Origin of the sequence: Pedobacter sp. SYP-B3415 (assembly GCF_004138205.1) — a bacterium.
GTDB lineage: Bacteria > Bacteroidota > Bacteroidia > Sphingobacteriales > Sphingobacteriaceae > Pedobacter.
In genome coordinates this window covers 173015-288357 of sequence record NZ_RXNQ01000035.1, presented here as the reverse complement: position 1 = coordinate 288357, position 115343 = coordinate 173015, and the positions used below count along the sequence as shown (strand labels likewise).

The following is a 115343-nucleotide window of genomic DNA, read 5'->3' as shown; positions in this document are numbered from 1 at the left end:
TCCTGCATCTGCTAAACTGAGCGGCGATAGAATCATACTTTCCTCATCAGCCGTGATCCGGCCACACCAGGCGCGTTTTGCGTGGCATGAGCGCGGCCATGATAACCTGACGAATGCAACAGGCATACCCGCCATGCCTTTCCGGACCGAAAATCCGCTTTACAAGAAATTCAACCCTGCTACAAAATGATCCGATCAACGCCGCTGTTCCTGTTTTTCCTCTTCTTTTCGTTTGTTGTTTCAGCACAACAAACCGAACGGCAATACCTGTCGGGAACCGGAAGTGACCGCACGGTAAATTGGGATTTTTTCTGTACCGGGGGAATGAATGCCGGCAAATGGACAAGCATCCCGGTACCGTCCAACTGGGAATTACAGGGCTTTGGCACATATAATTATGGTTTTTCGAAAGAAGCCACACGGGGCAAAGAGCAGGGAAAGTACCGGTATCGTTTCACCGTGCCGGTTTCCTGGAAAGACCGGGTAAACAAACTTGTGTTTGAGGGTGTCATGACCGATGCCGAAGTAAAACTAAACGGCAAACCGGCCGGGGCCGTACACCAGGGCGCGTTCTATGTTTTTAGCTACGACGTTAGCTCACTCCTGAAATATGATGCAGAAAATCTTCTCGAAGTAACAGTCTCAAAACATTCCGCAAATCAGAGCGTAAACGAGGCTGAAAGAAAAGCTGACTTTTGGATTTTCGGGGGCATTTTTCGCCCCATTTATCTTAGTTCCGTGCCGGTGGCACACATTGAACGCGTTCAGCTCGACGCCCGTGCAGATGGCACTTTGCGTGCAGCCGTTCATACTACCGGGCCGGCTGACGAGGTTGAGCTCACACTGACTGCTGCAAACGGCAAAACCTTTGGTCGAAAAACCCGCTTCTCCCTGACCGGTAACCGGACACAGTTTGAAGCGGTGTTCAGCAAACCCGACCTCTGGAGTGCAGAATTCCCGCATCTGTACCTGGCGACATTCAAACTGCTCAGGAAAGGCCGTGTGCAGCATGTTCTTCAAAAGAAGACCGGTTTTCGTACGATCGAGGTGCGCCGGCGTGATGGCGTTTATGTTAACGGGAAAAAGATCCGTTTCAAAGGAGTAAACCGTCACTCGTTTCATCCGAATTCTGGTCGCACGACGAGTAAGGCAATCAGTATAGCCGACGTCAGGCTGATCAAAGACATGAATATGAACGCCGTCCGTATGTCGCACTACCCGCCAGACGGTCATTTTCTCGATGTTTGTGATTCCCTGGGATTATATGTGATGGATGAGCTGGCCGGCTGGCATGGACACTACAACGATACGACCGGGAAAAAATTATTAAAAGAAATGTTCCGGACCGACGAAAACCATCCCTCGATTATTTTCTGGGCTAACGGGAACGAGGGCGGTCACAACCGGACATTTGATACCGAATTCAACGAACTCGATATACAGAAACGACCTGTTGTTCACCCCTGGGAAGTGTTTGGCGGTTTTGAAACTACCCATTACCGGGAGTTCAATTATGGAATAGGGAATTATGATCATGGCCATAACATCGTTATGCCGACCGAATTTTTGCATGGCATGTTTGACGGGGGGCACGGCGCCGGCATTGAAGATTATTGGAACGCCATGCTGCGTAACCCGCTATCTGCCGGAGGTTTCCTATGGGATCTTGCCGACCAGGCCATTGTTCGCACCGATCGAAATAATCTGCTTGATACCGACGGAAACCACGCTCCCGATGGCATCGTCGGTCCGTATCATGAAAAAGAAGGGAGTTATTTTACAATTAAGGAAGTCTGGAGCCCCGTTTACATCGAACCGCGGGAAATAACGCCATACTTCGACGGGCGTCTGACTATTGAAAACAGGTATGATTTTACCAATCTGAACCGCTGCGGCTTCAGTTGGAAGCTAAAGACTTTTGCAGATGGCCCGGTGCCGGTTCGCACAGATTCCGGTTCGGTAGCCGCTCCTGCGGTGGCTCCGGGCGCTAAAGGCACCCTGCAGTTGCAGCTCCCTGCGGGCTGGCAAAACCATGATGTTTTATACGTTACTGCTACAGGCGCCGACGGCCGGGAGTTATTTACCTGGACATATCCGGTTAAACCTCCGGCAGAAAAAGCCATTCCAATGCTTGTAAAAGCAGCTGCCGGAAAGCCGGTCGTGAGCGAAACCTCCGGGTATTTCGAAATCACAGCAGCAGGACTGACCTATCGCATAGACCGTCAGAGCGGGCTGCTGAAAGATGTAAAAACAACACAGGGCATTCTTCCCTTCGCAAACGGCCCTGTTATTCAGGAAGGCCAAAACAATTTCAAAAATTTTACGCTCGTTCAGGAGGGAGACAGCGTCGTTATTGCCTCAACCTTCGATAAAAAGGAAAGTTATAATACCCTGCGCTGGACAGTCTTTGCTTCCGGTCTGCTAAAAATGGAGGTTGCCTACTTCCCCGGTGCATATTTCAGCACTTTCGTCGGACTGAACTTCTCCTATCCGGAAGACGAAATCAGCGGTGTTGACTATTTTGGTCGCGGACCGTACCGCGTATGGAAAAACCGGATGAAGGGTCAGCAGCTCGGTGTATGGCATAAGGATTACAACACATCCGCCACCGGCGAGGTACCTTTCCAGTATCCGGAATTCAAAGGTTATCATGCAAATATGTACTGGTGTAAATTTATAGGGAAGCGTCAGTCGTTCAAGGTAATTACTGACCAGGAAGATGTTTTTTTACGCCTGTTTACGCCAAAAAAATCAAAAGACACCGAATATGACAACATGAGCCCGACTTTCCCTGCGGGTGATATTTCATTCATGAATGGTATCTCTGCAATCGGCACCAAGACACAAAAGCCTGAGACTACCGGACCGATGGGCATGAAGCACGTTTTTTATGACTTTGAGAAGGAACCCGCAAGAGCTTTACATATGTCGCTTTATTTCGATTTTAATCCCGACCGGAAATGAGAAAAATCCTGAGTGTTTTTCTGATCGCAATTTTTGCTTCTGCAGCCGTGCTCGCGCAGCCCGAAGCCGGGTCGCTTCGCTGTGAAGGGCTGATCAATCCGGAAGGTTTGGGTACGGCAACGCCAAGATTCAGCTGGCGTTTTACCGGCGGCGGTACAGATCTGAGGCAACAGGGCTACCAGATTATGGTGGCCGGTTCGGCTGAAAAGTTAGCTGCAAACGAAGCCGATATCTGGGATTCAGGCCGGGTACGCGCAGACCTGTCGCACCAGGTAAAGTTCGCAGGGAAGGCGCTAAAGAGCCGGCAGCGGGTTTTCTGGAAAGTGCGGGCCTGGACAACCGATGGGGAAACACAATGGTCGGAGCCTGCTTCGTTCAGCCTGGGGCTTCTGTTCGCGGGCGACTGGAAAGGGCGCTGGATCGGTCTGGACAGGTCATTTTCCTGGGATAGTGAGACTCAGTTTTCCCGGCTTTCGGCGCGGTATTTCCGGAAGGAGATTCTTGTCAAAAAAAAGCTGCGCAGGGCAACGGCGTACATTATCGGACTCGGTCTGTATGAAGGATTCATAAACGGTAAAAAACTTGGTGACCAGGTGCTGGCCCCGGTACCGACAGATTACAGCCGTTCGGTGGCCTACAATACCTTCACGCTGGAAGATAAGCTGCATGAAGGCAAAAATACCATCGGGATTATTCTCGGTAACGGCAGGTATTATACCATGCGGCAGGCATACAAGCCCTACAAGATCAAAACGTTCGGTTACCCGAAGCTGCTTGTAAATATTGATCTCGACTATATCGACGGTTCTTCTGAAACCATCACAACAGATGATAGCTGGCGGGTCACCGCAGATGGTCCAATCAGATCGAACAATGAATATGACGGGGAAATTTTTGACGCCCGTAAGTCCATGCCCGGCTGGAATGTCAACGGTTTTGATGATCGCAAGTGGCTCAAAGCCGAATTTGTGCAGGAACCGGGCGGCATGCCTGTTGCCCAGACAACGCCCGGCATGAAGGTTACCGGCGTATTGCAGCCAGCCGGCATCACGCGTACAAAAAGCGGAACTTACATCCTGGATATTGGTCAGAATATAGCCGGCTGGATCCGCATGCGCGTAAAGGGACAGGCAGGCCAGCAGGTTACGCTTCGCTTTGCCGAGAGTCTGAACGCAGACGGAAGCCTTTATACCGAAAACCTGCGCGATGCAAAATCTTCCGACCAGTATACCCTGCGTGGTGGCGCCCGGGAAACATGGAATCCAACCTTTGTTTACCATGGCTTTCGTTTTGTTGAGGTAACGGGGTATCCCGGTGTTCCGCGAAAGGAAGATTTTGATGCATGCGTGGTCCACGATGCGGTTACGCAAACCGGAAACTTTTTAACCGACAATAAGGTGATCAACCAGGTTTACCGCAATGCAGTCTGGGGAATCAGGGGGAATTATAAGGGCATGCCGGTCGACTGTCCGCAGCGCAACGAAAGGCAACCCTGGCTTGGCGACCGGAGTACCGGTGCGTATGGCGAGGCGTTTGTGTTTGACAATGCCGGGCTGTATGCAAAGTGGCTGAACGACATCCGGGAGTCGCAGCGGGCCGATGGGAGTATTCCGGATGTTGCGCCGGCCTTCTGGCGCTACTACAGCGATAATGTGACCTGGCCCGGTACGTATCTGCAGGTCGCAGACATGTTACTAACTCATTTCGACGACGAAGTATCCCTGCGTGACCACTATCCTGCCATGAAAAAGTGGATCGATTACATGTGGACGCGATACGCTGACAATGAGCTCGTGAAAAAAGATAAATACGGTGACTGGTGTGTTCCGCCCGAAGCAAAAGAGCTGATCCATGCAAAAGACCCCGCCCGCCTGACCGACGGCGGACTCATAGCCGCAGCCACGTACTACCACCTGCTGACACTCATGCAAAAGTTTGCTGAACGGCTTGGTGAAGAACAGGACCTTACAAACTTTAGGGATCGCGCAACACGCACAAAAGAAGCATTTAACAAAACGTATTTCGACGCAGGTAAACATGCCTACGGCAATGGTACGGTAACAGCACAACTGCTGCCGCTGGCTTTCGATATGGTTTCCTTACAGGAGCGGGCTGAAGTTTTCGGGACTCTTGTAAACAGGCTTACAGGGCCGGATCAAAGCCATATTTCAACTGGCGTTATCGGCACGCAATACCTCATGCGTACACTAAGCCGCTTTGGCCGCACCGACCTGGCTTACCGCCTGGCAACAAATACCGGATATCCAAGCTGGGGTTACATGGCCGAAAACGGCGCCACGACCATCTGGGAGCTCTGGAACGGCAACACCGCCAGTCCGAAAATGAATTCGCAAAACCACGTCATGCTGCTGGGCGACCTGCTGATCTGGTATTACGAAAACCTGGCCGGTATCCGCGCAGCGCAGCCGGGTTATAAAGAGATCGAAATGAAACCTGAACCGGTTGATGGTCTTAACACGGTGCAGGCCTCACTCGAAACGCCTTATGGTACCGTTCGCAGTGAATGGAAGCGTACCGGCAATAAGTTTCAATGGCAGGTTACCGTTCCGCCGAATTCGGAAGCAAAAATATATGTGCCGGCGGCTCGCAGATCTGCAGTATCCGGGCATGACAAAAATAATAAGGAACAAAAGTTTGATATGGAGCGTGACCGGGCGGTCTTTACACTTGGTTCGGGTACCTATGTGTTTAGCTCTGAAATTTCAGAAACATGATGAAAATTAAAATGATCTGCTTCTCAATGCTGGTTTGCACCGCACTCGGAAGCAAAGCGCAGGATGCTGAATCGAATAAAAAAGCCGCCGAATGGATTGCCGGCCTCAACCTGACCGGCGACCAGGCAAAACGTGTCGGCACAGCCATCGCTACGCACCTTACGCAGGTGCGCGACTGGCACAACAATCACCCGGCGTCTACAGTACCTGCAGGAATTAATCCTGCAACGGGCAATAAGCTCAGCGAACTTGACAGACAGATTATTGCAGATTCGGCTATGCCCGACTCGGTACACCGCAACCTGATGGCGGCCCTTGGCAGAGACCTGAAGCCGGAGCAAATAGAAGAGATCCTGGATAAGTACACGATTGGCAAGGTAGCTTTCACATTAAAAGGTTACCAGGCAATTGTACCTGATCTGACCGCTGCCGAGACAGAGAAGATTACAGCGTACCTGAAACAGGCGCGCGAGCAGGCCATTGATTATAAAAATATGAAACAGATCTCGGCGATCTTCGAGATCTACAAAACCAAATGCGAACAGTACCTGAACAGCAATGGCCGCAACTGGCGACAGCTGTACAGTGATTACACAAAAAAAATCAAGGCCGAAAAGGCGGCTAAAAAACCGAACTAGTATGGGATTCCGAAGTATAGTTTATCCGGCGTTCATAATTGCCTGTTCACTCGTAGTCAGGAATGCGCATGCACAGGTTGAAAAGTGGCAGCAGGGGCTGATCAAAGCAGAATTTTTGTATGAAAGTGCGCCTTTTCCATCCTGCCACTCTGCAACAATTGCCGAAACCCCGGCGGGCCTGGTAGCAGCCTATTTTGGCGGCACAAAGGAGCGTGCGCCTGACGTGGAAATTTACATCAGCCGGCAGGAAAACGGCAAATGGCTGCCGCCTGTTTCGGTCGCGGACGGTGTGCAGCCTGATGGAAAGCGCCTGCCGACCTGGAATCCGGTTTTATACCAGGTGCCCCGGGGCGAACTGATGTTGTTTTATAAGATCGGACCAAAACCCTCAGAATGGTGGGGAATGCTTAAGCGCTCGACGGATGGCGGGAAGACCTGGTCTGCAGCTGTCCGGTTGCCGGTCGGCAATATTGGTCCTGTAAAAAACAAACCTGTGCTGCTAAACAACGGACAACTATTAGCGCCCTCCAGCAGGGAAGGCAACGGGTGGACACTGCACATCGAAAGCACCGCTGATGCGGGTAAAACCTGGCGAAACATTGGTCCGCTCAATCGTAATGGTCTTGATGCCATTCAGCCAAGTGTGCTTATTCACAAGAACGGGAAACTGCAGCTGCTGGCCCGTTCACGGAACCGCGCGTTGGTTGAATCCTGGTCTGATGATCTTGGTGAAACCTGGAGCCCCCTTGCAAAGACCAGCTTGCCGAATAACAACTCGGGCACAGACGCTGTAAGCCTTGCCGATGGCCGTCATGTGCTGGTCTATAACCATGTGCTGCCACCGGGCGAACTGGCAAAAGGACCGCGTACGCCGCTGAACGTATCGGTTAGCAAAGATGGCAGACAATGGTTTGCCGCGCTGATCCTTGAAGATTCGCCGGTCAGCCAGTATTCTTACCCGGCTGTGATCCAGACCAGCGACGGGATGCTTCATTTTATCTACACCTGGCGCAGGCAGAAGATCAAACACGTGGTGGTTGATCCCGCCAAACTCCGGCTAAGAAAAATAAAGAACGGCAAGTGGCCTGAACTGAAAGGGTATGCCGCCCCGGTAATCACCGAGACAAAAAATGAAGAAAGTTAAACCTGAACAAATTATGCGGAGTTTTTTCTCCTTTACTTTCTTATGCTGCTTGCTGTTTTTAAACCGGCCGGCTCATGCGCAATCTGACAGCGACCACACCTACAGGAAACCGCTGCAGGAAGTATTGGAGCAGATTAGCCAGCGGTTCGGCGTGAAAGTGAAATACAGCCGCGAACAGGTGAAAGATAAATGGGTAAACTACGCCGGCTGGCGTTTCAGACCTGATCTTAACCAGACATTCGAAGAGGTGCTCAAACCGCTTGACATGAAGGTGAATGATGAAGGCCATGGCGTATACAAACTAAAGGAATACGAATACCATCGTTGGGCACCTGCAGACGGCTGGGCCATGCTTGACAGCCTCTCTAAACGATATCCCAGCCTTGAAAGCTGGGAAAAACGCAAAGCAGCGCTGAAGCCCGCTATTTTTCAGGCACTGCAGCTGTCGCCCATGCCCAGGCCTGCAGCGACTAAACCGGTATTAACCAGGAAGCGGTTGTTTGACGGGTATACCGTCGAAAATATTTCTATTGAACTGATACCCGGTCTTTATCTGAACGGGTCGGTTTATAAGCCGGCAAAGATGAAAGGAAAAGTGCCGGTGGTCATGAGCCCTGACGGCCATTGGGCGGGACACCGCTACCGGAAAGACTGCCAGGTTCGCTGCGCTACACTGGCCCGAATGGGTGCGATGGCTGTCAGTTACGATCTGTTTGGCTGGGGTGAATCGCTTTTGCAATTTAAATCTTCCGACCACAGGCGCAGCCTTGCGATGACCATTCAGACACTTGGCGGGATCCGCATGCTGGACTATATTTACGGTTTGCCGCAAACCGACAGACAACGGATCGCCATCAGCGGCGGCTCGGGCGGGGGCAGCCACACGGTTCTCATGGCTGCTCTTGATGACCGGATTACACTCAGCGCCCCGGTCGTATCCTTATCATCTTACTTTTTTGGCGGCTGCCCCTGCGAAAGCGGTATGCCGATACATTTTGCCGAAGGCGGTACCAATAACGTTGAGCTGGCGGCCATGGCTGCTCCGCGGCCGCAGCTTGTCGTTTCAGACGGACAGGACTGGACCGCACAAATGCCTGAACATGACTTTCCATGGCTTCAGAGGCAGTACGCCCGTTATGGAGCGTCCGCCCTGGTCGAGAATGTGCACCTGCCGAAAGAAGGTCATGACTTCGGCTATTCCAAGCGGAAGGCGTTGTATGACTTTCTCGTCAGGCATTTCAAGCTGGATGCATCCCGGATCAGGACTCATGCCGGCGACTACGATGAAACCGGTTGTACTGTAGAACCCGAGAAGGCGCTTTATGCCTTTGGCGACAACGGCGAGTACCTGCCCGCAACCGCCATCCACGGCTTTGATGAACTCGTTAGTGCCTTTGACAGATACCGGAAGAAATGAAAAAGATGCCAGTTAAAACTGATAGCCGCAGAATATTTCTTCAGCACGCGGCAGCACTGACCGCTGGGACAGTGCTGCTGCCATCATGGCTAAAGGCAGCGCTGAAGCCACCGGTGCCGCGTTACCGGGTAGCGGTAATTGATCTGATGCTGTTGAAAAGGCAAAAGCTTGGTGCCTTTGCACTGGCAGGGCAGATCGGTGCCGACGGTATCGAAATAGACATGGGGGGGCTGGGCAACCGGGAGACTTTTGATAACAAACTTTCAGATCAAGTTATCCGCAGGCAATTTCTTGAGGCAGCCAGGTCGCATCGTCTCGAAATCTGTTCGCTGGCCATGACCGGATTTTATGCCCAATCTTTTGCTGCGCGTCCGGGTTATGAACGGACTGTTGGCGACTGCCTGGATACGATGGAAGAAATGAATATAAAGGTAGCTTTTCTGCCGCTTGGTGTCCAGGGCGACCTGGTAAAATTCCCGCAGCTGCGACCGGTGATGGTAACGCGGCTGCGCAGGGTAGGCGAAATGGCAGCGAAGCGTGGTCTGGTGATCGGTATCGAGACAGCCCTTGATGCGCGCGCTGAACTGAAACTGTTGCGCGACATCGGTTCGGAGGGCATAAAAAGTTATTTCAATTTTTCTAACGCAATAAAGAATGGCCGCGATCTGCACAAAGAACTTCGCATTCTGGGCGGTAAAAACATTATCCAGATTCATGCGACCAATGCAGACGGTGTCTGGCTGCAGCATGACCCTCAAATAGATCTGCCGGCTGTTAAAAAGACACTTGACCGTATGGGCTGGCAGGGCTGGCTGGTGGCAGAGCGTTCGCGCGACCAGCGTGAACCCACCAATGTCCTCAAAAACTTCACAGCCAATACCGCTTACCTGAAATCGATCTTTCAAAAATAAAATGAGAACACTGCTGTTTATCCTTTCGCTGTTGCTGCAGCTTGGCCAGGGGGCTGTCGCGGCGGATATCCATGTGGCACCCGGCGGTTCTGATCGCAATCCGGGAACCCCCGGCGAACCACTTGAAACACTGCACGCGGCTGTCAGGGCTGCGCGCGAAATGCGGCGGCTGAATGATCCTGCAATGAAAGGAGGGATAAACATCCTGGTTCACGCGGGAATTTACCGTCTGCCCGAACCCCTCATTTTACGTCACGAAGATTCTGGGACGGCTGAAAGTCCGACACGTATCAGCAATTTTGGAAGCGGGGAGGTAATCCTGAGCGGAGGGATGCCTGTAGCCGGATGGAAACTGCTTCGTGAGAGAGTTCCGGGGCTGCCAGCTGCTGCCGCAGGAAAGGTTTGGTGGGCGCCCATACCCGGCATTAACGGTCGGCCCGTTGTGTTCAGGCAGCTGTGGGTAAATGGTAAGAAAGCAAGGCGTGCTCAGCTTCAGCGTGGCGGGCATATGGACCGGATTATATCCTGGAATAAAACTGCAGAGACCTGCACCATTGCGGCTCCCGCCGGATTAGATATCGGGCAATTAAAGGGCATGGAAATGATGATCCACCAGTGGTGGGCCATTGCTAACCTGCGCATTAAATCTGTCCGGACACAGGGCAGTTCGGCGGTCTTATCTTTTGAACAACCCGAAAGCCGGATCCAGTCTGAACATCCATGGCCCGCACCGTGGATTTCTGAAGCAACCGGCAACTCGGCATATGTGCTCAGCAATGCCCTTCAATTTCTTGATGAACCAGGCGAATGGTACGCTGATTCCCAGACCGGGCGCTTGTATTTCTGGCCAAACGGCGGACAAGACCCGGCCTCCATGACCGCTACCGTCCCTTTGCTGGAAACATTGCTGCGCGCGGAAGGTACATTGGAAAGACCGGTGCAGCACATACAAATCAGCGGACTCAGTTTTCAGCATAGCACCTGGTTGCGTCCTTCCCAATACGGCCATGTGCCGCACCAGGCCGGCATGTTTATGCTTGACGCCTACAAACTCAAAAAACCGGGCACAGCCGATAAAAAAACGCTCGAAAACCAGGCCTGGGTGGGAAGACCTGCCGCCGCTGTTGATATCGCCCATGCACAGAATCTTCGCATTGATTCCTGCCGGTTCAGCCATATGGCCGCTACAGCGCTCGATTTGCGTCGCGCTACCCGCGAAAACATCATCACAGGCAACCTTTTTGAAGATGTGGGTGGAAGCGCCATCCTTGCAGGGATTTTTTCTGATGAGGCGACTGAAGTTCATATTCCGTTCAACCCTGCTCATGATGCTGAACTGAGCGTGAATGACAGGATCGAAAATAACCTGATCAGTGACGTTACCAACGAAGACTGGGGCTGCGTCGGGATTGGTGCCGGATATGTCCGGGGCATCCGCATCAGGCACAACGAGATCAGGCATGTGAATTATACCGGAATCAGCCTGGGCTGGGGCTGGACCAGCTCGCCCAATGCCATGCGAAATAACCTGGTTGAGGGAAACTACATCCACCACTATGGCCGACAAATGTATGATGTGGCGGGGATTTATACTCTTTCGGCGCAGCCGGGTACGAAAATAACCCGTAACAGGGTAGATAGTATTTACAAGGCACCGTATGCGCACCTTCCGGAACATTGGTTTTACCTCTATAGCGATGAGGGCTCAGCAGGTATGACTGTATCTGAAAACTGGACGCCTGCAGAAAAATATCTTCAGAATGCGAACGGGTCGGGAAATCGCTGGGCGCAGAATGGTCCGCAGGTCCCGGCCGCTATTCGCGAGGCGGCAGGATTGCAGAATACATATCATTATCTGCGTCAAGGGGCTGCTGCTTATCCGGTAAGTCAGCCGGTCAACCTGGTGTCAGGTTACCAGGGTAAGGCGGTCATCTATCAGCTCGAATTCAGAAAAAACCGTTCTTCCGCCGAAGCTTTCAAGGCTTTCTGCCGCGAGAAGGGGCTTCCCTCGACTGTGGTGTATACCTGGAAAAACAGAATAGTCATGTATGTGCCTGCAGCTGAACAGGCTAATGTCTCGAAGAGCATAGCCACAAGCTTCCCCGACGCTGAGGTGATTGTTTTCGACGACCTGGTATACGATTTTAACAGACAGAAATACTGCGGCGTAAAACCGGCGCTGCGCTGGAAACATCACCTGCTTTCGGCCAGTCTCGTCGATGACGAGGAGTTACAGCAGCAATATATCGAAGACCACCGTACGCAGTTTGCCAAATGGCCTGAGGTCGCCAGGGGTTTCTGCCGTGCGCAGTTTCAGCAGCTGCTGGTGTTCAAACACGGCCGGCAATTGATGCTTGTTATCAGCATTCCGGAACATGAACAACTGAACCAGCTGAATCCACTAACTGCCAAAGACAATCCGCGCGTAGATCAGTGGAATGAACGGATGAAAAAATACCAGGAAGGAATTCCCGGAAGCGCAGTTGGCGAGACCTGGGTCGAATTCCTTCCGCTTCAAACCGAAGAAAAGAAAGATGAACATTAACACCAAACTTGGTCTGGGCATTCTTGGCCTGGGCGAAGGCAGAAGTACATTGTCTGCCGCTCTGTCAAGTCCGTTTTATGAGCTGATCGCCGCCTGCGATGTGAACCCTTCGCTTCTTCAGCAAAGAGCGCAGGAGTTTGATTTTCAGAATATGACAACCCGGTACGAAGCCCTCCTGGCCGATGACCGGATTGATGTGATCGCTATTTATACACCCGATCACCTGCACGCTGTGCACGTGGCAGCAGCCTTGCAGCATGGCAAACACGTCATTTGTACCAAACCCTTTATCGACGATCTTTCGGCTGCGCCGGAATTGCTGGCACTTGCAGAAACCTCGGGTAAAAAGGTATTTATTGGTCAGAGTTCGCGCTTTTTTGAACCGGCCAGGCGGCAGCGCCAGGACTTTGAAGCGGGAGAGATCGGGGAGCTGATCACCATCGAAGCGCAGTACCATGCCGATCACCGGTGGTTTCTTCAAAAGGAGTGGTCGCTTAAGGAATCCTTTAAATGGTTGTATGGTGGGTTGAGCCATCCTGTTGACTTTGTGCGGTGGTACTTACCTCATATTGAGGAGGTAATGGGTTATGGTATGCTGAGCAGCAACGGCGCGCGGGCGGGTCTCAAAAATCATGATACGATGCACTTTATTTTCAAAGCCACAGACGGGCGCATTGCCCGGGTAAGCGGCGCGTATACCGGCCCAACACAGCCGGCACTTCGCGACAGCGGCATGAGCACCATTCTGCGCGGAACGCAAGGCGCCAGCCAGGCCGATTACCATGAGTTACGTTATGCACTCACCGACCGCCGGGGCGAAGAGAAACTCATTACCTGGGGTGATTCCGCCCTGAAACACTATTTCCGCTTCGAGGGTCAAAGCCATCATGCAGGTGAATACCAGAATTACCTCGACTACTTTGCGCGATGCCTTTCAGAAGGAATTACGGCCTGGCCAGACATCCGTGAAGGCATCGGCACCGTCGCGCTGCTGCGGGCTATGGACAGTTCGCTGGAAACCGGTAAGCCGGTCAGACTTCGCACCGTGCTTGACGCTGCAGGATTAAAGGGTTCATTTTAAGCCGCTGCCATGAACAACATTTTAGACCGGCTTACAATTTTGGACTATGCCATTGTAGTAATTTATGTTCTGGTGCTGGCCTGGATCGGTTATCGCGCCAGTGTATCCGCGCGTAAGACCGGCGGAACGCTTTTTCTGGCCAATAAGTCGCTAAACTGGTACAGCATCGGCTTCAATATGTGGGGAACGAACGTAGGCCCTTCCATGCTGCTCGCTTTTGCCAGCATCGGTTATAGCACAGGCATCGTCGCGGTCAATTTTGACTGGTACGCCTTTGTGTTTCTCTTTCTGCTTGCCATTGTTTTTGCGCCTAGATACCTTGCTGCCCGCGTTAGTACAATGCCCGGGTTTATGGGGCAGCGTTACGGAGACTCGACACAAAATATTTTGGCCTGGTATGCGCTCGTCAAGATGCTGATCTCCTGGCTTTCACTCGGGCTGTTTGCCGGTGGTTTTCTTGTCAGGCAGATTCTTGGTATACCCATGTGGCAATCGGTAATTGTGCTCGTCTTCTTTTCAGGAATCTTCACCTTTTTTGGCGGCCTTCGCGCCATTGCACGTGTGAATGTCTTCCAGATGATCCTCCTGATCGCTGTATCGCTGGCCCTGAGCTGGATCGGGCTTGACCGGGTGGGCGGCATCAGCGAACTGTATAACCGTACGCCGTCCGCATTCTGGAACCTGGTGCAGCCGGCAAGTGATCCGAAATACCCCTGGTACGCCATATTGCTTGGTTATCCCGTTGCAGCTATTGCCTTCTTTTGTACCGATCAGGCTATGGTGCAATCAGTGCTTGGCGCCCGTAACCTCGAACAGGGGCAGCTGGGCGTAAATTTTATCGGCTGGTTAAAAATCCTCTCACTTCCGCTGTTTATTTTAACAGGTGTTTTATGTTATGTGCTCTTCCCCGGTCTTAAGAATCCCGACGAAGCTTACATGACTATGGTTACAAATCTTTTTCCGCCGGGGCTTAACGGGCTGGTTATTGTCGTGCTTGTGGCGGTACTGGTCGGTACCATCGGCTCGTCGCTCAATTCCCTAAGCACGGTCTTCACGATGGATATTTATGTTAAAAAGATGAATCCGGCAGCAACCGAGAAACAGATCATCCGTGTTGGCCGCTATACCGTTATTGCCGGCTGTATCTTCGCCGTTCTCGTCACCCTGGCTATAGACAACATAAAAGGTTTGAACCTTTTTGATGTTTTTCAGTCTGTACTTGGTTTTATAGCACCGCCGCTTTCGGTAGTCTTTCTCCTGACCGTATTCTGGAAACGCAACAGCCGGCGTGCCGTTAATTTTGTGCTGTCGGCCGGTTCCGTGATCAGCCTCGGCACCGGAGTCCTGTATCTCTGGGTACTTCCGCCCGACCAATACGCTTTCTGGCCGCATTACCTCGTCCTGTCTTTCCTTTTGTTTATGCTGCTTACCATTCTGGCCGTAGCCATTACACTAACAGACCCGGCGCCGGTCGTTTTTAACGGTTCTGCTGCCGCTACAGCGATACCGCGTACAAAAGCACGCGTCTGGCTGGTGTGGGCAGCACTTGCAGTGGTCATGATTGGCTTATATCTCTTTTTTAACGGACATTAAATTCATACCCTGATGTATATTTTCAAAAAACTTTCGAAGTCTGCCTGCCTGTTTCTGTCTTTCTTTTTCATCATGCAAAGCCTGCAGGCGCAAACGGCTTCCTGGATCTGGTATCCCGGCGATTTTGATATCTGGATGAGTAATGTAATGCAGAACCGCCGTACCGAGCGCGGCTCGTTTTTTCCACCGTTCTGGAAAATGGATAGTCACTATGCGCTGGTAGACTTTCACAAGGAGGTAACGGTGCCGGCAGAGGAAGAGGTACTGGTAAAGGTCGAAGGGCAGTACAACCTGAAAATTGACGGTAAAGCCATTCCAGCTTCTCCAGGCACTTTCCGGGTACCCGCCGGCAAACACCGCATCAGCCTGAAAGTTTACAACCAGGCTCACGTGCCTGCTGTTTTCATCCGGGGCAAAACCATCCATTCAGATACCAGCTGGCTGGCAACTTTTGAGGATAAAGAATGGATTGATGCCAGCGGCAAAACCTCCGATAAGTCGGGAACCACTTTCGTTCCTGCGGGCAGCTGGGGGATGACAGACATGGCTGTACTGCCGTCGGCATACCGCCTGCCGGTAAAACCTGTGGAAGCAGTAAAGGTTGAAAAACTTGCAGGCGGATTCATTGCAGATTTTGGCCGGGAAACATTCGGTTTTGTGCGCCTGAAAGGTTTGCGCGGATCAGGCCTGATCACCCTCTATTATGGTGAGTCAAAAGAAGAGGCCCTTTCAAAAGAGTTCTGTGAAACGCTAGACATACTTGATATAAACAATCCCGAAAAACGCGACAGCGTATTATCGCTTTCAAAGGCATTCAGATTTGTACAGGTTGAACATGGCCTGGGCATACAGCTCGATGGCATCGGGATGGATTACGAATTTGCACCGGTAAACAATCGGGGAAGTTTCAGGTGTAATGATGCCGGGATCAACAAAATATGGGACATCGCCAGGTATACATTTGAATTGAACACGCGGGAATTCTTTATTGACGGTATTAAAAGAGATCGCTGGGTGTGGTCTGGTGATGCGTATCAGAGTTACCTGATGAATTATTACGCTTTTTTCGACTCGCCGACAGTGGTACGCACCCTTTGGGCGCAAAGGGGCAAAGATCCCGTAACCGCTCATATCAACACCATCATGGACTATTCGTTCTACTGGTTTCTTGGTATTTATGATTACTACAATTATACGGGCGACAAAAACTTTGTAAAAGCCATTTATCCGCGCATGAAAACACTGATGGAGTTTACTAATAAGCGGCGCAACAGCGAGGGGTTGCTTGAGTGGATGCCGGGCGATTGGGTGTTTATAGACTGGGCAGAAGGTTTGAGCAAAGAAGGCGCTGTAAGTTTCGAGCAGGTGCTCTTTTGCCGGAGTCTGGAAACCATGGCCCTGTGCGCCGACCTGGCAGAAGATACAGCCGCTGCTTTAGCATACCGGACACAGGCGTCGGCACTTCGCGAAAAGATTTTCAGCCTGTATTGGGACGAAAAAAAACAGGCGCTTGTTCATAGCCGAATCAAGGGTAAGCCTGCCGGTAACGTAACACGGTATGCCAACATGTTCGGGATATTTTTCGATTACTTTAATGCACCGCAGAAACAGCAAGTCAAAAAATCCGTCCTGCTGAATAATGACGTTAAGAAGATCACGACCCCCTATATGCGGTTTTACGAATTGGAGGCACTTTGTGCACTTGGCGAACAGACGCTGGTAACCAAAGAAATAAAAGATTACTGGGGCGGTATGCTGAAGCTGGGAGCGACTTCTTTCTGGGAAGAGTACAACCCTGATAAAAGCGGGGCAGGGCACCTGGCTATGTATGGCAGGCCATTTGGTAAAAGTTTGTGCCACGCCTGGGGTGCAAGCCCGCTCTACCTGCTCGGCAAATATTATCTTGGTGTAAAACCGCTTTCGCCCGGTTATGCCACCTATCTGGTTGAACCCAGCCGCGGCGGATTGGAGTGGATTGAAGGTACCGTACCTACCCCAAAAGGCGATGTGCAGGTTTACGCAAGCAGCCGAGAGATTCGTGTCAGGGCTGCCCGAGGCGAAGGCCTGCTGCGCTTTACTAGCAAATCAAAACCGGGCCGTGATGGCGCCAGTGCCCGCAAAACCGGTAACGGCCAATATGAATTAGCACTGCAGCCCGGGAAAAGTTATACCGTAAGCCTGCGCAACTAAAGCGGGAAACCGATCAGACCGATGCGTTGCTCGATTTTAGCGGCGCATTGGTTGGCATGCTCCAGAATCTGGTCCTGGTTGAGTGAGTCGGTGTTGTGCAAGGCGCTGAGCATAGAAATGGTCAGACACGCTACCACGCCGTTCTGATGTCTGCCAATCGGCACTGAAATGTCAGTAACACCTTCTGCCAGATCACTCGGCTTCAGATAAGCGCCGCTGTCGGCAATTGCGTTTAACGAATCGATGAAACGCTGACGGTCAGGTTTCGGATATTTTTTGAAGACGGGGTTAACGGACAGGATTTTTTTGCGTTCCTGCTCAGGCATAAACGCGAGCAGAACGCGGCCCGAGGCTGTAAGCGGCAACGGAAACAGGTTCCCTTCTTCGATTGAGAGCGCAATAGGCCCTGGACTCTTTGCATGAATAACGACCATGACCTGATTCATATACAAGATGCTCATGTGGCAGGACTGCCGCACCGTGTTGGCCAGCTCCTCCAGCGGAAACTGCGCAGCCTTTCGCAGCTCGTCTATCGGTGAATGCCGGTGCGAGAGATAAAAAAGTTTCAGCGAAAGCCTGTATTTTCCCGAAACTTCGTCGCGCAGCACATAACCTCTTCCTTCAAGGCTCATGAGCATACGATAAATTTCGTTCGGACTGCGGGAGATACCCGTTGCAATTTCGGTCTGCGAGAGCGGTACCGATTGAGAAGATAAATATTCGAGAATGTCAAGGCCCTTATCCAGAGCGGGTGCCTGATATTTTGACTCGGTTTCTTTCATATACCTGGTTAATTCATTCAAACATACAAAAATGCGATGTTTTTATTTCAAGTTACAATTTCGCATGCAGTATTTGTTCATATTTAAAAAAAACATTTATATTTGAATTAAACGAGTCTAACCAAAAACCAATAAAACCCGTTCTGCCACCGGCTGCGTCTTTGCAGTTATGGCATAACTTCGTGTTATGAGTACAATATCCCTTATCTCTTTCCGGATGGTTCGGTTTTTTGCCGTCATAGTGGTTCTGTCGGTACCTATGCATCTTTTGGCCGGTACCGGGCTTGCTGTTGACGGGCTGACCTGTGCCTACCGCAAAAATCCGCTCGGTGTCGATCAGGCAAAACCTGCCCTGAGCTGGCAGCTTCGTGCTGCTGATCGCGGAATTATGCAGACGGCTTACCGGGTCATGGTTGCCGACCAGCCAGAGCTGCTCCTGGCAGGCAAAGCAAATATCTGGGATTCGGGTCGCCTGAACGGGAGCACAACACAACAGATCAGCTTTGGCGGGAAGACCCTGCAGGCTGCGCGGGTGTATTATTGGCGTGTCGCTGTTTGGGATAATAAGGGCAGGCAGGCCTGGAGCCCGGTAGCCAGCTGGCAAATGGGTTTGCTGACGCCAGGAGACTGGAAAAAGGCTGCCTGGATCGGATATGAAAAAATGCCCGACAGCAGTATTGATATCCTTCCGTCTGATAAGAAGAAATTTGCCGCCGGCACCAGCAATGTGCTGCCGATGCTGCGCAGGGAATTTCGTATAGCAAAAAAAATAAAACGGGCTACAGCTTTCGTTTCCGGGCTTGGACACTTCGAACTGACGTTGAATGGTAAAAAGGTTGGCGATCATTTCCTTGATCCGGGTTGGACCAAGTATGACAAACAAGCCTTATATGTAACTTTTGATATCAGTAAAGAACTCCGGTGGGGGGCAAATGCGCTTGGGGTTATGCTTGGTAACGGGTTTTACTACACGCCGCCTGTAAAGGGCCGGTACCGGAAGCTGAAAAGCACATTTGGCTACCCCAAAATGATCTGCCGCGTGCTGCTCGAATACACCGATGGCAGTCAGCAAAATATCGTTTCTGACACCGGCTGGAAAACTGCGCCTTCGCCGATAACTTTCTCAAGCATCTATGGCGGTGAGGATTATGATGCGCGTCTGGAACAAAGCGGCTGGGATATGCCCGGGTTTAATGACCGTAGCTGGAAAGCGGCGGTGCTGACCGGGGGACCGGCATTATCTGCCCAGCAGACAGCGCCCATGCGTTTCTTTGACCGCTTCGAACCAAAATCTGTAAAGGCTGTTGCAAAGGGCTGGGTGTATGACCTGGGGCAGAATGCCTCAGGCATCATCCGCCTGGAAGTTAAAGGCAAACGGGGCGATACGGTGCGTATCCGCCAGGCCGAGCTGCTCAATGAAGACGGAACAATTAACCAAAAACCCTCGGGCAGTCCGAGTTATTTTACATACGTATTGAAAGGCGGGGAAACCGAGACCTGGCAGCCACGATTCTTTTATTCCGGATTCCGGTACCTGCAGGTTGAAGGTGCAATACCTGCGGGCCAACCGGAGGTCCGGGAACTGCCGCGGCTAAGGGCGCTTTCTGCTTTGCATGTTCGAAACGCAGCAACGCAAACCGGAACCTTTGCCTGTTCTGAGCCGCTGTTTAACAAAACCTTTGAGCTGATCAACTGGGCTACAAAAAGTAACATGGCGAGCGTTTTTACCGATTGTCCGCACCGTGAAAAACTCGGCTGGCTTGAACAGGTGCACCTGATGGGCGCCTCAGTCCGCTACAATTTTGATGTTGCCCCCATGTTTCGCAAGGCACTTGAAGACATGCGTAACTCACAAACCGCCGAAGGCCTGGTGCCGGAAATAGCGCCGGAGTACGTCAAATTCGATTACGGCGATGGCATGTTCAGAGACTCGCCTGAATGGGGCAGCAGCTCGATCCTGGCAGCATGGAACATGTACGAATGGTATGGCGACAAAAACGCACTTCATGAGAACTACGGGATGATCAGGGCTTACCTGGCCTACCTCGCTGCCAGGGCAAAAGGAAATCTCCTTTTTCAGGGCCTTGGCGATTGGTATGACCTGGGACCAAACCCGCCGGGTGTCTCGCAGCTTACGCCGATGGGTGTAACAGCCAGTGCCATCTATTATCTTGATCTTGTAACCGCCGCGCGCATTGCAGCCGTACTGGGAAACCGTGCCGATGCATCGGCATATGCAGCGCTTGCACAAAATGTACGCATCGCTTTCAATAAGAAATTTTTTGATGCTGCTACCGGGCAGTATGCCACAGGCAGCCAGACGGCAAATGCGATGGCCCTCTACATGGACATGGCAGAGCCGGCTAACAGGGCAAAGGTGCTTGAGAACCTCATCGCGGACATTCGCAGACGCGGCAACAGCCTTACTGCCGGCGATATCGGATACAGGTATGTACTCCGGGTACTTGAACAGGAAGGCCGTTCTGATGTGATCTATGATATGAACAGCAGGAGCGACGTTCCGGGTTACGGCTATCAGCTTGCCCAGGGTGCCACGGCGCTGACCGAATCATGGGCGGCTCTGCCATCGGTGTCGAATAATCACTTTATGCTGGGCCATTTGATGGAGTGGCTATACAGTGGCCTGGGCGGAATCAGACAGGATACAACCGGTCTCGCTTTCAGCAAAATTATCATCAGGCCGGAGCCGGTCGGCGATATCAGACACGCCGCTGCTTCTTATGATTCGCCTTCCGGCACGATCAGCACCAGGTGGAAGCGCGACGGCTCAGAATTTATGCTCGAAACGACCATCCCGCCGAATACCTCGGCAACGGTATATCTTCCGGCGGAAGCCGGTCAGCGCATCACCGAATCAGGCATGAACGCGCGCCAGCATCCGGACATAAAAATTTTGCGGAGCGAAGAAAAAAATACCCTTGTAGCAGTTGGCTCAGGAACCTATAAATTTTTGGTGAAATGAAAATAAGCTGGCTAATCGTCATATTGGTTTTTTTAGCCTATCCGCGGCTCTATGCGCAGAAAACCGTTTCTTCCGCAGATATGCAGCGGATCTACACCGAGGTCAGGACGCCGCATAAGTATGGCCTCGTACTGGTGCCGGCAGATACTACCCAAAAGATTGACTGTCCGACCATTTACCGCCGGCATGGAAAGTGGTTTATGACTTATCTTGTTTTTAATGGCCGGGGTTACGAGACCTGGCTGGCTACAAGCGGGGACCTGCTGAATTGGCAAACACTGGGCAGACAGCTTTCTTTTTCTGAAGGAAGCTGGGATGCCAGCCAGAAAGCAGGCTATAACGCACTTGTAGATACACGGTGGGGCGGGTCGTATGCATTAGGCACTTACAAGAACCGGTACTGGATGTCATATTTCGGCGGCCGTGAACAAGGCTATGAACCCGAACCCCTTTCAATTGGCGTGGCCTCGGTAGGCCGCTACCCGGATTCGGCGGTTGAGTGGGAGCGGGAGGCCCAGCCCGTCCTTAGTGCCGCTGATCAGGATGTGCGCTGGTGGGAGAACCGGAACAAACTTTTCAAAAGCACCGTCATCGAAGACAAAAGCCGTTTGACCGGTCACCGCTTTGTTATGTATTACAACGCAGTCGGCGATTCTCTTAAAAATAACAAGAAGACCCGTTGGTATGAGCGCATTGGAATGGCGGTCTCAAATGACATGCGTAACTGGAAACGTTTTGGTAAAGATCCCGTTATGCACCACCCCGTGGGCATAACCGGCGATGCCAGTATCCAGAAAATCGGGCGGTTGTGGGTCATGTTTTATTTCGGCGCTTTCTGGCAGGACCGGCCTGGCGCCTACAACCGTTTTGCCGTATCTGAAGATCTTATCCATTGGACCGACTGGCAGGGCGACAACCTGATCGAATCTTCTGAACCTTACGACGCGCTGTACGCCCACAAATCATGTGTCATTAAACACCGCGGCATCGTTTACCATTTTTATTGCGCTGTTGACCGGCGGGACCAACGTGGAATTGCCGTTGCAACCTCGGTCGATCTCGGCAAAAGTACCATCCAGTTTAAAACCCTATCGCCCGGAAAATAATGATCGCTAAGTCTCTGAAGTTTTTTCTCGTTTTGTCACTCATCGTTTCGGCTGCATTCGGGCAGGTGAGGCTCCGAAATAATTTCAATGCAAACTGGAAATTTGCCCTGGGCGATCACCCCGGAGCAGTTTCGGGGTCGTTTGATGACAGGAACTGGCGCAGTCTGACACTTCCGCACGACTGGAGCATCGAGGGGAAATTTGATGAAAAACATCCGGCAAAACCTGAAGGGGGAGGACTGCCTACGGGTATCGCATGGTACAGGAAAAGCTTCAGCATACCGGCAGGTTTCGCAAAAAAAAATTGGACCATTGAGTTTGACGGCATCTACAAAAACAGCTCGGTCTACCTGAACGGCCATCTTCTCGGAACACGTCCTTACGGTTATAGTTCATTTGCTTACAACCTCAACAAGTGGTTAAAGACCGGGAATAATGTCCTGTCTGTCCGCGTTGACAATGCTGCACAGCCTGATTCGCGCTGGTATTCGGGTTCAGGCATTTATCGGAATGTTTGGCTTACGTCGACTGCGCGCAAGGCAATTGCGCATTGGGGAACATTTGTGCAGGCTGAGGTGACGGGGTCTGCAGATGTTTCGGGAAGCACTGCGCCTGCCCGTGTATCGGTTGCTGCCAGGCTTATTAACCAGGATGCTCCGGGCCGTGTAGAAATACAGCACCAGGTAGTTGATGCGCAAGGGAAGATCATCGCCCGGGCCAGCCGGCAGCAGGTCGTGCTTCGTTCCGGTGAAACCGAAACAAACGCTACAATTGCGCTGCCGAAGTCCATGCTCTGGTCGTTAACCAATCCATACCTCTATAAGATGGTAACCCTCGTTAGCGAAGGCGGCCGGGTTATAGACCGTTACGAAACACCGTTTGGGATCAGGAAATTTGCTTTCGACGCGAAAACGGGCTTTTCATTAAATGGCCGCACCATGAAGATCAACGGCGTTTGCCTGCATCACGACCTGGGCGCACTTGGTGCTGCCATAAATACACGTGCTATCGAGCGTCAGCTGGAGATCATGAAAGAAATGGGTGCAAATGCCATCCGCACCGCCCATAATCCGCCGGCACCAGAGCTGCTCGACCTCTGCGATAAAATGGGACTGCTTGTGATGGATGAGGCCTTCGACATGTGGCGTAAGAAAAAAAACAAACAGGATTACCACCTCCATTTTGATGAGTGGCATACCCGCGACCTGCAGGATATGGTTATTCGTGACCGCAACCACCCTTCGGTCATTCTCTGGAGTATCGGCAACGAGATCCGGGAGCAGTTTGACAGCACGGGTATTGCCCTGACCCGCGAGCTGGTCTCTACAGTTAAAAAGCTTGACCGGTCAAGGCCCGTCATTTCTGCGCTGACGGAAACAGATTCGTCAAAGAACTTTATTTACCAGGCTGGTGTGCTGGATATTTACGGACTAAACTACAACCACAAAAAATACAGGGACTTTCCGAAAAACTATCCGGGGCAAAAATTCCTGGCAACAGAAACAACTTCAGCACTGGCAACGCGGGGATTCTATGACATGCCTGTCGACACCATCCGCCGCTGGCCGAGAGACGGTAAAACGAAATTTACAGAAGGGAATAAGGAATGGGCCGCTTCATCTTATGATCATATCTCTGCTTACTGGGGTTCCACACATGAGGAGACGCTAAAAGAGGCAAAACGATATGACCATGTATCGGGCATCTTTGTCTGGACCGGCTTTGACTATCTGGGTGAACCGCTGCCTTATCCCTGGCCGGCCAGAAGCTCGTACTTCGGCATCGTTGATCTGGCAGGATTTCCGAAAGATGCCTATTACCTGTATCAGAGTGAGTGGACAAACAAGCCCGTACTGCACCTGCTGCCACATTGGAACTGGAAGCAGGGAGACACAGTCGAGGTCTGGGCATACTATAGCCAGGCAGAGGAAGCAGAACTCTACCTGAACGGCAGGTCGCTTGGAAAGAGATCGAAGAAAAACGACGACCTTCATGTATCCTGGCGGATTCCGTTTGAACCGGGAACGCTGAAAGCTGTCTCAAGAAAAAACGGCACAACCGTGCTGGAGAAAACGGTAAGTACGGCTGGAAAACCTGCGCAGATTCGTCTTTCAGCAGACCGGACCACAATCAAGGCAGATCAGGAGGATTTGTCTTTCATCACGGTCGATATCGTCGATGAAAAGGGTAACCTGGTGCCTGATGCCGAACAATTGGTAACCTTCAGGCTGGAGGGACCCGGTTCAATAGCCGGAGTGGACAATGGTTTCCAGGCCAGTGTTGAACCCTTCAAAGCAAATTACCGTAAAGCGTACCGTGGTAAATGCCTGGTTATTGTAAGGCCGGGCAGCGTGGAAGGTTCAATAAAATTAACGGCATCTGCAGATGGCTTACCGGCAGCGCAAATCGTCGTAAAGAGTATAAATCAACATAAATAGCATAAACAGAGATCAGCGTTCGGGATGGAAAAAATAAGACTAAAAGGAATTACCTGGAACCACAGCCGCGGTTTGCTGCCTATGGTAGCAACCGCGCAGCGTTTTGCTGAACTAAATCCGGGTGTAGAGATAAGCTGGGAGAAACGAAGTCTGCAGCAGTTCGCAGATCTTTCGATCGCTGAACTGGCCGCGCGTTTCGATTTACTGGTTATCGACCATCCATGGGCTGGTTATGCCGCAAAATCGGCTGCCATTCTGCCTCTTGACAAATACCTTGGAGCCGCGTTTCTTGAAGACCAGGCGCGGCAGAGTGTTGGCGCTTCGTATGAAAGTTATTCGTTCGACAGCAGGCAATGGGCCCTTCCGATTGATGCAGCAACGCCGGTTGCGGCGAGCAGGCCTGATCTGTTAAAGGAAAGACAATTGTCGCTGCCCGGGTCATTTCACGATCTTCTGTACCTGGCAGAACAGGGGCTGGTTGCTTTTGCCGGTATCCCGATTGATGTGCTGATGAATTTTTACACGCTGTGCTGCTCTTCAGGTGAAGATCCCTGCCAGTCAGAAACCGAAGTGGTCTCGAAAGCGACCGGAATCAGGGTTTTAAAGCTGTACCGGGAACTTGCTTCACTGATTGATCGGGAGAACTTCAATCGCAATCCGATCCAGGTTTACGAAGCCATGACATGCGCTGATGATATTGCGTACTGCCCCTTTGCATATGGTTATTCAAACTATGCACGGGCAGGTTATGCCCGTCGCGAACTTCGTTTCCACGACATGATCAGCCTCGACGGCCAGACACGTTTGCGCAGCACGCTCGGCGGAACCGGTCTTGCTATCTCAGCCCGTTGCAGCGAGGTTGAAACTGCCGTGGCCTACCTGCGCTATTGCGCCGACCCGCAGACACAGCAAACGCTTTACTTTGACAATGGCGGGCAGCCGGGGCATCGTGCTGCCTGGCTGAACGCTGAAGTGAACCGCAGGAGCGGAAACTATTTCCTGGATACCCTGCCAGCCTTAGACCGGGCTTTTCTCAGGCCACGTTATGCCGGGCATATGTATTTCCAGGACCATGCCGGCGATATTGTACGCGATTACCTGATGCAGGGCGGTAACGAGGAACAAGTGCTCTGTGAACTGAATGAATTGTACGTCCGTTCAAAAAACCTCATCCCCGCATGAAAAAACCATTAGAAGAGCTTCTTGTGCTCGAATTTTGCCAGTTTCTTGCCGGTCCTTCTGCAGGGCTGAGGCTCGCAGATCTGGGTGCACGCGTTATTAAGATCGAACGCCGCGGCACCGGCGATGCCTGCCGGGGCCTTGCCATCAAAAACCTGTTTGTTGATGATGACAGCCTCCTTTTTCACACGATAAACCGGAACAAATCAAGTTACGAAGCCGACCTGAAAGACCCTGATGACCTTAGCAAAGTAAAAAAACTTATTGCCCGGGCAGACATCATGACCCACAATTTCCGGCCTGGTATTATGGAAAAGATCGGACTGGGTTTTGAGCAGGTAAGCAGCCTCAATCCGAAAATTATTTACGGCGTTGTAAGCGGCTATGGCAACGAAGGGCCCTGGTCGGCCAAGCCGGGGCAGGATCTGCTTGTTCAGTCAGTGTCGGGTCTGACGTATTTATCCGGAAGCGCGGGCGACGGTCCGGTTCCCTTTGGTCTTTCTGTAACAGATATACTCTGTGGAAATCACCTGGCCCAGGGACTGCTGGCCGCCCTCATCAAACGTTCACGCACCGGAAAAGGTGTCCTGGTCGAGGTTAGCCTGCTGGAATCTGCCCTCGATCTGCAGTTCGAAGTACTGACTACCTATCTGAACGACGGCGGCAAATTGCCGCAAAGAAGTGCCGCGCGCGAGGGTGCCCATGCTTATCTGAGCGCTCCATATGGCTTATATCAAACCAGCGACGGGCATATTGCCCTGGCCATGGGCGACCTGCAACAGATTGCCCAGGCAATTGGCGCCGATCTCAACGGCCTCACGGCCGGCGATGCTGCGGCTTTTCGTAACCGCGATGAGATCATTGCCTGTCTGGCCCAAAGACTCATCACGGGCCCCGGACAGCATTGGCTTGATCAGCTGGATGCTGCAGGTCTCTGGTGTGCGCCTGTTCTTGATTACGAACAAGCTACGTCAAACAAGGCTTATGAAGCCGCCGATATTGAACAAACGGTACTGATTCCCGGTGGGCACAGCATCCGCACAGTGGTTTGCCCGCTCCGAATTAATGGAGAAAAATTCAAATCTGCTATTCCTGCACCTCGACTTGGCGCACACAACAGTGCGCTGAACGCTGAATTTGAACTGAATTAATATGAAGCCACTCGAAGATTTTCTCATTGTAGATTTCAGCCAGTTTCTTTCCGGACCGTCTGCAGGATTAAGACTTGCTGACCTCGGGGCCCGGGTGATAAAAATTGAACGAAGGGGCGGAGGTGATATCTGCCGTAGCCTCTATACGTCAGATTTGGAAATGAACGGCGCGTCTTCCGTTTTTCATGCCATCAACAGAAATAAAGAAAGTTTTGCTGCCGACCTGCATGATGCCGACGACCGTGAACTGGTTACCGCGCTGCTGCTAAAGGCAGATGTGATGATCCACAATTTCAGGCCTGGCGTCATGGAGCGGCTGGGTTTTGACTACGCCTCAGTATCGGCCATTAATCCCGGTATTGTGTATGGCGAAATATCAGGTTATGGAAACGAAGGACCCTGGAAACAAAAGCCCGGACAAGACCTCCTCCTCCAGTCGCTGACGGGGCTCACTTCGCTAACGGGAAATGCCGGAAGCGGACCGGTTGCAATGGGCCTATCGATTGTCGATATGCTCGCCGGTGCACACCTGGCGCAGGGACTCCTGGCTTGTCTGTATCAGAAGGCGATGCATGGTAACGGTGGTCTGGTACAGGTAAGTATGCTGGAGTCTGCATTTGATTTTCAGTTTGAGACCATCACTACGTTTCTGAACGATGGCCGGGTACTGCCGCTGAGAACAGAAAAAAACAATGCAAATGCATACCTTGGTGCACCGTACGGGATTTACCAGACGGCCGATGGGCACATCGCCCTGGCAATGGGTTCAATTCCCGTATTGGCTGAACTGCTTTCTTGTGAAGAATTAATTGTCTTTAAGGACTCCGCCCAGGCTTTTGATCAGCGCGACCTGATAAAAACAATACTGGCAGGGCACCTCCTTACCGGAACAACCGCACACTGGTTGTCGCGTCTTGAACCGGCAGATATCTGGTGCGCCGATGTGCTTTCCTGGGACCAGTTGTCTTCACATGAAGCTTTTGCGGCGCTGAACATGATCCAGGATGTACAAATGTCTGACGGGTACAGCTACCGCACTACACGTTGCCCGATCAGAATTGATGGCGAATTGCTGACTTCAAGTGTCGGCTCGCCAAAACTGGGTCAGGACAACGAGCAGATCAGGAATGAATTTAACCAGATTAAAACCATACATGAAGCTTGAACGCAACCAGGTTTTTCGTATCGCCGTGCGGCAGTTCGGTCCGTTTGAACGCGCTATGGAGCGCTTCTGGAATAGTTTTGCTGCAGAAACAGGAAACAAACTTCAGTTGGACATGGTCGTGATGGACCTGCATCAGCTGTATGCGGAGACCATTGCAAACGAAGGCCTGGCGAATGGTGCGTTTGACGTTGCACATATCAATACAGACTGGCTGGCGGCAGGTTATGATAAAAAGGCATTCGAAATTTTAAACCCCTATATGACACGCTCGCCGCTTGAGGGTTTTCCGCACGCCTGGAGCGCGTCCCTGCTTGGACTTCAGCGATTCGGCGACCAGGTGGTTGGTGTTCCGTTCCATGACGGACCGGAATGTTTGTTGCTCCGCCGTGATCTTTTTGAAGATCCGGAAGAACAGCGCAATTACCAGGCAATTTACCGTAAACCGCTTCAGGCACCCGAAACCTGGGAGGATTTCCATCAGATAGCCCGGTTTTTTCAACGTCCTGAACAAGGCATTTACGGCAGCATCTTCGCCTGTTACCCCGACGGGCACAACGCAGTCTTTGACTTTTGCCTGCAGTTATGGACGCGCGGCGGCGCATTGGAAGATGCAAACGGTAAAATCAATATAAACACAACCACCGCCGCAGACAGTTTGCGTTTTTACCGCGATCTGGTCACAGATGCAAAGGCGGTTCATCCCGGATCTGCCTGCTTTGAATCGGTAGCAGCCGGAGCTGCATTTGCCAGGGGCGAGGCGGCCATGATGATCAACTGGTTTGGCTTTGCCGCTATGTGTGAGGTGGACACTGATTCAAAGGTAAAAGGCCGCGTTCATGTTACGGGCCTTCCGGCGCAGCCGGGATCCGGTTCAGCCTCCCTGAACGTTTACTGGGTATATGCGATGGGTAGCGGAAGTCCGCATAAACAGGTTGCTTATAATTTTATGCGTTATGCAACTGCCGCACCGCAGGATAAAGACCTTACCCTTGGCGGAGGTATAGGCTGTCGTATTTCTACCTGGAAAGACCCCGATGTAAATAAGGTCATTCCTTACTATCACAAGCTGGAGCATCTGCACGATGTGGCGCGCGTGCTGCCCAGAAGCCGCCAATGGCCTGCTACCGCAGCGGTTATCGACAACCTGGTTACAAAAGCGCTTGAAGGCGGAAATATTTCCGGCCTGCTCCGGGAGGCGCAAACCGAAATTGACCTACTGCAATGAAAGACGAAATAATTTACAAACCAGTATTGCCCAAGACCAGGCAGCCGGTCATCATAATCGGTGCAGGTGGTATCGTGGCCGATGCACACTTGCCGGCCTATGCCAAAGCCGGCTTCAGCGTGCATGGCATCGTGAACCGCACGCGTTCCAGGGCCGAAGCACTGGCCGCACGCTTCAATATCCCCAACGTCTATGACACCGTTGCAGATGCAGTCGCTAACGCACCTGAAAACGTTGTTTATGATGTGACCATCATGCCGGAACAGTACCTGGATACACTTGCACAGCTGCCCGATGGCAGCGCAGTGCTGATTCAGAAGCCGATGGGTGATGACCTGCAGCAGGCGTTTGATATCCTTGCGCTTTGCCGCCGCAAACGGTTGATTGCTGCAATCAATTTCCAGCTTCGTTTTGCTTCATTTGTAGCCGCCGCACGATCGCTGATTGATTCGGGCGCCATCGGAACCGTGTATGATATGGAGGTACGGGTTACAATCAAAACCCCCTGGGAAATCTTTCCGCACGTCATCGTACATCCTCGGCTTGAAATACAGTACCATAGCATTCACTATGTAGACCTGGTACGTTCTTTTTTGGGGAATCCCGCCAGTGTGCTGGCAAAGACACTCCGGCATCCTTCTAAAGACCTTTCGTCGTCGCGCTCAACGATTCTTATGGATTACGGGACAGAGCTTCGCGCGGTAATCAATACCAACCACGACCACGCATTTGGTGCAGAACACCAGGAAAGCTTTATTAAATGGGAGGGAACTAAAGGTGCCATCAAGGCAAAGATGGGCCTCCTCATGGATTATCCGCACGGGGTGCCAGACGTATTTCAATATTGTCTGTTTGATGAACCTGGCTTTCCACAGTGGAACACGCTCGAGCTCGAAGGAACCTGGTTTCCCGAGGCATTCATCGGTACAATGGCCAACCTGATGCGGTATCGCGAAGGGAGCGATGCGGTTCTGCACACATCCGTCGAAGACGTTATACACACCATGGCCGCTGTTGAGTCTGCCTACCGGTCCAGCGACCAGGGCGGGGTGAGACCTCAGGATGTAATTGCCGGTACGCTACAATCTTAATTTATCTGCTATGTATTTTAAATCCTCTTTTTTTGAAGACTATACCCTCGGCGATAAACGTGTCACCCTGGGGCGTACGCTCACAGAAACCGACTTTGTTGTTCATGCAGGTCATACCGGCGATTTCTTTCCGCATCATCTTGATGCCGAATGGTGTAAGACCCAGCCATTCGGTCAGCGCATCGCCCATGGAACCATGGTCTTCAGCATCGGTATCGGGCTAACTGCGTCTGAGATTAACCCGGAAGCTTTTTCAAAGGGCTACGACCGGCTGCGTTTTGTCAAACCGGTTTTTATCGGTGATACCATCCATTCTGAGGTTACCATTTCAGAGAAAACAGATGCCAAACGCCCGGAGTATGGAACCGTGACCGAACATGTCGATATCATCAACCAACGGGGGGAGGTGGTCCTGGCCTGCGACCACCTGCTGCTGGTAAAAAGAAAATAACCGGAAAAATGAAACACGCTGAACTGACCGACATCCAGCCTGTTGCCGTACATGGCCGGGCCAAATACCTGCTTCCCTTCACGCTTGTGATCTGCCTTTTTTTTCTGTGGGGCATGGCACATAACCTGGATTCAGTTTTGATTCCACACCTGAAAAAAGCGTGTAACCTGAATAATACGCAGTCGGCCCTGATTGATACAGCCGTCTTTGCCGCGTATTTTCTGATGGCCATTCCAGCCGGGATGATACTGAAACGATGGGGGTACAAAACAAGTATGATCGCCGGCCTGCTGGTGTTTGCCCTGGGCGCTTTTTTGTTTGTGCCGGCTGCAAATGGTCTATCGTACCTGCTGTTTCTTGTGGCCCTGTTTGTCATTGGCTGCGGGCTCACCTTGCTGGAAACATCTGCCAACCCTTATGCAGCCGTGCTGGGGCCGCCAGAACAGGCAACCAGCCGTCTCAACCTGGCTGCCTCATTCAATGGCCTGGCTTCGGTGGTAGCGCCTGTTGTGGGTTCCTTATTTATACTGTCGGGCACCGCCCATAGTCAGGAGGCGCTGGCAGCCATGCCCGAAGCCGAACGTACAGCCTATTTTATGAGCGAGGCAGCCTCGGTTAAACTGCCTTACATTGTTCTGGGCAGCGTATTGCTGACCATCGCTATTGTGTTCAGCTTCATCCGTTTCCCGGAGATCCGCACAAAAAATAAAGATGGCATTGCCGGCAGCGGTTTCTTTAATGTGTTAAGACATCGGCACCTCAGATGGGCAGTCGTTGCCCAATTTTTTTATGTCGGCGCCCAGGTCTGTGTTACAAGTTTCTTTATCCGGATGGCCCAGCAAGGCGCAGGTCTTGATGAAAAGTCGGCGGCCTACTACCTGGGTATATACGGAGCCTTGTTTACCGCAGGTCGTTTTGCCGGTACGGCATTGCTTCAGTTTGTGCGGTCAAATCAACTTCTGGCCATCTATGCGCTGATCTCGTTGCTGCTGTGTGCCATAGCGATTTTCTCACAGGGGCTGATCGTTATCTACGCGCTCGGTGCGATCGGCTTTTTTATGTCGGTCATGTTTCCGACCATTTTTGCGCTTGGCATAGCAGGCCTCGGCGATGACACGAAACCCGGCTCATCCTGGCTCATCATGTCGATCGTTGGCGGAGCCATCCTCCCGCTGGCCATGGGTACCCTCATTGATCTCAACGGCGACCGGATCCAGGCTGGCTACTTTATACCGGCGGTCTGTTTCATCTTTGTTTTTCTGTTTGCCCTCCGGGGATATAAGATCGTCAAGCCCCCTGTCAATGCTTAAGATTCGTCATATTTTTCTGCTGATCATTTTGGTGCTGCCCTTTCAGCTGACTGCCCAATCGCCGGCTCACGACGCGAAACCCTGGGTGTTCTGGTACTGGATGCAGGGAAGCGTTTCCCGTGCAGGCATTACCGCCGATCTGGAAGCAATGAAAATGGCAGGGATTGGCGGGGCCTACCTGATGAGCATCAAAGGCCCGGCCGATAAGCCTCTATATCAGCCGGCAGTTAATCAGCTTACACCCGAATGGTGGGAGCTTGTTTCCTTTGCCATGCAAGAAGCCAAACGGCTCGGCCTGAAAATGGGCATGCATGTCAGTGATGGTTTTGCACTGGCGGGCGGGCCCTGGATCAGGCCTGAACTTTCCATGCAAAAACTTACCTGGAGCCGCACAGCGGTCAGAGCGGGAGCCGATCGCATCCAACTCGCTACACCGCCGCACAAAGAAGATTACTATCGTGACATTGCGGTTTTCGCGTTTCCGGCAGCAGGTCTTCATGACGGTACGCCGGCTAAGAATGAGCCGCGTGTTACCGCTGCCGACGGCGCAGACCTGTCCCGGCTGCTTAATCCGGCAAATGAGCAGAACTTTGGTACAAACGAACCCGCGTATGTTCAATATGTTTTTGAAAAACCCTTCACGTGCCGCACCGTAATTGTTCGTGCCCCAACAAACTATCAGGCGCAGCGCCTCAAAATATCAGTCAGCAGCGATGGCAAGGTCTGGCGTGAGGCCGGAAGACTCCAGGCGCCGCGCCACGGCTGGCAGGATGCCGATGAACCTGTAAGCCATTCTATACCACCTTTAACCGCACGCTATTTTCGTTTTATTTTTGATAAAACCGGTACAGAACCGGGGGCAGAAGATTTGGATGCCGCCAAATGGAAGCCATCTTTGAAAATAAAAAGCCTGATCTTATCAGAAGCGCCGTCTATTCATCAATATGAAAGTAAGAACGGATCGGTTTGGCGCGTAAGCGCACGCACCGCCGATACACAGCTAAGCGGCGATATGTATGTGCCTTTCAAAAAAATGGTTGACATTTCCAGGTTTCTGCGGGCCGATGGTACGCTTGACTGGAAAGTGCCTGCTGGGGAGTGGGTCATATTACGTATGGGGCACACCTCTACCGGCCACCGGAACGCAACGGGTGGAGGTGGCAAGGGGCTGGAATGTGACAAATTTAATCCCGAAGCAATCAGACTCCAATTTTCGGGCTGGTATGGTGCAGCGCTGAAGCGTTTCGGACCAGGCATTGCACCGGGAACCCTCAATACCTTCCATGTCGACAGCTGGGAGTGCGGAAGCCAGAACTGGTCGCCGCTTTTCCGCGACGAATTTAAACAGCGCCGCGGTTATGACCCCCTTCCATATCTGGCTATAACCAGTGGGCTTCCTGTTGAGAACGCAGCCTTTTCAGAGGGCTTCCTGTATGACATGAGAAAAACCATTGCAGAGCTGGTAACCGATCGCTTTTACGGAACCCTGGCGGGCGAGGCAAAAAAACATAACCTGATATTTACCGCAGAAAGCGTAGCGCCCACCATGATGAGCGATGGTCTGAGTCACTATGGCCGGGTCGATGTACCAATGGGAGAATTTTGGCTGAACAGTCCAACGCATGATAAACCAAACGATATGTCAGATGCGGTATCAGGCGCTCATATCTATGGAAAAAACATTATCCAGGCAGAGGCATTTACCACCCTGCGGATGGATTGGAATGAACACCCCGGTAACCTGAAAATCCTGCAGGACCGTAACTATGCGCTCGGTATCAATAAGCTGGCTTATCATGTGTTTACGCATAATCCATGGACGAATCGTAAACCCGGAATGACGCTGGATGGCATTGGCCTCTATTTTCAGCGTGACCAAACCTGGTGGAAGCCGGGAAAAGCCTGGGTTGATTATGCAACACGGGTACAAGCGCTTCTGCAGGAGGGCAATCCAGTTACCGATATTGCCGTGTTTACTGGTGAGGAGTATCCGCGCAGATCGGTTCTGCCAGACCGGCTGCTCCCTGCCTTACCCGGAATTTTCGGCCCGGCCCGGGTTGCTGAAGAACGGAGGCGGCTTGAGAATATAAACCAACCGCTGCGGCAGCTGCCCGAGGGTGTAAACCATTCGGCGAACATGGCGAATGCTGAAAACTGGATAAACCCGTTGCGCGGTTATTCCTATGACTCTTTCGGACCTGACGTACTGGCGAGCGCGGTTGTAAACAATGGCCGTGTGGTGTTCAAATCAGGTGCTTCGTACGCTTTTCTGGTTATTCCCGGGGCGACTGCAATGAACCCCAACAACCGTTTGATGTCTTTGCAAACGCTTCGTGAACTGCACAGGCTGGCTCATGCAGGGGCGACACTTTTGTTAGACAGGCAACGGCCGCTGGCCCAGCCGGGAATGAAACGGGCTCCGCAGAAGGAATTCGTAAAACTCCGGAAAAAGCTCTGGCCCGGTACGCCTGCGAACGAACTCAAAGTGGGCAATGGACTTGTACAGTATACGCCCTTCAACCAGGAAGATTTTACCGCACTCGGGCATGACAGGGATGTATATGTGCAGGATCGCGGAATGAACGGTTATGCACGAGGCATCGCTTATACACACCGCTCCTCAACAGCCAGAGATATTTATTTCATCAGTAATCAGCAAACTGGTGCGCGGAATTTGGAACTATCCCTTCGCGTAAGCGGAAAAGAACCGCACCTTTACGATGCGGTGTCTGGCGAAACCCGGCCCTGTGCATCATGGCAGCAGCAAAACGGAAGAACAAGCCTGCAGTTGAGCCTTCCGCCGGCGGGGTCGGTCTTTGTCATTTTTGAGAAACGTACAGCACAGCGTTCGGGCGGCACAACCATAACGACGAACACTCTTGCCGGCGTGTCGGGTAACTGGAAGGTTCAGTTTGACCACGCAAACCGCGGACCGTTAAAAGCGCAGACATTTGAGCAGCTGACCGACTGGAGCCTCCACCCGGATTCGGCAATCAGGTATTATTCGGGTACGGCAGTTTACAGTAGCCATGCCGAACTGACTGCATTACCTGGTGGTCAGGCATGGCTTGATCTGGGTAAAATAGAAGGACTTGCCACAGTTTTTGTTAACGGACAGGAATGTGGGACGGCCTGGACGCCTCCCTACAGGGTTAATGTTAGTGCTGCGCTCCGCAAAGGCAGGAACGACATTCGCATCGAAATGACAAACACCTGGGCTAACCGTCTGATCGGCGACCTTCGTTTGCCGGAAGCAGATCGGTTAACAAGTACCAACGCGCCAATGCGCATAGCCGGGAAAGCGCTCTATCCGGCCGGCCTCCTCGGTCCCGTTCAATTGATCACAGAAAGCACGAAATGACATGAAGGTTTTTATTCACATTTTTATAAGTTTCGCTTTACTGGCACCAGCTTTCAGCGTTTCAGCAAGACAGCAAGGACTCGTTGCAAACAACGCAAGCAGGTTTTCGAAGCTGCAGAGTTTGAACATGCAGGATGTGCACTGGACGAGAGGCTTTTGGGCAGAGCGATTTCAGGTAGCGCGCGATGCCATGGTGCCAAATATCTGGGCAATATATCATGATCCCAAAATCAGCCACGCCTTTAAAAATTTTGAGATTGCGGCCGGCCTGGATACAGGTTCTCACGCCGGTCCTTCCTTTCACGATGGCGACTTTTACAAGGTGCTTGAGGCCATGGCAGGTATGTATGCCGCTACGCGTGATGAAAAATTGAGGGCGCAAATGGATAAGGCGATTACCGTTATCGCGAAATCACAACGTGAAGATGGTTATATCTATACCAAATCACTCATTGAACAGCGAAAAACTGGGTCCAGAAATCAATTTCAGGACAGGCTGAGCTTTGAAGCCTATAATATCGGGCATCTGATGACGGCAGCCTGTGTGCACTACCGCGCAACAGGACAAAAAAATCTTCTGGCTGTTGCAACAAAGGCAACAGAATACCTCTATCGGTTTTATAAATCGGCTTCGCCCACGCTGGCAAGAAACGCCATCTGCCCGTCGCATTATATGGGCGTTATTGAGATGTACCGTACCACGCAGGAACCCCGTTACCTCGAACTGGCCAAACACCTGATCGCTATAAAAGGAAAGATAGACGATGGCACTGATGACAATCAGGATCGCATTCCTTTTCTGCAGCAGACCAGGGCCATGGGACACGCTGTGCGGGCCACTTACCTGTATGCCGGTGCGGCCGACCTGTACGCCGAGACAGGCGCCGATTCATTGCTGCGTACATTGAATTTAATCTGGGACGATGTGCAGGCACATAAGATGTACATTACCGGCGGCTGCGGTTCGCTGTATGATGGCACTTCGCCGGACGGCACTGCCTATGATCCTGCGGTCGTTCAGAAAATTCACCAGGCTTTCGGCCGCGATTACCAGCTGCCTAACTTCACCGCGCACAATGAAACCTGTGCCAACATCGGTAACATGATGTGGAACTGGCGCATGCTGCAGCTTACAGGCAACGCAAAGTATGCGGATGTTATGGAACTTACCTTATACAACAGCGTGCTTTCAGGAATCAGCCTGGATGGTAAAAATTTTCTTTACACAAATCCGCTGGCCTATAGCGATGATCTGCCCTTCAAACAGCGCTGGTCAAAAGACCGCGTGCCTTACATCAAACTCTCTAACTGTTGTCCGCCAAACGTTGTCCGCACCATCGCAGAGGTAAGCAACTATGCCTATTCAAAATCAAAAGCAGGTATATGGGTGCACCTCTATGGTGGTAATACTGTACAAACCAGTCTTGCAGATGGGGGGCGCCTGTTGCTGGAGCAGCAAACTGCGTATCCCTGGAAAGGGCAAATCAGATTTGAGATCAGGGAAAGCCCGTCCAGGCCATTTTCAATTTTTTTGCGCATACCGGGCTGGGCAGAAACTGCCCGCATAAACGTTAACGGACATCCCGAAAAAAATGTCCCCGGATCCGGTAGTTATGTGCAGCTGCAGCGCATCTGGAAAAAAGGAGATGTGATTGAGCTGGAATTACCCATGAATACCAGACTGATCGAAGCCAACCCGCTGGTAGAAGAAAATCGTAACCAGGTTGCTGTTAAACGTGGCCCGGTTGTCTACTGCCTCGAAACCCAGGGGCTTCCGGGCAACAACCTTTTTAATGCCCTGGTGCCGGTGCATGCCGATTTTAAGCCGGTTGAAATGAACGTTGCCGGTACAAGCTTAACAGGATTGGAAACCGAGCTCGAACTAAATGACCGGACTGCGTGGAAAAACGAATTGTACAGACCTGTCAATGCAAAGACGACAAAAGCAACGGCCACGCTGGTTCCGTATTTTGCATGGGGAAACCGCGGCCACGCAGAAATGTCTGTCTGGCTGCCTTTAAGCCGATAAACCATGATGAAATTTTGCTGCGCCATTCTCTTGTTTTTTGTGTGCCCGAACCTTTTGCAGGGGCAGCAGAACGTAGTATGGAATAGCCAAAGCAGACATTCGGGTGAGTCAATGCCTGTCGGCGCGCTTGATGTTGGTCTGAATGTCTGGGCCGAGAAAAATGACGTATTTGTTTATATGGCAAGGGGCGGTAGCTTTGATGAAAATAATACCCTGCTCAAAAGCGGCCGGCTGCGCATCACCCTGTCGCCCAATCCTTTTGATGGAGGCGAGTTCAGGCAGGAATTACATGCCGAACGCGGTTACATCCTGCTACGGGGCAGAAAAGGCAAACTGGACGTCAGCCTGAAAATCTGGGCCGATGCTGCCGAACCGCAGTTTTATGCAGAACTGAACGCTTCACATAAAGTCACGGTGCGGGCGGCGTATGAAAGCTGGCGTTTCCGGGACCAGGAAACCAGGGGCCGGGAAAACAACCAGAACTCATACAAATGGGCGCCGCAGGCTCCGGTCTTCACCTTCGCAGACAGCACAGGTTTTTATAATAACGGCGTTGAATTTTATCACCAGAACAGGGCAGAAACGGTGTTCGATGTAGCAGTCAGGCAACAGGGTCTGGATAGTCTGAAGAAGCAGATTTATAATCCGCTTGCCTGGCGCATATCCGGCGGGCGCATGCAGGGTACCAATATGATTCCTGATGGGACGCATACAGGGACATACATGAATACGCCCTTTAAAAGCTGGGCGCTGCACAGCCGGAAGCCGCTTCGATCGGTCTTGCTGGCTATAGTCCTGCCTGAACCGGCTCAGGGCGCCCGGTCGGCCTGGCTGCAGGCAATGAGGCAGCAGACTAAAGCCGCCCTTGCAAATGCAGGCGAGTCTGCGCTCCGCAGCGCGGCCTGGTGGCGGTCATATTGGGACCGGAGTTTTATCCGCGTTCAGGGTGGAGATACGCTGGCGCAGCAGGCAGCAAAAAATTACACACTGTTTCGTTTTATGCTGGGAAGTACCGCCAGGGGTACATGGCCGGTCAAATTTAACGGCGGACTTTTCACAACCGATCCGGTTACAAGCGACCCGGCACAGCGTTTCACACCTGATTTTCGTAACTGGGGCGGCGGTACCCATACGGCGCAGAATCAGCGGCTTGTTTACTGGCCATTGCTGAAGAGCGGCGATACGGATCTGATGCAGGCGCAGTTTGAGTTTTACCGGCGGCTGCTGCCGGCAGCTGAATTACGAAGCCAGGTGTACTGGGGCCATGCCGGTGCATCATTCACCGAGCAGCTCGAGAATTTCGGTTTGCCCAACCCGGCAGAATACGGCTGGAAACGTCCGCCCGGTTACGACAAAGGCATGGAACACAATGCCTGGCTTGAATATCAGTGGGATACAGCGCTTGAATTCTGTAAAATGATCCTCGATCAGCATCGGTATACTGCGGCTGACATAGACAGATATTTGCCACTGGTACGAAGTTGTCTGGTGTTTTTCAAAGAGCACTACGTTTACCTGGCTAAACAGCGGGGCAGTAAGATCTACGATTCAAATGGTCAGCTCGTCCTGTATCCCGGATCTGCCGCAGAAACGTACAAGATGGCCTACAATCCGATATCAACAGTTGCGGCGCTCCGCGTAGTGGCGACCAGCCTGGCTCATCTGAATTTGCTTGGGCCTGAGGAACGGGCGCAATGGGTAGATTTTCTGAACATTTTACCCCCGCTTTCTTTCAGGGAAATTTCCGGGCATACGGTACTCGCCCCGGCGGTTACCTGGGCACGCATAAATAATACTGAAAGCCCGCAGTTATATCCCGTTTTTCCATGGGGCCTGTTCGGCGTTGGCAAGCCCGGGCTTGATACGGCCATCAGCACCTATCGGCTCGACCCCGATGTGCAGCGGTTTAGAAGCCACGTGGGCTGGAAACAGGACGCAATTTTTGCTGCCCGGCTTGGTCTGACAGATGAGGCGGCAAGGCTAACATTTTTAAAGCTAAAGGATTCCGGAAGACGTTTTCCGGCGTTCTGGGGTCCGGGCTTTGACTGGGTACCTGATCACAACTGGGGCGGCTCTGGTATGATCGCTCTCCAGGAAATGCTGCTGCAGTGCGAAGACGACAAACTCCGGCTGTTCCCGGCGTGGCCCGCAGATCAGGATGTGCACTTTAAACTTCATGCACCGGGAAAAACGGTCGTCGAAGCAAAACTGGAAAAAGGAAAAATGACGATGCTGAAAGTTTTTCCCGAAAGCCGCCGTAAAGATGTGATCAATATGCTCGCGCAGCAAACAAAATAATAGCTATTATGAAAACACTGACTTGTACAACTCCCGGAAAATTTGCTTACAGTGAGACGGCTATGCCGGAAACGCAGGCCGGAAAAGCCATCATCCGTATCAGGCGGATTGGCGTTTGCGGAACCGATTTGCACGCTTTCCAGGGTACGCAGCCATTTTTTAATTATCCCCGCATCCTCGGACACGAGTTGTCAGGAGAGCTGATCGATACCGGCGGGGCTAAGGGGTTTGCGTCTGGTGAGCATGTGACCTTCATTCCTTATTTCAACTGTGGGAGCTGTGTGGCCTGCCGCAACGGCAAGCCAAACTGCTGTAGTTCCATCAGCGTTTGCGGTGTTCATGAGGATGGCGGCATGCGGGAATACCTGTCTGTTCCGGCAGACAGCCTGATTCATGGCGATGGCCTCAGCCTTGATGAACTCGCACTCGTCGAGCCGCTGGCCATCGGTGCGCATGGTGTGCGCCGGGCTGACGTAAGGCGGGGCGAGTTTGTGCTTGTTGTTGGTGCCGGTCCGATCGGCCTGGGAACTATGGAACTTGCTGCCATAGCGGGCGGGCGCGTGATTGCCCTCGATGTAAATGGCGGTCGACTCGAATTTTGCGGCCGGCTGCCCGGGGTTCAGCATACCATCAATGCGATCACCGAAGATGTAACGGCCCGGCTGATGGAAATTACCGGCGGCGAGATGCCAACCGTTGTCATTGATGCCACCGGTAGCCGCAAAGCCATAGAAAATGCGTTTTCTTATATGGCACATGGCGCGCGTTTCGTACTGATCGGGTTGCAGAAGGAAGCCATCAGTTTCAGTCACCCGGAGTTTCACAAGCGGGAAGCTACACTCATGAGCAGCCGCAACGCTACGCGCGAAGACTTTGAATGGGTGGTTCAGTGCATGAAAGCAAAAAGGCTCGATCCGGCGACATATATCACCGAGCGTGTCGCTTTTATGCAGACCGCCGGTGTTTTTGAACGCTGGCTGGACCCTGCTAGCGGGGTCATCAAGGCGATGATCAGCCTTGATGCCGGCTGATGGTGCAAGACAAGATTACAACCCCAGGGCCATTAGCTCCTCAAAATGGGTCACAAACCTGCCAACATCATAACCATCGGCAAGTGCGTGGTGAACGTGTATGGAAACCGGCATCGACTTCCGGCCTGCATGTTCCGTTACTTTGCCGAACGAGATCTTTGGACAGCTGTCGGGAAAGGAAAAACTTCTCGCATGTGAAATGCCTGTAAAATCGAGCCATGGAAGCGCCGAACAGTGAATCACATTTTCACCTGAAACCGCTGGTACCAGCCCCGAACCGGCCTTAACCGCTGCGATGGTGTGTTGTGCCGCGCGGTGAAACGCCTCTTCGTCTTCATTGAAGTCAATATAGGCGAAACCGAACGTTCCGTCGGGACGGTTGATTGTTGGAGAGGCATGGACCTGATCATACACCAGTACCTTGTCGCCGGAGATCCGGTACCTGAAGGCCTCGGTTTCATTTGCGGCCTTGAGCGCCTGATAGAGATAATACAGAAAAAAAGATTTGCCGCTTGCCTTCGACACCCGGTAAGCCGCTGTGCAGTCGACCCGGATGGTTACCCCAAAAAAGGGCTCTTCAAACTTTGAGAAAAAGTTGAAATGGTCTTTTCGCGCCCAGTTTTCAAGGTCAAGTTCAGATGCTGAATTGTTGCTGTGTTTTTGTGTCTCCATGTTTGAATGTTATTTTCGCGGTAAAGATCGGCGGCAATGGCCGCTGAGAAAAGGACATTTGTCCCAAATCAGAAAATGATGCTTCGAGTAAATCCCGCGCTCCTCGACCTTGTAGGCCACCTGTACGCAAAGCGGTCGCAGGCGGCCGACATAACATTAAAATCCTTCGCACCCGGCGAGTTGTTGCTTTCTCAGGGGGCAGTGACAACCAGGGTGCTGGTGCTTCGTTCGGGCATCTGCAAGTGTTTCTTTTCTGAAGAGAACGGGAAGGACTACATCCTGGAATTTATGTCAGAAGGGGAGATCTTTGGTGAGATCGAGGCCATTCGCGGCAGCGACTGTCTTTGCAATGTTGCTGCGGTTACCGACACAACGGCTTACCAGCTCAGCCTGCCCATGTTTCATACGCTCCTCCGCGAAAATAATTCGTTTAGCAAACTTATCCTGGAAGAACTGGCTGAGCGCCTGGTGAACACCAGCAGCCGGGCCTCCTTTCAACAATTATACACCATTCAGCATGGCCTGGCCCGTCTGCTCGATCTTCAAAAACGGCAAAACGTCAAACTGACTAAAGAAGACATGGCCGCATATCTTGGGATCACGCTGAGAAGCCTGAACCGGTTGCTGAGAGTGGAGGAAGGCAATATTTGAAGTTGAAAGTCGAAAGTAAATAGTTGAAAGTGCCGGCGCAGAACCCCTCAATGGCCGCCAGCCGAACCAAGAGCCATGAATCATGAGTCAGGACCTGGGCGCATAACCCCTCCACGAGACCAAAGAAAAAAGAACGAGGATGAAAGACCACCCGACCCCCTCAAGCGCATACCCGGCTGAGGGGTTTTTGCGCTGTCTCAGGACTCAAATCTCATATCTCAAATCTCATTCAATCCGCCACGTCTAAATACGAACTACGAATACCTATATACAATTGCAGTCTCAGGACTCAAATCTCATATCTCCTTCAATCCTCCACGTCTGAATACCAGCTACGAATGCCTAAATACTACAATACTACGTATCTTCGGAAACCTGAATAGACCACTATGAAACATATCATCGCACTTTCTTCCGTATTGATCAGCCTGGCCGTTGCTGCCGTATCAATTCAATCGCCGGTACGCCCAGTGAAGCAACAGACTGCTGAGCGCCCAAATATCGTACTGATCCTGGCAGACGACCTCGGATATTCAGATGCAGGCTGTTATGGTGGGGAAATCAATACGCCAAACCTCGATTACCTGGCAAAGAATGGATTGCGTTTTACGCAGTTTTACAATACTTCCCGCTGTTGCCCCACACGCGCATCCCTGCTTACAGGACTGTACAACCACCAGGCGGGGATTGGGAAAATGACAGAAGCTGAAAACCGGCCCGGCTACCTCGGCCATCTTGGAGAAAACACGGTTACGCTTGCGGAGGTCCTGAAGACTGCGGGTTACCATACGGGCATGACAGGGAAATGGCACGTGTCGAATACAATCGTGCAGAAAGATCCGAAAGACCAGTTAGCCTGGCTCAATCATCAAAAAGATTTTGGCGATTTTTCTCCGCTGGCCCAGTATCCAACCAGCCGCGGCTTTGATCGGTTTTTCGGAACAATCTGGGGTGTCATTGATTTTTTTGATCCGTTCAGCCTCGTAAGCGGCACGAAACCGATTACCAAGGTTCCCGGCAACTATTACCACACAGATGCCATTACTGATTCGGCGGTCAACTACATCAATGGCTGGAAGAAGTCGGATCAGCCATTTTTTCTATATGTAGCGCATAATGCGCCGCACTGGCCGCTTCAGGCCCGACCCGAAGATATTGCAAAATACAAAGACACCTATAAAAAAGGCTGGGACGCGATTCGTGAAGCCCGGTATAAAAAGATGGTTAGGATCGGCCTGCTAGACCCTGCAACGACAAAACTGCCGCCGCCACAACGTGCAAAGAAGAACTGGGAAGATAACCCCGACAAGGAATGGGATGCGCACGCCATGGCCGTTCACTCCGCTATGGTAGACCGAATGGATCAGGGAATAGGCAAAATTATCGCGGCGCTGCGAAAAACAGGCAAGCTGGACAACACACTGATCGTGTTCTTGTCAGACAACGGCGCAAGCCCTGAAAATGCTGCTGCATACGGCGCTGGCTTTGACCGGGCCAGTGAAACCAGAGCCGGGATACCGGTGGTATACGCAACAAAAAAACAGGTGCTTCCCGGACCACAAACCACCTATGCCTCGATCGGCGCGGACTGGGCAAACGTAGCCAATACGCCTTACCAGTTCTGGAAAGCCGAATCATATGAAGGGGGTGTAAACACGCCGATGATTGCTTTCTGGCCCGCGGGGATGAAGGCAAAAAAAGGTGGTTTCAGTGATCATAGGGGGCATGTGATGGACTTCATGAAGACATTCGCAGAGCTTTCGGGAGCGCGTTACCCCACAGCATACAAGGGCCGGCGTATTGCCCCGACTACGGGCGAAAGCCTGGTTCCGGCATTCAGGGGCCGTTTAGCCGGGGGGCATCAAAATCTCTTCAATGAGCATTTCGGTGCACGCTACGTACGGTCAGGCAACTGGAAGCTGGTTGCCGCTGCGCGTGATACGACATGGCGCCTTTTTGATCTTGCAAAGGACCGCACAGAGCAGCATGACGTATCAGCTACACACCCCGCAAAAGCGAAAGAATTGCAGGCGCTTTGGCAAAACTGGGCCCGCACACACCAGGTATTCCCAAAGCCCGGCCGGTAGCTACCCCTGCAACTTAAATTCAGATATCGAGGGATGATTTTTCTGAGGAAATACGCATTTCACGTGCCCGCTGCAGAAAACTTTGTTTGTCCAGACCAGCTTCTACTTCTTCAATCGCCCGCATGATATTGTTTTCAGTCGCTGTTAGCCGTGCAGTAAGATCAGTGATCAGCTGCCATACCGGCCGCATCTGTTCGACCAGCAGCTTTCCCTTTTTACTCAGCTGAACCAATCGCTTGCGCTCATCGTTCTTATCCCGTTTTGATACGATCAGTTTTTGTTTTTCCAGTTCTTTCAGCAGGCTGATGGTGGAGGGGTGCGTGTAACCAATCTCAGCGGCAATTTCCACCACGCTTAGCTGCGGCCTGAGCTGCAGCGTGTATACAACCGGAAACCATTTTGGCTCAAAATCAATTCCGCATTCCTTGTAAATCTGCATGCCATCTTTACGGATGCGTTCGCTAAGGCGCTGCAGCCGCGTTGCCAGTGCCAGCAGGCCGGCTTCGTTAATTACATTCATGTTCAGGTATCAAGCGGAAGGTGGAAAAACAAAGTATCTGTCTTTGCCAGAGGAAAGGCCGGTGGCAGACTGGTCTTCGCTATCCGGCGGAAGCCGTTACGTTCATAAAATCTGTGTGCCGCTTTCATCGGCTCGACCGTACCAAGATAAATGTTTTTTATGTCTGCCGACCTTGCGTGCGCCAGAAGTTTATCGATCAACGTTTGCGCAAGTCCAAAAGGCTTGCCGCGAAAATCGCGGTGAACAAACATTTTGCGGATGGCACCGATATCGCCAGCTTTCACCAGGGCAATGGTTCCGACAAGACACTCGCCGTCAAAAGCGCCCAGAAAAGTTCCGCCCGGGGCGAGATAAAAGCCCTCGATATCGCCAAGGTCAGGCTGATCCTCAATGCCGATCGGTAAACCAAATTCAAGCTGCTGAATAGGCAGGATCAAAGCGGCAACCTGCTGCTGGTCGCGCTCACCAAGCTCCCTGATGTGAAAAGATGAATTCATGTCTATGTTTTTATGCAAAACTACGTAGTTAACTACATAAATGCAAGCGTGCAGTGGTATCCTATGATTTATGGGTCGCTACCAGGCTCGGTAGTCCTTTCACCTATGCACTCTCCCTTAAAACTCTTATTTTTGATCCTCATCCATGTACACACACAACTACGCCATTCCGGGGACTGACCTTTTGCAGCTTTCGCAGCAGGAGCTGGGCAGACATACCGCCGCGCGCTATTTCTTTGATGTGTTTGCCGGCCGGACTGTTCAGCCTGTGTACCTGAACATTGACTACGGAATTTTCGAAGATCGCGGGGCAGCCGATGCACGTGTGGAACTACGTGCCGACCATGCAGCAGACCGCCTCGTGCTCAAATGCAGCTGTGGTGCTGTGCATGACAAAGTCTGCCTTACCATGGCAACGGTACTTATAGCCCTGCAGCGCAACGACGACTGGCTTGTATTTTTCGATTCGCAGCTGCGGCAAAAAAAGTTAACGCAGGTGGCAATGGGCTATGGCATGGAACACGAAGAGCAGCTTGAGCGTTATTTCGGACTGTCTTTTGATGATGATGTCCTGAACATAACACCTAAAACGCCCGGGCTGCTGCGCCTTACCGGCGATGATATGGCGGTATTGAAAAATGCCGTATCAAACACCTCGTTGGCAAGGAGGGGTGAATTATCAACCAGGCGAACACTCGTAGTTTTTAAACTGCACCGCTTTTATAAGCACCTCGTCACCGAACTGTACCAGGCCGAAACAGGAAAAAACGGCAAGCCGAAAAATCCCCTCACAGCAATCCAGCCGCTTGAACTTGTATGGAATACCAGCAACGCTGAACGTATCAAGTTCTTTGCTGCCCTGCACCGCTTCCAGCAGCCGAACGCGGGCACAAAAAGTCAGGAAGATCTTGCCGCGCTGCGCGCTATTGTCGCAAACCCGGCTGGCTACAACTTCTTTGCGCACAGGCCCGAAGTCGCAGAGCAGGTAAATGCAGCATCAATTACTCCGCTGCAGATAGTCAGCGGCACAGGCAAGGTGTCGTTGAAGATTGTTCGCAGCGGAAATTTCTACGAAGTGAGCGGACGTTTTGAGCATAGGGAAGCCTCAGCTGCCATACAGGACTGCAGCCTGCAATTTGGCTATTTCATTTTGCTGGCCGGAAAGGCCTATTTGCCTGAACGACTTGAATCGCTGGGTGTTGTAGAGCTTCTGATCCAGCACGGCGGCATGCTTCAGATACATGCGGCGCGGTATGAGTTTTTCAGGACGGAGTTTCTCGACCCTCTTGGCGACAGGATCCGGGTAGACCGGCATTACATTCCGCCCGCAACAGCAGGCCAGATCAAACAACAGGGATTTGACGAGCGAAGAAAGCTGATCTACCTGTCAGACTCTGGAAATTATGTAGACATTCTTCCTGTCATGCGCTACCAGGATGTCGAAATTCCGGTAAGAAGTCAGAGAATGATACAGGGTAAGGACGATAAAGGCAAGGCGTTCCTGATCAGGCGCGATGAAGAAGCTGAAAAAGAATTTCTCGCACAGGTCATCAGACAGCATGAATCTTTTGCCGGACAGATGGATAATGACCTTGATTTTTTTTACCTGCACCGCCTTCGTTTTATGGACCATGAGTGGTTTTTGCGGGCCTTCGGAGACTGGAGCGCCCGGGGTATCGATGTGCTCGGTTTTGATAAATTGGAAGGCAGCAAACTGAATCCAAATAAGGTAAACGTAGATATCAAGGTGCTGAGTGGCATAAACTGGTTTAATGCAGTCATCGAAGTGCGTTATGGCAGGAAAAAAGCTTCGCTGAAAAGTGTTTACCAGGCGGTGCGCAACCGGAACCATTATGTGCAGCTTGATGACGGTACCAGGGGCATTTTACCTGAGCACTGGATAAACAGGTTCGGACACTTTTTTACACTCGGGGAAATAGGTGAAGACAACGAAGTCCACATTCCGAAGGTAAATTTTGCGGCACTTGAGCAGGCAGCGCAGGCAGAAGAGCTGGACACACAGCTTCAGACAGAAATCATGCTGATGAAGGATAAACTGAAACCGGAAATTTCTACCGGTCCGACCGCTGTTCCGGCCGGACTGACAGGCAAACTGCGCGACTATCAGTACACCGGTCTTAATTGGCTTAGCCGGCTCGACGAGCTGAGTTTCGGAGGCTGTCTGGCCGACGATATGGGGCTTGGAAAGTCTATTCAGATCCTGGCCTTTATCCTCTCGCAGCGTGCAAAGGTGCAGCAAAATACAAACCTGCTTGTTGTTCCGGCAACACTGATCTTTAACTGGCAGCAAGAGATTACCCGTTTTGCGCCCTCCCTGCGCGTCCTCGTATTACATGGAGCGAACCGCAGACGGACGACCAAAGATTTTGACCAGTATGAAATCATCATTTCGACCTACGGCTCGCTGCTTTCAGATGTGGGGTTTTTGAAGACATACAGCTTCAATTATATTTTCCTTGATGAATCTCAAAACATTAAAAATCCGCAAAGTCAGCGCTACAAGGCCGCCAGGTTACTGCAGGCCAGAAACCGTATTGCGATAACCGGAACACCCATTGAAAACAATACTTACGACCTGTACAGCCAGTTGTCTTTCGCCTGTCCGGGTTTGTTGGGCAGCAAACAATATTTTAAGGACATCTATGCGACGCCCATCGATACCTTCAAAGTAAGCCGCCGGGCCCTTGAATTACAGCAGCGCATTGCACCGTTTGTACTTCGGCGCAGCAAACAGGAAGTTGCAGCAGAATTGCCCGAAAAAACGGAAATGATTCTTTACTGCAGCATGGGCGAAGAGCAGCGGCGCATTTACGATGCTTACGAAAGGGAGTTTCGCGAGTATATCGACGCCGTAACCGGCGAAGAACTAAAGGCGAGCCCGATGAATGTGCTGAAAGGGCTGACCAAACTCAGGCAGATCTGCAATTCGCCAAAACTACTCGGTACGGAGGCGCTAACCGGCACGCGCTCAGCAAAAATCGAGCTGCTGATGGAGCAGATTGCGAGTAAGGCCGCATCTCATAAGATCCTGGTTTTTTCCCAGTTTGTGGGTATGCTGAATCTGATAGCTACAGAGCTCGATCATAGTCAACTGCCTTACTGCATGCTGACCGGCAATACCCGCAACCGTGAAGAGGTTGTACGGAAATTTCAGGAGGATACAGAGACCCGCGTCTTCCTGATCAGCCTGAAAGCCGGGGGCACCGGGCTTAACCTCACCGAAGCGGATTACGTTTACCTGGTTGACCCATGGTGGAACCCGGCAGTTGAAAATCAGGCGATTGACAGAGCACATCGCATAGGGCAGAATAAGCGTGTTGTTGCAGTCAGGCTGGTGTGCAGTGACTCCGTCGAAGAAAAAATTCTTGACCTGCAACACAGCAAGCGGGACATCGCCGCCCGGCTCGTACCGGCCGGTGCCGGAGGGCTGCCTGCATTGGAAAAAGACCGGCTGCTTGCACTCCTCAGTCAACCCCCATTACTTAAAGATAAACCCGTTCAGCCGCGGATGCTTCCGGCATCAAAACCCGAAACGCTGCTGTAATTGAGTGGTTTACTGTGTTTTTAACCGCGGATTTAAATCGAAATCGGGCAACCGCGGAAAATAAATGTATTCAATACGGTGTTTTTTCATGATTTTTGCAATCGATTACGCAGGATAACTTTTAAACGAGTCAGGCGGCAATCCGGAACGGTTCATATGCATCCATTGGCCTTCTGACCCTATTGTAACGAATATGACGATCAATACCCTACACAAAACAGCGCTGCTGCTGCTGATTGCATGCAGTACTTTTTATTCCTGCAAAAAAGACAACGGTTCCGAACCCGAACCTCCGGGTACCAGAATTCCCTACAATTTTAATTACCTGACGAGTCAGAAGGTTAATATCAATATTCGCCTGTTAACCAATAACAGTCAGCCGATAACCGGCGCGCTTCTTAATATTATTGCCACCAACGACACCTCGAAGGTGCTGTTAAAGGCTGTGAGTAATGACAGGGGAGAGGTAACCGGCATTGTCGATGTTCCCTCGTATCTGGACTCGATTACCATTTACCCAAAATATACCGGTTTGCTCAGCGAGGTTAAAGCCGTAGTAACCGGTAAGTCGGCCCTCAATATCGTCATCGGCGGCCCTGATAACCTTAGCGGTGATGTAGTCATTCCGGGAACGGAAGGTGCTGCTCCGGTCGCTGCATTTTCCGGAAAGAACGACATGTCGCCGGCTGGTATTTTTGGCACTGACTATGTCTACCCATCGCCTTATACCAGTACTGCAAATGCGGTGGTCAATACAACCGAATATCCATTCCGGCTCGGGCGACCGCGATACCTCCTCGCCACATCAGATGTGATCGATGCCAGCCTGCTTTCATATATCAATGCATCGCTGCCGGAGGGCCAGCCCCTTACGCAGACGCATCCCGAATACCTGGCCGGTACAACCCAGCCCAACGTGGTTGTAACGCAGAATAACACGGAAGTCTTCGTTACATTCGTTTCTGAAGGAGCGGGCTTCAATAACACCCTGGCCTGGTATAGCTACCCGACAAACAATCCGCCAACCTCGGCAACAGGCTCAAGCCTTACCGGAGCCATAGACCGTGTAACCATGGTCTTTCCGAACGCATCAGCTTACGGATCCGGCGGCGGGTTAAAGCCAGGCAATAAGGTAAGCCTCGGCAGGTTCAGTGCAGGAACAACGGTTGCCTTTGTGCTCATCCAGGACGCCTGGAACGCCAGTTCAGGTATCGAAACCGGGAATACAAAGTTTTACACTGATTCACGCTTTAATCCCGAAACAACTGCGGCCCTGCGTAAACACTCGGTGCTGCTGTATGATGCGGAGCATGAGGTCTTTGTAATGGGTTTTGAAGATATAAACAGGAGTGCGGGTTCAGATAATGATTTCAATGATCTGGTTGTCTATGCGTCGGCCTCACCGCCGGCCGCCATTTCGAAAACAAATGTTCCGGCAATAGACACCCGCGTCGATACGGACGGTGACGGCGTTGATGATGCGACGGATGAATTTCCGAACGATCCCGCGCGCGCTTATACGAGCTACTATCCTTCAGCTACCGGCTGGGCCACGCTTGCTTTTGAAGACAACTGGCCTAATACGGGCGACTATGATGTAAATGACCTGGTTGTGAATTACCGCTACCGGTATGTGAGCAATGCCGCCAACAACGTAGTCGATCTGACGGGAACCTTTCAGCCGGTAGCGGCGGGAGCCGACTATGACAACGGTTTCGGCATCCAACTGCCCGTTGCTCCCGCGGCTGTCAGCAGCGTAACCGGGCAGAGTCTGTTAAATAGTTATATCACCATTGCCGCGAACGGCGTCGAAACCGGTCAGACAAAGGCGGTCATTATTCCTTTCGACAGCCATCGTAACTTACTTAGAAATGCTGACGGTACACCGCTGGTCAATACGGTGTTGGGCAAAGCCAGAGCAACAAGCAGTCTGGTAAACGTCGGCGTTACGTTTACTTCGCCGGTTGCACAATCTGCTCTTGCAGTCAGTTCGTTAAATCCGTTCCTGATCAGCAACAAGCGCAGGGGCTATGAGGTGCACCTGCCCAATTATGCGCCAACAGACAAAGCAAATAAGGCCTTGCTAAGAACAGGGGCTGACAACAGTTTGCCTACAGCCGGACGATATTACCTTGATGCCAACAATGCACCATGGGCACTAAATTTTCCTGATGCCTTTAGTTACCCGGTCGAGACAAAAGCCATCAGCACAGCTTACCTGAATTTCCTTAACTGGGCCAGGTCTGGCGGGACACTCTTTACCGACTGGTACATCAATACAGCCGCAGGTTACCGGGCTGATGAAAACATTTACAGATAATATGAAGGCAGCGGCTCAGCTGCCTTTTTTATTCTTGCGGCCGATCTGCCAAACCAAACCCGGCAGCGTAATGTTATAGACAGGAACGGGCGCAGGCCCATAAAAAACACATCAACCATGGAAAATTCAGAGAACAACCCATACACACCGGCAAATGACGAAGACAGACCGCGTGCTTCGCCGATGAACAGCAATGCAGAAGCGGCAAAGGCTGTGACAGGAATACTGAGTGGTGAGGGGAGCGGCGAGCCGGTACGGCGCGAAACGGAGGAAGCAGACCGGGAAATCCTGGCCGGAACCGATGATCAGCGTGTAAAGACAGGGGCGGCAAACGCAGACGCCGCCGAGCGTGAAGAATTTGCGCAGGCTGATGCTGAGGTGGTACCGGAACCGGAGGAAGATGCCCTGGGCACGGGCTCAGGCGATGTGCCTACGGTTGTTCTTGATGAAGAAGACGACGATCAAGACGATCTGTCTGACGAAGAGGATGAGGAAACCCGATAAAAAAAATGGCCTTCCGATATACTGAAGGCCATTTTTTTATGAACCAGCGTGAATACCCATGCTACGCCAGCGTTGCAGGAAAAATTCGAGCTGCCGGCTGAAGGCCTCGAAATTTTTCGACGCAGCCGGCGTCCAGTTCACCTCGGCATAAGCGGCAATACGCGGAAACGTTTGCCTGTAAACGGCTGCGGCATCAGGCGTTGACTCACCCCACATCTGGCAGCCGCTGCCCAGGATCTTCGCCGTGTAACGCGGGTCCAGGCCTGCCGGAACCGGATCAAAATCATAACTTTTCTTGAGCGGGATGGACTGGTAACTGTAGTCGAGATAGGTAAACAAGTGATAAGAGTTTACCACATCGTAGCCTTTGCTTACCGCATCTGTGATCATATCGAGTTCGCCCTTCCAGAATTGTATAATGGTATTCGGCGCAAGTTTGCCTGTAACGGGCCTGGTGTCGCTGTAGTCATGAATCTTCGAACCAAGGATTTCGTTCCATCCCATCATCCGTTTTCCCTTCCCGGCAAGGTAGGCAGACATATTATTTGTAAAGAAAATCTGCAAATCTGCTGACGAGGACAGGTTATGCTTTTTCTTATAAGCAGCTACAGATGCAGAGTTTTCCCATTGTTCAAAACGTACTTCATCACCACCAATATGAATAATATCTGAAGGGAACAGGTCAATCACTTCATTCAGAACGTTGTGCAGAAAAGTCGTCACCCGCGGATCTGACACGTCATAGACATCCTGGAAGACGCCGAAGTGTGTGGGCACCCTGATTGCTTGTTTGGTAACACCCAGCCAGGGGTAAGCGGCGATGGCTGCGCTTGAGTGCCCGGGCATCTCGATCTCAGGCACCACCTTGATGTGCCGCGCAGCTGCATAGGCAAGTATCTCGCGGATTTCGGCCTTGGTATAGAAGCCGCTGTGCGCTTTGCCAATCCTGCGGTTAGGGCCAGAACCCGTAACCGTCGAGTCACGTTTCGAACCAATACGCGTCAGGTCCGGATAACTGTCGATTTCGATACGCCAGCCCGGATCGTCAGTAAGATGCCAGTGGAAGATGTTAAGCTTCAGCATGGCCATTTCATCCAGCACCTTTTTTACTAGTTCCTTACCCTGGAAATACCTGCTTTCATCAAGCAGGTAACTGCGCCAGGCAAAGCGCGGTCGGTCATTTATTGTTACATGCGCAGCCTGAACCACAACGCCCCTTTTGTAAAGCAATTGTTTGAGCGACTGGATCCCATAAAACGCCCCGGCGTTTGTAGCTGCTTCTATTTTAACGCCCGCTTTGCCAATTGTGAGGCTGTAACCTTCGCTGCCGGTTTTAAGAGACGGGTCACGGATAAGCCGGATTGCAGCCTTGCCTGAAGTTTTGCGACTGCCCAGGCCAAAAGTCTCCTTCAGGTAAGCAGTCAGGCCGGCAGCCTCAATATCCAGCCCCGCAGAGGCGGATACCGTGACCTCAGCCGGAAGTGTATAACTCCCCTTTCCTGCAACCATCTCTGCAGGCTGCGGAATGATGCGCTGCGCGTAAGAAGCGATGCCCAGGGCGAGCAGGAGCGTTAGGATCAGGTATTTGGTAGTGTGTCCTGGTTTCATATCGATCTGGTTAGAAAAGCAAGAATAGACGCTTAATCCGTTAATTGGAAACGGAACACTGCGCAAACGTTTGAATAGCTTAGTTTCAATGGCTTTGTTGAGCTGCAAAGGGAAACAGCGCGGTTTCAAATCTGAACAGCAATTTTTGTACAACAATTTTTTACTACATTTAAGCACCAAATATTCGAACTCCCTGACGTCATGCCTTCCTTATCTGCATATGCTGATTCAAAACTGGTTACACACCTTCGAACGGGTGACCGGATGGCATTTGCCGAAATTTACGGGCGGTACTGGAAACATCTGCTTGCAATTGCCTATAACCATACCCGGGAAAAAGAAACCGCAGAAGAGCTGGTGCAGGACGTTTTTGTTATGCTTTGGAACCGCCGGGCGGAGGTGGACATCCGCGAGCTGGGACCTTATCTGGCAACAGCAATTCGCTTTTCTGTTTTTCGTTTTGTTCAGCGGCGGGGGCGGCGCCGGAAAATTGAAGCCGATAAGGTTAACCCGGGCATAATTGCCGACGGTGAAGACGAGATTTTTGCCAGGTTCCTGAAAGAATACATAGATGGTATGGTAGAACAGCTGCCTGAGAAATGCAGGCTGGTTTTCAGGTTGAGTCGCGAAGATGGGTTAAGCAACCGCGAAATTTCCGAAAAGTTAGGTATTGCCGAGAAAACAGTAGAGGCACATCTGAGTAAAGGACTTAAAACGCTCCGGTTAAAACTTAAGCAATCGGGTCTGCTTTTGCTGGCGGCCCTCCTTGCCGGATAAAAAAACTGACTGCCGACTAAGGGTAACAGCCGGGGTTGTGGTACATACCATAAAACCAACAAACCGGATATGTCTGATCAGGAAGCAGAAGAACTTATTGAGCGTTATTTTAATGGCTCAATTACCGAGCAGGAAACACAGCGACTTTTCGAATGGTACAGGGAGGAGGCTTCGCGCCAGGCAGAATGGCCGTCTGATGAAACCGCCGCCGAGGTAGAGCACAGGATGTTTCGCTCCATCGCCTCGCAGATGAAGCCGGAACCGCGAAAACTACCCAACCTGTTTTGGTATGGCGCAGGTGCAGCGGCTGCACTGGTCCTGATCGCCCTGGTTTTCTTAAGAGCGTCGCCAGATGAAGAGCTCCCCATCAGCAAGGTCAAAAACGAACGATACAAAAATGACGTTCCTTCAGGCGGCAACCAGGCCACACTTGTCCTGGAAAACGGCAGGGAAGTATCACTGCAGCATGAATCAGGCGGATATCTCGCTGCACAGGCAGGGGTTCGGATTCGAAAATCAGCAGCGGGGCAGCTTATCTATGAGCTGCAGCCTGACCGGCGTAACAATGCAGGGTACAATACCCTTCGAACACCTCGCGGTGGTCAATACCAGGTCAGACTTTCTGATGGAACACGCGTCTGGCTAAATTCAGAATCATCGCTTCGGTTTCCCGTCGCCTTCAATGGGCAGAGCCGGGAAGTGGTGTTAACCGGCGAGGCGTATTTCGAGGTGAGCAAAAATAAACATAAGCCGTTTCGCGTCCTGTCGCGCAATATGCGCGTCGAGGTTTTAGGCACGCAGTTCAACATGAGTGCTTACGACCAGTCTCAGGAATCTTCAGCGGTACTGCTTGAAGGTTCGATCAGCGTAGCTGCCGGAGGGAAAGCAGTATTAAAACCCGGCGAACAGGCTGTCTTCCGGCATGGCAGACCCGGCTTGCAGGTCTCAGCTGCAGATACCGAGCAGGCACTGGCATGGAAAAACGGCTATTTTCTTTTTGTGAATGAAGACATTAAAACAATTATGGATCAGATCAGCAGATGGTATGATGTGGAGATCATTTACCGGGGTGATCTGTCGGACAAAGCGCTCTGGGCAACCATATCGCGTTCAGCAAATATCTCTGAGGTACTGAGTAAACTGGAAATGACCGGGCTGGTACGCTTTGAAATCGAAGGAAGGAGGGTGACCGTCATGCCGTAATTATACAACCTAGCGGGCACCTGAAAAAAAACCGGAAGTGGTTACGACACTCCCGGTACACGTCCGGGTCCCATTGCCAAAGCTTTCTAACCAAGACAGATATAAACCCAAACATTTCAAATGTATGAAATTTTCTTTACCGGGGTTCCCGGCGGTTCGCCTGTGCATGCCCCTCAGATTATTGCTGATGATGAAACTGGTACTCGTTTTATTGATCGCAAGCTTTCTGCACGTGAGTGCAAAAAGTTATAGCCAGACCCTTACCCTTCAGAAAGAAGTTACCCTGGAGCGTTTGTTTCGCGAAATCCACAAACAATGCGGCTTCGATGTGTTGTGCGATGCCTCACTTTTGCGCCCGGCCCGTATCATCAAGGCCGACTTTACCAACCAGCCGGTCGAAAGGGTATTAAGATCGGTCCTGGCAGACCAGCGGCTATCTTTTACAATCAAAGATCGCAGCATCTTCATAAAACGCGCCGGCGATTATGAAAAGCCACGCCAGTTCCGGGTTTCGGGGCGGGTGGTCAGCGAGCGTGGTGAAGCCATGAGCGGTGTAAATGTTGTTCACCGTGAAAGCAAGAAGGCCACATCAACAGGCCAGAACGGAACATTTACGATCGAACTGCCGGCAGCCGGCGGTACCCTCGTGTTCAGTTTTGTAGGTCACCAGACCGAGGAAATGGCGGTGCCTGCCGTTGGAAGCCTGAACGTAACGCTTAAAGCACAGACACAACTCATGGAAGAAGTTGTGGTGCTTGGTTATGGTACACAGAAACGCAGCGATGTAAACGCAGCGATCGTAAGTATTAAGCCCGAAATAATCGATAAGACTGCACAACCATCTATTGACCAGATGCTGCAGGGGCAGGCGGCCGGTCTCAGCGTTGTTAACAGCTCTCAGCCGGGAGGAGGCACGATTGTTAATATTCGCGGCGCTACCTCGACAGGAGCCGGAAACGGTCCGCTTGTGGTAATTGACGGATTCCCCGTGATCTATGATCCGGTAGAACCGGGCAGCGGCAATAAATACAATAACGGCAGCCGCGGGGCTTTGAATGATATTAATCCAAATGATATTGCATCGATTGAGATACTGAAAGACGCATCTGCCACAGCGATCTACGGTGCCCGCGGAAGCAACGGGGTTATTCTGATTACCACCAAACGCGGCAAACAGGGTTCAAACATCGAATACAACCTGAATACATCGGTACAGCAGATAGCCCGGGCACCCGAACTGCTTAATGCCAGCGAATTTATGGTTGAACAGAATAGATATCTCTACGAACTTTATCTCATTCAAAATAAAATTGTCCCATACGGCACAACGAGTCCGGCTGCTGTTCCTGCATTCATACCACGTAACTCACAGGCTGCTATAGAGTCGGCGGGCGCGGGTACCAACTGGTATGACCTGATTACGCAAACCGGAAAGATCAACCAGCACAACCTGCAGGTGAGCCGGGGAAATGACAACACACGGGCGCTTTTTTCGGCTAATTATTTCGGACAGGACGGGATCATCCGCGGTTCCGGCATGGATCGCTATTCTTTCCGGCTTAATCTGGACCAAAAGATTACAAAGTGGTGGGAATACGGTACCTCATTGACCGGGGCGTTAACCCAATCGCAAAATTCCCAGCTGGGCGATGGCCGGGATGCCGATGCAGGAATCATCGAAGCGGCGCTGAATTACAGTCCGACGATAACACCTTCGCGTGATCCGGCCAGCAACAAGTGGATCGAGGATCCGAACCAGCCGCTGCTCGGACACCCCTTGTCATATCTTGAGATAACCGACAATACAGATATAAAACGGATGCTGGCCAACGTATTTACCAATGTATACTTTACGCCTGATGTCTGGTTGAAACTAAATGTTGGCGGCGACATCAGAACGAGCCTGCGGCAAAGCTATTATCCGAAAACAAGCCGTTATGGCAGCCAGGTAAATGGCGAGGCAGACATCAATCGTGCCGAGCGCAATGACTACGTTTCTGACCTGACGCTCAACTTCAAAAAGGATCTGGCGGGAATTCACAATGTGCAGGGCGTTATCGGTTATTCTTATCAGGCTTATCATGGCAGCGGGTCTGCGGCCAGGGCACAGAATTTCGCCTCAGATGCGCTGCTTTATGACGCACTCGGAGCGGGTGCGCAACGCCCGGTTGTCAGCTCATATCGTGACAGGCACATTCTCGCTTCTTACTTTACGCGCCTGCAATACGGTTTCAAAAGCAAATACCTCTTTACTTTCTCTGCCCGGGTAGACGGCAGTGACCGTTTTGGCAAGAACAACCGTTATGCCTTCTTCCCCTCGGGAGCTTTTGCCTGGCGGCTGATAGAAGAGCCTTTCCTTAAAAACACGCAAATGGTATCTGATTTAAAACTTCGTCTCAGTGTGGGTAAGGTAGGTAACGAAAATATCTCCAACAGCGCGGCTTCTGAGTTTTATGGGTTCAATGGAAGGAATTATTATTTCAACGGCAATCTGAGCAATGGTGTAAGTCTGTCAAAACTGGGCAACCCAAACCTGAAGTGGGAGAGTACAACCGCCTACAACCTCGGTATTGATTTCGGTTTTTTCAAAAACCGGTTAACAGGTGCAATCGAGCTTTATTATAAAAATGTCTCAGACCTGCTGAGTTACCGTGCGTTGCCTCAAAGTTCAGTTGTTAGTAACGTTCCATGGAACATTGGCTCTACACGCGGCCGAGGTGTAGAGGTTACACTGAATTCATCAAACTTTACCGGTCCTTTTCAGTGGAACACACTCGTTACCTTCACCTCGTTTTCTGACAGGTGGAAAGCGCGGGACCCAAAGGTGATCCTGCAAGCCTACCAAGGCGATAACGATCCGCTGACTGCTGTTTTTGGTTTTGTCGCCGATGGCATCAAGCAGGCAGGAGAAAGTACACCGACTATGCCCGGTCTCCTTCCCGGACAGCAAAAATACAGGGATATCAACGGGCTGGGTGCCGACGGGAAACTTACCGGCATACCGGATGGCAAGATCAACCAGGCAGACGTGGTGTTTCTGGGTACGCGCGCACCTCGTTTTTCTATGGGGATGAACAACGCTTTCTCGTACAAGGCATTTGATCTTAATGTCTTTCTTTATGCTTCGGTAGGCGGTTTGAAATGGGCATCTACCCGCATGGAACACAGTGTTTACGGAAGTTATGGTACCCAGCTTTTCCGCTCGAATTATAATTTCCTTCGGGAAGTCCAGAACCGCTGGACTTCAACCAATCCAAATACGGATATGCCCAGCGGCGAAGTAAACAGTTATGATAGTTACGGATCGCCCTATTGGGAAAAGGCTTCGTACCTGAGGCTCAGAAGCCTGACTTTGGGCTATAATTTCGCAAGCTCTGCAATCAAAGTGAATTGGCTAAAAGGTGCGCGCCTCTTTGCCGGGGCACAAAATCTTTTCACGCTGACAAGGTACAAGGGCCTGGATCCCGAGTCTGAGAATGATCGCGCTACCTATCCGCAACAGCGCACTTTCTCGCTGGGTCTTGATGTAAAATTTTAAAAGGAATCAGATGAAAACAATTATAAAATCTTTATTGCTGCTGACTATGTTAGCGTTTGGCGGCTGCGAAAAAGGGCTGGACCCTGAGTTGCCGGGTACCATTAACAGCGAAAACTTTTATAAAACCAGGCAGGATCTGGAGGTGGCAACAACTACGATCTACCATGAGCTTAGACTCGGCGGCTGGGCACCATACATGTTCAGCGACGGCAGTTCGTTTGTAATGGATGAAGTCGCCACCGGCGAATGGACAACAACGTGGGCCTGGACAAACTTCCTGAATGGTAATTGGAACGTAAATGATGCCATGGCAATCCAGTTTTACAACTGGCTGAATCCGGCCGTGACCCGGGCAACGTATGCACTCGCCAGGATGGAAGAGTCGCCGGTTGATGCGGCTGCAAAAAGTGGGTATATGGCACAGGTGCGCGCACTTCGCGCATTCTTTGTATACGATATGTGGCGGCTGTACGGTCCGCTTCCTCTTATCCTGGAATACGACAAGGCCTTGTACCCGGATCCTGATTACAAGCCCGCCCGGCCCGAAAGTCAGCAGGTGGAGGCTTTTATCGTTAACGAACTGAAAAGTGCCGCAGACAATCTGCCGGTCGAGCAGCTAGAATATGGCAGGGTGACAAAAGGCGCAGCCCTACATTATCTGCTGAAGTTCTACATGCATAAAAAAGACTGGCAAAGTGCACTGACAACGGCAAACCAGATCATCGGTCTCGGTTACTACAGCCTGCAGAACAATTACGAAAGCATTTTTTCTGCGCAGAATGAAAAAAATAAGGAACTGATCTTTGTCGTAGTCAGCGAGCCGCTGGAAGAATTCGGCAGCCACAGTTACGTGAATATTCTGCCAGGCGATTTTCGCTCACCTTCAGGCAATGCGCTTGATGGTTGGAACGGTCACCGCATGCCCTGGGCCTTTTACGACTCTTTCAATCCTCAGGACAAGCGCCGGCGACTGGCCCTTGCTGAGTATACGAGTAAGTCGGGACAAACCGTAAACCTGCGCACAAACGGCGACATCGGTGCGCTTCCGCTGAAGTATGGTATAGATCCGCGCGCATTCGGTATCTGGTCAGGGAATGACAAAGTACTTGACCGCTACGCTGAAGTGCTGCTATTTAAGGCAGAAGCATTAAATGAACTGAACGGACCGAACGCAGAGTCTGTTGGCCTGATCAATGATGTGCGCCGGCGTGCCTTTGATAACTACGCTGGCTCTCCGAATGAATTAAAGCTTGCAGATTTTCCATCAAAAGAGAGCTTAAGAAACCACCTCCTGAAGGAGCGGGGCTGGGAGTTCTGGTACGAGGGTAAACGGCGCGAGGACTTAATCAGGATGGGAAAATACGTTGAGGTCGGCAAACAGCACGCAACAAGTTTCAGCGAGACGAATCTGCTCTTCCCAATTCCCCGTTCGCGTATTGTGGAAAATCCAAATCTGATACAAAATCCCGGCTATAACTAAGACATGTCTGCACCCCATTTTGTCGGTTAACAAGCTTGTTTCTTCCAGAGGGAAAGGCAGCAGTATTACCAGGCATACGTACAAACAACCTGACATCCGTCAATCATAGAAAAGTATATGAAACAACAATCAAAATCAATAGCGCTGACCGCTGCGTATAAACCAGCCGCAATAAGGGCCCTGCCAAGGCTTTTTGTCCCTGTATTGCTTGCCGCACTTGCCCTTTTTGTGCTCCTGGTGTATATGGCTTGTACGAAAACCGGTCCCGGCGATACGCCTCCGCCGCCTCCGGCCAGCGACCTGGCAAATTATCCTATCCCTGTACAGCGACTGCGGGTTCGTGACCCGTTCATTCTGAAGGATGAGGCCTCGAAAGCCTACTATCTAAACGTTAGCACGGGCAGTGGCTTTAAAACATATAGCAGCAAGGATCTCTTGAACTGGCGTGATGACGGGTCTTCATTTACACCCGGATCTGACTTTTGGGGAAAAAGCGATTTTTGGGCGCCAGACACCTATTTCTATAAAGGAAAGTACTACATCTTTGCCACGTTTTCGGGTAGTACTGCGAAACGCGGTACATCGGTACTGATAAGCGACAAACCCGGCGGGCCATTTCAGCCACTGGTAAACCAGGCCGTGACGCCGGCAGACTGGATGGCCTTAGACGGCTCTTTATACATTGACGATGAAAATAAACCCTGGATTCTCTATTGCCGGGAGTGGCTGGAGGTTACCGACGGACAAGTGGTTGCCCAGCGCCTTAGTGAAGATCTTAAAAACGCATCTGGAGAGCCGGTCGTGTTGTTCAGCGCAGGTCAGGCCGGCTGGACGGGCACAATTACATATGGCAGCAAAGTTGGTTATGTCAGTGATGCGCCCTTTATATACAGGGCAAAAAATGGTGAGTTGCTCATGACCTGGTCAAGCTTTACAAAAACAGGCAAATATGCTATCGGCTTATCGCGTTCCACAAGCGGCACAATAGCCGGGCCGTGGTTACACGATGCTGCACCGCTGAACGATGACGATGGCGGGCATGCGATGTTATTTAACGATTTTTCGGGGCAGCTGACAATTTCTTATCATGCGCCGAACAGTCTCACAGAACACGCTGTAGTTTATAAAGTAAGTGAGAACAATGGAAAGTTGCTGATTAATAAATAAGAAGGTCTAAAAAAGGGACGACGGGCAGCATGCTGCCCGTCGTCCCTTTTTTGTGATAAAAGCCTGTTGCTAAAGCAGATGCGTCTCACCTGCATAGCTCATTGCGCGAGATATCAGTTTACAGACTGTCTGTCGGCTGCTGCGAAAGATCAAGTTCCAGCGTTCCCCCTTTAAGTACATCGCTGATGCTGACAAAAGGTGTGCTTAGCCGCTTTCCATTTGCCCGGATCCCGGAAATATACCGGTTGGCAGCACCGAAGTTTTTGCTGTTAATTGTAAAGGTTCCTCCGCCATGATACTTTTTGCTTAAGCGGATCTGCACCTGCTCAAACAGCGGTGTGCTGATACCCATTGTACCGGCTCCGTTTGTCATACCTTGTACGTCAAACAAGCCCATACCGGCAAGGACATACCAGGCGCCTAACTGGCCCTGGTCTTCATCCTGGCCGTAACCGTAGCCGTGAATACCATCGTTACCATAAAATTCATCGCAGATGGCGCGCACCCACTTCTGCGTCAGGCTTGGTTTGCCTGAGTAGTTAAATAACCAGGAAATGTGCAGGTTTGGCTGGTTGCCATGGTTATATGGTGCACGCAGACCTGAAAAGGCATCGAGGGTTTTTCCGCCGCCGAAACCATTCTGCTGTGAGGCAGTGAAAATGCTGTCCAGCCGTTTGTTAAACGCTGATTTTCCCACCTTGGCTATCAGTCCTTCAGGATCCTGCGGAACATAAAATGTATATTGCCAGGCATTGCCCTCCTGGAAACCGCGCCAGACCTCAGAAGGGTCAAAATTGTCGATAAACCGGCCATTGTCATACCGGGGACGTACCAGTTTCAGCTTATCATCGAAGATTTCTTTCCAGCCGCCGGCAAGCCTGTTGAACAGTTTAATCTCAGCTGTTTTGCCAAGCTGCTTTGCCCATTCTGCCATAGCGTAAGCACTGTATGCATATTCCAATGTGTGGGAAGCCGAGAACTGCCAGCTCTCAGCGAAAGAGTCAGACTTGTCAATCTGACCTACATAACCTTTCTCGACAAAACGGGCTACATCCAGCTTTCCCGCGCCCCGCGGACGGTCTTTACCTTCGATCTCATTCTTATATGCAGCATTCCAGGCTGTGGTCACATCGAAATCCCTGATACCGTTCAGGTAAGCGCTCGCAATGACCAGGCTGACGAAGTTTGTACCGACCCCGGAAACGTATTTGCTGTTTGCAATTCCGTCTGCCAACCAGCCGGAGTCTTTATACACCAGGAGCTGGCTTTTTATAAAATCTGAATAGTACTCAGGGTAAGCCAGGGTCCATAGCTGCGTCAGGTTCCAGAAGCCGCCCCAGATCGCGTCTGTATTGTAGTGGTTATGCAGCGGTTTGCCGTCTGGTCCTTTGGCGATCTGGCCAACGGTCCCGTCATTCCGCGGGTACGCGCCATTTACGTCGCTCGCCAGGCCACGGCCCAGAAGCGCATGATAAAGGCCGGTATAAAATTTTACCTGGTCGTCCCGTTTCCCGCCTTTAACGGCAATTCTGCCCAGCGCCTCGTTCCAGGTTGCCTGCGATTGTTTCAGTGCCTGGTCGAAGGTCAGGGTCTTTGCTTCAGCAGCCAGATTTTTTCTGGCGTTTTCAACCGAGGTATAAGAGAGGCCTGCTTTGATCGTGATCTGTTCATTCGCCTTTGTATTGAAGGTTAAATACAGGCCGGCACCTTTGCCCGCGGCGCTTTTCTGGCTTTTGTTTATCCGGCTGCCGTTGAAGCTGCCCACCGAAACCGGTTTTTTGCTAAGAACGGCCGAAAAATACATGGCCACTTCGGCGCCCGGCTGATATTTCTGTACGTATACCGGCTGCGTGATCACATATCCCTCGATCCGGCCATCTGGCATAAGGCGAACCTGCGCATCTTTTACAGGACCGCTCTCACCCTGTTTATTCCCGATGTCAAACAGGATATTCGCCTGCCTGCTTTGCGGAAAGGTATAGCGGTGAAAGGCAACCCGCGGCGTAGCGGTAAGCTCTGCTTTAATGTTGTATTTTTTGAGCCGGACGCTGTAATACCCTGCGCGGGCGTGTTCCTCCTTCCGGTCAAAATCAGAGCGGTATCCGCCCTGTACGTCGTCCAGTTTTCCCGGAACGGTTTTTACAGCGCCCGTGCTGGGAGCAAACACCACACCGCCTACCTGGAACTCATGAAAGTTTGCAAAACCTTCGATCGAGGTGTGTCTTTCGTCGTAACCGACAGCCTCCCAGCCCTGCTCATTTCCGTAACTTCCATTTGTAGACGGACCGGGTTTGGCCATGCCGAAAGGCGCTGAACCGGGAGTAAAGAAAAACCAGCGGGAGTGGGCCGTTCCGATTCGGGGATCGACGAGTCTGGTAAAATCCTGCGCAGCAGCAGCCAGGCAGAAAAACAGGGAGAGGAAGGTAAGTTGAAGGATCTTTTTCATTTTTAGTGCATAACCAGGGGGCCTTTTTCTTCAGCCTCCAGTGTGTGTTCAATATTTTCAAGTGACCGGCCCTTTGTCTCGGGCAGCAGCCGGTAAACGGTAATAAATGCGATCAGGCAAAAGAAGCCGAAGAACCAGAACGTTCCGGCGCTGCCGAGCGACTCAAGCAGGATGGGTGTGAGCTGGCCGACAATTGTATCGGCAATCCACATCACCATAATACTCAGCGCCATTGCCCGGCCGCGAATAGCACCCGGGAAGATCTCGGAGGCGACGACAAACTTTAACGGGCCTATGGAGAAGGCAAAACACGCCAGAAAAGCCAGCACGCATAACAGAAGCCAGATACTGGTTGTTGCGCCGGTGTAAAAACAGAGGCCGGTCAGGCCCAGCGTTATCGTTGCACCAGCGGTTCCGTATATATACAAAGGGCGCCGCCCCCAGCTGTCTACCTTCCAGATAGCCACCAGCGTAAACAACATATTTGCCAGGCCAAAGATAATCTGGCTGACGAGTGAATTGCTTAGTGAGACGCCTGCATTGCCAAGAATGCTCGGACCGTAATAAATGATGGCATTGATACCGCTGAACTGCGAAAACAATGGCAAAAGCAGGCCGATGAGCAAGGCAGTACGCAGTTTTGGCGAAAACAGCTCGCGGTATGAGGAACGCTGTTTATCTGAAGATGAAGAAAGAACGGGCACAGGTTCGCCGGTTTGCGTCAGGATTGCTGCGGCCTCCTGATGCCGGCCCCGCGCCAGCAGCCAGCGCGGGCTTTCAGGCACACTTAATAACCCGACAAAGAATACCACGGCCGGAAGGGCACCCACCAGGAACATGCCGCGCCATAATTCGTCATGAAACAGTTTGCCGCTCAGCGATGGCGCAACCTGCACCAATGCGGCGTTACTGAGGTAAGCCACCAGGATTCCGAATGTAAGCGCAAGCTGATAATACGTCACCAAACGGCCGCGTTTTGCAGCCGGCGCAATCTCAGAAATGTACAGCGGAACTACGTTTGACGCAATGCCGATACCTATGCCGCCGAGCATGCGTGCTGCGATGACCAGCGATAATCCCGGCAGTAAAGCGCAGCCAATCGCAGAAAGGACAAAAAACACGGCCGAAAGAAGCAATGGAAAGCGCCTGCCAGAGCGGTCGCTCATTTCGCCCGAGAGGGCAACACCAATAATGCATCCGACAAGCGCCGATGATACAAACCATCCTTCGGCCGCCGGACTTAATCCGTATTGTATTTTTACAAGCGGGAGCACCCCGGATATTACGGCCATATCGAAGCCAAAAAGAAACCCGCCAAGCGAGGCGACCAGTGTAATCAGGCCGATACTGAATTTTTTCGACTCCATCATTTATCGTTTTAAAGGTTTTGACATGGAGGGGGGCGCATCTGCCGCCGCGCTGCCCCAGTTTTTGTTTGGCTGCGGCCCCATCTCCAGAACCAGGCTGCCGCCTTTCACCAGGTCCTCATGATAGAACCAGGGTTTATTAAGCGCCTTGCCGTTCAATTTTGCCGATTGTACGTAGATGTTCGTGTCAGAGACGTTTCTGGCTTCGATGGTAAACGAATCTCCTTTGTAATATTTCGGATCAAGGGTGATGGTTGCTTTGGGAAACAACGGACTGCCGATCTCGTAAAAAGGTTTGACAGATGCGCCGCCATCTGTTTCAAATAAACCAAGCGATGCCATGACAAACCAGGCGCCCATTTGTCCCTCATCTTCATCGCCCAGCCAGCCTTGGTAGGGCGTGGAGCCGTAATACTGGTTCATAATTGCTTTGGTCCACTTTTGCGTAAGCCAGGGCTTTCCTGAATAATTAAATAACCAGGCGGCCTGCATATTGGGCTGGTTGCCGTGATTAATGGGCACAAGATCGTAAAGATCGCCCTCGGCATTGAAATTATATCGTGCTGATTTTTCAAACCCATCGTTCAGCCGGCTGTTAAATTCTTCCTTACCCATCAGGTTCAGGATGCCCTGTATGTCATGCGGGTTAAAAAAGCTGTACTGCCAGGCATTTCCTTCAAGATAGCCTGAGCCGCTGAAACTCGTGCAGCAATAAGGTGTCCATTCCTTTACCCAGCTGCCGTCCCGGTGTTTTGTACGGATGTACTTCACTGCCGGATCCCAAACATTTTTGTAGTTTCCGGCTCTTGCGGCAAACAGATTGTATTCTTTCTTTTTTCCAAGTGCTTTTGCCATCTGCGCCACACACCAATCATCGTAGGCATACTCAAGGGTATTGGATACCTGGCCCTCCTCATGCGGAACATAACCAAGTTTCATATACGATTCAAAAAATTTATTGCCCGCAAAACCGTTTTCCGGAGTCTTGATTCCTGGCGTGGTTTGCTGATGAACCATGGCCCGAAAAGCAAGCGGCACATCAAAATCACGGATACCCTTCTGATAACTGCTAACCAGCAGCGAAATCTCGTGCGAAGCTTCCATGATGCCCGAATACTCTATTCCGGCCGGCCCTTTGGGAAGCCAGCCGCCGGTTTTATAAGTTTCCAGGAACGAGCGGCTCCATTTGCTGGCAATATCGGGATTGACAAGTGTCCATAGCTGGTTCAGATTCCAGAATGTATTCCAGAAGGCGTCAGAGCCAAGAACCGGCGAACCGGGATCTACCTGCCGTTCCTTTTCATTTACATCGATGTATTTGCCATTAACATCACTCCAGGTGGTCCGGGCTACATAAGAACGATAGAGGTTGGTGTAAAATTTTTTCCGGTCGGTTTCACTGCCGCCCTCAATTCGGATTTTGCTCAGGAGACCATTCCAAACCTTTCGAGCTGCCTGGTGAACCGCTTCAAAATCCCAGCCGTATGGCTTCATTTCTGTCTCAAGATTCAGCCTGGCCTGTGGGATACTAACCAATGAAATAGCGGTTTGCATGCGGATCGTCTCACCTTTTTTGGGTTTAAAATCGGCAAATGCACCGGTCTTTCCTTTCCCGGTAAAGGTCTTCAGATCCCTGCTTACTTTTCCATCTTGCCAGGCACCGAAAGCCTCAATCGGCCGGTCGAAACGCACCACAAAATGCACCGTATACTCATTCCAGCTCCAGCGTTGTTTTGAATAACCTTCAATCTCTCGGTCGCTGACCTGTGTAAACTTTGCTTCAATCACTTCTGCGGTGTTCTCAAAGGGAATATCCATGTCGAGCAGGATATGCGCATCTTCCGCTTCCGGATAAGTAAACCGGAAAAAGCCCGCACGTGTGGTGCTGGTTATTTCTGTACGGATGTTTCCGTTCATCAGCGTAACGCCATAGTATCCCGGATGTGCCTGTTCTGAGCGCTTATCAATGCGCGACCGGTAGCCGGTTGTCCAGCCGGTTGTCGGACCATCTGCAGGCCCGCGCCTGACATTCAGCACCCCAACGGTTGGCATTACAGACAGGCCTGCCATGGTCCAGGAGTGGATGTGACTAAAGCCCCCCACATTGTTCAGGCTGTATTCGTATCCAGATTTCCAAACGCCGCCCTGGTTATCAGGGCTGATCTGCACCATTCCAAACGGCATGGTGGCTCCGGGGTTCAGCATCCACCTCGATTCTGAAGTACCAAGAAGGGGGTCTGCATAATCGACAGGGTCTTTTGCCTGGGCCCGGACCTCTGCAACCCAGTCGGGGAAAGGATTGATCAGCATTGCAGCCAGTAGCAGCAATGCACGGGTTAGTTGTCTCATAATTAGGTTCATAATTGGTTAGTGCTGGTTAGGCTTTAAATAGGCCTGAACAATTTTGGCCCTTGTCCGGCCATTATTGATCACGCTGTATGTCCCGGCTGCCGCCGGAATGACAAACGTCTCGGCATAGTGATACTGCACCTGCCTGCCGTCTTTCAGGACAACCTGTACAGATTCGCCTTCTACAAGCATACAGATATGCGGCGAACCGCTTGTCTGCTGCTCCAGCTGCGTATCAAACTCCAGGCGCTTAACATCATAAAAATGCGCCTCATGCGTTGGTACATGTACAATCTGCCAGTCTGCGCCGTTTGCAATTGTCTGCTGTTTCGATATCAGCTCGTTGACAACTTTTTCACCCTGACGGCTGAAATCAAGATTATTGAAGGCATGACCAATGTTAATTGCGCGTGGCTTACCGTTCAGATCGAGCCGGAGCCAGTCATACATTTTGAACGTAAAGATATACGGCGTGGCACTGATTTCAAGCACCAGATTTCCCTTGCCTGCACTGTGCACAGTTCCGTTCGGGATCAGGTACAAATCATGTTTGCTGGCTTTAAAGCGCTGCACGTATTGGTGAATGTCGACCTCGCTCCCGGTTTGCTGGCTTTTTTCGAGCTCGTTTCTGAATTCAACAGGATCTATACCGTCCTGGAAACCCAGGTAAACATCGGCGTCCGGCTGGCAATCCAGGATGTAATAGGTTTCATCCTGCGTGATTTTCTCGCCGAAGTGCTGCTGAATATACGGCAGGGTAGGATGACACTGAATAGACAGATTGCCGCCGTTCCAGGTGTCAAGAAAATCGAAACGCACAGGGAATTCATCGCCGAAGCGTTCGGCGAAGTCGCCCATCACGGCGTCGCGCTGCGCAAACATCAGGCAGTCAAATGATACTTCAAGCAGTGTTCCGTCGCTTTCAAATACCAGTCCGTTCTCCGGAACAATTAACTCGAATGACCAGGCATAATTTACTTCTTCGGGATTAAGGCCGGCAATGCGCTCCTTCATCCACTGACCACCCCAGGCGCCCGGTTCAAACCACGGACGAACACGGAACACTGAAGTTGCCGCAGCCGCCAGTGCCTCGCGCAGATCTTCGCCGGTCATCCAGGTCAGGTTATCGGGCCACTGGCCGTCGGCCATCACCGCTATCCGGGGCAGAATCTCTTTTTTGTGTGCATTCAGCACTACCCAATCAACAAAATAAAAACGTTTGTAGGTCTCTGCATTTTCAGCCTGTCTGGTTGACCCGAGGTTGTTTGCAGCCCCTGCCCGCATACGCAGCTGCAGTTCGTTTTTCGGAAGATCTATGTAAACGAGAGCCGCAGAGGGAGCCAGCAAGGCGGCACCGGTTCCGATTAAAATGGTTAGCTGATTGCCTTCTAGGCTGATGTTTTCATTCGGAAGATCAAAAAAGTCGGCCAGCTTCAGGGTACTTCGTGTTCCCCAAACCGTGCCCGGTTCGCCGGTAAAAGGACTTACCAGTTGTGTAACCTGATCTTCGGGTTTGATAAAATCTGCAGCATCGATCCAGTTGGCGGTAATTCCGGCTGAACGCAACTCCTCATCCAGCGCCGAACGGATAGCAGCAAAAAAAACACCCTGAAAACCATCAATAGCAACGAACTTATGCCCGGCAATCCATGATGCCAGCCCGGCATACCCGCTTGCTATTTTTCCGCTTTCCAGTGAATGAGCGGGGTAAATGTTATAGCCGTCCGGCCTGCTTTCGGTTAGGCGGGTGGGCATGAGCGGCTGCAGGCTGCGGCGAAGCGCCGGCGCTGCTGTTTGTTCGTTGGTTTCTGTGTGTTGCATAATATTGATGTACGGTGTCGGAAAAGTCCGGCTATGATGCCCCCGGCTATTGGTTAGAAGCGGAGAACTGAATATGTACAAACATAGTAACATATTGATGGCCCGCAAAATAATTTTTATATTTTTGACCCGGTGAACGCCTTGATATGAAACTTAGTTTAAACCACAAGAGTCCGGTGCCGCTGCATGTGCAGGCGGAAATGTTGTTGCGGGAACTGATCACGCAGCCCGAATATGCCGGGGGTAAACTACTGCCAAATGAGGTTGATCTGGCGAAAGAACTTGCGATCTCGCGGACGACCATTCGTTACGCCATCAATAAGCTTGTATCTGAGGGGCTGGTTTCAAGGAAAAAGGGCGTAGGAACCAAAGTGACAGGCAAATCGGTTAGTTCGAAATCGAATAACTGGCTTAGCTTTTCGCAGGAGATGGAGGCGCGTGGTATACCGATCAGGAACTTCGAGCTTCATATCAGCTGGGTTGCGCCGACAGAAGAAATCGCCAACTTTTTTGAAATCAGCCGGGAGCGGAAAATTCTGAAAATGGAGCGTCTGCGCGGCCGGCCCGAGGAGCCCTTTGTGTATTTTATATCTTATTTTCATCCCCGTATCGGCCTTACCGGCGAGGAAGATTTCAAGCGGCCGCTCTATGACCTCATGGCCGATCATAAGGTTATCGCGAACCTTTCAAAAGAGGAAATCAGCGCCAGGGGGGCTGACAAGTTGATAGCCGGCAAGCTGGAAGTTGACCCCGGAAGCCCGATCCTGCTGCGCAAACGTTTTGTCTTTGACCAGGGCGAGCGCCCGATCGAACTGAATCTCGGCTATTACAAGGCTGATAGTTTTGTTTATACGGTGGAGAGCAGGAGGGAACGTGTGTAGGCTTCGGCCCGGAATCTATTGATATGCGAAAAAAAAGCCATCTGCATAACAGATGGCTTTCTTTTTCTAACGAAATTACTTGCGTGGCGGCGTAGCTTTGGTTGCAGCAGGAGGCATTTTTGTCGTGTCTCTGCGTGCCGTGTCGGTTTTGCCAGGGCGGGTTTTGCGTTCTTTTTTTGTAGTATCCTGTTTTCTCTTTGTTGTGTCTTGCTGTGGCAAGGCAAATGTGCTCAGGCAAAATGCGCCCATAAGCAACGTTAAAACTGTTTTTTTCATGGCGATGTTTTTTATGTACTGATTAATCAACATGTCCCGAAAAGAATGGTTTTGAGAAATTATAAATTGTGATTAGATTTTGTGTAGCTGAAAGTACCCCAGATGTATCTCATCCTCAAAGGTATACGGTCCGGCATCAATGACCACCCGGTAACTTTCCTTTTGCTCCGCACTCAGCAGGTCATCGATCCGGTAGATGTCGTCCACATCAATTCCATACTTTTCATCGATATGTGCGTTTGCCCCTTTCCGGTCGCGAACAGTGTTCGTTTTGAAAAATACGTTACGTTTGGCGTGCTGTACGGCCAGCGCCCGGGTCGGCTGAATAGTGAGCAGGGTATAATGTTGTTCTTCAAGTTTATAAGCGGTATATCCGCCCAGGTTGATAAAAAACAATTTATCGCTTTCGTTTTCTTCCCCGGACTGCCTCGGGGCGATGTGAATTCGACGGCTATCAACACATGTTATTTCACGCCAGCCGTCTATATGCAGGCTGTCGCCTGCTTCGGGCCAGAAAGCTTTAAGCCGGGGTACCAGCGCCTTCAGCGAATGTGCAATGCCAAAAAAATAGTCATGCTGTTCAACATTTCTCGCCGGAGCCTTCGAACCCAGCAGTACCATAAAGAGCTTCAAATTTTCAGTTTGCTCCATTGTATCTGTTTTTATGCGTCATATTAAAGTTACACCGGTCAGCGACTGCGCTATCGCAATGCCTGCGGCTTCGCAGAAATCCAGTCCGGAATAATCCGGATTATAGCCACCAATATAAGGTACGGCCATTAAATAAATGCGCTCATTTCTTGCTCCATAGAAGTCGACAACCGCAAACGAATCGTCTATGGCCACACCCGGAACATTCAGGAAATAATTGCCATGCTGGTCTGCTGACACATGCTTGTTCCCTGAATCAAGTTCCCGGCGCCCGGCCCCCGGATCTTTAAATTGTACCCGGGCCTGCGTAACGGTACGTTTGTCTACCATACTCCTGAACGGGAACTTTTCGATAGGTATATGTGGCTGACCTATACAATCAATAAAGGTATGATAATGAACGGGCGCTGCGTTTTTGTCCAGGAAATAATTTACGCCACCTGTTGCATCCGGCTCTATGCGGCTTTCATCGCCAACTTCAATCAGTTCGAGCAGTCCGGCATTATACAATGCGAGCATCTCTTCCACAGAGCTCTGCGGTACAAATGCAATTACGATCGAGATAAGGGGCATCAGCACTTTCTGCAACCTTTGCATATCTTCTGCGGAAAAATACTTGGCGGGATAATTCATCGCGAAGCTAAGCCCACCGAGCATTTCTTTCCAGTAAACAGATTCTTTGTGTTTGATCGATTCTTCGGCCTCTTTATATTCGCCTTCGAACAGCTCGAAAGGGTCTTTATTTTCGCGGTTGCGCATCATGGCAGAAACAAACCGCTCCATGCGCATATCTTTTATAAACTCATAGAAGTCAGGGTCTTTGTCCCTGAAAGCATCTTTGAAATTTTTCTCGAAAACGAAGTCGAGTGAAAGAAATCCACCATTTTCTGCTTTATTGGCTGCCACCTGCTCTTTGGTTAAAATGGCATCCTTGCCCAGACGTGTATCCTCGAGGTGAAACCGCACTGCCGGGAGCAGTCCGTTTCGCGAGTGCATGACGATCCTGAAACCGGCACTCTCGCTGTCTGTAACGTAGTGAAGCTGATCGTTAGCATCTTTCTCAAATTTTCCGTTCTGTCTGGCCAGCGTGCGTACTGCGTCAATCGCTGTCAGGGAGGCTCCGCGCAGGGCGACAGGATAAGGTGTTCTGAAATTCAGCTTATCGGGTGGATAGGGAGAATCGAAGTAACCCTTGATCTCTCCTTCATGGCTTTTGGTCCAGTTATGACCGGTGCAGATCACCACATGATCATATTCAAATGTGCGTCCGTCTTCAAGGACAACTTTTACAGTCTCTGATTCGGACAAGTCTTCGACATCACTGACGGTGGCGTTCAGGAAAACGTTGTTTAAAAGGCCCCGCGTTTTGGCATCGTCCCTGAGGAGGCTGAACTGATCGCACAGGTACTGCCCGAACAACCGCCTGGGCAGGACCTTATAGTCGCTGAACGTCTCGGGATTTATCGAGAACCGCGAAAGGGTATCTGCACTGAGCATTCTGAGCCATTCATCGACGCTTGTCACAAGTTCAGGAATTTCATTACCAGATACATTGGTGATGTGCTCATCGCCGGCTCCATCGCGGCTATAAGGCATACCTGCTCCGAGCAGATCTTTCTTTTCGAAGATGTCGATCGTCAGGTCCTCCCGTCCTGATTCAAGTAATTTCTTTAAAAGCAGGAGTGCTGCCGGGCCGCCGCCGAGAATGCCAATACGCAGATTGTGTTTCAATTTTTTGTGACTTAGTAGAGGCACCATCAGTGCCGCGAATCACAACAATCAATGTTGTAGATAAGTTTGAGGGGAGTTGCTATGTTGCCGTATTTAGCTATTCGTATTTGGTGTGCAGATGTGAGGTATTTAATAGTATTTAGTAATTCGTAGTTCGTATTTAGACGTGGCTTAGAGATCTTATGATCGTATTTAGCCGTTCGTATTTCGTATTTAGACATGGCGCAGACCCCTCAGCGGTTGGGCGTATTGAGGGGTTATGCGCCCAGACTTAAAACTTAGAACCTACAACTAAAAACTTAACTGGCTCGTGGCTCCGCCTCGCGGGTCATCAAGACAGAGCGGAGCGTCGGAAGGATCTGAAAATTAGATCCCGAGCCAGATTCTTCGCTACGCTCTGAATGACCCGGTGGGGGAATCTAGGACTGGAATGAAGCCAAAGAATTTTGGTGAGATATGAGATATGAGTCTTGTCTGCAATAGTATATAGGTATTCGTAGTTCGTATTTAGACGTGCCGCCTAACCCCTCGGCCGGTTAGGGCTATCGAGGGGTTAGGCGCCCAGGTCCTGACTCATGATTCATGGCTCTTGGTTCCCCTTGAAGTCATCCAGACAGAGCGGAGCGTCGGAAGGATCTGAAAATTAGATCCCGAGCCAGATTCTTCGCTACGCTCTGAATGACCCGTGGGAGATTACAACCCGAAATGAAGCCAATGGATTTGGTAAGATTCGAGATCTTATGATAGTATTTTGCCGTTCGTATTTCGTATTTAGACATGGCGCAGAACCCCTCAGCCGGTTGGGCGTATTGAGGGGTTATGCGCCGTGGTTTTTCCTCCCTTTTCCTTAAATTCATTGAGGTTTTAGGCGCTTTGGTCCTTCGTCCTTATTCCTTCCTCTTTGATCTCCCTTTGCAAACGGTCGTAACTGCTTCGTCGCAGGAGATCCCTCGCCGTTGCGATCCCGGCAGAAAGGGATTGCGTAAACGCGCTTCGGGATGACGGCGTGGGGGAAGGGCAGTGGCCCTTGGCGGCTGAGGGGTTAGGCGCCCAGGGCTTTCAACTTTTCACTTTTGACTTTTAACTTAGAGCGGTCTTTCCTCATTTTTCCTTTTTCTTTGGTCCCGTTGAGGCTCTGCGCCCAGGTCCTGGCTCAAAATTCGTGCCTCATGGTTCGGCAAGCGGTCTTTCCTCATTTTTCCTTTTTCTTTGGTCCCGTTGGCTCTGCGCCAGGTCCTTGCTCATGATTGGTGGCTCGTGGTTCCCCTCTTTTCCTCCCCTAAGTTTCATCATAACTTAATCCTGTGTTTATAACCCATACTTATATTCATCATCAGAAAAAAAAACGTTGCAGCGCAAAACAATTGCGCCGGGTGGTTGTTTCTTCCGCAGGAAGCCGGCTAAACCGATCTCCTTTTAAACTTAATTTCCCTATGAAGAACTTTTCAAACCTTCGTGAAACCGTTGATATTTCTGAAGAACAGCAAACCCTGTACTGGACCCGTCGTCTGAAAGTCAGCGAGGCTTCGCTGAAGTCAGCTATCCGTGCAACATGCGATGTTAATGTTCAGACGATTGAGGCGTATCTGAAGCAAAAAAATGCCTTCGCAGGCCCTTCCAATTAAAAAAAGCTCAGCCATTTTCAGAAAAGCTTCATGCGATTCGTAAATAAAAATTAATTTGGTACTTTCAAGTTAATAGAGGATTCATGGAACTTTCCGAAAAGCTTTCCGGTGCCGCCGGGGCCGAATTGATGCGTCTGTTTGAGCATGGCACAACTCCGGTGTTTTTTTGTGATAACTCCGGAGTGATTACTTTTTTTAATGAACCTGGCCGGGAAATACTCGGTCGTGCACCCGACGCTGCGGACCGCTGGATCACTAAGGAAACACTTTATACGCCGGGCGGAGAGCCGGTTCCCGTTAATCAGCATCCGCTCGCGAGAGCTATTGCCGGCAATAAAGCGGGTCCGGCAGAAGAATATATTATCCGCAGTGCTGACGGACAGGCAAGGTGCGTGCTGATTCATACCGCGCTGCTCAAGGCAGGTTCGACCGTTACCGGCGGTTATTATACCCTGACCGATATCACAGCCTATAAAGATACCACTCAGCATTCCATTCTGTCTGCCATTGTAGAGTCTTCTGAAGATGCGATTGTTAGTAAAAACCTTCAGGGATATATCAACAGCTGGAATAAAGGTGCCGAAAAAGTTTTTGGTTATTCAGAACAGGAGGCTCTCGGTAAACACATCACCATGTTGATTCCGCCGCATTTACAGGCAGAAGAAGAAACGATTATCAGCAGTATTCGCAGCGGAAGAAAAATAGACCATTTTCAGACCCGGCGACTTCATAAAAACGGGCATGAGATCGACATATCCCTGACGGTATCCCCTGTAAAAGATAAATTCGGGAATATAACGGGAGCTTCGAAAGTTGCACGTGATATTACTGAGCGAATTGTCGGGGAACAGCTCCGCGCAAAAAACGCTGAACGGATTCTTCAGCTTAACGCGATTGGAAAAACACTTTCGCAAAGCCTTGATGTTCATGAAATTCTGCAGCAGGTAACTGATCTTTCAACAAGCGTTACCGGTGCAAAATTCGGGGCGTTTTTCTATAACAAGACCGACGACAAGGGCGAATCATATATGCTCTTTACGCTGTCAGGCGCTCCCCGCGAAGCCTTCGAAAAGTTTGGCATGCCCAGAAACACCGCCGTCTTTCATCCCACGTTTAGTGGACAAGGCGTAATACGTGTTGACGATATTACTCAGGATGAGCGTTATGGAAAAAATGATCCGCATTTTGGCATGCCTGCCGGCCATTTGCCCGTTGTCAGTTACCTTGCTGTTCCGGTTATTTCTTCTTCAGGCGCGGTTATCGGCGGACTGTTTTTCGGTCATCCGGAAGCAGGGGTATTTAAAGAGGAACACGAAGACCTGGTTATTGGTATCGCTTCGCAGGCAGCCATAGCCATAGATAATTCAAAACTCTTTGAAGAAGTCAGGGCATTGAGCCTGAAAAAGGACGAGTTCATTGCCATGGCTACGCATGAGCTTAAAACTCCCCTTACCAGCATGACCGGTTATCTGCAGATGTTACAGCTGAAGATTGCTGACCCTACACAGCGGCAGTTCGTGGATAAAGCCATGAACCAGGTGCGCAAGCTGAATGCAATGATTACTGATCTGTTCGATATTTCGAAGATCCAGGCGGGCAAGCTCCAGTTAAATTACACCACGTTTGAGTTTTTTGCATTTCTAAATGAAATTGTCGAATCCCTGCGCACTTCTGGTATGCAGCACGAAGTCAGAGTGATAGAACACCCTGAATTTACCATACAGGCTGATAAGCTAAGGCTTGAACAGGTAATCAGTAACCTGCTAACCAACGCAGCAAAATACTCGCCCGACTTACAACCAATCGAGGTCTCCATAGCTCTTAATGAAGATCTCACTGTGCATGTGCGCGACCGGGGGCTTGGTATGGAACTGGAACATATGGATAATATCTTTAACCAGTTCTACCGGATAGAAACAGTTCCGCGAAACATTTCAGGCCTTGGTCTGGGACTCTTTATCAGCAAGGAGATTGTTGAACGTCACCATGGAAGCATCTGGGTGCAAAGTGTAAAAGGAGAGGGATCTGTATTTAGTTTCCGCATTCCGCTTGCACCTGAACAGACAAAATAATACCAACAGCCGGAAGGAGGGCCGGCTGCCAATACCAATCAACATGACAAAACGCATATTTATAGTGGAAGATGATGAGGATATACGCGAAATGCTGGAACTTTTCCTTGACGAGCCGCCCCTGAGGGTTGTCGCCTTTTCAAATGCAACAGATTTTTTAACCCGTGTTGCAACCGAAACCCCCGATCTTATTCTTCTTGATATTAAGTTGCCTGACGGGAACGGCGTCGAAATATGCCGGGAGCTGAAGGCATCTCCCGCGCTCGCCTCAATTCCGGTGCTGCTGATGTCTGCAAATATTCAATACGAAAATATTACCGGCGATACCGGTGCTGAGGAATTCATCTCCAAGCCATTCGATATCCTGACGCTTCGCAACAAAATACACTCGCGTATCTCGGCGTAGCTATGCAAGCCTTCCAAGCGGCAAGGTTAGGTACAGACCCCTGACCAGGCATTTACCCATAACTGTGCCGGGATACCAAAGCCTAAATAATTCTGCGGGATTATGCAGGTTTTTGCAATATTTGAAGAATATTAGTGCACTGCTGTCTTATTCTGAGCATGCACACCGAAAGGCCAATCATGGAAAATACGTTGCTGAGGGCTGAGCTGCTCGAAATTCTGAAACCTGAACAGGTAAAAACTAAGCTTATCGATGTGGTGTCTTACGCTGCAGACGCAGGGTTTTATTATCTGCGTCCGCAGGCTGTCGTGCTTCCTTTTTCAGAAAGTGAAGTAGCTGCTTTGTTTGCATTGTCTCAGCGTCTGCAGCTTCCGCTGGTTTTCCGCGCAGCCGGAACAAGTTTGTCCGGGCAGGCCGTTACCGACGGAATACTTGTCGATCTCAGCCGCCATTGGACATTGGTAAGGGTAGAAAATGGCGGACAGCAGGTACGTGTTCAGCCGGGCGCTATTGGTGCCATTGTGAATGCGCAGCTGAAACCATACGGTAGAAAGATTGGTCCTGATCCGGCAAGTATCAATTCTGCCATGATGGGTGGGATTTTATCTAATAACTCGAGCGGAATGTGCTGCGGCGTTACAAAAAACGCTTATCATACATTGAAATATATCCGCTTTGTTCTTCCAGACGGGAAAGTTTTTACGACCGAGGACCAGGCAGACCGCCGGCGGTTTAAAGATGACTGCCCCGCCTTGTACGCTGAACTGCTGGACCTTCGTGAAGCGCTTATTGCCGATGAGCACGCCGCGGCGCGAATCCGTGCAAAATACCAGACAAAAAACACGGTCGGGTATGCAGTGAACGCATTTCTGGATTTCTCTGAACCCTTGGAGATCATGGCCCACCTGCTTATCGGTGCAGAAGGTACGCTGGGTTTCATCTCTGAGGCGGTCTTAAACACGGTACCTGATCTGCCTGAAAAATCAACCGCGATGTTGTATTTTCCGGATATCTATACCGCCTGCCAGGCCATCGTGCCGCTAAGCCGCTCAGGGGCAGAAGCGATTGAGTTGATGGACCGGGCGTCTTTACGATCTGTAGAACATATTGCAGGGCTGCCTCCGATTCTCAGAGAACTACCCCCCGCGTCTGCTGCCTTGCTGGTCGAGTACCAGGCTGAAACGCCTGCCGGCATTGCAGCAAGCCTTGAGGCCTTTGCTGCGGTAGCCGGTTCGCTGCCGCTGCTGGTTCCGGCAGCGTTCAGCGCCGACCCGATTCAGCAGGCACTGTTCTGGAAAGTGCGCAAAGGGATGTTCCCTGCCGTTGGCGCCGTTCGCGCGAGCGGCTCGACCGTCATCCTTGAAGACATTGCTTTTCCGGTAGCTCAACTCGGCAATGCCATTATTGACCTTCATAAATTATTTGCTGAGTTTCATTACGGTAATGCGATCATTTTCGGTCACGCAAAAGACGGCAACATCCATTTTGTAGTTACCCAGTCGTTCGATACGCCGGCAGAAATTGACCGGTATGACCGTTTTCTCCGGGCAGTGGTCGAACTTGTTGTTAAGCGCTACAACGGTACGTTAAAAGCCGAACACGGTACCGGACGGAATATGTCGCCATTTGTTGAAACGGAATGGGGTGGAACGATCTATGAAGTCATGCGCCGGCTTAAAGCGGTTACTGATCCGACAAACCTGCTTAACCCCGGTGTAATTATCAACGCTGATGAGAATGCACACATCAAAAACCTGAAGGAACTTCCAAGAGTAGAGGAAGAGGTAGACCGTTGTATGGAATGCGGGTTTTGTGAACATAAGTGCCCAAGCCGCGATATTACACTCACCCCACGAAAACGGATCGTGGTAAGGCGGGAGCTTCTCAACCTGAAGAACAGGGGTGAGCGCGCCAGCTACAAAACGCTGCTGGATCAGTACCAGTATGAGGGTCTTGATACCTGCGCGGTTGACGGTCTGTGTGCAACAGCTTGCCCGGTAGACATTAACACCGGCGATCTTGTGAAGAGGCTTCGCAGGGAAAGTCACTCGGCGTTCGCAAACCGGATCGCCTTGCTTACTGCCCGGAACTTCTCTGCGGTAAGCACTGCCGTGCGATTTGCACTCGGCTCGGGAAATCTGCTTAACAAAGCTTTCGGCCGGGGTACCATGCCGGCGCTCACTGCAGGCATCCGAAAGGTGATTCCGGGCTTTCCCCTCTGGACCCGGCAGCTTGCTCCCGCAGCGCGGCTCCCAAAACCTGATACATCTCCATCCGGCCCTGAGGTCGTCTATTTCCCTGCCTGCATTTCACGTGTAATGGGCGATGCAGAACGCCCGGGCCGGAACGTAACAAATGACTTTTTTGAGGTATCGGCGAAAGCAGGTATCCGTGTCATTTTACCGGCGGATCTTTCTGGTTCCTGCTGCGGACAGATCTATTCCTCCAAGGGATTCAAAGATGCCCGCGCATATGCGAGCATGCAGACCGTAGACAACCTTTTCGCCGCTACGCGTGGAGGTGAAATACCAGTTGTTCTTGATATCAGTTCCTGTACACAGACGCTGCTTAGCTGCAGATCGGTTTTGGACTCTGAGCGGCAGGCACGCTTCGATGCGCTGACCATTATAGATAGCGTGGAGTACATCCATGAATATATCATGCCACGCAGCAAACCTCTGCGCAAAAAAGACAGGATTACGCTGCACCCGGTTTGTTCGCTTCAGAAACTGCCTGGACTGGAAAGTAAATTCGCAGCCATTGCATCAGCCTATGCTGAAGAGGTAAACATACCTCTGCACGCGGGGTGTTGCGGGATGGCCGGTGACCGCGGATTTTTGTTTCCTGAACTGACGCGATCTGCAACAAAGAAAGAAGCAGCAGATGTTGATTTACATTGTGATGGTTACTACTCCTCATCTAAAACATGCGAGATGGCTTTATCGGAAGCTGTAGGGAAAAACTACCGCTCGATTTTAAGCCTGGTGAACGACTGCACAGCGTAAACAATTTTCACATCCGTTGGTTATTGGAGTAGATGCCTCCTCTGGCAGCTATTCTAACCGACACGCATGAAAAAACAAGCAAGCAAGAAAATACGTCCTGAACAGTCTCAGTCATCATTACCAGGTAAAGAATCGGAAATGCGGCCTGATCCGGACTATCAGCCCCGGGCTACCCGGCTACGACTTGAACGCAAGGTTGCCCTGATCACCGGCGGCGATAGCGGTATTGGTCGTGCCGTTGCGCTTGCCTACGCTAAAGAAGGAGCCGATCTTGTGTTAAGTTACCTCAGCGAAGATGACGACGCCAAAACTACTGAGGAAGCGGCCAGGGAATTTGGCGCCAAAGTACTGCTTGTACGCGGAGATATTTCTGATGAAAAACATTGCAAACATCTCATCGGGGAAACGATCCGCGAATACGGACAGCTGGATATCCTGGTCAATAACGCCGCCATTCAATACCCACAGGAGAGCATTGAGAAAATAACCGCCATACAGCTTCATAAGACCTTCGCTACGAATATCTTTGCGCAATTTTATCTCTGCAAAGCGGCGCTGCCGCATTTGAAGGCCGGTTCGAATATTATCTGCACAACTTCGGTAACAGCTTACCGCGGCAGCGGTCATCTGATTGACTACGCTTCAACCAAAGGTGCCATTGTTTCATTTGTCCGCTCGCTTTCTGCCTCACTTGCACAAAAGAACATAAGGGTTAACGGCGTTGCGCCCGGACCTGTATGGACGCCGCTTATTCCGGCTACTTTTCCTGCAGATCATGTTTCTGAATTCGGATCTGATGTGCCCATGGGCCGTGCCGCAGAACCCAATGAAATTGCGCCCGCGTATGTGTTTCTTGGATCAGACGATGCCAGTTACATTACCGGACAGATTATCCATCCAAATGGTGGCGAAATCATTAATACCTGAGCCATGCAAAGGTGTTTTCGTAAAAACAAATTCACCACTTTCAACGTAGTTTAACTAATCGCTCCTCATAAATGCTAATGCCCTGAATCATGGAGCAAACATCAAAACGTTTCAAAATCGAGGCTCATGTAGATTACCTCTCTGAAGAACTCGAAGTTCATAAGGAAGCCGGACCGGATGGACCTCATTTTACCTGTTACCTGGATGAACACCGCATTGCTGTGCTCTGGAAAAACACCTACGGGGAGTGGGAGCAGGTATGGGGCACACTTGATTCATTAAGTGTCCATTCGATTTCGGTTGCCATTGAAGAAGCAGACTAAGCTGATGACAGACCGTTTGATTGCGATGCTGATATTAAATATATTATTCACTTTGACTATTCTGATATAAGCGTCAGTTTTTTTACCTTGGCCCTCAAATTGCAGAAAGGCCGAAACAGAAGCAATATTTTTTTGTTATAGCTCAGATTATTTACCAAAAGACAGAATTTCTGTATCCATGAGTCATCTATTCAGGTTCTTTCCGCGTTAAATAAAGAGGATACGAATTTCTAATTCAATGGCAGAAGACAACGAAAAAAAGCCCGGTCGCATCAGCAGGATGTTCCTGGTGTTATACGACGTGTGGCAGTTTATCGGAAGGTTTTTCAAAGAGGCCTTTCTACCGCCCTATGAAGGTAAGGAGCTGATGCGTCAGTGTTATGATATTGGCTACCGCTCATTGTTGCTGATTTCCCTAACCGGATTTATAACGGGTGTGGTGTTTACGAAACAGTCGCGGCCCTCGCTTGCCGAGTTTGGGGCAACATCCTGGCTTCCTTCTCTGGTGGGTATCGCGCTCCTGCGTACGCTGGCACCTTTATTAACCGCATTGATTGCAGCCGGAAAAGTAGGCTCCAGCATTGGTGCTGAGCTTGGGTCAATGCGCGTTACCGAGCAGATCGACGCCATGGAGGTCTCTGCGACAAATCCCTTCAAATTTTTAGTTTCCACACGTGTGCTCGCCGCTACAATTACCATTCCTATCCTGACCTTCTACACCGCTATGGTGGGCATGCTTGGTGCTTTGCTTAATGTGTATACAAATGAAGAAACCAGCTGGCAAGCCTTCTTCTCATCCTCGCTCGAATCCATAACTTTTCTTGATGTCATTGCCTCTACGATCAAGGCGGTGCTGTTTGGCTTCACCATTGGTATGGTGGGCTGTTACCAGGGGTATAACTCTTCGAAAGGGACTGAGGGTGTGGGCAAAGCTGCAAATGCGGCGGTGGTAACCGGTATGTTTCTCGTGTTCGTGGAGGAAGTAATTACTGTTCAGTTTTTTGGTTTATTCCGCACCTGATCATGGATGTAACAGATAAAACCGGTGTAAGAGAGCGGGTCGTAGAAATTCGCGATCTGCACAAGTCTTTTGGGAACTACCATGTATTGCAGGGCGTAAATCTTGATTTATACCGTGGCGAAAACCTGGTGGTACTGGGAAAGTCGGGCACGGGTAAGTCGGTGCTGATCAAGATAATCGTTGGCCTGTTAAATGCCGATTCGGGGAGCGTAAAGGTGCTCGGCAGCGAAGTGGACAAGATCGATTACAAGTCTTTGCTCAGCCTGCGTCTACGGGTGGGCTTCTCGTTTCAGAACAGTGCGCTGTATGACAGCATGACTGTGAGACAGAACCTAGAATTTCCCCTTGTCCGCAACCGCAGAAATCTGACGAAAGGGGAGGTAGCTGCCGAAGTGGAGCGCGTACTCGACGCCGTTGGTCTGCTGCAGACGCTTAACCAGATGCCATCAGAACTTTCAGGCGGGCAGCGTAAGCGGATAGGCATAGCCAGAACATTAATTCTGCAGCCGGATATCATGCTTTATGATGAGCCGACAGCAGGCCTCGACCCTATAACCTGCCTTGAAATAAACGGCCTGATTAACGAGGTTCAGGAACGTTTTCATACCAGTTCGATCGTTATCACGCACGACCTTACCTGCGCGAAAGCTGTAGGCGACAGGGTTGCCATGCTGCTCGATGGCACTTTTCAGCGGCAGGGAACATTTGAAGAAGTATTTAATACCGACGACGAACGCGTCAAAACATTTTACGATTACAATTTTATTCAATAAGCTATTTATGCAGGTATCAGAAAACCGCCGAAAAATCACCGTAGGACTATTCATATTCCTTGGCCTCCTCATTTTTGTGATTGGCGTCTTCACGCTGGGCAGTCAGAAAAAAGCGTTTGTAAAGAGTTTTACTGTAGATGTGGTCTTTAATGATATACAGGGTTTAAAGGCAGGTAACAACGTATGGTTCTCTGGTGTTAAAATCGGGACCATTAAAAAGATCCGCTTTTTCGGCACCTCTCAGGTTCAGGTGTTTTTAAGCATTGAAGAGGAAGCACACCGCTATATTCATAAAGACGCGAAAGCAAGTATCAGTTCTGATGGCCTGATCGGTAACAAGATCATCGTGCTAACCGGCGGCACATTGAAATTCCCTTTCGTGGAAGACGGCGACAGGCTCCAGGTTAATACCACACTGAGCACCGACGACATCATGAAAACTTTGCAGGTTAACAACAAAAACCTGGTCGAAATAACTACAGACTTCAAGACGCTTTCAAAAGGGCTGGTAGACGGCAAGGGTGCAGCAGGTGCGCTGTTAACTGATGAACAGATAGCCAACGACTTTCGCAGTATGGTAAGTAATCTTCAGAAAACATCAGGAGCAGTAAATTCCATGGCTGCAGAACTTGGTGCATTCAGCCGCAAGGTGAATACACCAAATGGCCTTGCAGACAAACTGTTTACCGATACAGCGGTATTTGCAAAACTGAATGCTTCGGTAGACGAATTGCAAAAGACCGCGCGGTCAGCATCAGCAATTACCGAAAATCTGGATCGGGCAAGCGGCAAATTGAACCAGACAGACAATGCCGCCGGTATGTTATTGAACGATCCGAAGGCCGCCCAACAGGTGCGCAGCATTATGCAAAACCTTGAGAGCAGCAGCCAGAAACTGGATGAGAACCTCAAGGCCTTGCAAAGTAATTTTCTGTTCAGGGGCTATTTTAGAAAGAAGGAAAAAGACGCACAGAAACAGTAATGTGTTTTTAGTATTTAGCCATTCGTATTTCGTATTTAGACGAGGCATTGAAGGAGATTTGAGATGTGAGATATGAGTCTTTAGAAAGGGTATTTAGCCATTCGTACTTCGTATTTAGATGGGGCGCATACCCTGCATGGCGCATGGCCGGTTTTGCGCCGTGGTCGTTCATCTTGGTTCTTTTCTCTTTAATCTCATTGGGGACTTCTGCGCCCAGGGCTTTGAACTTTGAACTTTTCACTTTCAACTTAATACCTACAACTTAAAACTTACAACCTAATACCTCCAACTTAGAAACTCCACCCTGGTCAGCTGTGGTCTGATTCGCGGCATCTCATAAATTTACAAAAATAGCAAACAGCGTCAGGCCCGGCCTGTTTAGAATCCAGATGCTATTGTGTGTCTTTCATCTTCGAACAATCATAGAACCCCTTTAATCGTATTCCATGAAGAAATCAGCTTTTCTCTTTATTTTATTAAGCTATTCAATTTTTGCCTTTGCACAGGACACAGCTTACTGGCAGCAGGCACTTAAATATAAAATCGATGTAACCCTGAATACGAAAGAAAATACAATCAGGGGAACCGAAAGTATTGTGTACAAAAACAACTCACCGCAAACGCTTGAATTTATCTGGTTTCACATCTGGCCAAACGCCTACAAAAGTGAAAACACCGCGCTTTTTAAACAACTTAAAGCTGACACTTCAAGATCTGAGAAGCTTGGCAAGTATACGCCCGGCAGCATCGAGGGGCTGGCCTTCAAGGTAAACGGGAAAGGTGCGGTTACTGAACCACACAGCAATCCGGATTATATTGATGTAATTAAAGTAAAACTTCCACAGGCACTTAAACCCGGCGAGTCTTGTACGATTACAACACCATTTACTGTAAAATTGCCATCTTATTTTTCAAGATCAGGCTTTGCTGACGGTCAGTTCATGCTATGCCAATGGTACCCTAAACCGGCAGTGTTTGACCGTGATGGCTGGCATGAGTTTCCTTACCTTGATATGGGAGAGTTCTATAGTGAATTCGCTGATTTTGATGTAAACATCACCGTTCCCTCAAACTACGTCGTAGCAGCTTCCGGCACACTGAATACCAAAGAAGAGGCTGACCAATACAAGGCCGTCGGATCCAGGAACGCAAAGAACCGTTCAGGTAAGCCCGAGCTATACCAGGTAAAATCAAAGGGCGCAACGAAAACGCTCAACTATACCCTCACGCACGTTCCGGACTTTGCGTGGTTTGCAGATAAAGACCTGGTTATTCAGTATGACACAGCTCAGGTAGCTGGCGGTAAGGTGATTGACGCCTTTACGTATTATCACAATAAGCCGAATACCCTTTGGGTTAATAGCATCGATTATACGAACGATGCGGTTAAAAAGTACAGCGCCTGGGTTGGAACATATGCGTACCCCGTAGTTCAGGTTGTAGAAGGGCCAAAAAACAATGCAAGCGGTGGTATGGAATATCCGACAATTACGCTGATCACCAGTCCTGATGCAAAGGTTGAATCGTTAGACGCTGTAATTGCACATGAGGTAGGGCATAACTGGTTTATGAGTATGCTGGGCAGCAATGAACGCAAACATGCCTGGCAGGATGAAGGACTGAATACCTACTTTCAGTTCAGGTATGAGGCCGAAAAATACAAAGGTAACTCTGTTTTTGGCGATAAGATTCCTGCAAATATAAAAGCACTGCCAACCAAAGATTTTCAGGCTACGATATACAATGCGCTGTCTAACGTGCCCATGCCCGATGCCATCGATAAGTCGGCCGAAAAATTCAGTACATCAGACGCTTACAGCATGAGTTCATATCTCAAACCCGCGCTGTGGGTATATATTCTTGAATCGCAGGTTGGCAGGGAAAAAATTGATAAAGCCTTTCAAAGCTATTTCAATAAATGGAACGGAAAACATCCGCAACCGGGCGATCTCCAGAAGTCGTTCGAAGAAAGCCTCGGTATGAAACTGGATCAGTATTTCAGCCTGCTTAATAAAGAGGGCGACTTCAGGTAAAAACTATTTTCCGGCACGGCGCTGTATAGCGCGGATGAGCAATGCGTTCTGCTCCGCGCTTGAAAAGGTAGATGACAATGATTTGTTATGCGGTGCATGTTCATAGTCGATATCGTTATGCCCCATATTGATGTAGAGCATGCGATACTTTTTGTTGCGCCATACCACGGGATAATCGCCCTCGTGCCATATTTCGTGTTGCTTTGGTCCGGTGCCGAGCGGAAAGCTCGATTGATCTACCGATAATAACACTTCGATATCATTGTTTTTGCGGAGGTCATTTTTCCATTTGTACCATTCATTCGCGGAAGATTTGAACGTAGCCGGAAAGCCTTTAAAATAGCGGTGTTTTGGTTGCTCCACGCGAAGTGTCGCCGGAACCGGGCGCCAGGTATTGCCTGCGTATTCTCCTGAACCCAGGAATTGCTTGTGGTACCAGGGCCAGTTTTCGGGGTATGCGGAGGGGCTAAGCGCAAATGCTGCAAAATGAAAACCGATCCAGGCGCCGCCCTGCTCCATGTATTGCTGAAACGCTGCGCGCTGTGCTGCATCTTCAGGTCGGGCATCTAAAAACATGATCAGATTATAGTTGCGCAGGGAATCGCGGTTAAGCATTGACCAGTTATTGGTGGACCGGTAGCTAAACCCATACTTACGCGCTGCTTCCAGCAACCAGGCATTGGCCTCCGTTACAAAACTGATGTGAGCCTGGTCATTTTTCGCGCTGTAAAAGGCGAGCACTTTAACTCCTTTGCCCTGGGCAACAGAGGAGCATATGATTGCGATCATGATAAAAGCAGCGGTCGGCAATGTTGAAAGTTTCTGGAACATGCCGCAAATTAGTGAAAAAAATGTCCTTCAATATCATACAGATGCCTGAATGGCTGGCTTTGTGTATGGCGGGGCGGGAGCCATTGTGTATGTTTGTATGTGGAGAAGCCGAGCAGACCAGCAAAACCCAGACAAAAGACAGCACAGCCGACTGCGCGTAAAACCCCTTTGAAGCGCGGCCGGAAAAAGAAAGGTAAACCCTTTCCAACGTATGCCAGGGTCGGCCTGGTGTGTCTTGCCCTGATATTGCTGTCACCCTTTTATTATGGATATGTATTGAAAGGTTTTTCTGCAGCCTGGAACTGGCTTCGCGACCCTGCCGGTGATCCCGAATACAGAAAGTATGAGAGTTTCGGAATCCGCATTCCCCGCAGACACGAGATCCACGGTATTGATGTGTCGTATTATCAGGATAAAATAGACTGGCAACGCGTAGCACATATGGAGGAAGACGGTGTGCGGATCAGATTTGCCTTTATAAAAGCTACCGAAGGACTTCTAAAGGTAGACCGGTTTTTTCAGCGCAACTGGCGGGAGGCGCCAAAGGCCGGACTACTCTGCGGCGCCTATCATTTTTTCAGGCCCATGCGTGATGGAAAGGCACAGGCCCGCTTTTTCCTGCAGGTTGTTGGGTTTGAAAAGGGTGACCTGCTGCCTGTAGTAGATATCGAAACCCTGGATGGTGCGAGTCCCGCCAAAATGCGCGGCGAACTTGCCGATTTTCTTGCTTACATGGAATTGCGAACGGGTTCAAAGCCGATCATCTATACGGGATTGAAATTTTTTCAGGACCATCTTGAGGGGCACTTTGATTCGTATCCGTTGTGGATTGCACACTATTACCAGCCGCGGTTGCGCATCTCATCAAAAACTAAATGGCATTTCTGGCAGCACTCCGATAAAGCCAGGGTAAACGGTATCCAGCATGTGGTAGACTTTAATGCATTCAACGGCGGCAGCCTGGCGCTCGAAAGGCTACGAATCCGTTAATTTTTCAATGATGATAAACACAACTGCCAATGTTAGCCCGGTTTGTGAGCTGTGGTAGTTGAGGGGCCGATTCGAGATTGGCTTATATTTTATTATGCGGATAAGGTATCCGCTTATGTCAGCCCGGATTTGTATCCGGGTTTTGCGGATAAAATATCCGCCTCTCAATGCTTCCGGATTGCAAATCCGGAAGGACTAAAGGACTAAGAGCCTGTCAGCCCCCTACACCACCCACCGATCACATTTTTCCAGAAAATATTCGTCAACATCAGCGCCGATCCCTTCCACCTCAGGCACATGCAGTTCGAAGCCGGTATAAGTCAGTCCGCCGATAATCGGATCAACTTTATGACCAAGCAGGCAGGTGTCGAGATCAAAAAATACGACGTTCGGACTTGCCAGTGCGAAATGCAGGTTGGCGGTCAGAGCCAGCCGGCTTTCCATCATACTGCCGATCATACACTTGACGCCGTTTTGCAGTGCCACTTCATGAATTTTTTGGGCGCCTAAAATGCCGCCCGATTTCGCAAACTTGATATTAAGGTAGTCGCAAGACTGGCTGTTGATCTGTTTGCGCGCATCATGATGGTTGTAGCAGCTTTCATCAGCCATGATCCTCACAGGAACATTCAGCTTTAATTCCGGAAGGCGGTCATCATACCACGTCCGCATGGGCTGTTCGCAGAATTCAATATTAAAGGCCTCAAGCTCACCCAGGGCATAAAGCGCCTCGTCAAAAGACCAGCCCTGGTTGGCATCGAGTCTGATTGTCACATCACTGCCTACGGCGTTTCTTATTGCTTCTACGCGCTGCAGATCGGTAGGAACATCTTTTCCCAGCTTTATTTTGATAATTCTGCAACCGTTTTCGACATATGCCGCCGCCGTGGCGGCCATTTGTTCCGGTGTTGCGATGCCAATGGTCATATCCGTTTCGATAGTTCTTTTTTCTCCACCAAGGAAACGATAGAGCGGTACTCCGGCATGTTTTGCAGAGATATCAAACAGCGCCATGTCGAAAGCGCTATTTATCGTTGTATTGTGGTCAGCGTAAGCAAGCAGATCGGCCATTCGCTCCGGAATCTCCAGCGGATTTTTGCCTTTCCAGATCTTTGCAAAATCTCTTGCCATGGCCAAACATGTTTCCTGCGTTTCGCCGACAATCATCGGGAAGGCTGAACATTCGCCGCTGCCGAAAAGTCCGTTGTCGGTATAAATCCTTACAAGTACATTTTGCGCAAATTCAAGGGTTCCGGTTGCAATGGTAAAGGGTTCGATAGGGATACTGAAACGGTAGATTTCGGTGTGCGTAATTTTCATAATGCAGGTCTTTGCTGCACTAAAGATAAACCATAAAAAACAAAGGGCGGTCAAATCTGCTTACCTTTATAAGATGAATCATGAACCCAACCGACTGATCCACGCATCGTCGCCCTATTTGTTGCAGCATGCCCACAATCCGGTAGACTGGTTTGAGTGGGGCCCGGAGGCGCTCGAAAAAGCGCGTACCGAACAAAAACTTATTCTCGTTAGTATTGGATACTCCGCATGCCATTGGTGCCACGTCATGGAACGTGAAAGTTTCGAACGTCCGGAGGTCGCCGAGGTTATGAACCAGTATTTTGTGTGCATCAAGGTCGACCGCGAAGAGCGGCCAGATATTGACCAGATCTATATGTATGCCGTGCAGCTGATGACCGGCGGCGGCGGCTGGCCCCTTAACTGCATCTGTTTGCCCGACCAGCGGCCGATCTATGGGGGAACATATTTTCGAAAAGATGACTGGATCAATGTGCTGATGCATGTGGCGCGGTTATGGGCTGAGGAACCCGAAAAAGCGATGGCTTACGCCGGGCGTCTCACCGCCGGTATTGAAGAAAGTGAACGGTTTATGCCTGCACAAATTCAGCCTGATTACACCCAGGCCGATCTTGCCGACATACTGGAACCCTGGCAGCGGCGTTTTGACATGGCCGACGGTGGATACAACCGCTCACCAAAGTTTCCGCTGCCAAACAACTGGACTTTTCTGCTTCGCTATAGTTTTCTCTTCGATCATGATGCCCCGGGTGTAGCCACCTTACTTACTCTTGAAAAAATGGCACTCGGTGGAATTTACGATCAGATTGGCGGTGGCTTTGCCCGTTATTCAGTAGATGGTAAATGGCACGTACCGCATTTTGAAAAGATGCTGTACGACAATGCCCAGCTTATAGGCCTGTATGCCGAAGCATGGCAGTATACCAGGCTGCCGTTATTCCGCGAAGTAGCAACCGGAACCATCGAATGGCTCAGAAGAGAAATGTTATCTGAAGAGGGCCTCTTTTATTCTGCCCTTGATGCCGACAGCGAAGGTGTAGAAGGTAAGTTTTACGTATGGCAGCGTGAAGAGTTTGATGCGCTGCTCGGACCTGATGCACCCTTGCTGGCGCATTATTACCATGTTACCGCAACAGGTAACTGGGAAGAAGAGGAAACAAACATTCTGTTGCGAAAATCAACTGATGAAGATTTTGCAAGAGATGTTCAGATCGGTCTTGAAGAGCTGAAGGAAAAGGTAGCACGTGCAAATGCATTGCTGCTTGACGAGCGGAGCAGACGCGTGCGCCCCGGCCTCGATGATAAGTGTCTAACCGCCTGGAATGGCATGGCCATCAAAGCCCTGGCAGATGCATCACAGGTGTTCTCCGACAGCCGCTATTATGCGCTTGCGGCAAGAGCAGCCGATTTTATCATCGACAGGATGATTGATGAGCAGGGGATCTTATACCGGAACTTTAAAAGTGGAAAGGTGTCTATCCCTGGATTTCTTGACGATTACGCATTTTTTATCGACGGCCTCATTTCGCTTTACGAAGCTGGTTTTGAAGAGCGCTGGTTGCTCCAGGCGCTCGAACTCACAGAAACGGTACTTAGAGCGTTTACCGATCCCGACGGGGCATTGTTTTTTTATACGCCGGCCAGCAATGAGGCCCTCATAGCCAGAAAACATGAAGTGATGGATAATGTAATTCCTTCCTCAAATTCGGTTATGGCCCAGAATCTGAGGCGTCTGGGTATCTGCTTTGACCGGGAGGATTTGTCTGACCGGGCAGCGGCAATGCTTGCAGCCGTGCATCCGCAGATCAAAACATACGGCTCAGCGTATTCGAACTGGGCTATCCAGCTTATGAACGAAGTTAAAGGCTGGAATGAGATCGCTTTCAGCGGAGATAACCAGCAACAGGAGCGTGAGGCCCTGAACAGTCATTACATTCCCAACAAAATTGTGCTTGGCGGAACAAAAAGTACGCTGCCATTGTTGAAGGATAAACAAAGCATTGAAACAAAAATCTATATTTGCCGCAACAAGGTTTGCCAGTTGCCTGTTCAAACGGCCGAAGAGGCAGTCCAGCTCATAGAAAAAACAAATTCCTGAACCGTTAAATTTGGCGGTTCATTATCTTAAAACAAAATATACATGAAAATTCAACCCAATTCAGTTGTAGGATTAACGTACGAATTGCACACCACCAACGAAGAAGGACAGCAGGTATTTGTAGAGAAAGCTGATGCAGAACAGCCGCTCGTTTTCTTATACGGCGTTGGCATGATGCTTCCTAAATTCGAGGAGCACCTGACAGGCCTCGGGGAAGGCGATACCTACAGCTTCGAGCTGACCGCTGCTGATGGCTACGGTGAGCTTGATCCGGGTGCCTATGCAGACCTTCCGGTAGAGATGTTCCAGGAAGTGGAACTGCCAAAGGTTGGTGACGTGATTCCGTTGCAGGATAACAACGGAAACCAGTTCCGCGCCGGTGTTACAGGCGTAAATGAGACAACCGTTTCTGTAGACCTTAATCACCCGATGGCAGGCAAGAACCTGATATTCAGTGGTGAAATTCTAAAAGTTCGTGAAGCTACCCAGGATGAACTGAACCATGGCCACGCCCATGGTGTAGACGGCCATTCCGGACACTAGTATAAAATACCGCATAAAAAAGGCTGCGTTTCTTAAAAATGCAGCCTTTTTTATTTGCAATAAACAGAATTAGATCGATTTTGCCGCGGCCAGCACAATTGGTGGGCCGTCCATCGCATTACCTTTGTTTAATTTAAGAATGCCCTTTACAGTAACGGGTTTGTACGTAAACTTAACAGCCTCGGTAAGTTCTACCATCACCATGATGGGAACGCCGTTCTTCCCACAGTAGAAACACTGATTGATCGGAAGCGTAGACAACATGAATTTTTGTTGTTTCATGCCATCTTTTATGGGAACGATATAACCGTATAGTTCAAACGGTTTATTCTCATATTTTTTAATGTTAGCATTGTATACGGCGTACATTTCATTGTCGTTCGGTGTCTTGAAATCGACGCCGCCAATTACATCCCAGTTTGCAGACTCGATCAGGTCGTCAGGGTTGTGCTGAGCCTGTGCCGCAAGTCCGCCGGCCATAAGAAAAAGAAAAAGAATTTTACGTAGCATAAGTTAGTCCTTTCTAACAAATATACACATTCCTGTTAACGGTATAACTCTTCCCGCTGCCTAAGCACATCCGGATTGGTAATATACTCGTCATAACTCATCAATTTATCGATGGTACCTTTTGGCGTAATCTCGATAATCCTGTTGGCAACAGATTCCGTCAATGCGTGGTCACGCGAGGTGAATAAAAATGTACCTCTGAAATCCTGCATGCCGTTATTCAGTGCCGTGATTGATTCGAGATCGAGGTGGTTGGTCGGTTCATCAAACAAGAGCACATTCGCCTGCTTCAGCATCATCTGCGAAAACATACAACGCATTTTCTCGCCACCTGAAAGCACCTTGGTATTTTTCAATACTTCTTCACCGGAGAAAAGCATCCTGCCCAGGAAACTGCGGATAAACTGTTCGTCTTTGTCGGAGTCTGAATATTCGCGCAGCCAGTCGACCAGGTTGAGATCCTTCCCTGCGAAGTAAGCAGAGTTGTCATTTGGTATATCAGCTGTCTGTATGGTCACACCCCATTTAAATTCGCCTTTAAAATCGGTGTCCCGGCCGCTCAGAATGTTATAGAAAGCGGTCGTTGCAAGACTGTTTTGAGACAACACGGCAATCTTATCGCCCTTATTTACCATAAAGGTTACCTTATCAAACAGCACTTCGCCATTCAGGCTGGCACCCAGATTTTCTACCTGCAGGATCTGATCGCCCGCTTCGCGGCCCTGGTTATTAAAAATGATAGCCGGGTATTTCCTGCTTGAAGGTTTGATCTCATTAAGATCAATTTTATCAAGCGCTTTCTTACGTGAGGTTGCCTGTTTGGATTTGGACGCATTGGCGCTGAATCTGCGTATAAATTCCTGAAGCTCTTTAACTTTCTCTTCCAGTTTCTTGTTCTGGTCACTGCGCTGTTTTAAAGCAAGCTGACTTGATTCGTACCAGAATGTATAGTTCCCGGTAAAGATGGTCATCTTACTGAAGTCGATATCTACAATATGCGTACACACGGCGTCGAGGAAGTGACGGTCGTGAGACACCACCAGCACGATGTTCTGATAATCTGCCAGGAAGTTTTCAAGCCAGGCAATCGTGTCAATATCGAGGTCGTTGGTAGGCTCGTCCAGTAAAAGAATGTCGGGATTGCCGAACAGGGCCTGTGCCAGAAGCACGCGAACTTTCTGGTTACCATCAAGCTCCTTCAGCAACTTATAGTGATCAGCTTCCCTGATGCCAAGGTTACTCAGCATGGTCGCTGCATTGCTTTCCATGTTCCAGCCATCCATTTCGGCAAAAAGATTCTCCAGTTCGCCGGCACGCTCGCCATCTTTTTCGGTGAAATCTTCTTTCATATAGATGGCGTCCTTTTCCTTCATGATGTCATAAAGTTCCTTGTGCCCCATCATAACCGTTTCGATTACGCTGAATTCGTCAAACTCATAGTGATTTTGCTTGAGAACAGCCATCCGTTCGCCAGGCGTAAAACTTACCGTGCCGGATGTCTGGCTAACCTCCCCGGAAAGTATTTTCAGGAATGTCGACTTACCTGCACCGTTTGCACCGATCACCCCATAACAGTTCCCCTGTGTGAACTTAAGGTTTACATCTTCGAAAAGGGTCCGCTTGCCATAACGCAGCGATAAATTGGATACTGAAATCATGTGAATTGCAAATAAGCCGCAAAGATAGGCATTTTTATGGTAGGGGCGGAGTTACGGACGTACATAGTGCTCCGTACCTCGTATTTGGATAACCGCGCGGGAGGTACAGCGTAGTCTATGTCTGTACTGAGAAGCGAAAGTGCCGTAAACGGTAACTCGGCCTGCACATATTACAACGTAAAACTTATGACCTACAACTCATTGTTGTCCGGTAGAAATTTAAGAACAAAATAAGATCCTTCTGAACAGTCTTAAAGCACTATTTGCCTGAGTTTTCTAAACCAAGCCCCCTGAATATTCTGTCTGTGGGTTTTACGTACAGTCAGGGGTCTTGATTAGGGATTTGCCCGATTACTGCCAATGATACGTGCGACCCGGCCTTGTATCTTTTCGCCGCAGAAAAGTATTAAAAGTCTTGCACTGTTCTTAGGAGGTTGAGAAGAACCAAGGAGGGGAACTCTTTGGGAATAAGGAGTAACGAATCATGAACCAAGACCATAGCGCATAACCACTCATAACGCCGTTTTGCGTCTGGAGCTGAAAACATCCGGGCCTTTTCCCGCCGCCGTCGGACTTTTGATGCTTTTATGTAAGAAGAGATACACAGCCGGAGCGGTTTGTTCGTCTCTTTCATGTTATTTCAAATGGTACGAACGCTTTCGGCTATGCCTCAGGTGCTTCTTTTCCAAGAAAAAGAAGGAGTCCCCGCGGCGGTGAGCGGTTCGATACCACAGCTCTACATTTATTGAAAAGCGAAGAGTGATATTTTCGCAAAACTTTTCCGGACAATAGTGACGCTCAAGGTAAACTTAAAAAGCCACTTTCACCCCCCTTTCCCTCCTTTAAACGAAAAGTGTTTTTGTGAGAAATAGCTGAAGATGGTCAGCAGGCAGGTTGTGATGAATTTGGCGATAGTGGGATAGAAGTGAAGTGTTTCTACCATCAGTTTGATCAGCGCATAGTTTAGCAGAATATTCATCAAAACAACAGTCGCATAACGAAAAAGCTGCTGCCTGCCGCGCAGGGTCGACTGGGTAAAAACGAGGTATTTGTTGAGCAAAAAACCCATGGGAAAGGTAATGCAAAGCTCAATGATCAGCGCGGCGATCGGCGCAGTGATCATGACGAAAGGCAAATGAATATTCTCCTGCCGCAGAATGTAATTGTAGGCAAGAAAATAGATGAGTACACCCATCAGAGCCGTGGTTCCGCCAGATGCCAGGTACCGGAAAGTATGGATAGGAATCAGCCGGGAAAACGGCGGGTGAAAAAAGTCAATGATTTTGAGGAGGGTTTTTCGCATGTGTTGCTCCGGCTAACCGGCGGTAAAAGGCGCAAGTTAGATATCAGCTTTGGGTTTGAAAAATAATTTTACTGTTTGTAATTGGCCCCGCGTATCAATTTTGATGTCTTGCTCATCGCTTTGTTTTAATGCTTATCCTTGTACAATGAAATCAAAACTGCTGTGTTTCCTGCTTGTTTTTTGTTTCAATGCGGCTGTCGCCCAGTATGATACGCTTGCATTGCGCAAAGTGATGACGCAGATGCAGCTTGAGCTTGTACCCGATGCACGAGACGATTATTTTAGTTATCGTGTACGGAATGACAGCCTCATTTTTGAAACCAGCAATGAAGCGGCGTTTAAAAAAGTTTCGACCGTAATAGCGACCAATTATGCGGCTTTACATGCGCAAATTACCCTGTTGCCCGCTTTAACATCCGGCCTCCCCGAGCGGGGTCTTATTAACGTCTCGGTAAGCAACAACCGCGCTCAACCCAGAAATGCTGCCGAAATGATGACGCAGGGACTCCTGGGTATGCCCGTAGAAATTTTGAAAAGGCAGGGCGGTTACTATATTGTACGTACCCCGGATCATTACGTGTCGTGGGTTGATGCGGCGGCAGTAACGCCGCTGGCTGACGCCGATTTTAAAGCATGGCAGCAATCTGAACGCGTGGTCGTTACCGCCGATTATGCGCATGCACTATCGGAACCACGCCCATCCGCGGCGCGCGTTTCTGATCTCGTTGCCGGCAATATTCTGCAGGTTACCGGCAAAAGGAAACGGTTTACGCAGGTGCGGTTTCCCGATGGGCGCGAAGCTTATGTAGCCAACACCCTTGTCGAACCTTACTATAGGTGGATTGAAACCGCAAAACCCACTGCCGCGAACATTCTGGCGGTTGCCCGTACATTGCTCGGTGTCCCATACCTGTGGGGCGGCACGTCTGTCAAAGGTGTCGATTGCAGCGGTTTTACAAAAACGAGTTTTTTCCTGAACGGCGTGATCATTCCGCGCGATGCTTCCCAGCAGGTTTTGGTTGGAGAAGAAGTGCCCATCCTGACTGCAGATACGCTCGATGTTGCAAAAAGTCTGAAAAATCTGCAGCCGGGCGATCTTCTGTTTTTCTCTGCGGCAAAAAGCCGCGGTGGAAACGGCCGGATCTCTCACACGGCCATATACATGGGTAATGGGGAATTTATCCAGTCGGCCGGGATGGTGCGGATCAACAGCATGATTAAAGACAGCGCAAACTATGACGATTTTCAAAGCCGTACGCTTGTAGCTGCCCGCAGATATATTGGCCAGGCCGGTAGGGCGGGCATTGTACCGGTAGCTGCACACCCCTGGTATAATAACATTCCGTAAAAATTAAAGGTTCGCTGACGGCGAGTCCATGACCAATTCCTCGGCGGTCATTAGTTAACCTGATGTGCAGGCGGCCTGTCTATCCGCCGGAGGCGATAAACACACCCGATTTAGACATTGAAGCGGAAATGCATAATGTCGCCGTCTTCCACAAGATAAGTCTTGCCTTCGACACCCAGCTTGCCGGCTTCCTTACACGCATTCTCAGAGCCCAGGGTAACGAAATCCTGATATTTAATCACTTCTGCCCGGATAAAGCCCTTCTCAAAATCACTGTGAATCACTCCGGCAGCCTGTGGTGCTGTAAATCCTTTGGTAATGGTCCATGCCCGCACTTCCTGAACACCCGCGGTAAAATACGTGTAGAGGTTCAAAAGTTTGTAAGCGGCGCGAATCAGTTTGTTTACCCCGGATTCAGTCAGGCCAAGATCGGCAAGAAATAACTGACGTTCCTCGTAACTTTCCAGTTCCGCAATTTCAGATTCGATTTTAGCAGAAATAACCAGTACTTCAGCTTTTTCATCTTTCACAGCGTCTTTAACAAGGTTCACGTAATTGTTGCCCTCAACTACAGACGTTTCTTCAACATTACAAACGTACAGGACAGGCTTTTGCGTAAGCAATCCCAATTCTTCTATAAACAGGAAATCTTCATCAGAGAGCGCTGCCGTACGAACCGATTTTCCGCTTTCAAGGTGAGTCTTGACAACAGACAGGATATCAAAGGTCTTTTTTGCTTCCTTATTGCCGCCGGTCTTTGCCATTTTCTCGACTTTCTGAATGCGTTTCTCAACGGTGTCCAGGTCTTTCAGCTGCAATTCGGTATCAATGATTTCCTTATCGCGAATCGGATCAACCGAACCATCAACGTGTATTACATTGCCGTCATCAAAACAGCGAAGCACATGTATAATTGCATTGGTGGCGCGAATGTTACCAAGAAACTGGTTTCCGAGACCTTCTCCTTTAGAGGCACCCTTTACCAGGCCGGCAATATCAACAATCTCTATCGTATTCGGCACTACACGCTGTGGCTGCACCAGTTCTGCAAGCCTGGTCAGGCGATCATCAGGAACCGTAATTACACCGACGTTCGGTTCGATGGTACAGAAAGGAAAGTTTGCCGCCTGCGCTTTTGCATTCGAAAGACAGTTAAACAGAGTTGATTTGCCTACGTTGGGAAGACCAACGATGCCACATTGTAAAGCCATGTATATTTTATATATATCTGCCGGAAAAGAAGATTTGATTCTATTCCTGTTTGAAACGGGTGCAAAGATAAGAGATTTTAACTGCGTTGTGAAAAAATCGCTTCCGGGGCTGTACTTATTTTGGTATGTTTAGCCGCTAAATAAAAACACATGAGCGAATTTGAATCACCTTCCGCAGAGCAGCATCCGCAACTGATCGTTACGGAAGACATGCGAAGCAACCTGTACGAAATAGGCCGTTGGTCCAGGTTTCTGGCCGTTATCGGGTTCGTTCTTACGTTTTTTATGGTGGTTGGCGCCTTCGGCATCAGCGCGCTCCTCAACACCGATGCAAGGGTTGCAGCGCAGCTGGGGCCACTGGCTCAGTTGGGCGGCACGGGCATTATGGTAATTTACCTGCTTATCGGGCTATTGTTTTTTTACCCGAGCCTGTTGCTTTTCAAATATTCATCGGCATCTGCAGAAGGCGTACTGTATGGCGACCAGGAAAGCCTTAACCTGGCTATTTCCCGCCTGAAATCCCTGTTCAAGTTTTGGGGAGTAGCAACAATTATTGGCATTGTCTTGTACGTGCTGTCGCTGCTATCGGTTATGTTTTTGCCAGGCGCGGCAGCTTAACCAGCTTAAGCTGTATAACGGGCAACCATCTCAATAAGCCCGTCAATATCAAAGGGTTTTGGTAAAAAACCGTCTGCTTTGATCTCTTCCGCAATTCGCCTGCCTTCGCTGCTGGCAGAGATGATGATGATCGGAATGTTTTGCAGCTCAGCATCGCTTTTAACAAAACGTGTGATGTCTTCGCCAGAAAGATCTGGCATCCAAAGGTCGAGAAGAAGCAGGTCCGGCTTTACCTGTCTGATCACATCGTAGATTTGTGTGCTTTCAATAACCGGTGTTACCTCATATCCGCTGTCTTCGAGTACAAGCGTAGTTACATCGAGGATGGCCTCGTCGTCATCACAGACGAGTACTTTCTTAACGGTCATTTGAAGGCCTCCTTTCAGAAAATGTCGCTTTTAACCCGGAATAACCAGACTTAAGTTTACTAGAATAAGCGTGCGGTGCAAACGCAAAGATCATAATTACGGAAGTTGCTGAATACAAGTTAAACAGCTAAGGTCTGTTTTTATGTTCAAACATGCAACGTCAGCACTCAATTAATTCATTCTTTTCGATGCCCAGGTTGATAACCCGTTGGGGAAACCGGGCCGCGTGCGCAAATAACAGATTGAGGATGTAGCGGTTGGATGGATAGGGCGTAAGGTAACTTTTTAGTTCGTTTACATGTCCGTATTCAATATCATTTGAGATATAACCCATTCCATAGAAACGCCCGCGCTCAATCCAGAGACAGGCAGATTCCTCCGGATTTCGTCCCTGCTCCCTTATCAAAAAAGATGGCAGCGCAAGTTCTGTTTGTTCAAGTGCAGCATTCACGCGGCGATTGTATGATGCTGCAGACTCATGGCCGGTACAAGCGCCGCTGCATTTTCCGGTTGCCACGGCCTGGCATGCGCCGCTTGTTTTATGAATGAAAGAAAGTTTGTGGCAAAGATCATAGTCTTCTACCAAGCGCTGCAGAAAATTTTGCCCCTCAGCGATTGTCGAGAAATCATATAGCGCCATATGATTCTTGCGGCTTTTGTCGATGCCAAGCCTGAGGTAACCCCGCTGGTCCTCGAAAATGTATAATTCATATTTATGCTCGTAGCGCTTCATGGCCCGGTTGTTCTCGGGCCAATACCGTTTAATCTCGGTAGCCTCGAGAATGAGTGCCATTAGTTCGCTGCCGCAAACCTGGTGCTCAATGGCGTAGATATTTTTCAGGAATTCCTGGCGCTGCCGCGATTTGCTGTTGCCGCTGAAATGGCTGCTTACCCGTTTTCTCAGGTTCAACGCTTTGCCGATATACAGGATTTTGCCCTTAGCGCTCTTGAAATAATACACCCCGGGCAGATCGGGTAACGACAAAAAGTCTTGTTTGTTCAGATTAGGCGGCAGATTCTGTTCCTTCGAGCCACGTTTAAGCATGCCGGCAATAACATCTTCTGCATCAGCTGCCAGTAATTTGCCAAATAAAATCGCTGTTGCACGCGCATCGCCCGCGGCACGGTGCCTTTGCAGGATCTGGATGCCGAGCGACTGGCATAATCTGCCGAGGCTGTAGGAGGGAAGACCAGGCAGAATTTTTCTGCCGAGCCGCACCGTACATAGTTTTGGTCTGTCCAGCCTGAATCCGCTCAGCGCGAACTGGTGCCGTAAAAATGAATAGTCAAAGTTTACATTGTGCGCTACAAAAACTTTCCCTTCTAATATTCTGAACAGATCGGCTGCAACCTCATGGAAATAGGGGGCCTCAGCAACCATGTCATTGTCGATACCAGTTAAAGCGGTGATGTGTGAAGGGATATGCTGGCCGGGGTTAACCAGGGTCTGATATGTATCAATGATGTCGTTTCCGTCATGAACAAAAACGGCAACTTCGGTTATCGCATGCGCAGACGCATACCCACCCGTAGTTTCGATATCGACAACAGCGTAAAGCATGATTCGAAGTTACGAAACATGCTAAAAGAATTAGCAATAAATTTAAAATTATTTAGGCAGCAGCGCGTAGATCTTATCCATCAGCGCGTCGATGTCAAAAGGCTTGGCAAGAAAGTCATTGGCTTTTAACCCGCCTTCGTCGTAATTGCCGGAATGGTAGCGGGCTGAGATCATCAGCACCGGAATATCAGCCGTCTGTTCGTTGCTCCGCAACTCCTTTAATAAGGTTCGGCCGTCACTGTCCGGAAGCATGATATCCATTACGATCACATGAGGCTGAAATGTCTCTATATGATGCATCATTTCCAGACCCCTGTTCAGGCCCGAGACCTCGAAAGCTTCACTTTGCAGAATGAGCGTTATGACATCTAAAATGGCATGGTTATCCTCGATAACCAGTATTTTTTTCTTTAGCAATGGATGTGTTTAGTAATCTTATGATAAACTTCTACAAAGATATTAATCAGATTGATTAATCAAATAGCCAAATTACATAGCAAAATGCACAGGCTTCATAAAAAAAACGGAGATATCCAGAATGGATACCCCCGTCATCTAAATTAACGCTCTCGGTCGGGTTAGTTACAAAGGCGATGCCAAAAATTGCCTTTATAGTTAATTTACCGATCTCTGGGCAATCTTTTTATTTAAACTGTTGACTTGCAGACAGGAAAAAAATATCACGGTTGCAAGCCGGCGTTTGTCACCTGTTTTCATCTGCGCACGGTCGGCTCGATTTTACCGGGTTTGGTTGGTTGTTCTGTTATGCTGTCCTGTTTTTGTGTCTTTTTATCATTTATGCTGTATGTTTTTGTATACATGTTGTCCGAAGGTCAAAGTCTGCTGACTAAAGACATTCCTGCAGTGTTTGTAACTTTTGGTGGCTTTCCGTTCGTCAGGGTTTGATTTTTTACAAATACTGATAGTTTTGTAAACTTAAATCCAATGCATGACTACATTCACGGTTGATCTCAGCAATTGTGACAGAGAACCGATTCAGATCCCCGGCAAAATTCAACCGCATGGCTTTGTCGTGGCCGTTGACAAAAAATCAATGACCATCACAGCCGTAAGTGCTAATTTGCATAACTGGCTTCCTGCTGATGCGGCATCAATGACAGGTAAGCCGCTTTCAGTTTTTGAGCATTTGTTAAACGAGCAGGACGAAAATTTGTCGCTCGGTCAGCTCTTACAGCTGGGCTTACAGCGTCAGAATTTTGACGCCATTAATCCACATGGAATTACGGTAGGCGGCACATCTTTCTATCTTATCGTAAGTATGCATGAAGATGTCGTGCTTCTTGAATTTGAACCGGTCAGTCTGGACTATGATATTCAAAGTTCAGTAGGGCGTTCGGCTTCCGCGATGCTGGGGGGCAAAAACCTTCAGACTTTACTGCAAAGTGCGGCTACTGAAATCAAAAGAATTATCGGTTACGACCGGGTTATGATCTATAAATTTCTCGAAGACGGCCATGGGGAAGTTGTTGCTGAGGATAAAGAAGATCAACTGGAGCCCTTTTTCGGACTCCATTACCCGGCCAGCGACATACCGAAGCAAGCCCGTGCGCTTTACAAATTGAATCTGACCAGGCTGATTGCCGATGTCAATGCAAGCGATGCGGCACTGCTTGCTGTTAGCAGTGAGCCGATAGATTTGACTTACAGTCAGCTTCGTGCCGTCTCGCCCATTCACATCCAGTACCTCAAAAATATGGGTGTTGCGTCGAGCTTTAGTATTTCACTGATTACGCATGGTGAATTGTGGGGCCTCGTTGCCTGCCATAACTATTCGCCAAAATATATCGATTACAAAGCGCGCGAAGGGTCCAAGCTGCTTGGCCAGATTCTCTCTTCTGCGCTCGAGTATCGCCAGGATGAAGAAGACGCAGATAAGGTTGCAGCGTTCAAAGAAAGCACAGCTTTTCTTTCTGCGCACCTGACAAAAGATAAAAATCTTATCGACGCGCTTACAAGCCACAGCCGCACCCTGCTTGATTGTACGCTTGCCGGCGGAGCTGCCCTGCTTTTTGAAAACACGTTGACGCTGATCGGTCAGACGCCTTCTGAGGCGGAAGTAACTGCACTCGCTGCATGGCTGAAGCAGAATATGGCCGACTCCATATACCATACGCACCAGCTTCCGGAAGTTTTCAAATCGGCAGCGGCCTATAAAGATACTGCGGCCGGTGTGCTCGCCTGTCTGATCAGCCGCGAGCTCAATGAGATGATGATCTGGTTTAAGCCGGAAAGAATAACACAAGTGCAGTGGGCCGGCAACCCGGAGAAACCTGCTGAGCCCGATGCAGATGGTGTGCTGCAACTTTCACCACGCAAGTCTTTCGATAGCTGGACACAACAGGTTAATAATACTTCTGCCCGCTGGACACCGGAGGAAATTACTTCGGTACTGGCGCTCCGCGAGATTGTTATTGCTGACATCAATAACAAAGCGACCGCTATCAGAACCCTGAATGAAAAACTTCAGGCCGCTTACGAAGAGCTCGATACCTTCAGTTACACGATTTCTCATGATCTCCGCACGCCGATCACATCTGTGCGGACTTATGCAGAGATGTTGCTGAAAACGAATCCGCAGTTTGACACCAGCTCGAAAAAAATGGTCGAACGGATCATCGCCGGAACGGATAAAATGAATTTCCTGATCCGTGAAGTATTAAATCTTTCAAAAGTCGGGCGGGCCGAAATTGATATGGCTGAGGTGAATATGGGGCCGCTTCTTCAGGAAATTGCTGCAGAGATCAGGGCGGCTATGAAGACAGGAGAGCAGACAATTGAAATTGGCAATACGCCGGCTCTTCGTGGTGACCGCACCATGCTCAGTCAGGTGTTCTCGAATATCATAGGCAACGGTGTAAAATATTCCTCGAAAAACCCCGCCCCGAAAGTCCGGGTAAACGGAGAGATACAAGGTGCTGAGACTATCTACAGTATTTCAGACAATGGCATAGGAATTGACATCAGCTATTACGAAAGAGTTTTTGAGCTTTTCAAGCGCATGGACAATGTCCAAGATATAGATGGAACCGGCGTTGGCCTCGCAATTGTAAAACGCATTGTAGAGCGGCACCAGGGACGTGTTTGGTTTGAAAGTAAACTTGGAAGCGGTACCACATTTTTTGTGGCATTCAGAAACAGACAGGAGGATATACAGTGAAAACACCAGATATTTTTTATGTAGAGGATGATCCCGATTACGTGTTTTTTATGGAAAATGCGGTTCAGGAAGTTGGAGATAATCTTATTTTAACTGTTGCAGCAGACGGACAGGAGGCCATCCGGTCATTGAGGAAATTCGTAGAAGAACATACAATTCCTAAACTTATTCTGCTTGACCTGAATCTGCCGAACATCTCTGGTTTGGATATCCTTAGGTTTATTCGCGAAATTCCTGCAATGAAGACAGTTCCCGTTCTGTTGTTCTCTACATCAGACAGTCCAAAAGACGTCAGGGCCTCGATAGAATTCGGCGCGAATGCCTATGTCACCAAGCCAGACGGTTATGATAAACTTTTGCAATGCGTGGACTCGGTGCAGAAATTCTGGTTTAACCACCACCTTCACGTAAACTAAGCCCCGTTCCGTTCCGCTATTTTAATGATTGCACAGCTGTTACGTACTGAAACTGCCGCCCGCCATAAGGCGCTTGAGTCGGCTATGTTTGTAGATGAAATTATGTCGCGCAGGCTTAACCTCTCACAATACCGTCAAATTCTTGCGGTGAACCTGCTTGCGCATGAGTTGATTGAACCACCACTATTTAATGTTATGGATCAGGAGCTGGCGCAACGGCTCGATCTCAAATCGCGCGAAAAACTTCCTGCGCTCCGCCAGGATGCTGCAGGAGCAGGAATCGACACTGCTGCGCTTCCGCACGTTGATACAGGGCAAATCTTTATACCGGCAGACTCAAAGCCCGCTCAGCTGGGTACATTGTATGTGCTGGAAGGGGCTACACTAGGAGGAAATGTAATCAGGAAACAGCTGCTTCAGAACGATGAGTTTGCGGGGCTCGACTTTGCCTATTACGGAATTTATGGAGATCAGCTGGCTGAAAAGTGGAAAACGTTCCAGGCGGTTCTTGAGGCTGAGGTCCAATCTCCGGCCGATGCCGAAATTTGCCTGCATGCAGCTAATTCAACTTTCGACAGTCTGATCCGTCTTATGCATACCGTGCAGGCTGCAGGTCCGGCTAAATCTTAATCGAATTTTACTGCGTGTGCTAAGCTACCTTTCGATTGACTACAACTCCTCGTTGTAGTTTCATGTTTAATTATCTTTAATTTCCTTTATCTTTCCCGAACATGGCCTGTTTTTCAGCGCAATCAGGTCAACTCTGTAACAAGTTTAAAAAAAATTTGCATTACGAATAATTATGTATAGTTTCGTTTTGTTGTTTAACTGATTGTGATCGAAACAGATCATAATTTTTGGGAAGCATGAGATCAACCAGTATAAACTTGTAAAATTGAGCATTTATCTGAACCCGGCAATAGCGGTGGCTCTTCCCGGAGAAGCAACCATTTGGGTTGTTAAAGTTCTCTTTATTTTACCAAAACATATAATTAACAATATCTTATCAATATGCTGTAAGACAGCAGGGTTGTAGATCGAAATTAAACGAAATAACGCTATTTATTAATCTTCTATTTTAATTTATGAATCAAAATTCTACTCAAGCTTTTACTGACCGTAAGCTCCTGACTACAGGAGCGATGCGTTCCGGAAGCCTGCATCCGGGAACCAGCGCGACTGGTTCGGGTGGGAGCGGTTTCCGGCGGCAATTGCTCATTGCTTTTCTGCTTGTTATGTCGGGTTTGGGGGTCAAGGCCCAAAATCTGGTTGTAAAAGGGAGGGTAGTGGACGATACCGATAACAGTGCCGTGATCGGCGTAAACATTATGAATGCCCAGAAACAGGTGCTGGGAACATCAGATGTGAACGGTGCATTTTCGGTTTCGGTTCCATCCGGCGGACAGGTAACCTTCAGTATTGTTGGTTATACCCAGGTTAGCCGCAGTTTTACCACTGCAGCGCAAAATGTGGTGGTTCGCATGAAGCCAGCCAGCAACGCGCTCGATGAAGTCGTTGTAACGGCTTTGGGTATTAAACGCGAAGAGCGGTCGCTGGGGTATGCTGTAACGAAAGTAGACAGCGCAGACCTGACGCGCGCCGTTTCCAGCAACTGGACGGATGCACTTTCAGGCAAGGTGGCCGGTCTGAACCTTGTACGCTCAAACAGCGGTCCGGCGGGTTCAAACAAGATCATTCTTCGCGGTGAAAACAATCTGACCGGCGACAACGAAGCGCTGATTGTGGTAGATGGCGTTGTGATCAACAACAGCGGCGGCCGCAGGTCTGCCAATGGCTCAGACAATGTTTACGGTACCGGAAGTGATAACATGCCTGCCGACTACGGAAGTTCAATAAACGACATCAATCCTGAAGATATTGAAAGCGTATCGGTTCTGAAAGGTCCGGGTGCGGCAGCATTATACGGCCAGCGCGGTGCAAACGGTGCCATCATCATCACGACCAAATCAGGAAGCGCGAAGAACAAGAAAAATAAAATCGGAATCAAGTTCACATCAAACGGTTCGCTCGAATCGGTAAACCGCTGGCCGGATCTTCAATATGAGTACGGTCAGGGGACCGACGGCGCAGCCTATTACTCTTACGAGACCGGGCCAGACGGACCAAGTACCAGTGGAACCAGCTCTGCTTACGGCCCCCGCTTCGATCCGTCGCTGTTATTTTACCAATATGACCCGATTACGCAAACACGCTCAACAACGCGTACGCCCTGGGTTCCGTATACAAATCAAATTCGCGAATTCTTTAACACCGGCAGAAACCTGACCAACTCCCTTAGTATTGATACCCGCGTTGGCAGCACAGTAGGTCGTTTGTCGCTAACAAACCAGGAAAACACCTGGATCATTCCAAACACCGGTTTTGAACGTACTACCGTTGCCTTGTCTACATCAACTGATATCACAAAGAAGTTGAAGTTTACTACAAAAATCAATTATGGCAACCGCTACAGCGATAACCTTCCCGGTGCAGGTTATGGCAACCAGTCGCTTATGTACTGGTTCATTTTCTGGCAACCGAATGCTGACCTCAACTGGTTAAAAAATTACTGGCAGAATGGCAAGGAAAACCAGGCCATTGAATATCCGTTCAGTTCCTTTCCCGAAAACCCGTATGCTATATCAAACGAGTTTATCAACAGGACCGGTCGTCATAACGTAACAGCCAACGTAACGGCGTCTTACCAGTTTACAAAAGAGCTAAGTCTGCAGTTGCGTTCCACCCTTGACTGGGTTGGCGAGCAGCGTGCGCAGGATCGTCCTTACGATGCAGGCAGCAAATTACTGTACGGCTCGCACCGTGAACAGAGAATCCGTGGTAACGAAACAAACAATGAATTTCTGGTTCGTTATAACAAGAAGCTTAAAAACAAGATCGACATCAGTGCACTTGCAGGTGGCAGCCAGCTGAAAAACCGGTACAACCGGTCTGACCTTCGTGCAGACGGTCTGGTTATACCAAAACTATACGAGCTTACCAACAACCGTTTTGCTATTGTGTCGATTCCTGATACGAGCCGGTATAACATCAACAGCTTGTATGGAAGCGTGTCATTTGGTTATAAAAACTTTTTATATGCAGATGTAACCGGCCGGCAGGATTGGAGCAGCGTACTGGCAACGGCTACCCGTACAGACAATGTTGGTTTCTTTTATCCATCGGTCAGCGGTAGTTTTGTGCTGTCTGAAGTTGCTAAAATGCCGCAAGCCATTTCGTTTGCAAAACTGCGCGCATCGCTTTCACAAGTGGGCAGCGGCGGTACGACTCCTTACCGCACAGCGTATACTTATTCTCTGGCCGCAAGCGGACAATATCCTGACAGCGCGCTGCAAAACCCATCTATCCTGCCAAACCCGGATCTGAAACCATTAAAGACGACGACCTTTGAGGTTGGTGCGGAAGTTCAGTTCTTCAAGAACCGCCTGTCGCTTGACCTGGCTTATTATATGGGCAACACAAAAAATCAGATTCTGAGCAGGGTAATCGACAGATCGTCTGGTTATTCGCAGGCTATCATCAATGCGGGCCGCGTAGACAATACCGGATTTGAAGCATCGGTGAATGGTACGATTGTACAGGGCAGGGGCAAAGCTTTCAACTGGCGGATGTTTGCAACCTTTTCAACGAACAAAAATGAGATCAAAGAGCTGGTAGACACTTCTGTCATCCTGCGCACAGGTCCTGTGGCAGGTGGCCAGATCGTTGCAAAGGTGGGCGGCGCCATGGGCGATTTGTATGGCCGTGGTTATGTTCGTGATCCGCAGGGCAATGTGGTTTACGATGCCAATACCGGTTTCGCAAGAATTACCAGTGACGTCGTGTATCTGGGCAATACAATTCCAAAGTACCGCGCGTCTATCGGAACCGAGTTTGCCTATCAGAATTTTAGCCTGAATGTTTTGTTTGACGCCCAGGCCGGAGCCGTTGGTCACTCGCTGACCAACTACAAACTGGTAGAGCAGGGTAAAACAACCAACACCTTACCCGGTCGCTATAGCGGCATTATCGGCAACGGTGTGGTGCAGAATCCAGACGGCTCATACCGTGTTAACGATGTCGTGGCCACCGATATAGACGAGTACTACCGCTCACATATGGGTACAGACAATGGCGAAGGAAATACCTTTAGTACAGATTATATCAAATTTCGTGAAGCGAGCCTGAATTATAAGTTTACGCCGCGCGTAGCCAAGTCGCTCGGACTAAATTCAATGAGCGTAGGCGTATACGGCCGTAACCTTTTCATCTGGTCGCCATGGCCAATGTTCGATCCTGAATTTGGAACCCTGGCGGGAAGTGATATTGTACAGGGTTTTGAGGTGGCTCAGTTCCCGTCGACCCGGAGCTTCGGATTTAACTTCGTAATAGGCATTTAATTCTTACAGGAGACATGAAAAAAATAAAATACACAGCATTAGGGAGTATGATTGTGGTGAGCGCGCTGCTTGGTTCGTGCGATAAGAATTTCACCGAGATCAATAAAGATCCGATCAATATTGTAGAAACGACGCCGGAAAAACTTCTTGCACCGGCGTTGGTTAACGTCATGAATGCGAACATGCTTCGCAATCGTAATTTTAATAACGAACTCATGCAGGTTACCGTGACCATCAGCGACGGTGACGCAACAGTTTTTCGTTATGAGTTCAGAAATACGTTTTCAGATAATCTTTGGAACAGCTGGTACCCGCAGCTTACCAACCTGAAAGACGTATATGCACTTGCTTCTGCCGGGAAAGCTGCGAATAAATCGTACCAGGGCATATCGCTTGTTGCACAGAGCTGGGTATCATCTATGCTGACCGATACCTATGGTGATGTTCCTTATAGCGAAGCCAATAAAGGGAAAGAAGGCTTGCTGGAGCCGGTGTTCGACAAACAAAAAGACATCTATCTTGATATGTTCAAAAAGCTGGAAGAAGCAAATACACTTCTGGCTGCAGGCACAGCAATCAAAGCAACTTCAGATCCTGTCTTTAAGGGAGACATCGGCAAATGGCGCAGATTCTGTAATTCCCTTTACCTGCGGCTGCTGCTGCGGGTGTCGGGTAAATCTGAAGTATCCGCACAATGCATAGCAAAAATCAAGGAAATTGTAGAAACGAATGCCGCGAATTATCCTGTTATGGGAAGCAATTCAGATGTGGCCATAATCAGGTGGAACGGCGGGACAAACACCACAGATCCTTTTACTTCGCCGTTCGTAAACGGTGTAAGGGCGCAGGATTTCCGTGCACCGTCAATGGCCAGCTTCTTTATTGACCGGTTGAGAGACTGGGGCGATCCGAGGATTGATAACAGCGCAAAATGGGGCAACAGCGGTGTGAATCGCCTGGGTATCTCGCAGGGGCCAAACGGTTATTCGGGTGTTCCAAGCGGATATGCGGTTGGTTCAGGATTTCTCCGCCAGGCCTACTTTATATCTTCTGACGATGCAACAAACGGAACGCGTTCACTGCAGGTTAACCCACTAACCGGGATTCTTATGACTTATGCAGAGCTGCAATTTATTCTTGCCGAAGCTTCCGTTAAAGGCTGGATTACCGGATCTGCTGAACAGTATTATTACCGCGGCATGGCTGCGGCCATAAATTACTGGGTGCCAAACTTCCCGGCAAACCCTGCTGATGCGGCTTTTGTCGAATACGTGGACGCAGCAGACCTTACCTGGGACCCTGCAGGCTCACTTGATAACAAAATGGAGCAAATCCACATTCAGAAATATTACAGCCTGTTCTGCACAGATCTGCAGCAATGGTTTGAATACCGGAGAACCGGTCATCCGGTACTGCCTAAAGGGCCTGGCCTGAGAAATGGCGGCGTAATGCCGGCGCGCATGGTTTATCCCGTTTACGTACAATCGGCAAATCCCACAAATTACCGCAACGCGGTAGCGGGACAGGGCGCGGATCTTATCTCAACAAATGTTTGGTGGCAAAAGGCCAACTAATTATATAGACATGAAGAAATTTTTATTCCTAAGTGCTGTTGCAGGCCTGATGGCACTTGCCTGGACAGCGTGTAAAAAATCAAATTATCCGGGTGGTCAGGTCAATACTTATATTCCACTTTTCGACCTGAAGAACCTGTATAAAGGCTCTGACCTTGTATTGGATGCCGAAGCGATGTTCGGCTCAACCGCAATAACAGGTTTGGTCGTGTCAGATCATTCGGGGGGCAACCTTCCTGAAGGTTTACTCGTGCTGCAGGACCGCAGGCGGCTGAATGTTGTACGCGGTATTTCAATTGCGCTGGGTGCCGATGCCGCAAAGTTTGTAATCGGAGACTCAATTGCAGTAAAAATGGAAGGAAAAACCCTCACCCGGCGCGATGGTATCCTGCAGATAACAGGTGTTACCATGGGTGATATTACCAAGCTGGCCAGTAACCGGGCGATCCCGAAAAACCCTGTTGCCAGTTCACTGATTCTTGCCAAACCATTTGATTATGAAAGTACACATGTCATTGTAGTCGATGCTGTTTTTGATCCGATTGCCAAACCTGCAGATACCTATTCGGGCGATAAAACCATCAATGACGGATTTGACAATTTTACGCTCCGGACCAGAGCAAATGCCAAATTCGCAAACACTTCGGGCCTGAATTTCGCCGCAAATTATTCTGGCATTGTGTTTAATACTGTTAATGCGAATGGCGTCCCTTCTCCTTATCTTGCCATACGCACCATGGCAGATGTAAAACCGCTTTCATCGGAGCCTGAACTGGCTGCTGCGGTTATCACCGGTTACATGGCAGATGCACAGGGCGGCGACGGCAATTATGAATATATGCAGTTTCTGGCTACTGAAGACATCAATTTTGCCGTAACACCCTATTCGGTAGTCGTAACGAACAATGCCGGTGGCAGCTCGCCAACCGGTGTTGCACCTACCAAAGGCTGGGCTACGGGTGCCGATGCAGCGCGGAGTCCGGTGGGCTTAACGGCAAGAACCTACAAGTTTAACCTGACCTCGGGCACAGTCTCAAAAGGTGAATTTTTCTATGTAGGCGGATCAAGTCGTCTGATCAATGGTTCGGGCTCTACCTCGATAGCTTCATCGAAGTGGATTCGCGCTAAAAACTATACAACGGCTACCCCGGCAAATAATCCGGCAGGAAACGGAGACGGCTTCGGTTTATACACAACCAACCTGTTCGCCAACTCCGGCAATGCGTCGGGCTTTGCAATCTTCAAAGGCACCGAGGTCAATGTGAATTCCACACCGATCGACTGTATCTTTATCGGTGGCGGCGGAAATATTTACAGTACTTCGCCGCTGATGGGGTACAGGGTTGCGCGAAACGATTTGTACAAACGGATTGAACCGATTGAAGGGATTGAGCAGCTTTATTACCGGAGCGGCACGAATACGATGAGCATGCAATATCAATTGCCTTCTGACCAGGGATTTTTCAATAAACTGGGCGGTATCTATAACCCGGCAATCGGCAGATGGAAAAAAGCCAGGTCACAGAACGATATCGACCTGGAGAAAAACTCTACCCTGGCAGAAATCGAAGGCATTCATTTGAAGCTTACCCGGGATGCGAATGGGGCTGTTGTAAGAACAGATACCATTGCGCCAACCAGGCTGGTCAACTAAACGGATACGAATACACACAATAAACTGTTGCGGGAGCCCTTCAAGGTTCCCGCTTTACATAACAGGCCGCCACGGCCTGGCTTAAATATGAAAAGAAGAACCTTTATACAAAGTCTCGGCCTTCTGTCGGGAAGTGCCTTTATCAGCTTAAATAGCAGTGCCCTTTCAGGCCTCAGGCGCAGTGCTACGGTTAGCGGCCGGGTTACCGCATCGGGGCGGGGCATTGCAAACGTTGCGGTCTCAGATGGTTATTCGGTTGTACTCACCGATTTGTCAGGCCGCTATACCATTACCCCCAACGAGGCTGCCGCTTTTATTTTTATGAGCACGCCGGCGGGCTATGAATTTAAAACAGATTATAACCTGGCCAGCCAATACGATCGCCTTGGCAGCAGAAACGAATATGATTTTCAGCTTACGCGCCTGAAAAGAAATGATGATCGCCATAACTTTATCGTTTGGGCCGATCCGCAGATAAAGACGAAAGGCGATGCAAAAGAAATGATGGAAACATCAGTCCCTGATGTGCAGGCGCTCGTAAAAAGCATGGGTAATACGCCGGTGCACGGCATCGCCGTAGGCGACCTTGTTTGGGACAACCATGCCTTATTTGCCGATTACAATGAGGCCGTCAAACAGATGGGAATTCCGTTTTTCCAGGCGCTTGGTAATCATGATATGGATTACCGACAGGGCGGCGACGAAACCTCAGACAAAACCTTCAAACAGAATTACGGGCCAACGTATTACTCATTCAATCGCGGCAAAGCGCATTATGTTGTGTTTGATGATGTCCGGTACCTCGGCATTGAAAGAACATATGACGGTTATATCAGCGAACAGCAGCTTAGCTGGCTCGAGCAGGACCTGAAATCTGTACCAACAGAAAACCTGTTGTTTATCTGTCTTCACATCCCGGTTCACAATGCTGTAAAAAACAATGCAGCGCTGTACAGCCTGCTTAAACACTATAAGAACGTCCATATTTTATCGGGACATACCCACTATTCAAGGAATGTGCAGATCAGTGAAAATATTTTCGAGCATAACCACGGCACGGTGTGCGGTGCCTGGTGGACAGGTCCCGTCTGCAGCGACGGCTGTCCGCGCGGCTATGGTGTGTATGAGGTTAACGGAAGGGATGTAAAATGGTATTATAAAGGTACCGGCCAGCCCAAAACACACCAGGTATCGCTTGACGTTGAGCGCAGCGAAAAGCAGGTGCGCCTGATTGCAAACGTCTGGAACTACGACCCGAAATGGAAGGTGGAATATTTTGCAGACGGGAAAGCAATGGGCGCGATGGAAATGACCAAGGGTTTCGATCCTGAATGCGTGCGCATGTACAAGGGCGCGGATATGCCAAAAAAACGTCCGTTTGTAGAGCCACACCGCACAGAACACTTATTTTTGGCGCAGCTGCCGGCCTCGGTCAGAACGGTTGAAATTCTCGTTACAGACCGATTCGGCGAAAGATATAAAATTAAAAAAGATGTCTGACAAGATTCTGCGTTGTCTGCTGACGGCTTGCACCTTCCTCTTTGTGTTGCATGGCCTTGCTCAAACCAAAACCTTTTATGCCGTTGACCAGGCGCAAAGCCGGGTCATTCGTGCACAAGCAGGTAAATCTGCCGTTGACTGGGAATGGCGGGTTGATCAGCGGATTCCGGATTCGGCCCGAAAATGGTTTAGCAACCTGAGTGAGGTCAAACCCGTTTACGCGCAGAAATATCTGCTCATCACGGCTTCAGGCGGGGGCGTAGCACTGGTACGGCTGGATGATAAAAAAGCCGTTTTTGTCGCTTATGCTGGTGGCAATACACATTCCGCCGAACTGTTGCCAGACGGAAATATCGTTGCAGCCTCCAGCACCGGCGGATACCTGTCCCTGATCCGCACAGATACAACCGTCGCACCTGCCGCCGTCCAGGTAACACGTATCAAGATGCCTGATGCACACAATGTAGTCTGGGACAGGAAAAGACAGCTGCTGTGGGCAACCGGAGGCACAACGCTTTATGGCCTGGCATACAACATGAACTGCAAGAATCCGGCGCTGGAGATCAGGGAGCAGCTTGCATTACCGGAAGCCGGCGCCCATGATCTGTTCCCCGTTTTCGGCCAGGACAAACTTTGGCTCTCTACGCACGACCATACCTGGAGCCTTGATTTTGCCACGAAGAAGTTTTCTGAAGTAACGGCATTTAGCCGCATCAAAAGCATATCATCCGGTCCGGAGACTTATCCGTTGATTATGCTGCGCGCCATCGATACCAACAAAAAATGGTACCATCAGCAACTGATCAACGAGAAGGAAGCTGTTATTTTCAACATCGAAGGCCTTCAGATTTACAAAGCACGCTGGGATGTGCCAAATACCTTCAGCTACCCCGACACACACAAATTTACAATCTGCCAATGAAACAGAAGTTACTTACGTTTAATGTACTTGTCCTGTCTGCACTTGTCCTTGCCGGCTGCGCGGGCCTGAAAAACCGCTCAAAAAAAGCAGTGGAATTCGATACCCAGGCGCATCGCGGCGGCCGCGGCCTGATGCCTGAAAACACCATTCCAGCTATGTTACACGCAGTAGATCTGGGCGTTAGAACCCTTGAGATGGACCTGGGGATGAGCAAAGATAAACAGGTTATCGTTACCCATGATCCGTATGTAAACACCCTGTTCGTTACACCGCCAAAAGGTGCTGAAATTACGCAGGAAGAAGGCAAAAAACTTTACTGGTACAGCATGGACTATGCCTTTATTAAACAGTATGAAACCGGCCTGAAGCCCTATGCACTGTTTCCGCGGCAGCAAAAGGTAAGCACGCATATTCCTTTACTTTCCGAGCTGATTGATCAGGTAGAGCAGCATGCCAGGCGCAAGGGGCGAAAGATGTTTTACGACATGGAAATCAAATCACAGCCTGCAGGGGATAACATCAAACACCCCGAAATTCCTGAGTTTTGTGACCGCGTCGTTGATCTTCTTAAAACTAAAAAGGTCCTGAACCGCACCGTCATCCAGTCGTTCGATGTCAGGGCGCTTAAATACATTCACGGTAAATATCCAAAGGTGGTATTGTCCTACCTGGTCGATAAAAAGACCGCACCGCGGGTTTCAGAAAATCTCGATGCGCTCGGTTTTACGCCGGTCTGGTACAGCCCTGAACACAGTACGGTTACTGCCGCCATGACCAATGCCTGTCATTCAAAAGGTATAAAGGTTTTGCCATGGACTGCAAACACCAGGGAGGATATCGCAAGACTGAAGGCTCTCGGCGTAGATGGGATCATTTCCGACTATCCTGACCTGCTTACGCCATAATCTGTCCGAGAAAATCAAACACACAATTCTAACCAAATTATTCAATGCCATTTAAACTTTTCCCGCCACCGGCTGCGCACCAGCCGATGCTGCCCGAAAACCGGATCGACCCGGAGTATAAAAAATTACGCATACAGGTGTTTCTGGGTATCTTTCTCGGCTACGCCGGATATTACCTTGTCAGGAAAAACTTCTCTATGGTGATTCCTGACCTTGTTAAACAAGGTTATTCAAAGGGGGATCTCGGACTAGCACTGTCAGGCGTTTCCATTGCCTACGGTCTGAGTAAGTTTCTGATGGGCAATGTTTCTGACAGGAGCAATGCACGCATTTTTCTCACGG

Annotated in this window: 83 protein-coding genes (2 of these 83 running past the window's edge); 61 read left to right on the top strand and 22 right to left on the bottom strand. The window is 50.1% G+C overall.

Annotated features, from left to right (window positions below; genetic code table 11):
- The 11 genes in view from EJV45_RS17305 to EJV45_RS17255 are tightly spaced (at most 12 nt apart) and all read left to right on the top strand, a layout consistent with a single transcriptional unit that may run on beyond the window.
- Nucleotides 1–190: the final stretch of a sialate O-acetylesterase gene (locus EJV45_RS17305; protein WP_240755327.1), read on the top strand. The gene continues 1253 nt to the left of window position 1, outside the view; only the last 190 of its 1443 coding nucleotides appear in the window; the start codon falls outside the window, past its left edge; its stop codon occupies nucleotides 188–190.
- On the top strand, nucleotides 187–2964 hold the full coding sequence (locus EJV45_RS17300) for a glycoside hydrolase family 2 TIM barrel-domain containing protein (RefSeq protein ID WP_129717686.1): 2778 nt from the start codon (nucleotides 187–189) through the stop codon (nucleotides 2962–2964). The genes EJV45_RS17305 and EJV45_RS17300 overlap by 4 nt, the downstream gene beginning before the upstream one ends.
- Nucleotides 2961–5699: a glycoside hydrolase family 78 protein gene (locus EJV45_RS17295; RefSeq protein WP_129717684.1), complete on the top strand. Its 2739-nt coding sequence runs from the start codon at nucleotides 2961–2963 to the stop codon at nucleotides 5697–5699. Before EJV45_RS17300 ends, EJV45_RS17295 begins: the two co-directional genes overlap by 4 nt.
- Nucleotides 5696–6337, top strand: a complete 642-nt coding sequence (locus tag EJV45_RS17290) for a DUF3826 domain-containing protein (protein ID WP_129717682.1) — start codon at nucleotides 5696–5698, stop codon at nucleotides 6335–6337. Before EJV45_RS17295 ends, EJV45_RS17290 begins: the two co-directional genes overlap by 4 nt.
- Before the next feature lies 1 nt (nucleotide 6338).
- Entirely contained in the window at nucleotides 6339–7481 is a 1143-nt protein-coding gene (locus EJV45_RS17285; protein WP_129717680.1) for an exo-alpha-sialidase, read from the top strand.
- Complete coding sequence (locus EJV45_RS17280) at nucleotides 7468–8898, top strand: S9 family peptidase (RefSeq protein WP_240755326.1); 1431 nt, start codon at nucleotides 7468–7470, stop codon at nucleotides 8896–8898. The genes EJV45_RS17285 and EJV45_RS17280 overlap by 14 nt, the downstream gene beginning before the upstream one ends.
- On the top strand, nucleotides 8895–9809 hold the full coding sequence (locus EJV45_RS17275; RefSeq protein ID WP_240755325.1) for a sugar phosphate isomerase/epimerase: 915 nt from the start codon (nucleotides 8895–8897) through the stop codon (nucleotides 9807–9809). The genes EJV45_RS17280 and EJV45_RS17275 overlap by 4 nt, the downstream gene beginning before the upstream one ends.
- 1 nt (nucleotide 9810) lies before the next feature.
- Nucleotides 9811–12354 (top strand): right-handed parallel beta-helix repeat-containing protein, encoded by a 2544-nt coding sequence (locus EJV45_RS17270; RefSeq protein WP_129717678.1) that lies wholly within the window; start codon nucleotides 9811–9813, stop codon nucleotides 12352–12354.
- Nucleotides 12344–13435, top strand: a complete 1092-nt coding sequence (locus EJV45_RS17265; RefSeq protein WP_129717676.1) for a Gfo/Idh/MocA family protein — start codon at nucleotides 12344–12346, stop codon at nucleotides 13433–13435. The genes EJV45_RS17270 and EJV45_RS17265 overlap by 11 nt, the downstream gene beginning before the upstream one ends.
- A 9-nt stretch (nucleotides 13436–13444) precedes the next feature.
- Nucleotides 13445–15028, top strand: a complete 1584-nt coding sequence (locus tag EJV45_RS17260) for a sodium/solute symporter (RefSeq protein WP_129717674.1) — start codon at nucleotides 13445–13447, stop codon at nucleotides 15026–15028.
- Nucleotides 15029–15040: 12 nt separating this feature from the next.
- Nucleotides 15041–17218 carry a family 78 glycoside hydrolase catalytic domain gene (locus tag EJV45_RS17255; protein WP_129717672.1) on the top strand — a complete coding sequence of 726 codons (2178 nt, stop codon included), beginning with the start codon at nucleotides 15041–15043 and terminating at the stop codon, nucleotides 17216–17218.
- Here the strand turns inward: EJV45_RS17255 and EJV45_RS17250 are convergent.
- Nucleotides 17215–18000, bottom strand: coding sequence for an IclR family transcriptional regulator (locus tag EJV45_RS17250; protein ID WP_129717670.1), 786 nt, complete (start codon nucleotides 17998–18000; stop codon nucleotides 17215–17217). The two genes, EJV45_RS17255 and EJV45_RS17250, sit on opposite strands and share 4 nt — an antisense overlap.
- A 187-nt stretch (nucleotides 18001–18187) precedes the next feature.
- Here EJV45_RS17250 and EJV45_RS17245 point away from each other — a divergent pair, with 187 nt between their 5' ends.
- From EJV45_RS17245 to EJV45_RS17180, 14 genes are read left to right on the top strand one after another with little or no spacing between them, the layout of a single operon-like run.
- The gene (locus EJV45_RS17245) at nucleotides 18188–20983 is read left to right on the top strand and encodes a family 78 glycoside hydrolase catalytic domain (RefSeq protein WP_240755324.1); all 2796 of its coding nucleotides are present in this window, start codon (nucleotides 18188–18190) and stop codon (nucleotides 20981–20983) included.
- Nucleotides 20980–22089: a glycosylase gene (locus EJV45_RS17240; RefSeq protein WP_129717668.1), complete on the top strand. Its 1110-nt coding sequence runs from the start codon at nucleotides 20980–20982 to the stop codon at nucleotides 22087–22089. Before EJV45_RS17245 ends, EJV45_RS17240 begins: the two co-directional genes overlap by 4 nt.
- Nucleotides 22089–24527 carry a glycoside hydrolase family 2 TIM barrel-domain containing protein gene (locus tag EJV45_RS17235; RefSeq protein WP_129717666.1) on the top strand — a complete coding sequence of 813 codons (2439 nt, stop codon included), beginning with the start codon at nucleotides 22089–22091 and terminating at the stop codon, nucleotides 24525–24527. The genes EJV45_RS17240 and EJV45_RS17235 overlap by 1 nt, the downstream gene beginning before the upstream one ends.
- 24 nt (nucleotides 24528–24551) lie before the next feature.
- Complete coding sequence (locus tag EJV45_RS17230; RefSeq protein WP_129717664.1) at nucleotides 24552–25709, top strand: ABC transporter substrate-binding protein; 1158 nt, start codon at nucleotides 24552–24554, stop codon at nucleotides 25707–25709.
- On the top strand, nucleotides 25706–26857 hold the full coding sequence (locus EJV45_RS17225) for a CaiB/BaiF CoA-transferase family protein (protein WP_129717662.1): 1152 nt from the start codon (nucleotides 25706–25708) through the stop codon (nucleotides 26855–26857). The genes EJV45_RS17230 and EJV45_RS17225 overlap by 4 nt, the downstream gene beginning before the upstream one ends.
- Nucleotide 26858: 1 nt before the next feature.
- Nucleotides 26859–28022, top strand: coding sequence for a CaiB/BaiF CoA-transferase family protein (locus EJV45_RS17220; protein ID WP_129717660.1), 1164 nt, complete (start codon nucleotides 26859–26861; stop codon nucleotides 28020–28022).
- A complete protein-coding gene (locus EJV45_RS17215) occupies nucleotides 28012–29247 on the top strand; it encodes an extracellular solute-binding protein (RefSeq protein ID WP_129717658.1) in 1236 nt (411 codons plus the stop codon). Before EJV45_RS17220 ends, EJV45_RS17215 begins: the two co-directional genes overlap by 11 nt.
- A complete protein-coding gene (locus tag EJV45_RS17210; RefSeq protein ID WP_129717656.1) occupies nucleotides 29244–30338 on the top strand; it encodes a Gfo/Idh/MocA family protein in 1095 nt (364 codons plus the stop codon). Before EJV45_RS17215 ends, EJV45_RS17210 begins: the two co-directional genes overlap by 4 nt.
- A 10-nt stretch (nucleotides 30339–30348) precedes the next feature.
- Nucleotides 30349–30789, top strand: coding sequence for a MaoC/PaaZ C-terminal domain-containing protein (locus EJV45_RS17205; protein WP_129717654.1), 441 nt, complete (start codon nucleotides 30349–30351; stop codon nucleotides 30787–30789).
- 8 nt (nucleotides 30790–30797) lie between these two features.
- Nucleotides 30798–32099: an L-fucose:H+ symporter permease gene (gene fucP / locus EJV45_RS17200; protein WP_129717652.1), complete on the top strand. Its 1302-nt coding sequence runs from the start codon at nucleotides 30798–30800 to the stop codon at nucleotides 32097–32099.
- Nucleotides 32092–35460 carry a glycosyl hydrolase gene (locus tag EJV45_RS17195; RefSeq protein ID WP_205942416.1) on the top strand — a complete coding sequence of 1123 codons (3369 nt, stop codon included), beginning with the start codon at nucleotides 32092–32094 and terminating at the stop codon, nucleotides 35458–35460. The genes fucP and EJV45_RS17195 overlap by 8 nt, the downstream gene beginning before the upstream one ends.
- Nucleotide 35461: 1 nt before the next feature.
- Entirely contained in the window at nucleotides 35462–37489 is a 2028-nt protein-coding gene (locus tag EJV45_RS17190) for a glycoside hydrolase family 127 protein (RefSeq protein ID WP_129717650.1), read from the top strand.
- 3 nt (nucleotides 37490–37492) lie between these two features.
- Entirely contained in the window at nucleotides 37493–39787 is a 2295-nt protein-coding gene (locus EJV45_RS17185) for a DUF5703 domain-containing protein (protein WP_129717648.1), read from the top strand.
- An 8-nt stretch (nucleotides 39788–39795) separates the two neighbouring features.
- Complete coding sequence (locus EJV45_RS17180) at nucleotides 39796–40818, top strand: zinc-binding alcohol dehydrogenase family protein (protein WP_129717646.1); 1023 nt, start codon at nucleotides 39796–39798, stop codon at nucleotides 40816–40818.
- Nucleotides 40819–40833: 15 nt separating this feature from the next.
- Here the strand turns inward: EJV45_RS17180 and EJV45_RS17175 are convergent, their stop codons facing one another.
- Nucleotides 40834–41490, bottom strand: coding sequence for a chloramphenicol acetyltransferase (locus EJV45_RS17175; protein WP_129717644.1), 657 nt, complete (start codon nucleotides 41488–41490; stop codon nucleotides 40834–40836).
- Between the two features lie 75 nt (nucleotides 41491–41565).
- On the opposite strand from EJV45_RS17175, the gene EJV45_RS17170 reads away from it, so the two are divergent.
- Nucleotides 41566–42141 carry a Crp/Fnr family transcriptional regulator gene (locus EJV45_RS17170; protein WP_205942415.1) on the top strand — a complete coding sequence of 192 codons (576 nt, stop codon included), beginning with the start codon at nucleotides 41566–41568 and terminating at the stop codon, nucleotides 42139–42141.
- Nucleotides 42142–42530: 389 nt separating this feature from the next.
- Entirely contained in the window at nucleotides 42531–44228 is a 1698-nt protein-coding gene (locus tag EJV45_RS17165) for an arylsulfatase (RefSeq protein ID WP_129717642.1), read from the top strand.
- 19 nt (nucleotides 44229–44247) lie between these two features.
- Here EJV45_RS17165 and EJV45_RS17160 read toward each other — a convergent pair whose 3' ends face one another.
- Both EJV45_RS17160 and EJV45_RS17155 read right to left on the bottom strand, forming a co-directional pair.
- Complete coding sequence (locus EJV45_RS17160) at nucleotides 44248–44748, bottom strand: MarR family winged helix-turn-helix transcriptional regulator (protein ID WP_129717640.1); 501 nt, start codon at nucleotides 44746–44748, stop codon at nucleotides 44248–44250.
- A 2-nt stretch (nucleotides 44749–44750) separates the two neighbouring features.
- Nucleotides 44751–45245, bottom strand: coding sequence for a GNAT family N-acetyltransferase (locus EJV45_RS17155; RefSeq protein ID WP_129717638.1), 495 nt, complete (start codon nucleotides 45243–45245; stop codon nucleotides 44751–44753).
- 145 nt (nucleotides 45246–45390) lie between these two features.
- On the opposite strand from EJV45_RS17155, the gene EJV45_RS17150 reads away from it, so the two are divergent.
- The 3 genes from EJV45_RS17150 (at nucleotide 45391) to EJV45_RS17140 (ending at nucleotide 51634) form a co-directional block, all read left to right on the top strand.
- Nucleotides 45391–48810: a DEAD/DEAH box helicase gene (locus EJV45_RS17150; protein WP_129717636.1), complete on the top strand. Its 3420-nt coding sequence runs from the start codon at nucleotides 45391–45393 to the stop codon at nucleotides 48808–48810.
- Between the two features lie 193 nt (nucleotides 48811–49003).
- The gene (locus EJV45_RS17145) at nucleotides 49004–51130 is read left to right on the top strand and encodes an LruC domain-containing protein (protein ID WP_129717634.1); all 2127 of its coding nucleotides are present in this window, start codon (nucleotides 49004–49006) and stop codon (nucleotides 51128–51130) included.
- A 117-nt stretch (nucleotides 51131–51247) separates the two neighbouring features.
- Complete coding sequence (locus EJV45_RS17140) at nucleotides 51248–51634, top strand: hypothetical protein (RefSeq protein WP_129717632.1); 387 nt, start codon at nucleotides 51248–51250, stop codon at nucleotides 51632–51634.
- Between the two features lie 36 nt (nucleotides 51635–51670).
- On the opposite strand, the gene EJV45_RS17135 is transcribed toward EJV45_RS17140, so the two are convergent.
- Entirely contained in the window at nucleotides 51671–53242 is a 1572-nt protein-coding gene (locus EJV45_RS17135) for a beta-N-acetylhexosaminidase (RefSeq protein WP_129717630.1), read from the bottom strand.
- 201 nt (nucleotides 53243–53443) lie between these two features.
- On the opposite strand from EJV45_RS17135, the gene EJV45_RS17130 reads away from it, so the two are divergent.
- From EJV45_RS17130 to EJV45_RS17110, 5 genes are all read left to right on the top strand, one after another.
- Entirely contained in the window at nucleotides 53444–54019 is a 576-nt protein-coding gene (locus tag EJV45_RS17130; protein WP_129717629.1) for an RNA polymerase sigma-70 factor, read from the top strand.
- 69 nt (nucleotides 54020–54088) lie between these two features.
- Nucleotides 54089–55222 carry a FecR family protein gene (locus EJV45_RS17125; protein ID WP_129717627.1) on the top strand — a complete coding sequence of 378 codons (1134 nt, stop codon included), beginning with the start codon at nucleotides 54089–54091 and terminating at the stop codon, nucleotides 55220–55222.
- A gap of 124 nt (nucleotides 55223–55346) precedes the next feature.
- Nucleotides 55347–58760, top strand: a complete 3414-nt coding sequence (locus EJV45_RS17120) for a TonB-dependent receptor (RefSeq protein WP_205942414.1) — start codon at nucleotides 55347–55349, stop codon at nucleotides 58758–58760.
- Nucleotides 58761–58770: 10 nt separating this feature from the next.
- Nucleotides 58771–60240 carry a RagB/SusD family nutrient uptake outer membrane protein gene (locus EJV45_RS17115; protein ID WP_129717625.1) on the top strand — a complete coding sequence of 490 codons (1470 nt, stop codon included), beginning with the start codon at nucleotides 58771–58773 and terminating at the stop codon, nucleotides 60238–60240.
- Nucleotides 60241–60357: 117 nt separating this feature from the next.
- A complete protein-coding gene (locus EJV45_RS17110) occupies nucleotides 60358–61407 on the top strand; it encodes a glycoside hydrolase family 43 protein (RefSeq protein WP_129717623.1) in 1050 nt (349 codons plus the stop codon).
- Nucleotides 61408–61525: 118 nt separating this feature from the next.
- Here the strand turns inward: EJV45_RS17110 and EJV45_RS17105 are convergent, their stop codons facing one another.
- The 4 genes from EJV45_RS17105 to EJV45_RS17090 are packed head-to-tail and all read right to left on the bottom strand — an operon-like array spanning nucleotide 61526 to nucleotide 69390.
- Nucleotides 61526–63853: a GH92 family glycosyl hydrolase gene (locus EJV45_RS17105; protein WP_129717621.1), complete on the bottom strand. Its 2328-nt coding sequence runs from the start codon at nucleotides 63851–63853 to the stop codon at nucleotides 61526–61528.
- 2 nt (nucleotides 63854–63855) lie between these two features.
- Nucleotides 63856–65223 carry a sugar porter family MFS transporter gene (locus EJV45_RS17100; RefSeq protein ID WP_240755323.1) on the bottom strand — a complete coding sequence of 456 codons (1368 nt, stop codon included), beginning with the start codon at nucleotides 65221–65223 and terminating at the stop codon, nucleotides 63856–63858.
- Complete coding sequence (locus EJV45_RS17095; RefSeq protein WP_205942413.1) at nucleotides 65224–67569, bottom strand: GH92 family glycosyl hydrolase; 2346 nt, start codon at nucleotides 67567–67569, stop codon at nucleotides 65224–65226.
- An 18-nt stretch (nucleotides 67570–67587) separates the two neighbouring features.
- Nucleotides 67588–69390 carry a class I mannose-6-phosphate isomerase gene (locus tag EJV45_RS17090; RefSeq protein ID WP_129717619.1) on the bottom strand — a complete coding sequence of 601 codons (1803 nt, stop codon included), beginning with the start codon at nucleotides 69388–69390 and terminating at the stop codon, nucleotides 67588–67590.
- A 146-nt stretch (nucleotides 69391–69536) separates the two neighbouring features.
- On the opposite strand from EJV45_RS17090, the gene EJV45_RS17085 reads away from it, so the two are divergent.
- Nucleotides 69537–70271: a GntR family transcriptional regulator gene (locus EJV45_RS17085; RefSeq protein WP_129717617.1), complete on the top strand. Its 735-nt coding sequence runs from the start codon at nucleotides 69537–69539 to the stop codon at nucleotides 70269–70271.
- Nucleotides 70272–70346: 75 nt separating this feature from the next.
- Here EJV45_RS17085 and EJV45_RS17080 read toward each other — a convergent pair whose 3' ends face one another.
- From EJV45_RS17080 to EJV45_RS17070, 3 genes are all read right to left on the bottom strand, one after another.
- Nucleotides 70347–70547: a hypothetical protein gene (locus EJV45_RS17080; RefSeq protein ID WP_129717615.1), complete on the bottom strand. Its 201-nt coding sequence runs from the start codon at nucleotides 70545–70547 to the stop codon at nucleotides 70347–70349.
- A 72-nt stretch (nucleotides 70548–70619) separates the two neighbouring features.
- On the bottom strand, nucleotides 70620–71198 hold the full coding sequence (locus tag EJV45_RS17075) for a DUF1543 domain-containing protein (RefSeq protein WP_129717613.1): 579 nt from the start codon (nucleotides 71196–71198) through the stop codon (nucleotides 70620–70622).
- A gap of 18 nt (nucleotides 71199–71216) precedes the next feature.
- Nucleotides 71217–72929, bottom strand: a complete 1713-nt coding sequence (locus EJV45_RS17070) for an FAD/NAD(P)-binding protein (RefSeq protein ID WP_240755322.1) — start codon at nucleotides 72927–72929, stop codon at nucleotides 71217–71219.
- 1433 nt (nucleotides 72930–74362) lie between these two features.
- Between EJV45_RS17070 and EJV45_RS17065 the strand changes: the two genes are divergently transcribed.
- The 9 genes from EJV45_RS17065 (at nucleotide 74363) to EJV45_RS17025 (ending at nucleotide 84063) form a co-directional block, all read left to right on the top strand.
- Nucleotides 74363–74554 (top strand): DUF3606 domain-containing protein, encoded by a 192-nt coding sequence (locus EJV45_RS17065; RefSeq protein ID WP_129717609.1) that lies wholly within the window; start codon nucleotides 74363–74365, stop codon nucleotides 74552–74554.
- 83 nt (nucleotides 74555–74637) lie between these two features.
- On the top strand, nucleotides 74638–76626 hold the full coding sequence (locus tag EJV45_RS17060) for a PAS domain S-box protein (protein ID WP_129717607.1): 1989 nt from the start codon (nucleotides 74638–74640) through the stop codon (nucleotides 76624–76626).
- Nucleotides 76627–76669: 43 nt separating this feature from the next.
- A complete protein-coding gene (locus EJV45_RS17055; RefSeq protein ID WP_129717605.1) occupies nucleotides 76670–77032 on the top strand; it encodes a PleD family two-component system response regulator in 363 nt (120 codons plus the stop codon).
- Between the two features lie 179 nt (nucleotides 77033–77211).
- Complete coding sequence (locus EJV45_RS17050) at nucleotides 77212–80037, top strand: FAD-binding and (Fe-S)-binding domain-containing protein (RefSeq protein WP_129717603.1); 2826 nt, start codon at nucleotides 77212–77214, stop codon at nucleotides 80035–80037.
- Between the two features lie 66 nt (nucleotides 80038–80103).
- Nucleotides 80104–80964, top strand: a complete 861-nt coding sequence (locus EJV45_RS17045; RefSeq protein ID WP_129717601.1) for an SDR family oxidoreductase — start codon at nucleotides 80104–80106, stop codon at nucleotides 80962–80964.
- Nucleotides 80965–81053: 89 nt separating this feature from the next.
- Nucleotides 81054–81287 (top strand): hypothetical protein, encoded by a 234-nt coding sequence (locus EJV45_RS17040; RefSeq protein ID WP_129717598.1) that lies wholly within the window; start codon nucleotides 81054–81056, stop codon nucleotides 81285–81287.
- A gap of 238 nt (nucleotides 81288–81525) precedes the next feature.
- Nucleotides 81526–82308, top strand: a complete 783-nt coding sequence (locus tag EJV45_RS17035; protein ID WP_129717596.1) for an ABC transporter permease — start codon at nucleotides 81526–81528, stop codon at nucleotides 82306–82308.
- A 2-nt stretch (nucleotides 82309–82310) separates the two neighbouring features.
- The gene (locus tag EJV45_RS17030; protein WP_129717594.1) at nucleotides 82311–83081 is read left to right on the top strand and encodes an ABC transporter ATP-binding protein; all 771 of its coding nucleotides are present in this window, start codon (nucleotides 82311–82313) and stop codon (nucleotides 83079–83081) included.
- Nucleotides 83082–83088: 7 nt separating this feature from the next.
- Nucleotides 83089–84063: an MlaD family protein gene (locus EJV45_RS17025; protein WP_129717592.1), complete on the top strand. Its 975-nt coding sequence runs from the start codon at nucleotides 83089–83091 to the stop codon at nucleotides 84061–84063.
- 7 nt (nucleotides 84064–84070) lie between these two features.
- Here EJV45_RS17025 and EJV45_RS17020 read toward each other — a convergent pair whose 3' ends face one another.
- A complete protein-coding gene (locus EJV45_RS17020; RefSeq protein WP_129717590.1) occupies nucleotides 84071–84304 on the bottom strand; it encodes a hypothetical protein in 234 nt (77 codons plus the stop codon).
- A gap of 205 nt (nucleotides 84305–84509) precedes the next feature.
- Between EJV45_RS17020 and EJV45_RS17015 the strand changes: the two genes are divergently transcribed.
- Nucleotides 84510–86096 carry a M1 family metallopeptidase gene (locus tag EJV45_RS17015; RefSeq protein ID WP_129717588.1) on the top strand — a complete coding sequence of 529 codons (1587 nt, stop codon included), beginning with the start codon at nucleotides 84510–84512 and terminating at the stop codon, nucleotides 86094–86096.
- Between the two features lie 3 nt (nucleotides 86097–86099).
- On the opposite strand, the gene EJV45_RS17010 is transcribed toward EJV45_RS17015, so the two are convergent.
- Nucleotides 86100–86927, bottom strand: a complete 828-nt coding sequence (locus EJV45_RS17010; protein WP_129717586.1) for a ThuA domain-containing protein — start codon at nucleotides 86925–86927, stop codon at nucleotides 86100–86102.
- Nucleotides 86928–87095: 168 nt separating this feature from the next.
- On the opposite strand from EJV45_RS17010, the gene EJV45_RS17005 reads away from it, so the two are divergent.
- A complete protein-coding gene (locus EJV45_RS17005) occupies nucleotides 87096–87917 on the top strand; it encodes a glycoside hydrolase family 25 protein (RefSeq protein ID WP_240755321.1) in 822 nt (273 codons plus the stop codon).
- 222 nt (nucleotides 87918–88139) lie between these two features.
- On the opposite strand, the gene EJV45_RS17000 is transcribed toward EJV45_RS17005, so the two are convergent.
- On the bottom strand, nucleotides 88140–89237 hold the full coding sequence (locus EJV45_RS17000) for a mandelate racemase/muconate lactonizing enzyme family protein (protein ID WP_129717582.1): 1098 nt from the start codon (nucleotides 89235–89237) through the stop codon (nucleotides 88140–88142).
- 73 nt (nucleotides 89238–89310) lie between these two features.
- Here EJV45_RS17000 and EJV45_RS16995 point away from each other — a divergent pair, with 73 nt between their 5' ends.
- Nucleotides 89311–91335 (top strand): thioredoxin domain-containing protein, encoded by a 2025-nt coding sequence (locus tag EJV45_RS16995; protein ID WP_129717580.1) that lies wholly within the window; start codon nucleotides 89311–89313, stop codon nucleotides 91333–91335.
- Between the two features lie 42 nt (nucleotides 91336–91377).
- Nucleotides 91378–91878, top strand: a complete 501-nt coding sequence (locus tag EJV45_RS16990) for a peptidylprolyl isomerase (RefSeq protein WP_129717578.1) — start codon at nucleotides 91378–91380, stop codon at nucleotides 91876–91878.
- A 69-nt stretch (nucleotides 91879–91947) separates the two neighbouring features.
- Here EJV45_RS16990 and EJV45_RS16985 read toward each other — a convergent pair whose 3' ends face one another.
- The 3 genes from EJV45_RS16985 to EJV45_RS16975 form a co-directional block, all read right to left on the bottom strand.
- On the bottom strand, nucleotides 91948–92388 hold the full coding sequence (locus EJV45_RS16985) for a hypothetical protein (protein WP_129717576.1): 441 nt from the start codon (nucleotides 92386–92388) through the stop codon (nucleotides 91948–91950).
- Nucleotides 92389–92423: 35 nt separating this feature from the next.
- Nucleotides 92424–94046: an ABC-F family ATP-binding cassette domain-containing protein gene (locus tag EJV45_RS16980; protein WP_129717575.1), complete on the bottom strand. Its 1623-nt coding sequence runs from the start codon at nucleotides 94044–94046 to the stop codon at nucleotides 92424–92426.
- An 823-nt stretch (nucleotides 94047–94869) separates the two neighbouring features.
- On the bottom strand, nucleotides 94870–95349 hold the full coding sequence (locus EJV45_RS16975; protein WP_129717573.1) for a GtrA family protein: 480 nt from the start codon (nucleotides 95347–95349) through the stop codon (nucleotides 94870–94872).
- 145 nt (nucleotides 95350–95494) lie between these two features.
- On the opposite strand from EJV45_RS16975, the gene EJV45_RS16970 reads away from it, so the two are divergent.
- Nucleotides 95495–96697: an NlpC/P60 family protein gene (locus EJV45_RS16970; protein ID WP_165305095.1), complete on the top strand. Its 1203-nt coding sequence runs from the start codon at nucleotides 95495–95497 to the stop codon at nucleotides 96695–96697.
- Between the two features lie 110 nt (nucleotides 96698–96807).
- On the opposite strand, the gene ychF is transcribed toward EJV45_RS16970, so the two are convergent.
- Nucleotides 96808–97908: a redox-regulated ATPase YchF gene (gene ychF / locus EJV45_RS16965; protein ID WP_129717568.1), complete on the bottom strand. Its 1101-nt coding sequence runs from the start codon at nucleotides 97906–97908 to the stop codon at nucleotides 96808–96810.
- A 150-nt stretch (nucleotides 97909–98058) separates the two neighbouring features.
- Between ychF and EJV45_RS16960 the strand changes: the two genes are divergently transcribed.
- Complete coding sequence (locus EJV45_RS16960; protein ID WP_129717566.1) at nucleotides 98059–98526, top strand: DUF5362 family protein; 468 nt, start codon at nucleotides 98059–98061, stop codon at nucleotides 98524–98526.
- A gap of 5 nt (nucleotides 98527–98531) precedes the next feature.
- Here the strand turns inward: EJV45_RS16960 and EJV45_RS16955 are convergent, their stop codons facing one another.
- The 3 genes from EJV45_RS16955 to EJV45_RS16945 form a co-directional block, all read right to left on the bottom strand.
- Nucleotides 98532–98894 carry a PleD family two-component system response regulator gene (locus tag EJV45_RS16955; RefSeq protein WP_129717564.1) on the bottom strand — a complete coding sequence of 121 codons (363 nt, stop codon included), beginning with the start codon at nucleotides 98892–98894 and terminating at the stop codon, nucleotides 98532–98534.
- Between the two features lie 160 nt (nucleotides 98895–99054).
- A complete protein-coding gene (locus EJV45_RS16950; protein ID WP_129717562.1) occupies nucleotides 99055–100455 on the bottom strand; it encodes an exonuclease domain-containing protein in 1401 nt (466 codons plus the stop codon).
- A 48-nt stretch (nucleotides 100456–100503) separates the two neighbouring features.
- Nucleotides 100504–100872 (bottom strand): response regulator transcription factor, encoded by a 369-nt coding sequence (locus EJV45_RS16945; protein ID WP_129717560.1) that lies wholly within the window; start codon nucleotides 100870–100872, stop codon nucleotides 100504–100506.
- A 532-nt stretch (nucleotides 100873–101404) separates the two neighbouring features.
- On the opposite strand from EJV45_RS16945, the gene EJV45_RS16940 reads away from it, so the two are divergent.
- The 10 genes from EJV45_RS16940 to glpT all read left to right on the top strand — a co-directional run.
- Nucleotides 101405–103633, top strand: coding sequence for an ATP-binding protein (locus tag EJV45_RS16940; protein WP_129717558.1), 2229 nt, complete (start codon nucleotides 101405–101407; stop codon nucleotides 103631–103633).
- Nucleotides 103630–104049: a response regulator gene (locus EJV45_RS16935; RefSeq protein ID WP_129717556.1), complete on the top strand. Its 420-nt coding sequence runs from the start codon at nucleotides 103630–103632 to the stop codon at nucleotides 104047–104049. Before EJV45_RS16940 ends, EJV45_RS16935 begins: the two co-directional genes overlap by 4 nt.
- A 24-nt stretch (nucleotides 104050–104073) precedes the next feature.
- Complete coding sequence (locus tag EJV45_RS16930) at nucleotides 104074–104679, top strand: biliverdin-producing heme oxygenase (RefSeq protein ID WP_129717554.1); 606 nt, start codon at nucleotides 104074–104076, stop codon at nucleotides 104677–104679.
- A 455-nt stretch (nucleotides 104680–105134) separates the two neighbouring features.
- The gene (locus EJV45_RS16925; protein WP_240755320.1) at nucleotides 105135–108446 is read left to right on the top strand and encodes a SusC/RagA family TonB-linked outer membrane protein; all 3312 of its coding nucleotides are present in this window, start codon (nucleotides 105135–105137) and stop codon (nucleotides 108444–108446) included.
- A 14-nt stretch (nucleotides 108447–108460) separates the two neighbouring features.
- Complete coding sequence (locus tag EJV45_RS16920; RefSeq protein ID WP_129717552.1) at nucleotides 108461–110020, top strand: SusD/RagB family nutrient-binding outer membrane lipoprotein; 1560 nt, start codon at nucleotides 108461–108463, stop codon at nucleotides 110018–110020.
- Nucleotides 110021–110030: 10 nt separating this feature from the next.
- The gene (locus tag EJV45_RS16915) at nucleotides 110031–111674 is read left to right on the top strand and encodes a DUF5689 domain-containing protein (protein ID WP_129717550.1); all 1644 of its coding nucleotides are present in this window, start codon (nucleotides 110031–110033) and stop codon (nucleotides 111672–111674) included.
- Nucleotides 111675–111761: 87 nt separating this feature from the next.
- Nucleotides 111762–113174 (top strand): calcineurin-like phosphoesterase family protein, encoded by a 1413-nt coding sequence (locus EJV45_RS16910; RefSeq protein ID WP_129717548.1) that lies wholly within the window; start codon nucleotides 111762–111764, stop codon nucleotides 113172–113174.
- Entirely contained in the window at nucleotides 113167–114096 is a 930-nt protein-coding gene (locus EJV45_RS16905) for a DUF6528 family protein (protein ID WP_129717546.1), read from the top strand. The genes EJV45_RS16910 and EJV45_RS16905 overlap by 8 nt, the downstream gene beginning before the upstream one ends.
- Nucleotides 114093–115001 carry a glycerophosphodiester phosphodiesterase family protein gene (locus EJV45_RS16900; protein ID WP_129717544.1) on the top strand — a complete coding sequence of 303 codons (909 nt, stop codon included), beginning with the start codon at nucleotides 114093–114095 and terminating at the stop codon, nucleotides 114999–115001. Before EJV45_RS16905 ends, EJV45_RS16900 begins: the two co-directional genes overlap by 4 nt.
- A gap of 44 nt (nucleotides 115002–115045) precedes the next feature.
- A protein-coding gene (gene glpT, locus EJV45_RS16895) for a glycerol-3-phosphate transporter (RefSeq protein WP_129717542.1) crosses the window boundary here: on the top strand, nucleotides 115046–115343 show its start. Its footprint extends 1052 nt past the window's final position; the window shows 298 of its 1350 coding nt (coding positions 1–298); the start codon lies at nucleotides 115046–115048; the stop codon falls past the right edge of the window.

Excerpts from the sequence above, each read along its gene's own strand:
- EJV45_RS17035 (WP_129717596.1), top strand. The coding sequence starts at position 81,526 with ATGGCAGAAGACAACGAAAAAAAGCCCGGTCGCATCAGCAGGATGTTC.
- EJV45_RS17165 (WP_129717642.1), top strand. The coding sequence starts at position 42,531 with ATGAAACATATCATCGCACTTTCTTCCGTATTGATCAGCCTGGCCGTT.
- EJV45_RS17145 (WP_129717634.1), top strand. The coding sequence starts at position 49,004 with ATGACGATCAATACCCTACACAAAACAGCGCTGCTGCTGCTGATTGCA.
- EJV45_RS17055 (WP_129717605.1), top strand. The coding sequence starts at position 76,670 with ATGACAAAACGCATATTTATAGTGGAAGATGATGAGGATATACGCGAA.
- EJV45_RS17285 (WP_129717680.1), top strand. The coding sequence starts at position 6,339 with ATGGGATTCCGAAGTATAGTTTATCCGGCGTTCATAATTGCCTGTTCA.
- EJV45_RS17110 (WP_129717623.1), top strand. The coding sequence starts at position 60,358 with ATGAAACAACAATCAAAATCAATAGCGCTGACCGCTGCGTATAAACCA.
- EJV45_RS16930 (WP_129717554.1), top strand. The coding sequence starts at position 104,074 with ATGATTGCACAGCTGTTACGTACTGAAACTGCCGCCCGCCATAAGGCG.
- EJV45_RS16955 (WP_129717564.1), bottom strand. The coding sequence starts at position 98,894 with ATGACCGTTAAGAAAGTACTCGTCTGTGATGACGACGAGGCCATCCTC.
- EJV45_RS17215 (WP_129717658.1), top strand. The coding sequence starts at position 28,012 with ATGAAGCTTGAACGCAACCAGGTTTTTCGTATCGCCGTGCGGCAGTTC.
- EJV45_RS16960 (WP_129717566.1), top strand. The coding sequence starts at position 98,059 with ATGAGCGAATTTGAATCACCTTCCGCAGAGCAGCATCCGCAACTGATC.
- EJV45_RS17170 (WP_205942415.1), top strand. The coding sequence starts at position 41,566 with ATGATGCTTCGAGTAAATCCCGCGCTCCTCGACCTTGTAGGCCACCTG.
- EJV45_RS16915 (WP_129717550.1), top strand. The coding sequence starts at position 110,031 with ATGAAGAAATTTTTATTCCTAAGTGCTGTTGCAGGCCTGATGGCACTT.
- EJV45_RS16925 (WP_240755320.1), top strand. The coding sequence starts at position 105,135 with ATGAATCAAAATTCTACTCAAGCTTTTACTGACCGTAAGCTCCTGACT.
- EJV45_RS17115 (WP_129717625.1), top strand. The coding sequence starts at position 58,771 with ATGAAAACAATTATAAAATCTTTATTGCTGCTGACTATGTTAGCGTTT.
- EJV45_RS17050 (WP_129717603.1), top strand. The coding sequence starts at position 77,212 with ATGGAAAATACGTTGCTGAGGGCTGAGCTGCTCGAAATTCTGAAACCT.
- EJV45_RS17100 (WP_240755323.1), bottom strand. The coding sequence starts at position 65,223 with ATGATGGAGTCGAAAAAATTCAGTATCGGCCTGATTACACTGGTCGCC.
- EJV45_RS17130 (WP_129717629.1), top strand. The coding sequence starts at position 53,444 with ATGCCTTCCTTATCTGCATATGCTGATTCAAAACTGGTTACACACCTT.
- EJV45_RS17265 (WP_129717676.1), top strand. The coding sequence starts at position 12,344 with ATGAACATTAACACCAAACTTGGTCTGGGCATTCTTGGCCTGGGCGAA.
- EJV45_RS17095 (WP_205942413.1), bottom strand. The coding sequence starts at position 67,569 with ATGAGACAACTAACCCGTGCATTGCTGCTACTGGCTGCAATGCTGATC.
- EJV45_RS16950 (WP_129717562.1), bottom strand. The coding sequence starts at position 100,455 with ATGCTTTACGCTGTTGTCGATATCGAAACTACGGGTGGGTATGCGTCT.
- EJV45_RS17300 (WP_129717686.1), top strand. The coding sequence starts at position 187 with ATGATCCGATCAACGCCGCTGTTCCTGTTTTTCCTCTTCTTTTCGTTT.
- EJV45_RS16920 (WP_129717552.1), top strand. The coding sequence starts at position 108,461 with ATGAAAAAAATAAAATACACAGCATTAGGGAGTATGATTGTGGTGAGC.
- EJV45_RS17120 (WP_205942414.1), top strand. The coding sequence starts at position 55,347 with ATGAAATTTTCTTTACCGGGGTTCCCGGCGGTTCGCCTGTGCATGCCC.
- EJV45_RS17060 (WP_129717607.1), top strand. The coding sequence starts at position 74,638 with ATGGAACTTTCCGAAAAGCTTTCCGGTGCCGCCGGGGCCGAATTGATG.
- EJV45_RS16980 (WP_129717575.1), bottom strand. The coding sequence starts at position 94,046 with ATGATTTCAGTATCCAATTTATCGCTGCGTTATGGCAAGCGGACCCTT.
- EJV45_RS17140 (WP_129717632.1), top strand. The coding sequence starts at position 51,248 with ATGGAAAATTCAGAGAACAACCCATACACACCGGCAAATGACGAAGAC.
- EJV45_RS17065 (WP_129717609.1), top strand. The coding sequence starts at position 74,363 with ATGAAGAACTTTTCAAACCTTCGTGAAACCGTTGATATTTCTGAAGAA.
- EJV45_RS17045 (WP_129717601.1), top strand. The coding sequence starts at position 80,104 with ATGAAAAAACAAGCAAGCAAGAAAATACGTCCTGAACAGTCTCAGTCA.
- EJV45_RS17025 (WP_129717592.1), top strand. The coding sequence starts at position 83,089 with ATGCAGGTATCAGAAAACCGCCGAAAAATCACCGTAGGACTATTCATA.
- EJV45_RS17175 (WP_129717644.1), bottom strand. The coding sequence starts at position 41,490 with ATGGAGACACAAAAACACAGCAACAATTCAGCATCTGAACTTGACCTT.
- EJV45_RS17260 (WP_129717674.1), top strand. The coding sequence starts at position 13,445 with ATGAACAACATTTTAGACCGGCTTACAATTTTGGACTATGCCATTGTA.
- EJV45_RS17075 (WP_129717613.1), bottom strand. The coding sequence starts at position 71,198 with ATGGAGCAAACTGAAAATTTGAAGCTCTTTATGGTACTGCTGGGTTCG.
- EJV45_RS17280 (WP_240755326.1), top strand. The coding sequence starts at position 7,468 with ATGAAGAAAGTTAAACCTGAACAAATTATGCGGAGTTTTTTCTCCTTT.
- EJV45_RS17160 (WP_129717640.1), bottom strand. The coding sequence starts at position 44,748 with ATGAATGTAATTAACGAAGCCGGCCTGCTGGCACTGGCAACGCGGCTG.
- EJV45_RS17230 (WP_129717664.1), top strand. The coding sequence starts at position 24,552 with ATGGAAAAAATAAGACTAAAAGGAATTACCTGGAACCACAGCCGCGGT.
- EJV45_RS17210 (WP_129717656.1), top strand. The coding sequence starts at position 29,244 with ATGAAAGACGAAATAATTTACAAACCAGTATTGCCCAAGACCAGGCAG.
- EJV45_RS17040 (WP_129717598.1), top strand. The coding sequence starts at position 81,054 with ATGGAGCAAACATCAAAACGTTTCAAAATCGAGGCTCATGTAGATTAC.
- EJV45_RS17240 (WP_129717668.1), top strand. The coding sequence starts at position 20,980 with ATGAAAATAAGCTGGCTAATCGTCATATTGGTTTTTTTAGCCTATCCG.
- EJV45_RS17295 (WP_129717684.1), top strand. The coding sequence starts at position 2,961 with ATGAGAAAAATCCTGAGTGTTTTTCTGATCGCAATTTTTGCTTCTGCA.
- EJV45_RS17225 (WP_129717662.1), top strand. The coding sequence starts at position 25,706 with ATGAAAAAACCATTAGAAGAGCTTCTTGTGCTCGAATTTTGCCAGTTT.
- EJV45_RS17290 (WP_129717682.1), top strand. The coding sequence starts at position 5,696 with ATGATGAAAATTAAAATGATCTGCTTCTCAATGCTGGTTTGCACCGCA.
- EJV45_RS16940 (WP_129717558.1), top strand. The coding sequence starts at position 101,405 with ATGACTACATTCACGGTTGATCTCAGCAATTGTGACAGAGAACCGATT.
- EJV45_RS17180 (WP_129717646.1), top strand. The coding sequence starts at position 39,796 with ATGAAAACACTGACTTGTACAACTCCCGGAAAATTTGCTTACAGTGAG.
- EJV45_RS17220 (WP_129717660.1), top strand. The coding sequence starts at position 26,859 with ATGAAGCCACTCGAAGATTTTCTCATTGTAGATTTCAGCCAGTTTCTT.
- EJV45_RS16910 (WP_129717548.1), top strand. The coding sequence starts at position 111,762 with ATGAAAAGAAGAACCTTTATACAAAGTCTCGGCCTTCTGTCGGGAAGT.
- EJV45_RS16905 (WP_129717546.1), top strand. The coding sequence starts at position 113,167 with ATGTCTGACAAGATTCTGCGTTGTCTGCTGACGGCTTGCACCTTCCTC.
- EJV45_RS17000 (WP_129717582.1), bottom strand. The coding sequence starts at position 89,237 with ATGAAAATTACGCACACCGAAATCTACCGTTTCAGTATCCCTATCGAA.
- EJV45_RS16900 (WP_129717544.1), top strand. The coding sequence starts at position 114,093 with ATGAAACAGAAGTTACTTACGTTTAATGTACTTGTCCTGTCTGCACTT.
- EJV45_RS17255 (WP_129717672.1), top strand. The coding sequence starts at position 15,041 with ATGTATATTTTCAAAAAACTTTCGAAGTCTGCCTGCCTGTTTCTGTCT.
- EJV45_RS17080 (WP_129717615.1), bottom strand. The coding sequence starts at position 70,547 with ATGAAAAAAACAGTTTTAACGTTGCTTATGGGCGCATTTTGCCTGAGC.
- EJV45_RS17155 (WP_129717638.1), bottom strand. The coding sequence starts at position 45,245 with ATGAATTCATCTTTTCACATCAGGGAGCTTGGTGAGCGCGACCAGCAG.
- EJV45_RS17085 (WP_129717617.1), top strand. The coding sequence starts at position 69,537 with ATGAAACTTAGTTTAAACCACAAGAGTCCGGTGCCGCTGCATGTGCAG.
- EJV45_RS17010 (WP_129717586.1), bottom strand. The coding sequence starts at position 86,927 with ATGTTCCAGAAACTTTCAACATTGCCGACCGCTGCTTTTATCATGATC.
- EJV45_RS16995 (WP_129717580.1), top strand. The coding sequence starts at position 89,311 with ATGAATCATGAACCCAACCGACTGATCCACGCATCGTCGCCCTATTTG.
- EJV45_RS17135 (WP_129717630.1), bottom strand. The coding sequence starts at position 53,242 with ATGAAACCAGGACACACTACCAAATACCTGATCCTAACGCTCCTGCTC.
- EJV45_RS17235 (WP_129717666.1), top strand. The coding sequence starts at position 22,089 with ATGATCGCTAAGTCTCTGAAGTTTTTTCTCGTTTTGTCACTCATCGTT.
- EJV45_RS16970 (WP_165305095.1), top strand. The coding sequence starts at position 95,495 with ATGAAATCAAAACTGCTGTGTTTCCTGCTTGTTTTTTGTTTCAATGCG.
- EJV45_RS17185 (WP_129717648.1), top strand. The coding sequence starts at position 37,493 with ATGATGAAATTTTGCTGCGCCATTCTCTTGTTTTTTGTGTGCCCGAAC.
- fucP (WP_129717652.1), top strand. The coding sequence starts at position 30,798 with ATGAAACACGCTGAACTGACCGACATCCAGCCTGTTGCCGTACATGGC.
- EJV45_RS17275 (WP_240755325.1), top strand. The coding sequence starts at position 8,895 with ATGAAAAAGATGCCAGTTAAAACTGATAGCCGCAGAATATTTCTTCAG.
- EJV45_RS17090 (WP_129717619.1), bottom strand. The coding sequence starts at position 69,390 with ATGCAACACACAGAAACCAACGAACAAACAGCAGCGCCGGCGCTTCGC.
- EJV45_RS17250 (WP_129717670.1), bottom strand. The coding sequence starts at position 18,000 with ATGAAAGAAACCGAGTCAAAATATCAGGCACCCGCTCTGGATAAGGGC.
- ychF (WP_129717568.1), bottom strand. The coding sequence starts at position 97,908 with ATGGCTTTACAATGTGGCATCGTTGGTCTTCCCAACGTAGGCAAATCA.
- EJV45_RS17150 (WP_129717636.1), top strand. The coding sequence starts at position 45,391 with ATGTACACACACAACTACGCCATTCCGGGGACTGACCTTTTGCAGCTT.
- EJV45_RS16990 (WP_129717578.1), top strand. The coding sequence starts at position 91,378 with ATGAAAATTCAACCCAATTCAGTTGTAGGATTAACGTACGAATTGCAC.
- EJV45_RS17205 (WP_129717654.1), top strand. The coding sequence starts at position 30,349 with ATGTATTTTAAATCCTCTTTTTTTGAAGACTATACCCTCGGCGATAAA.
- EJV45_RS17270 (WP_129717678.1), top strand. The coding sequence starts at position 9,811 with ATGAGAACACTGCTGTTTATCCTTTCGCTGTTGCTGCAGCTTGGCCAG.
- EJV45_RS16985 (WP_129717576.1), bottom strand. The coding sequence starts at position 92,388 with ATGCTACGTAAAATTCTTTTTCTTTTTCTTATGGCCGGCGGACTTGCG.
- EJV45_RS17245 (WP_240755324.1), top strand. The coding sequence starts at position 18,188 with ATGAGTACAATATCCCTTATCTCTTTCCGGATGGTTCGGTTTTTTGCC.
- EJV45_RS17190 (WP_129717650.1), top strand. The coding sequence starts at position 35,462 with ATGAAGGTTTTTATTCACATTTTTATAAGTTTCGCTTTACTGGCACCA.
- EJV45_RS17125 (WP_129717627.1), top strand. The coding sequence starts at position 54,089 with ATGTCTGATCAGGAAGCAGAAGAACTTATTGAGCGTTATTTTAATGGC.
- EJV45_RS17195 (WP_205942416.1), top strand. The coding sequence starts at position 32,092 with ATGCTTAAGATTCGTCATATTTTTCTGCTGATCATTTTGGTGCTGCCC.
- EJV45_RS16975 (WP_129717573.1), bottom strand. The coding sequence starts at position 95,349 with ATGCGAAAAACCCTCCTCAAAATCATTGACTTTTTTCACCCGCCGTTT.
- EJV45_RS17015 (WP_129717588.1), top strand. The coding sequence starts at position 84,510 with ATGAAGAAATCAGCTTTTCTCTTTATTTTATTAAGCTATTCAATTTTT.
- EJV45_RS17105 (WP_129717621.1), bottom strand. The coding sequence starts at position 63,853 with ATGAAAAAGATCCTTCAACTTACCTTCCTCTCCCTGTTTTTCTGCCTG.
- EJV45_RS17030 (WP_129717594.1), top strand. The coding sequence starts at position 82,311 with ATGGATGTAACAGATAAAACCGGTGTAAGAGAGCGGGTCGTAGAAATT.